This window comes from Paenarthrobacter sp. CC6, assembly GCF_040560085.1.
In the GTDB taxonomy this organism is placed as follows: Bacteria; Actinomycetota; Actinomycetes; order Actinomycetales; family Micrococcaceae; genus Arthrobacter; species Arthrobacter nicotinovorans.
On sequence record NZ_JARDAN010000006.1, the window covers coordinates 1 to 114993 of the forward strand.

Below are 114993 nucleotides of genomic sequence, written 5' to 3' on the forward strand. Positions count from 1 at the left end.
CCGGTGTGGAGGGCGTCGGCGAGTCTTTGACGACGGGCCGGGATTTCCTGGCCGGTTATTCCGGCCCCGGGCAGGATCTCGTTCGCGAGGGCGAGCCTGCGCCGTGCTTCGCCGATCCCGATCCGCAACCGGGCTCGGAGGAACTCCGCTGCGTTCCGGTACCCATCATCCAAAACACTGCCACCACCACCAGCACCACCACCATCAGCAGCAGCAGCCGGGACGGAGTCACCGCCACCTTCTGACTCACCGGCTGGCTCGGTCCAGCCCGTCCGCCATTTCTGGGCGCCGGACGCCGGGGACTGTCCGGGCTGCGGTGCCGGCGCCGCACGCTGCGCCTCCGTCCGGGTCCGCTCCACAGCCTGCGCAGCGACGACCTGCACGTACTCCAGATGACGAGACAGATCCTCTACCCGGCCCGCAAAATCAGCAGCCTCCCCAAAGCCAAACAACCGGGCATCGGCAGCGACCGAACCACACAGCTCGACCAACGCCTCGGAAGCCTCGTCAAGCAACTGTGCCTGTTCTGACGGACCACCTCCAGAGCCGGACGTGGGTCCGCAGCTGACAGGAAGCCGCTTACTGTTGTGATCGCTCGGGGACAAATCGCTGGAGCCTGATTGCTCGGATTGCGGATTCCCTGAACGGAAGGAAACGTCGGACGGTTCGCCCGGCCGACTGAGAACCTGCCCGTTTGTGTCCATGCAACGAGCCTGTCATGGCCCGACGCCGGCGATTAGCCCCCTCACGGGCTATGTGGAAAAGTCCGTGACTACGCCGGTCTTTGAAGCCGAAAATCCACCCATGCAGCTCCTGCTGACGGAGCCTCCAACGGCAACATCCTCATCATGCCGAGAGGGTTTCTGCCAGTACCCGTAACAGCAGTGACTGCTTACACTCAGCCAAAGCGTGTTAGATGGAAACATCCGCTAAAGACAGACACGTTGGAGAAACATGCCTACCGCTTCCGCATTTGCCTCACCCTCGGCCACGGGCGACCTGACCCTGACCACCATTGAACGCCGCGAAGTTGGCCCGAACGACGTCCATATTGATATCAAGTTTGCGGGTATCTGCCACTCGGACATCCACACCGTTCGCGGTGACTGGGGTCCCCAGCAGTACCCCTTGGTGCCGGGCCACGAAATCGCCGGCATCGTTACCGAGGTTGGCGCCGAGGTGACCAAACACAAGGTCGGCGACCGCGTCGGCGTCGGCTGCATGGTCAACTCCTGCAAGGAATGCAAGAACTGCGTGGCCGGCGAGGAACAGTATTGCCTGAAGGGCAACGTGGGCACCTATGGCGCGGTGGACCGCGACGGCACCATCACCCAGGGTGGCTACTCCAGCAACGTCGTGGTGGATGAAGACTTCGTGGTGACCATTCCGGAAGGGCTGGACCTCGATGTTGCTGCTCCGTTGCTTTGCGCCGGTATCACCACCTTTTCCCCGCTGCATCACTGGGGCGCGGGTCCGGGCAAGAAGGTAGCGATTGTCGGGCTGGGCGGTCTCGGACACATGGGCGTCAAGATTGCCCACGCCATGGGCGCCGAGGTGACGGTTCTGTCGCAGTCCCTGAAGAAGATGGAAGATGGCCTGCAGTTGGGCGCAGACCACTATTACGCGACCAGTGACCCCGCCACCTTCGAACAGCTTGCCGGTACGTTCGACCTGATCATCAACACGGTCAGCGCTTCAATCGACATCAGCGCCTACCTCCAGTTGTTGACGCTCGACGGGACGCTCGTCAACGTCGGCGCGCCCGCTGAACCGCTCCCGGTGAACGCCTTTGCCTTGATCGGCGGTCGCCGTCGTTTCGCCGGCTCCATGATCGGTGGCATCCGCGAAACGCAGGAGATGTTGAACTTCTGTGCCGAGCACGGCCTTGGTGCGGAGATCGAGGTCATTCCTGCCAGCAAGATCAATGACGCTTACGAACGAGTTCTCGCCTCGGACGTCCGCTACCGCTTCGTCATCGACGCCTCCACCATCGGCTAGACCGAACGTCTCGAAAGGCCGCGCCCTCCAAAAGGGCGCGGCCTTTCGGCTGCCGGGACGCTGCCAAAAAAAGCAGCGACAATGGTTTGGTGACTTTCAGACTGGACACCATTGGCAGGGGACTGGTCTTCGCCGACTCCATCCAGGACCTTGCAGCGGCCCTGTCGCAGCAGGGCGACGGCGGCACTGCGGTTGTGCAGGCGCCGCCAGGTACGGGAAAGACCACGCTGGTGCCGCCGCTGCTGGCGAACCTCATTGGTCAGTGGCATTCCGGGCAGCCACGCGTCGTCGTGACCCAACCCCGGAGGGTCGCAGCACGTTCCGCCGCACGGCGGCTCGCTTCCTTGGACGGAACCCGGTTGGGCAGCAAGGTGGGCTACACCGTCCGTGGCGAGTCCAGGACGGGTCCGGACACGATGGTGGAGTTCGTTACTCCCGGGATACTCATCCGGCGACTCCTCAACGACCCCGGTTTGGAGGGCGTCCAGGCGGTGGTCCTGGATGAGGTCCATGAGCGGGGCCTTGAGTCTGATCTTCTGGTGGGGATGCTCGCCGAGGTCCACGAACTCCGCGAGGACCTCACACTGGTCGCCATGTCGGCAACCCTTGATGCCCGGCGGTTCGCCGCGTTGTTGGGAACCGGGGGCGACGGCGGCGGGCCGGCTCCCGTTATCGACTGCCCTTCCGCAATGCACCCTTTGGACGTTCAGTGGCGTCCGTTCCGGGAACACCGTTTGGACGAACGGGGAGTGGCCCGTGCCTTCCTCGATCACGTTGCCCGCACCACGGCGGAGGCCCACGCAGCCGCCGTGGCCGGGAACCCCGACGTGGATGCCTTGGTGTTCCTCCCGGGCGTCCGTGAGGTGTCCGACGTCGCTTCCCGCCTACGGGCGGAGGTGTCGGGGAACGTTGAGGTTCTTGAGTTGCACGGCCAAGTAGGTCCTGACGCCCAAGACCGCGCAGTATCCGGGCGGGAGCCGGGAGGCGCAGCACGGATCATCGTGTCCACGTCTCTGGCTGAGTCGTCACTCACCGTTCCGGGAGTCCGGTTGGTCGTCGACTCAGGGCTGTCCCGCGAACCGCGCAGGGATGCCGGCCGCGGCATGTCCGGTCTCGTTACCGTCTCCTGCTCACGTGCATCGGCGGATCAGCGTGCGGGGCGCGCGGCGCGGCAGGGCTCGGGTACCGTGGTCCGCTGCTACGACCAACGGGACTTTGCTTCCGCCCCTGCCCATCAAACCCCGGAGATCCTGGCCTCTGACCTGACTGGAGCGGCGTTGATGCTCTCGTGCTGGGGGGCGCCCCGCGGCAAGGGGCTGGCGTTGCCGGATACCCCGCCCTCTGCGGCCATGGACGACGCTATGGAACTGCTCAGGGAACTGGGCGCCGTGACGGAAGACGGAACAGCCACCGCCCTGGGCAAAACTCTTTCGCGCGTACCCGCCGATCCGCGTCTGGCCCGGGCCCTGCTGGACGGATCAGCAGTTGTGGGCCGACGCGTCGCGGCCGAGACGGTGGCCATGGTGGCCGGCGATCAGCGTGCTCCCGGGGCGGACTTGACCAAGTTGCTGGGCTACCTGCGTTCCGGATCAGATCCCGCAGCGCGGCGTTTCGCCGAAGACGTGAAGCGGATGGAGAGCATCGCGCGGCAGGAGGCGGCCGCCGTCGTGCCCTTACCAAATGCCCGCCACATCACGGCGGCCGAGGCGCCCGGCTTCGTTGTGGCGCTGGCGTTCCCGGACCGTATGGCCAAACGCGTTACGGGGAGTGGCCCGGACAGCTATCTGCTGACCTCGGGTACGCGGGCGGGACTGCCGGCCGGGAGTCCGTTGTCAGGGCACGATTGGCTGGCGGTTGCTGAGGTCTCACGCGCGCAGGGCCGCGACGCTGCCGGGACAGGTGCGGTTATTCGCTCGGCCGCGCCGCTTTCGGCGGAACTGGCCGAGGCCGCGGCCCCCCACCTCTTGACCGGGAAGGAGTACGCCACCTTTGACCAAGGTCGCGTGACCGCCCGCCTGGAACGGAGGCTTGGGGCGATTGTGCTGTCCTCAACGCCGGTACGTCCCAGCGTCGCGTCCGGACGAAGGGCAGTAGCAGAGTCCCTGGGCAAGAACGGATTATCCATGCTGCATTGGTCCAGCAACGCCGATGCGTTCCGGCGGCGTTTGGCCCTGCTCCACCGTGAGCTCGGTGATCCTTGGCCAGATGTCACGGAATCAGGCCTGTTGGCCAGGTTGGAAGAATGGTTGGCTCCCGAGTTGGAGGCGATGGCCACTGGCACTGCTGCCAGTGCCGTGAATCTTGCCGATCCGCTGCGCCGCCTCCTTCCATGGCCGGATGCCGGCCGTTTGGACGTTCTTGTTCCCGAACGCCTTGCGGTGCCCAGCGGTTCTCTGGTGCGCCTTGACTATCCGGACGTGGATGACGACGGCGGTCGTCCCGTCGTGGCGGTCAAGTTGCAGGAGTGCTTCGGCTGGGACAGCACGCCCCGGCTGGTGGACGGCAGGGTGCCTGTGCTCTTTCACTTGCTGTCCCCGGCAGGGCGTCCCCTGGCCGTCACGGATGATCTCTCGTCTTTCTGGTCCGGCCCCTACGCGCAGGTCCGGGCAGAGATGCGGGGACGTTATCCCAAGCATCCCTGGCCCGAAGACCCGTGGACCGCACCGGCTACCGCCAGGACCAAGAACCGGATGTAGGGCGGCCTGCTAGGCCGAACGGTCCAGCATCAACTGGATTTCCCCGTCCACGAACGTTCCCAGGACGCGGCTTGCGGCCAGCTCGTCCGGCGCTGCGCTTAGCGGGTCCAGTTCAAGGACAGTGAAGTCCGCCCGCTTGCCCTTGGAAATGGACCCCGAAACATCCCATAGCCCTGCGGCTTTTGCTGCGTGTGAGGTGTAGCCCTCAAGCGCTTGAAGCGCCGTAAGTGCCTGGCCGGGAGCGATGGGGTCCTGCTCCGGGTGGCCCGAACGGCGCCGCAGGCGTGCGTCCGCCATGATGGGCAACGGCGGGAAAGGAGCGATGGGCCAATCGGAGCCAATCCCCAGGGCCACACCGGCTTCACGAAGATCCCGGCAGCGCCACGCCCTGTCGGCCCTTTCGGGACCGAGCCTGTTGGACCAGTTGTCGCTATGGTCGGCCAGGGAGTAGTGAGTGCAATGGGTCGGTTGCATGCTCGCCACCACCCCCGCATCCTTGAAGCGCGCCACGAGTTCGTCCGGAACGGTTTCGAGGTGCTCGATCCTGTGGACGGTCCGGCGGAGGACATCCGACGGCACAACATCGCGGAGGGACTCCATCGCCTCCAGCACGTGTTGCACTCCGGCGTCACCGATCGCGTGGGTCGCCGTCGGGATTCCGCGTTTCGCGAAGTAGCGGACGGCGGCTGAGTATTCTTCGGGCCGCGGCCAGAAGGGCGCCGTGGATTCGCCGTACAGATCGGGTTCGTAGAGCCAGGCCGTTCCGTTGTCCACCGTTCCATCTACGAACAGCTTGATGGCTTCAACGGACCAGCGTCGCCCACCCTTGCCCAAGGTACGGGCGAGTTCCTTCCAGTCGTCCTCTCCGGTGCCAGGCATGCACCACGGCGCAGAGCGCAGCCGGAGCGGCAGCTCACCGTCGGCCTCGAGTGCGTGGAAGAGCGCTGCGGATTCTGCACTGTGGTCCATGATGTGGCCGCCGGTGAGTCCCGACCTCGCAAAATCCCGGAGCAACGCGGCCAGTCTCGTCTTGCGCCGGGCAAAGGACTCCTGGGGGATGTGGCGCTGCACGAGCTCCATGGCGGCGGCTTCTAGCAAGAGGCCGGTAGGAACTCCTTCGGCGTCGCAGACCACTTCCGAGGCTTGCTCGAAGGCGTACCTGCCACGGACGCCGGCCACCTCCAGGGCGCGGCTGTTGGCCACGGCCGAGTGCCCGTCGAACAACCGGATCAGTGCCGGTTTGCCGCCGCTGACATCGTCCAGCATGCTGCGGTGCAAGGGCGCCGTGCCGAACGCGTTCGGATTCAGGCCCCAGCCACGCAACCACTCGTCGTCGTGTGCTGCCTGGGCGCGGAGGAGCGCCCGGACTTCATCAAGCGTCGACGCACCGGAAAGGTCCACACCGACGGTGAGGTCCAGGCCGAATACCGGATGGATGTGGCAGTCAACCAGGCCCGGCGTGAGTGTCGCGCTGCCGAAGTCCACCACGTTTGTGCCCGCCTGTCGCCAGTCGTGGGCGTCAGCGCGGCTTCCGACGGCGGTCACGGTGCCGTCGCTGACCGCGACCGCTTGGACGGGCCCAAGCTGTGGGTGCTCGTCCAGGGTGTGGATGGTATCGGCGAGGACGATGAGGTCAGGAATCATGGGTTTCAAAGCTTCCAATCCGGGCGAAGACGTCGGGGCGGGCAGTGCGCAGGCGGCGGGCGATCAGCAGGCCTGCGAGGAAAACGATGGGTGTGACAGACAGGAGAATGGCGTTGGTGACGGCATCGGCAAAGGTCAGCAGTTCGATGTTGACGGCGATGAGCGCCACGACCCCGAAGAGCAGGAAGGCCGATGCAATGCTCACTGGAATGAGCACTCGGTTGGTCACTGCGGCGGGGTTCCGGCGCAGGTAGATGAACGCGGCCACCGAAACAAGCCCCTGCAACGCCACGATCCCCACGATGCCTGGCGTGTTGACCCAAATGAGCAGGTGCTTGTAGGGGTCGGCATTGGCCACGGCACAGATCAGGATGACGACGGCGGCCAGCACCGTCTGGATCTGTCCCGCACGGTGCGGTGACTTGTATTTCGGGTGTGTCCTGCCCAGGAAGGCGGGAAGGATCCCGTCCTTGGCCAGCATGTAGACATAGCGGTTGATGGCGTTGTGGAAGGCCAGCTGGGAGGCATAAACGCTGGTCACGATCAGCACATACATGACGACCTCGGCCCAGGGGCCCACGTACTGGTTAATGGTGGCGAAGAACATCCCGTCGGCGAGTTCACCGGCAGCAGCCACGACGTTCCCGTTGCCGAATGCCTGGATGACCGTCCACACAATGAAGGCGTAGAACACGGACATGAATCCCACGGCGATGTAGGTCGCCCTGGGGACGGACTTGTCCGGATTACGTGCTTCACGCCGGTACAGGACCGTTGATTCGAAGCCCATGAACGCCGCGAAGCAGATAGCGAGAATGGCCAGGACTCCGGGAGTGAAGGCGTTTTCGGGGGAGAAGGAAGCGAAACTGATACCTTCGGCACCTCCGCGGGCCAGGATGCCAACACCCATGATGGCGAGGATCGCGGTCTCAGCGATGAGCAAGACGCCCAGCACCTTGGCGCCGACGTCAATTCCGCGGTAGCCGAGGAACCAAACAGCCGCTATCGCGGCCAGGGCTACCAGCGGCCAAGGGACTTCCAGGCCGAAAAGCGTTCGAAGCATGGCTTGGGTCTGGACCGCGAACAGCCCGTAGACCCCGATTTGCAGACAGTTGTAGGACACGATCGCGAGGATTGCCGAGGCAAGTCCCACCGTCTTGCCCATGGCCAATGTGATGTAGGTGTAGAAGCCGCCGGCGGCTTTGACGTGCTTGGTCATTGCCATGAAAGCGACGGCGAATACCAACAGCACCGCGCCGGCGACGACGTAGCCCATGGGGGCGCCGATGCCCCCGATTCCAATGGCTACGGGGGCCACGCCGGCCATGACGGTAAGTGGGGCCGCTGCGGAGATCACCAGGAAGGCGATGCCGCCGGTGCCGATGGCGTTCCGTTTGAGCCCGTTTCCAGCATCGGCTGCTGGCGGTCGGGTTTCCAGATCAGACATGGGGATCCTATGGGGTGAAGGGGAAAACTGGGGGAGGGAGACTTAAGCGAAAGCCTTTCGTTTATCGTAAGGTCTTGTGATCCGCAGCACAATACCCATCGGGCAACTTCTGGCTAGAGTCGTAACAACAACCTTGAATGGAGTACCCCGTATGGCACGCCCGCTGGTCCCGCTGATATCCATCGACGCACTCGTCACCGCCGCCCTGGAGTTGGTGGACGAGGCCGGGGACTTCAGCCTGCCCAAACTGGCCAAACGGATCGGCGTCAGCCAGTCCTCCATCTACAACCACGTCAGTGGACGCGAAGAGATCCTTGAACTCATGCGGGGCCGCATCATCTCCGAAAGCACTTACGAACTCGGCGCCCGGCAGGATTGGGAGGCCGCCCTTCGCGCGATTGTCCGTAGCTACCGGGATGCCTTTGCCCGGCACCCCAGGCTCGCTCCGCTGCTGGTACTGCAGACGGTGCAGGACCACCAGGTCCTTGGGCTCTACGAGGACCTGGCACTGGCCCTGGAAGCCGCCGGTTTCCGCGGCCGCGACGTGTTGTCCGCGATCTCCACCATCGACAGCTTCGCACTGGGTTTTGCCTTGGATCTGGCAGCCCCGGACGTTGTCTGGGCACCTCCACAGCAGGGCTTCCCGGCCCTCAGCGGCGCCTTGGCCAACGCGGGACCTGCGGATGAGCGGGGCGAAGCGGCCTTCGAATTCGGTTTGGAAATCCTCATCGCGGGCTTGCATTCCCGGCTGCGGACCGCGGTTCAGTGAACTTTCTGCAAACGTGGTGGGAGGCGGTGGTCCGTGGTTTCACCCAGACCCACGCCACTGCCGTACCCATGCCTGTCCTCGTTGGCATCCTCGCCTGTGCTGTGGTCCTCAGCATCCCGCGCGCGACGTGGCGAAGGTTCGGCCTGTACGTCACCTTCGTCCACGAACTGGGCCATGCCTACGCAGCCCTCATGACGGGAAGATTCGTCCATGGACTCCGGATCGGGCTCGATCACTCCGGCCGCCTGGTCAGCAGTGGCCGGAGCGCCTTCGGTGCGGCGTGGTCCGGTTTCTGGGGTTATCCTGCCCCGGCCGTCGTGGGACTGTGCCTGATTGCGGCGGTCAGTGCCGGGCGGTCCGGCGCTGCCATGTCGGTCGGGGCCTTGATCCTCTTGGTTTCCCTGGTCTTCCTGCGCAACCTCACGGGGATACTGGTGGCTCTGGCCAGCGCAGGGATTGCCCAGGTTTTGCTCCTTTTCGCCACTCCCGACGTAGTCAACTACGTCGTGATGGCCCTGGGCGTAGCCCTGACCGTGGGAGGGGTGCGTGACCTCTTGAAGCTGGCCGGCGTCCACACAAAACGCCGTGAACGCCTCGCCTCGTCAGACGCTTTCATTCTGGGCCGGACCACTGGCGTGCCTGGGTTTGTGTGGCTCTCCGGGTTCACGATCGTCATTGCCGGCTGCGTGGCGGCGTCAGCGTGGTTGCTGTGGGGGATGCTCACCGTTTAGCCCGGCATCAGGGACAGCGGGGGACGTGCGACGCCGCGGGCTTTGGTTCAGTGGCTGCAGGCACTTGCCCTGTGGTCGCCTCAGGGTGTCCAATCCTCTTAAAGATTCGGAGCTCTGGACGCGAACCATGAGCGTTCGGGCTCCGTGGCGGGAGAACCTCAGGAGATGCCATGTCTGCAAAGGGCACGCGCGATGCGGGAAAAGCTACAAGCCCCACCGCGAATGAAACCAGGCGCAGTGGGAACGGCGTGGTTTCTGCACACCGAGACCCCGCCAGGATACGCAACGTGGCACTGGTCGGGCATTCGGGCTCCGGCAAATCGATGCTGGTCGAAGCGCTGCTCGCGGCAACGGGAGCCATTACCAGGATGGGCTCCATCAGCGAAGGCACGACTGTCAGCGATGCTGATCCTTCAGCCATCCATCAACAACGCTCGGTAACCCTGTCCGTCGCACCGATCCTCATTGGCGACATCAAGGTCAATCTGATCGACACCCCCGGCTACACCGACTTCACAGGCGAGTTGCGGGCTGGTTTGCGGGCCGCCGACGCGGCCCTTTTTGTTGTGTCCGCCGTGGAGGGAATCGACGGCGCCACCGTCGCGCTGTGGAGCGAATGCGAAAAGATCCGGTTGCCCCGCGCAGTAGTGATCAGCAAACTGGACCATCCCCGCGCAGACTTCAGCGCCGCCGTCGAGCGCTGCCGGGAAGCCTTCGGAGAATCTGTCCTCCCGCTGTACGTTCCGGCAGTGGTTAACGCCGGCCTCATCGGTGTCCTTCACGGCGCCGCGGAGGAGTTGACCCCCACGGCCGATGTGGAATCAGTAAGGGATGCCCTGCTGGAAGGAATCATTGCCGAAAGCGAAGACGAAACCCTCATGGACAGGTACCTGGGCGGTGAAGAACTGCCGTTGCCCGACCTCATCAACGACCTTGAAACCGCCGTGTCACGCGGCAGTTTCTTTCCCGTGTTGCCCACCTCGGCCGAAACGGGCCTTGGGTTGCCGGAACTGATGGCCCTGCTCACCGACGCTATGCCATCGCCCCTTGAACGGACGCCACCTGCAGCCATGACGCTCGACGGTTCATCGCTGAAGACGTTGCACTGCGATCCCGCGGGCCGTCTCGCCGCCGAAGTCGTTCGGACCACCGTGGACCCTTTCCTCGGCCGGGTGTGCCTGGTTCGGGTCTTCTCGGGAACGCTGCGCGAGGATTCGTCCATTCACATCGGCGGCAGGGGACTGGCGGACAGGGGACATGAGGACCACGACGCGGATGAGCGCATCACACACCTGTACTCCCCGGTGGGATCCGGCCTCAAAGCCGTCCCGGAGTGCATCGCGGGTGACATCTGTGCCATCAGCAAACTGGCAAGTGCCGAAACAGGCGATACCGTCTCGGACCGCGAAGCCCCGCTCCTGATCGAGACCTGGAACATCCCCGAACCCTTGATGCCGATCGCCGTGGAGGGCGCATCACGAAGCGACGAAGACGCGTTGGCGAAGAGCATTGGAAAGGTAGCGGCCGCCGATCCAACACTCAGGCTTGAGCGCAACCCGGACACCCATCAGCTCATCTTGTGGTGCATGGGCGAAGCGCACGCCGAGGTGATCATGGACCGCTTGCGAAACCAAGGCGTGAAGCTGCAGACCGTGGATATCATTACTCCCCTGCGGGAGACGTTCGCCAGCAAGGCAACCGGACACGGCCGCCACGTCAAGCAATCAGGCGGCCATGGCCAGTTCGCCATCTGCGACATCGAGGTGGAACCGCTGGCACGCGGCGAGGGGTTTGCGTTCACGGACAAGATCGTTGGCGGGGTCATTCCGGGAACGTTTGTCACGTCCGTGGAAAAGGGGGTCCGGGCCCAAATGCTCAAGGGGGTGTCTGCAGGATTCCCGGTGGTGGACATCAAGGTAACGCTGGTGGGTGGCAAGACCCACAGCGTGGATTCCTCCGATGCCGCGTTCCAGGCAGCAGGCGCCTTGGCGCTGCGGGAGGCTGCCGCCGCCGCGAAAATCCAACTCCTTGAACCTGTCTCCTCCGTGGTGATCAGCGTGCCCGACGAATACGTCGGAGCTGTCATGAGCGACCTCTCCGGGCGACGAGGGCGGGTGAACGGCACCAATGCCACCGACAACGAGGGTACCGAGATCCTCGCGGAAGTGCCGGACCAGGAACTGCTGCGTTACGCCATCGAACTCCGCGCCCTCACGGCCGGCACAGGACATTTCCGGAGATCGTACCTTCGCCACGAGCCACTGCCCAAGTAGGTTCAGGCACCCGTTTTCAAGAACGCAGCTACCTCGGGTGCCAGCGAAGCACCTGTTTCAGCTGCGGTCCGCTTCAGGCCCTTGACCGCAAATGAATGGTCACCGCCGTCGCACCACTGGAGCCTCGCCGTCGGGCCGATCCTGGACACCACGCCTTCCAGGATTTCAGGAGTGGCGAAGGTGTCCCGGGTGCCCTGCAGGAACAGCATCGGCACGGTTATTCCGTAAAGGTGTTCATCCCGGAGCTTCTCTGGTTTCCCGGGGGCATGCAGCGGGTACCCAAGGTAGACGAGTCCCTGCGCGGGCATGCCTTCGGCCACCGCCATGGACGCCATGCGCCCGCCGAACGATTTGCCTGCGGCCCATAACGGTTTGCCGTCCGACAGCTCTGCCGCTGCCTCCATCACGGCCCGCCACGTTGCGATGGCAAGGGGCGGACGGTCCGGGAAGCGACGCCCGGCTTCGCGGTAGGGAAAGTTGAAACGGAGTGTAGCCACACCCTCCTGCGCCGTGGCCGAGGCGAAGCCCTGCAGGAAGGGATGTTCCATCCCGGCCCCGGCGCCATGGGCCACCACCAAGGTGGCAAAACTGTCCTCAGGCTGGACATGGAGGGCGGAAACACTGGTATCGGCGACGGCGACGGTCAGGGATGTCTCGACGGTGGGCATATGAACATCATTACCTACCGGAGCGGCAGGAGAAGAGCCCATCACGAAACACGCCCTCGGGCATCAGGCACAAGGTGCTGACGCGGCGCACCTTTACGGGGTAGCTTGTGCCCATGGCGAGTGAAGCAACCACTGTAACCGTGCCCGGTCCCAACGGCCCACGTGAGGTCAGGATTTCCAGTCCGGGCCGGGTCATGTGGCCGGACGCGGGGCTGACCAAGCTCGATCTCGCCAACTACCTGATCGATGTCGGGGAGCCATTTGTCGCCGCCAACGGCAACAGGCCTGTGAGCCTTCAACGGTACTCAGGAAACATCGATGGAGAGATGTTTTTCTCCAAGAACCCTCCCAAGGGCGCCCCTGAGTACGTTCGCGCCGTCACTGTTACCTACCCGAGCGCGCGGGCACACCCCCAACTGGTCATCGACGAACCTGCGGCAGCGGTGTGGGCAGCCCAGATGAACACCGTGGTATTCCACCCCTGGGCTTCCCGTGCCAACGATCCCGATAACCCGGACCAGCTACGGATCGATTTGGATCCCCAGCCCGGGACGGATTTCGACGACGCCATCCCGGCTGCGATTGAGCTTCGCTCTGTCCTGGAGGAGGGCGGGCTGACGGCGTTCATCAAGACATCGGGTAACCGTGGTCTGCATGTTTACGCCCCCATCCATCCCAAGCACGAGTTCCTCGAGGTCCGCCACGCCGTGATCGCTGCCGGACGCGAACTTGAGCGCCGCATGCCCGACAAGGTCACCACGGCGTGGTGGAAGGAAGAACGCGGAAAGCGGATCTTCGTGGATTTCAACCAAGCCAACCGGGACCGGACCATCGCTGGCGCCTACAGCCCGCGGGCTGTACCGACAGCGCAGGTGTCCTGCCCTTTGACCTGGGAGGAACTGGAGAATGCGGACCCCGGTAAGTACACCATCACCACCGTTCCCGACCGGTTGAAAAAGGTGGGGGATCCTTGGGCGGCCATGCACGATCATCCAGGTGACATTGACGTCCTGCTCACGTGGTGGGAACGCGACGTCGAGAACGGCCAGGGCGAGATGCCATTCCCGCCGGAGTTTCCCAAAATGCCCGGTGAACCCATGCGGGTACAGCCAAGCCGGGCGCGAAAGCCGGAACAGTAAGCCACCGCCGTCGGCCTTGACCGTTATTCGAAGCGGGAAGGATCGCCCGTACCGCGCCGTACCACCTCGGCCACCCCACTCGAAAAGTCGATCACCGTGGTTGGTTCCGAACCTGTGTCTCCGGCATCGATCACGCCGTCCACCTGGTTGTCCAAACGCTCCTTGATTTCCCAGCCCTGGGTCAACGGTTCTTCCTCATCCGGCAGCAGGAGCGTGCTGGACAGCAGAGGCTCTCCCAATTCGGCGAGAAGTGCCTGCACCACCTTGTGGTCCGGGATGCGGACGCCGACTGTTTTCTTCTTGGGGTGCAGAAGCCGCTTCGGAACCTCCCGGGTGGCCGGAAGGATGAACGTGTAGCTGCCGGGGGTTACAGCTTTGATGCTCCTGAAGATGTCGTTGTCCAGCATGACGAACTGGCCCATCTGGGCGAAGTCCTTGCAGACCAGAGTGAAGTGGTGTTTGCTATCCAGATGCCGGATGGTGCGTATCCGGTCCAGCGCTTCCCTGTTTCCGATCTGGGCGCCCAAGGCATAGCAGGAGTCGGTAGGGTAGGCGATCAAGCCGCCGTCCCGCAGCATATTGACCACTTGGCCGATGGCGCGTGGTTGAGGGTCTTCCGGGTGCACATCAAAGAATCTGGCCATGCAAAGAGCCTACGACAAAGCTACGACAACACGTCCTTGTTGGAGAATTTCGCATACGCCAAGGCGCCGCACACCACTATGTAGCCGGACTGCAGCAGCGCGTTCGCACCAAACGATGTCCAGGCGATGGGCTGCCTGAGCAGATCAGCGAAGTCCAGCCAGTGGTGGCTGAAAAGCCACGGATGCAGCCACTCCAGCTGTGGCAGGTTGTCGAGGACCTGCGACACGACGGACAGGACAATCGTGGCTGCCATGGCACCAACAGGCGCATCGGTGAAGGTCGAGATCAAAAGGCCGATCGCCCCCAACCCCATCAGGGACACCGTGATGTAGGCAGCGATCAGCAGCGACCGCAGTGCGGAATCGCCCACGCTGACGGTGTCGCCGGACAGCAGGGTGACCGGCCCTACGGGAAAGAGGACGACGCCGGCCAGGGTGCCTGACGCTGCCACAGTTGCCGTCGCGGCACAACAGAAGGCGACCGTTCCCGCGTACTTGACCAACAGCAGGCGAATGCGCCCCGCAGGTGCCAACAGCAGGTACCGCAAGGTTCCGAGGTTCGCTTCCCCTGCGATCGTGTCTCCTGCCACCACACCTATGGTGAGGGGAAGGAACAATGGCACGCACACCACCAGCGCCGTGACCGCCACGAAGAGCCCGTTCTGGGTGATCCTGTCCAGGAACAGCGGGCCGCGGCCAGGAGTTGCGGGCCTCGACGACAACCTCACCGCGACTGCAACCAGGATGGGCACGGCGGCCAACGCGACCAGCATGGCCCACGTGCGGAGCCTGCGGAAGAGTACCGACAGTTCAGAGGCAAGGAGTGCCCACCCTGCCCCGGACCGCCCGGTGGCAGATGGAATACCAGCAGCGGTTTCAGCCGGCAACGTCAAACCCCTCTCCAGTAAGGGACACGAACCGTTCTTCCAGGCTTGCGTGCCCAACAGTGAATCCGCGGACGCGCACGCCTCCTGCAACCAGTGCGGCCACAATCGTCTCCGGGGCCATGCCGTTGAGTCCGGTGCCCATGAGCGTGTCGTCGCCCCTGCCTGTCGCATCACTTGGGACCACACCAAGGCGGGACAGGACGCCTGCGGCCACACCGACGTCGGGCGTGTGGATCAGGACGTGCGACTCCCCGGAGGAGCGCAGCTCATCCAGTGGCCCTTGGGCCACCAGTTTTCCCGCGCTCATAATGCCTGCGTGCGTACACATCTGCTCGACCTCGGCCAACAGGTGGCTCGAGACAAAGACCGTCGTGCCACCTGCGGCAAGGGAACGAACCAGGGCGCGCACTTCGCGCGTCCCTTGGGGGTCAAGTCCGTTGGTCGGTTCATCGAGGACAAGCAGTTCACGGGGACGCAGCATCGCGTTGGCCAGGCCGAGGCGCTGTTTCATGCCTAGTGAGTAGGCGCGGACCTTCTTTCCGGCAGCATGGCCGAGCCCCACACAGTCCAGGGCCTCGTGGGCACGTTGCCGCCTGGTCGATGAGGGTGCGTGGCGGTCGGCCGAGTCCAGGCGCATCAGGTTTGCCTCGCCGGTGAGGAACGGATAGAAACCGGGGCCCTCAACCAAGGCGCCCACGTGCGGCAACACGGAGGTCAAGGATTGTGGCATCTCCTTGCCCAAAACGCTGATGTCGCCGCTGTTCGCCGTGGCGAGGCCAAGCAGCAACCTGATGGTGGTGGTCTTTCCCGAGCCGTTAGGCCCCAGGAAGCCGTAGACCGCCCCCTGGGGAACGGCCAGATCAATGCCGTCGACGGCGGCGCGGCGGCCGAAGCGCTTCACCAGTCCACGTGTTTCGATGGCAAGATTGTCGCCGGTGCCTGGATGGCTTGCCAGGACGGCAGGGCCGGTCAGCGGGCTGGTCGCTGGGTCGGTCACGGGGCAGGGACGTTTAACTGTTGGGCGACTGCCTGAAGCCGCTCCAACGGCACCATGCCCGCATAGACGCGGCCGTCGTCGAGAATCAGCACGCTGATCACCGATGTCGTCAGTGCGCGGCCGCCCGGAACAGCTTGGAGCGCTTGCGTGAGTTCCGGGCTGGCAGTGAGTCCGGCCGGAGCGGTTCCCGCCGGAAGGGAGATCACGGCGTCCCAGCCGGCGCCTGTAACCGTTGCACCATGATGTGGCTGGGGCGGTTGCGGCTGGGTCGTTGGGCCGGAGGGCTCAGGCAGTGGCATGGAAGGAACGGGTGCTGCGGGGATCGTCTTTTCGCTGACCGATGCGCCCTGCGGCGGTACGAATTCAAACAGCGAGGCGTCCGGGGCAGTCAGGTCCAGCTGCGTGTACTCCAGTGAATAGGCGGGCCCGGCCTGCCCTTTGGCCCTCAGTTCGATACCGAGGGGGAGGCCGGTTTCGGCATCCACATCAATCGCCACAGCGTCCACCAAGGTGCCCGCCGTGCGGGGTTTCAGGAGGAGTTTGTAGGCGCTGCGCCCGGCCACCGAGGACGAATTCCCGACGCTTACTTCAGTGCTGGCGTCAATGGCTGTCAGGAAGCGCGACGCTAAAGCCTCGGGAGTGTGGATGGTGGGGCGCGGTGATTCTGGTACCCGGGACTCGGTGGGTGCTCCCACCGACGGACGGGGGATGCTCACATGCGTAGCACTGTTGTCCGAGGAGTCATAGAACCACGCGTCCTCGCCATTCAGTACAAGATCGCGCTCGGCCATCCGGTCCAGGATCTGTACGCGTGCTTTGGAAGGACCATCAATGTAGACCCTCGCAGTGTGCGAGCCTGTCAGGAACTCCAAGGCGGAGGCGGTTCCGGGCGCAACCCCGGGGCCGGCCGTTGGAACTTCGGGAAGTCCCAGTTCGGCGGTTTGTTCCAGTGTGCCGGACAGCTCCCGGACCTGGGTGCGCGCGATCATGGCCAGGATCTCGTCTGCGGTTTTGGGTGGCAGGGAGCCGGTTGCGCCCGCTTGGACTGCACCAAACAGCACGGCCATGCCCATGGCAAGGCTTATCAGGAGCGCCGGCAGCCACCGCCGCCTGGCCCGGGTCATTGCTACCGGCCACCGCACATCAAAGGCATGAGTCCAGATTACTCCCGTTGGCCGTCTGGATCACTCGTGGTTCGCTACTGCTGGATCAGTTGCCGTGCAAGTTTGACTGCGCCGAAAACGGGGGCTTGGGGGAGTATCCGGACCAGCGACGGATCCTCCAAGGACACTTTGCGCGCTACAGCCGCAGCAAGTTGGTCCTGGTTGACCAGCAAAGCGCCGGCCATCACCAAGGGAAGATCCAATCCGAGTTCGCCCAGTACTTGCCTGGCCAAGGACGCCAGGGAGTGGGCTGCCTCGGCCTGGATCCGCAGCGCCGCAGGGTCGCCGTCCTGCGCCATCTCAAGGACGAGCGGGGCCAGTCCAGCCCAATGATCGGGTTCCGGCTTTGCATAGAAGAAGTCCATGAGCTGCAGGGCATCCACACTGGCCGTGGCGGCCATCAACGATTGGACCAGCGGGCCCGGTTCAAGTCCGGCGTAGTACTCCCGTAAGGCCTCGCGAACGGCGTCCCGGACTACCGAGTATCCACCACCCTCGTCGCCGAGAAGATAGCCGTATCCTCCACTGCGGGCTTCCCGTCCCTCACGGTTCCTGCCCCAGGCCACAGAGCCGGTTCCGGCCACCAGGACCACGCCTGCTTCGAGACCGGCCGCGGCGAGGATGATGCGTGTGTCATGGACCACCTCGATTTTGGCACCGGGAAAATGTTCCGAGAGGAGGGCCGACAGAACGGCCCGGCTCGCAGGGGTGTCGGCGCCGGCCGCTCCCGCACAGACTGCTGCGACACTACCGCCCACACGTGCCGCAATCCGCCGCAGCACTGCGTCCGCGCCCTGGTGCCCCACGGAAGACAGGTTTGCACGTGCTTCGGTGATCTCCAGGCGGGCATCATTGTCCGCCCCGGGGAAGCGGGTGTCGTCGGAGAGAACCGCGTGGGTTTTCGAACCGCCGATGTGGAGCCCGAGGACAACCGGGGCAGCGTTTGTGGCGCTGTTGCTCCCGGACTGCTGCATTTCCTCCAAGTGACATCCCTTCGTCTCTCGCCAAGTTTGGCACTCCGCCTAGATTGGCATAGACCAATCCCCTTGTCTACAGGTAGTTTGTCCGTATGTCCGCTGATACAGCTCCGGCAACACCCAAGTACTACATGGTCAAGACCGAAATCCTTGCCCGCATCACGGGGTTGAAGCCCGGTACCCTCATTCCCACCGAGAGGGCTCTTGCGCAGACGTATGCAACGTCCCGCACCACGGTGCGCCTGGCCATCAGTGAGCTTGTTGCCGAGGGGAAGCTGGGGAGGATCCAGGGGCATGGCACTTTTGTCGCACCCCCCAAGGTGACCCATGTGCGGCAGTTGACCTCATTTTCCGACGACGCCAGGATGCAGGGACTTAAACCTGGTTCGACGCTGGTGGCCCTGGATGTCACCAAGGCCAGCCCGGAGGTCGCTGCGCACCTCGGGCTCGCGGAGGGTGGCTTGGTAACCAGACTGGAACGCATCAGGCTGATCGATGGTGCACCACTGGCCCATGAGGTCGCATGGCTTCCGGGAAGGCTTCCACGGTTCAAGGCCAGCCTTGCCAAGGCGGGTTCGCTGTATGCCGCTCTCCGGGACACTTACGGGATAAGCATTGCCGAGGTCGAGGATACGGTGGAAACTGCGTTGGCCGGCCCGGGTGACGCCCGGATATTGGGGATTGAAATGGGGGCCCCTCTTCTGGTGGTCAACAGGCTGGCGCGCGACGGGAAAGGGGCGCCCGTTGAGTGGACTCACAGTACCTTCCGCGGTGACCGGTTCAGGTTTGTCTCGCGCGTGAAATCAGGGGAATAGCGTGGCCAACTCGACTTCCGGCGAGTCCGTCATCCGTCGGGTTGTCCGGCTTGTCGGCGCGTTCGACGACTCCCATCGGATCATGAGCGTCGCCACGCTGGCCCGCCGCTCGGGGCTGCCCGTAACCACCACCTACCGCTTGGTGGACGAGATGCTTGCCGAGGGCCTTCTTGAACGGGAAGCCAATGCCGAGGTCCGCATTGGCACGAGGTTGTGGGAGCTTGTGTCCAGAAGCTCCCGGATGGTTGGCCTGCGTGAGGCCGCGCTGCCCTTCATGGAAGACGTGCAGTCTGTGGTCCGGCATTCAACAACGCTGGGAATTTTGGAGTCCGATGAAGTCCTTTACATCGAGCGGATTGGTTTCAGGGATTCGATGGTGGACATCACCAAGGTGGCCGGACGTCTGCCCGTGCACGGCACATCCTCCGGGCTTGTCCTGCTGGCGTATTCCTCAGCCGCCTATCAGGACCTCTTCCTCTCCCGGACGCTTGAAAAGTTCACTGACGCCACGCTGACCGATCCAGCCGAACTGCGCCGCCACCTGGCAGCGATCCGCCAGCGGGGATTCGCGTCCATGCCCGGGATCATCGTGCCGGAGTCGAGTGGGATCGCCGTGCCTGTCTTCGACCGCACCAACGCCGTCGTGGCGGCCCTGAGTGTGGTGGTGCCCAGGAATGAAGAAAACGCGGCCGTCCGTGTGCCCGTTTTAGTGACGGCAGCAAGGGGTATTTCGCGTGCCCTCGGTTGGCGCGGCGAACTCAAGGGCGCTCTTCGCCAAAGCAACGGAAGCATCTGATTCCCGTTCATCGGTAACGCTGTGGCTCTACTCACAGGGCCGCTGGCAAAGTGGAGGACACAGCAGGGCACTGCGGACAGGACCACCGTCCGGAGCCATCCAAGAGGACTCAGACCCTCACGGCATTTCGCCCAAGTTCACGATCAGCCCCTTGAGGCTCTCTTCCGTGCTGCCCTGCGCCGCAGTGATGTTTGAGCGCCGCAATGCCGCGGCAGGAGGAGTTTGATCATGGATTCAGAAAGACGCGGAAATCCGGCCGATGCGGCCCGGCGCGTGGCCGGGAAAGTGGCCGTGGTTACCGGCGGCAGGGGCGACCTGGGGAGCGCGACTGCCCGGCTGTTGGCGGACCATGGAGCCTTGGTGGCGTCGTTGGACCGCGCCGGGGCACCGTCCGGAGGCGGCCGCCCGGGCATCACCGAATACGACGTCGATGTCACCGATGAGTCCAGCGTCGCATCAGCGATCGGGAGACTCAGCAAAGAACTCGGCGCCCCGGACATCCTGGTCAACGCAGCCGGAATCATCGGTGCCGCCGGAGCAAGCCACACCGCCTCCATGGATGACTTCAATGCCATCTTTGACGTCAACGTCAAGGGGGTTTGGCTCATGACCAAATACGTCGTTCCGGGGATGATCGAAAAGCAGTCCGGGAGCATCATCAACTTTTCGTCCATTCATGGACTAACAGGTGGAAGCAACGTGCCCCTCTACCACGCAACGAAGGGCGCCGTCCGGCTCCTCAGCAAGTCCGACGCCGCTACCTACGGAATTCACGGTGTCCGCGTGAACTCGATACACCCCGGTTCCATGAACACCAGGATGAGCCGCCGTTCAGCGGAACAGTCCGCGATCGGGGCAGAGGCCTACTACCGGCAATTGGTCGGCAACAGCCCCCTCCCCAGGCAGGGGGAACCGGACGAAATCGCCTACGGCGTTCTTTACCTTGCCTGCGATGAGTCCCGCTTCACCACGGGATCCGAGCTGGTGATCGACGGCGGCTACACCGCTGTCTGAGCCCAAGCATCCGCAACTGAACCACAATTCCCCTCTGAAAGGCATTCTTCGTGAAATTTCTCAACGGCACACAGGCCGGTACCTACGACGTCGTCGTCGTCGGCTCTGGCGCAGGGGCACTGACAGCAGCGGCCACCGCCGCACGGGCGGGCAAGTCCGTCGTCGTGCTCGAAAAGACCGAACTTCTCGGCGGAACCACTGCCGTCTCGGGCGGCATGCTCTGGGTGGCTGACAACCACCATGCCCGCCAAGCGGGCCTGGACGACTCCAAGGAAGCGGCCGCCCGGTACATCCGGGCCGTGGCGCGTGGACGCAGCCGCGAAGAGCTCCTGGACGCTGCCCTTGATTTTGGAGACACCATGCTCCGTTTTGCCGAGGAAGAATGCGGGCTGCGCTTCATCTTCCTGGATAACTTTCCGGACTACCGCCAGGACCTACCCGGTTCCGTTGAAGGCGGGCGCACTGTTGAACCTGAACTATTCAATATCCGGGAGGCACTCGGCGACCTCGCCCGCCACGTCCGCTCCGATGGCAGGGCACCGTTCACTATGCAGGAGTATGAGAACTGGGGCGCCTTCACCAAATTTCCGTGGGCTCAACTCAACCGGCGCCAGGACCAAGGGCTCGTGGCCAAGGGGCACGCCTTGATTGGCATGCTGCTCGCAAGCCTGGTCCGGGACGGCGCTGCGCTGGTGGTTGGCGCCCGTGGTCAACGATTGCTGCTCGACGGCGGCCGGGTCGCGGGCGTCGAACTCGAATCGGGAGAAACGTTCCTTGCCAACGATGGTGTCGTACTGGCTACCGGCGGATTCGAATGGGACAAGGCCCTGGCCGATTCGTTGCTGGCCTCGCGCCTGTACATTATGTGCTCACCGCCCTCCAACACAGGCGACGGGCTCAGGATGGCACAACGCATCGGGGCACAGACCCGCGGAACCCGCGAAGCCTGGTGGGCCCCCATGTCAATAACGGGAGACACCCGGGACGGGGCACCCGTGGGCACACTGCTGAGGTTCGAACGGCAAGGGCCCGGCTCGCTCATGGTCAACCGGCACGGACGCCGCTTCGCCAACGAGTCACAGAACTACAACGACCTTGCGCGCTGCCTTCAGTCCTGGGATTCGCCCAACAACCAGACCTTGAATACACCGGCACATGTGGTCTTCGACCACGCCTACTTGGAGCGCTACGGCGTCCTTGCACACCGGGCCGGCCAGCCCACGCCCGAATACCTCGTGGAAGCACCCACGCTGGAGGGACTGGCCGCAAAGATCGGTGTTCCTGCCGGGGAACTGAGGGCTACGGTCAGCCGCTTCAACGAATTCGCCGTCAAAGGCGAGGACCCGGACTTCGGCCGGGGTGAAAGCGCCTACGACAAGTACTGGGGCGACGACGACTGCCCTTGGCCCAACCCATCGCTCGGCCCGCTGGTGACCGGCCCGTTTTACGCGATGGAAGTGGTCAATGGTGCCTTTGGGAGCAATGGAGGCATAGCCACGGACGGACGGGCACGCGTCCTGGACGTCGACGGACAACCCATTCCGGGCCTTTTCGCTGCCGGTAACACCACCGAAAATGCCTACGCCGCTGGGTACCCGGGTGCCGGTGCCACCCTGGGTCCCATCATGACCATGGGGTACCTGGCGGGCCGGACCATTGCGGGCCAGCCGGCCGAATACGCGGGTGAAAGCGTCATGACAGGGGTGGAAGCATGATCCGCCATGCAGTGCTGTTCAAGTTCAAGCCGGATTTTCCCACAGCCGACAAAGCCGCGTGGATGGCGGGACTGGATGCCATGGACGGCAACATTCCCGGCCTCCTGAAACTGACCCACGGCGCTGACATCTTGCAGCAGGAACGCTCCTTCGACTACGCGATCGTTGCCGACTTCGCCGCGGCGGAAGACATCGAGGTCTACAACACCCACCCGCTGCACGAGCCCCTCAAGAAGTATTCGTTTCCCAACAGCGAACACATCATCGCCGTCGATTTCCACCTCTGAATCAACGCCTGGACGCCGTTCAAAGGAGAACAGCCATGCATACAACTGCCTCGCAGCCAACGACGCTGCGCAAAACCCCCGGAAAAGCCGCTTTGGCCTCGTTTCTGGGAAGCACCCTCGAGTACTACGACTTTTTCATCTACGGCTCAGCCGCTGCACTGGTCTTCGGCCCGCTGTTCTTCCCTTCCGATGATCCCGCAGTTGGCCTGATCGGGGCTTTCGCCACGTTTGGCGTGGCCTACGTGGCACGGCCGGTCGGCGGCCTGGTCATGGGACATTTCGGTGACAAGCTGGGCCGGAAGAGGATCCTGCTCATCACCCTGGCCGTGATGGGACTGTCGTCCCTTGGCATCGGGTTCCTGCCGGGTTACAGCCAGATCGGCGTCTGGGCTCCGGTTCTGCTGGTCATTGGCCGGCTGGCACAGGGTTTCTCCGCAGGGGCAGAATCGGCAGGCGCGTCCACCTTGACCCTGGAGCATTCACCGGAAGGGCGACGTGGCTTCTTTACCAGCTTCGTCATGACCGGCTATGCCTCCGGCATGGTGCTCGCGACGATTGTCTTTATTCCTGTGTCCGCTCTGCCCACTGAGGCGCTGATGAGTTGGGGTTGGCGCATCCCTTTCTGGTTGTCCATTGTGGTGCTGGGCATCGCCTACTGGGTGCGTACGCACCTGGATGAGACTCCGGTCTTTGAAGAAGCAAAGGACCGCAAGGCTGTGGCTCCTTTGCCGTTACGGGAAGTCCTGCGTTTCCAATCTGCGGATGTGGTGAGGTTGATCGGCATGTCCATCATGTCAGTGATGCAGACGATCTTCACGGTCTTCGGTTTGTCCTACGCCACCGGTGCAGCAGGGTTCGACAAGGCACCCATCCTCACTGTGAATGCGGTAGCCATTGGCCTGTCCATGTTCGTGATGCCCCTGACTGCGAAACTCTCCGACAGGTTGGGACGCAGGCCGCTGCTACTGACTGCGGCCATCGGCTGCTCGGTGACGATTTTCGCCTACTTCGCGGCTTTGTCCACGGGCAACCTCTTCCTGGTCTTCGCCGCAGCGTTCATCAACATGACGTTGCTTTACTCCTGCTTCAACGGGATCTGGCCTGCCTACTTTGCCGAACTGTTCGCGGCACCGGTCCGGTATTCGGGCATGGCCTTGGGGAACCAGTTGGGTTTGGTGGTGGCTGGTTTTGCTCCCCTCATCGCAGGACTGCTCCTGGGCAAGGGCCACGACGGCTGGCTTCCCGTAGCGGGTTTCGCGGTACTGTGCATGGCCATCGCCGGAGTTTCCGCCTTCTTCTCCCGGGAAACGGCCAGGACTCCCATAGGAGAGCTGGGGGAGCCCTACTGGCGGGGAACTGCTGTCAGGAAGCCGTGACCGTCACGGTGTCCTGGAGGGAACGCCGGACGAACTCCGAGCTGGGTTCCGCATAAGCTGCGAGGATCCGTTTGAACAACTCGGCACCTTCGGCCCCGGGCCAGTCGGCGGGCAGGAATGCCTGCGGCAACCCGGGGTCGAGGTAGGGAATGATGCGCCACCGGTCGATGCACCGGACGTAGGCAGCGAAGGCGGAGGCGCCGGGTTCGACTTCCGGTGCGGCATCAATGACCGCAGCTGCATGTTCGCGGATGAAGTCCCTATGGAGTTCAGCAACTGCTTCCAAGTCCCACCATTTGGACGCCGCTTCCCGAAGGCTGCCACCCACCATGGGTGTACCGGCCACGAAGACTGTGGTTACGTTGCGCAGCCCCAGGTCCGACAGTATTTCCTCCACTTCCACCCGGAGGGAATCCGGGCAGATCCACAGGCCGGCGGCCACTGTCCCGCACCCGATCCAGTGCAATCTGCGCCGCAGTTGATGACGTTTCTCACGTTCGGTCTCAGGGATCGAAAACGAAATCAGGCACCAGGGATCAGTGGGCGACATGCTCCGCGGGTTGTAGATCCGGCGGTCGCCGCGGGCAAGCATGGTGGTCGCACCTTCTGTCAGGGTGAAGCCTGGAACGCCCTCCCGGTTCTCCTGCACGAGCACGTCCTTCTTCCGCAAGCGGCCCAGTGCCGTCCGCGTGACTGTTCCCGATGTCCCCAGGGCGTCCATGAGCAACACAATGTCCTTGGTGGACATCCATCCGCCCGCGTCGCGCAAGTACAGGCCGATGACGGTGCGCAGCAATGAGGTTGTGCTCCCTGGACGGGAGTCCATGTCATCGAGGACGGCGCTCATTCCCGGCTCACCGCAATTCGGCGAGGGCGTCGCGGATAGCTGCCACTCCCAGCTCAACCTCGGCGTAGCTGGTGCTGAGCGGGGAGAGGCCGATGCGGAGGCCGTGCGGGGGGCGGAAGTCGGGGATGACTCCCTTTTCCCATAGCTTGGCTGTGACGTCGGCGAAGAGCGGGTGGTCCACGGTGATGTGAGAACCGCGTTCTGCCGGGTCCCGGGGGCTGACAATCTCTGCTCCGAGCGGGACCAGGAGTTCCTCGGACAACGCAATGGCGTACTCCGTGAGTTTGATGGACTTCTCCCGTATGGCGTCCATTCCCACAGTGGCGATAAGTTCGACCATGTCCTTGAGGGGTTGCATGGCCAGGACCGGGGGTGTGCCGGTTATGAAGCGGCGGATGCCCTGCGCCGGACGGTAGGCCTCGGTCATGCCAAAGGGGTTGTCGGCGCCCATCCAGCCCCAGATGGGCTGCTGCAGGCGGTCCTGCTGCGAGGAGTTGACGTAAGCGAAGGCAGGGGAGCCGGGTCCGCCGTTGAGGTACTTGTAGGTGCAGCCGACGGCAAGGTCCACGCCCCACGCATCCAGTTCCATGGGTACGGAGCCCACAGAGTGGCAGAGGTCCCAGAGCATGAGGGCACCGGCTTGGTGCACCGTGGCGGTGATTCCCTTAGCGTCCGCCAGGAACCCTGAGCGGTAGGCGACATGGCTGAGGACCACGACGGCGGTCCGCTCACCGAGGAGCCCGTCGAGGTCCGCGGCGCGGACGCCGCTGGCGGGGTTGGCCGCGATCCATTTGATCGTTGCCCCGCGTTCCTTGGCGATCCCTTCGATGATGAAGCGGTCAGTAGGAAAGTTGTCACGGTCGATGATGATCTCGTCGCGGCCTGGCTGAGCGTCGACAGCGGCGCGGATCATCTTGTAGAGCATTACGGAGGTGGAGTCACCCACCATGGTCTGGCCCTGGGCCGCTCCGAGGGTCACTTCACCGATGCGGTCGCCCACAGCGGTGGGCTCGTCCATCCATTGTTCGTCCCAGCCGCGGATGAGGCGGCTGCCCCAGGCGTCGTGGACGAAGGAGGCGAGGTTCGCCGCTGTTGCCTTCAGGGGGCGTCCGAGCGAGTTGCCGTCCAGGTACGAGGTGAGCTGATCGGCGTCGGGGGCGTAAAAGGCATCACGCTGGGCGGCGAGGGGATCAGCGGCGTCCAGTTCGGCCGACGTCTGCAGTGGGCTTTGGGTCTGCTGTGGGGTGGTCATGGCTTCTCCTGCGGAAGTTCTGGGCGGCACTGCCCGGGGTGGTGTGCTTAGTTGCCGATTTCGGTGCGGACGGCGTAGAGCTCGGGGAAGAACGTCAGGTCCAGGGCGCGTTTGAGGAAGTCCACGCCGGAGGATCCGCCGGTACCGACCTTGAAGCCGATGGTGCGTTGGACGGTCCGGAGGTGACGGAAGCGCCAGGCCTGGAAGTTGTCTTCGATGTCCACAAGGTCCTCGCAGGCTTCGTAGAGTCCCCACTGAGTGTCATCCGACTCATAGATCTTCTGGAAGATGGGAACCAGATCCTTGCGGAAGATCCACGGCTCGCTCGTGTCACGGTTCAAGATGTCCGCCGGGATGTCATAGCCAGCACGGGAAAGGACCCCGAGGAACGCGTCGTACAGCGTGGGCTCCTCCAGGAGGGTGCTCAGCAGGGCGTGGGCTTCGGGTTCGCTTTCAAAGACGCGCAGCATCCCGCGGTTCTTGTTGCCCAGCAGGAACTCGACTCCGCGATATTGGTAGGACTGGAAGCCTGAGGAGCTGCCCAGGAACCCGCGGAACTGGGCGTACTCGCGCGGCGTAAGGGTGCCCAGGACGGACCACTGCTCCGTCATCGTGCGCTGGATTGCCTTCACTCGGGCAATGCATTTGAGCGCTTTGCCGAGGTTGTCAGCGTCGAAAAGCCGCCTGGCCTCCAACAACTCGTGCAGCACCAGCTTCAACCAGAGTTCGCTGGTCTGGTGCTGGATGATGAACAGCAATTCGTCGTGGTGTTCCGGCTTGCTGAGCGGGTGTTGGGAGCTAAGCAAACGATCAAGGTCCAGATACCCGCCGTAGGACATGGCGTGCCGGAAATCGGTGCGGACGGTGTCCTCGATGTCGCGGACGCTCTGGGCGGAGTGGACTGGGGGCTTTTCCATGACTCGAGATTATCATTTTCATGACGCACGTCAAGAGATTGATTATTGACTCGCTGCATCCGAACAAACCCCGTTCCCGTAGGCTGGCTTCCATCTATTGGGGAGGGGACGATTGTGGATTCCATGGGGGACGCCGTGAGGCCCGTGTCCATCTACCTTGACGTCGACGGCGTGGTGAACCCCTTCAGTCCGATGGGAACCACGGACTGGGGCGGCGAATGGAGCATCGCCGACGCCGGCATCCTGGAGGTTGCCTTTGCGCCTGAAGCCGTGGCCGAGCTCAACGACCTCGCTGAACATCCCTCCGCCAGGTTCGTGTGGCTGACGACGTGGGAGCGCCTCGCGCCGGAGTTCCTGTGCCCCGCTATCGGCCTGAACGGCCAGGACTGGCCGGTACTTTCAAGCCAAGGCTGGGATGAGGGGCCGGAATGGTGGAAGCTGGTAGCCCTGCAGAAGGACCTGGCAGCGACCGGGAGTGAACGTATTATCTGGCTTGACGACCAGCTCAGCCAGGAGTCGGATGCCCGCTCGTGGGCCGAATACCAGCAGGATCGTGTGCTTTGCATCTCACCGGATCCCCGCAAAGGGTTGAGCCGGGGCGAACTCGCGGCCGTGCGCAGGTATCTGGGGTGAACCGGGGATCCCATACGTTTGGCTGCTCAGTGGATGGCACGTAGGATTCTTAAGGTTTCAAGCCCGCCAGAGTGAATCCCGCAAGCAGGGTCAGTTGAACAATTGCTGAACTATGCTGTGGATGGCAGGTATGGGGAAGTGAAACTGCTGAACGTCGACTCTGCAGATTGGGCAACAGGTGGATATCACCTTCATGGTCGCGCTGGTAATAGCGTTGGCCCTATTCTTTGACTTCACCAACGGGTTTCACGACACAGCCAATGCGATGGCCACGCCTATCGCTACGGGGGCGATCAAGCCCAAGACGGCCGTTGCCTTGGCCGCGGTCCTCAACCTTGTGGGCGCATTCCTATCCACTGAAGTGGCCAAGACCATTTCCGGTGGCCTGATCCGCGAAGGCTCCGACGGCATCCACATCACTCCTGACATTATCTTTGCCGGGCTGATGGGCGCCGTCCTCTGGAACATGATCACCTGGCTCAAGGGCCTGCCGTCGAGTTCCTCGCATGCGCTTTTCGGCGGCCTGATAGGCGCTGCGGTTGTGGGCATCGGATTCCACTCCATCAACTTCGAAACCGTTCTGCAGAAGGTCATCCTTCCTGCGCTCTTCGCGCCGCTGATCGCTGGCGTGGTGGCGTACATCTGTACCCGCCTGGCCTACGCGCTCACCTCGCGGCATGATCCCGAAACCGGCGACAAGCTCACGCAAAAGCGAGGCGGCTTCCGCACGGGCCAGATCTTCACGTCCAGCCTGGTGGCCCTCGCGCACGGTACCAACGACGCGCAGAAAACCATGGGCATCATCACGCTGGTCCTGATCGCCGGGGGCACCCAGACACCTGGCAGCGGACCGCAGTTCTGGGTCATCGCCGCCTGTGCCTTTGCCATTGCCATCGGAACCTACGCCGGTGGCTGGCGCATCATCCGCACCATGGGGTCCGGTTTGACCGAGGTCAAGCCCGCCCAGGGTTTCTCAGCTGAAACCAGCACAGCCTCCGCAATCCTTGCTTCCTCGCACCTGGGTTTCGCCCTGTCCACCACGCAGGTTGCTTCCGGCTCCGTCATCGGTTCCGGCCTGGGCCGCAAAGGCACCTCCGTCCGCTGGGGCACCGCAGGCAAGATCGCCTTGGGATGGCTGTTTACCCTCCCGGCATCGGCGATCGTTGGTGCCCTGACCGCCCTGCTTGTTGGGGTCGGCGTCGTGGGTGTCGTGATCGCCGCAGTAGCCGGAACGGCAGCCATCGTCTTCATGTTCGTTGTATCCCGGAAATCGCACGTTGGGCACCACAACGCCGTCGAGGTTGAAGAGGCCGGCCACGCCGTCCGGTTCCGCAAGAAGAAGAAGTCCCGAAAGAACACCCCGAGCAAGGACGTGCAGCGATGAAATGGTTGGAACTGCTGCAGGTAGCCGGCGTTACCCTCCTTGCCGCTGTGACGCTCGTGGTCCTGTACTCCCTCGGCGTGCGGCTTACTGCCATTGCCGGCGACGCCCAGCAGAAGTCCCCGGTCCTGATGCGGTCCCTGGCCTACATTTGCTTTGGCTTCTGCGGGGCGGCCGTCCTGTTCGGCATCTACCTGATTGTTCCGTACTTCGGAAAGTAGCAACTGCGGGTAGCAACTACTCTGGCAGCTTCGTCCATTCGGGAGAATAATCGGCAGTGTAGCCATGAATATGACTGCGTGGTCGTGATCCGGCAGATATGGGGCTGTCATGAAGTGCCAATCCCGAAGCCGCCCGGCAGGACTTGCCCTGGTCCCGGTCCTGCTGCTGGTCCTTTCAGCCTGCTTGCCGCCGTCCTCTGAAGGCCTTTCCCCGCAGCCGGGGTCCGGGGCGCAAACGGCCGCAACCTCCGGACAGGCCAGTCCAACGGCCGGCGATCCGACGGCGGCACAACCTGCCGGCCCTGCCGGTCCCGCAGCGCCGCAGGCAGACGCGCCAGTCGTGCGATGGATTCCCATAGGGCCAGTCGGGCCCAACGATCCCACCTCCGGTCAGCGATACCTCCTTCTGCAGCAATTCCAGTGCGACGCCCTGGACCGCAGCATCGAAGGGGCGGAGGACGCGGCCGTTTGGGTGGCCGGTGCCGCTGTCTGCCGCGCCGTGCTAAGCGGCAGCCGGGGGGACTGGGAAAGGGCGTCCAACGCGGTTTCGGCCGTGCCGCGGATTCCGCAGAGTCAGTGCCTGGAGTTCAGGGTTGCAGCCATGTCGGCCTCTTTGGTGGCCCAACGTCGCAGCAACCCTGATGCTGCCTTCCAGGTGGAACCCGGGCTGGGCGAGGCATGTCCGCGCCAGTTGCTGGGCTTGACGGTAGTGGACGAACAGCTCAGGCCGGTTCCGGGGACGCCCCGGGCCTCCGGCCCAAGTTCCGGCGGCACCATTGTCCGCCTCGACGGCTACTACGTCCGCATCGGCGAGGTCATGTTCGACGGCGTTCCGGCAGACGTCGAATTCGTGGGGGACAGGGAAGACTACGGGACGCTCTACTTGCGGATGCCGCCCGCCCAAGGGCGGAAGTCAGTCCGGATATCGGTCACGGACACCGTGGATATCGCCGGTTCAGTGACGTTCTTCTACGACGACGCCGGAGTTACCCCGAGCCCTAAGGCAACCGGAGGAGGTCCATCTACCGCCACCGGGACCCCCACGGTGTCCGTTGAAGCAACCCCCACGGCCTCACCGTGAGCGAAGAAACGGCGGCTCCAGACCGAAGCAACACCCGATGGCAACGGACCCTCGAGGTGCTCTCGGTCGTCGGTCCGCCGTTGACGGTTGTCACGGCGTTGCTGGTCTATTTCGGATGGGCACGCACCGATGCCCAGGCGAAAGCGATGGGCTTGGACGTCAGCCTGTTCGGCTACACGGTCCAGGACTTCATGCTGCGGAGTATCCAGTCGTTGTTCCAGCCCCTGGCGTGGTTGGTGGTCATCGCTTTGTTGTGGTTGATGTTGGACCGGGCAGTGGCGCGCGTCCTCGAATTTCCCGGGCAGCGGAGGCGGGTGCAGTTGACCGCCACGGTAGTTCTTTTCCTAGCTTTCGCCTATGCCGCCGTGATGTGGCTTGCGGTGACGGCGCGCCCTGAACAGACTGTCCTCTATGCGCCGTTCCTCATCGCGGCGGGGCTCGTTGTCGGCGCGTGGGGCCTGCGGGTCCGACGCCGGGCTACCGGGCTTTCAGCGCAGGCCCCGCGCTCCGGCAAGGGCGCCCTCGAAGGGTGGCTGGTATTTGTCCTGGTGACGCTCCTGCTGTTCTGGGGAACCTCCGACTACGCCCAGGCGCTGGGGCGGGGCGCCGCGGTCGACTACCAGGAGCGCTCCCACCTGCTGCCCACCGCCGTCGTTTACAGCAAGGAACGGTTGGCCGTTACTGTGCCTAACGTCAAGGAGGAGTCGGCCGGCTCGGAGGCGGCACCCCTGTACCGTTACACCGGCCTGCGCTTGCTGGTGGTCAGCGGCGGACGGATCTTCCTGCTGAACGACGGATGGTCGCTGGACCGCGGCAGGGTGGTGGTCCTGCCGGATAACGGGAGTGTCCGCGTGGAGTATGGGAACCCTGCTTCGGACTGACTAGTCTGGGGCCATGTCGACGTTCCAGTACTACGTAGCTTCCACCATCGACGGCTTCATCGCTTCGCCCGACGACGACCTCGGCTGGCTCCTGCAGTTCGACAGCGTCGACGAAGTCAACGAGGGCATTGGCTCGTTCATGGCCGGCGTTGGTTGCATCGCCATGGGCGGAGACACCTACAGGTGGCTCATTGAGCACGAACCCGGCACGTGGCCGTATCCGGACATTCCGTGCTGGGTCTTCACCCACCACGAGTACTCCGCACCCGCGGGATCGGATATCACCTTCGTCCGCGGCGAGGTCAGCGAATTCGCTCCCGACCTGGTCAAGGCCGCCGACGGCAAGAACGTCTGGTTGGTCGGTGGAGGTGACTTGGTGGCCCAATTTGCCAACGCCGGACTGCTCGACGAAATGATTGTCACCATCGTGCCTGTGATACTGGGCGCCGGAAAGCCGCTGTTGCCGTTGAAGGGCCCGACGGCGCCACTCGAGTTGGTCTCGTCGAGGACGCTTGGTGGGGCTGCGGTGGAATTGCGCTACCGGCTGCAGCAATCCGCACGGTAATGGCGGGTTTCCGGCCCGAGCGGAATCAGTGGCGGTTGTCCCGGATCATGTTGGTGATGCGGGCTGTTGAGAGCCTCCGGCCTTTCTCGTCAGTGATGACGATTTCATGCGTGGCCAAAGTGCCGCCGAGGTGGATCGCGGTGCACGTGCCGGTGACGGTACCCGTTGCCACTGAACGGTGATGGGTTGCGCCCACTTCAATGCCGACGGCGTGGCGTCCCCTTCCGGCGTGCAACGATGCCGCAAAGGAGCCAAGGGTCTCCGCCAGCACAACGTGGGCTCCACCATGGAGAATGCCTGCTACCTGGGTGTTTCCCTCCACAGGCATGGTGGCCACCATCCGTTCCGCACTCATCTCCGTGAAACGGATACCCATTTTCACCACCAGGGTTCCCACGCCGTGCGCGGAAAGCCAATCGTGGAATTCTTCGGGCACCCCGGCCTCATTGAGTTGGTCGACAAAGCTGTTCGGCGTGAAATTGTCCATCATGCCAACTAGGCTGGCACCTGTGAGTGAAACAACCAAACCGGACCAGGTTCCAACGGCCCAAGCTGCTGCCATTGCAACAGCACCCGCCCCTTCTGCCACTGCTTCCAGCGTCTCCGCGGGGGAGGGCCGGCCAAGGTTGCTGGTCCTGGATGGCCACTCCATGGCCTTTAGGGCTTTCTATGCCCTTCCTGCCGAGAATTTCTCCACGGCCAGGGGTCAGTACACCAACGCGGTGCACGGTTTTACGTCCATGCTGATCAACTTGATCAAGGACCAGAAGCCCACGCATGTGGCTGTCGCCTTCGACGTTTCCGACGACACGACGTTCCGCAAGGCGGAGTACAGCGAGTACAAGGGCGGCCGAAACGCCACTCCGGCTGAATTCGCCGGCCAGATAGGCCTCATTGCGCGGGTGATGGAGGCATGGGGCATCAAAACCATCGCCATGCCCGGATACGAGGCTGACGATGTCCTTGCGACGCTGGCCTCGCAGGCTGATGCCGCCGGTTTCGAGGTGCTGCTGGTTTCCGGTGACCGGGACGCCTTCCAGCTCATCAACGACAACGTTTTTGTGCTTTATCCGAAGCAGGGTGTCAGCAACATTCCCAAGATGGACGCGGCCGCCATCGAGGAGAAGTACTTCGTTAAGCCCGGTTTGTACTCCGACCTCGCCGCACTTGTCGGCGAATCCGCCGACAACCTGCCCGGCGTTCCAGGCGTTGGCCCCAAGACTGCGGCCAAGTGGATCAACCTCTATGGCGGCCTGGAAGGCATCCTGGAGAACCTTGACTCCATTGGAGGCAAGGTGGGCGGCGCGCTCAAGGAGAACCTGGAAAACGTCAAGCGCAACCGCAGGCTGAACCAGTTGCTCACGGACCTGGAGCTGCCCATCACATTGGAGGATCTCCACGAACCGCGTCCTGACCGGCAGGCCATCGAAGAGCTTTTTGAAGAGCTCGAATTCCGGACCCTCCGCACGCGCCTTTTCGACCTCTATGGTGACGACACAGCGGGGGCTGCTCCGGACACCATCGATGCCCCCGAGTTCGACTCACTCACGGATGCTTCCGGGCTGGAAGCCTTTTTCACCGCCGGATCCGGCATGCGTTCGGCCCTGGCCGTGCAGATGGTCCCCGGCCGGGTGGGTGAGGACGCCAGTGCCTTGGCCGTCGTTCGCGCCAACGGTGCAGCCTTCATTGAACTGACGGGCCTGGACGCCGCGGCCGAGGGAGTGTTGGCCCGCTGGCTGCGCGACCCCGAAGAAGCCAAGGTCCTGCACGAGTTCAAGTCGGCCCTCAAGGCCCTGCATAACCGCGGCCTTGGCCTGGAAGGGGTCGTGGATGACACGTCCATCTCCGGGTACCTCATCCAGCCCGACCGCCGCAGCTACGACCTCGCCGAACTCGCACAGGTCCATCTCAAGATCTCCCTGGCCACGGCCGCTTCCCAGTCCGGCCAGCTGGAACTCGACCTCTCCGGTGATACGGACCAGGCTGCCGCTGCCGCGCTCGTCCAGCATGCCGCCGTCGTGCACGCGCTCAGCAAACACTTCGAAAAGGAGCTTGCAGACCGCAAAGCCGACGCCCTGCTGACCACGCTGGAACTTCCAGTGGCGCGCGTCCTGGCCCAAATGGAACTGACGGGCATCTTCGTCTCCACGGACCGCATGGATGAACAGCTGGCGGACCTCACCAAGGTGATCCAGACCGCCCAGGAACAGGCGTTTGCGGCTATCGGACATGAGGTGAACCTCGGTTCGCCCAAGCAGCTGCAGACAGTCCTTTTCGAGGAACTGGGCCTGCCCAAGACCAAGAAGATCAAGTCCGGCTACACCACGGACGCTGCCTCCCTCAAGGCTCTGCTTGAAAAGACCGGCCACGAGTTCCTGGTCCAGCTCATGGCGCACCGTGAGTCGTCCAAGCTGGCCCAGATGGTGGAGACGCTGAAGAAGTCTGTCGCCGACGATGGGCGGATCCACACCACGTACGCGCAGAACATTGCCGCCACCGGCCGCATCTCGTCCAACAACCCTAATCTGCAGAACATCCCGGTCCGCAGCGAAGAGGGGCGCCGGGTCCGCGGTATTTTCGTGGTGAGCGAAGGTTACGAGTGCTTGCTGTCCGCTGACTATTCGCAGATCGAAATGCGGATCATGGCCCACCTTTCGGGCGATGAGGCACTGATCCAGGCGTACCGGGACGGCGAAGACCTGCACCGCTTTGTGGGCTCGCGGATCTTCAACGTCGCGCCGGGAGAAGTCACCAGCGCCATGCGCTCCAAGGTCAAGGCAATGTCGTACGGGCTGGCCTACGGCCTCACCTCCTTCGGCCTGTCCAAGCAATTGGAGATTTCCGTCGATGAGGCCCGGACGCTCATGAAGGACTACTTTGACCGCTTCGGTGGTGTCCGGGACTACCTGAGGGGCGTCGTGGACCAGGCCAGGACCGACGGCTACACCGCCACCATCGAAGGCCGCCGCCGCTACCTGCCGGATCTGACCAGCACCAACCGCCAGGCCAGGGAAGCAGCAGAGCGGATCGCCTTGAACTCGCCGATCCAGGGCTCCGCTGCCGACCTCATCAAGCGGGCCATGCTGGGGGTATCGGCCGAGCTCGCCAGCCAGGGCCTGAAGTCCCGCATGCTGCTGCAGGTCCACGACGAACTCGTCCTGGAAGTAGCGCCAGGGGAGCGCGAAGCCGTGGAGAAACTGGTCATCGAACAAATGGGCTCTGCCGCGGACCTGTCAGTTCCGCTCGATGTCCAGATCGGCGTCGGATCAAGCTGGTACGAGGCCGGACACTAGCTTTCGAGTAACCGCTTGAGGGCGCGCCGCCGTGGTGGTGGCGCGCCCTCAGGCGTCTGGCTAGGCTCAAAGGCGTGGCTGATCCCAATGAAAGAAACTCCGAAAAGTACTCTGTCCAACGATTCCCTGTTGTCGCCGACAAGACTGACGAAGGCTACAGCCGTTGCACCACCTGGGTGCAGGCCGTCTCGCACGGCTTCCACCAGGAGCGGCGGGACGACGAATACCTGGCCAAAACCCTGGCCGCCTACCGGACCGACAAGCGCGAGCTGACCGGTGTCTATGTCAACGCGGACGTTCCCGAGCATTCGCTCGGCGCGGATGTCCCGGTGGCCACCTATGCCACCATGCGCAAGTCCCTCAACATCGGCTACGGGCGCCAGCTGGAGTCCAACCTGATTACTGCCGTAACCGTCCGTGGAACCCACAGGCGCAACGGAATCCTCCGCGGCATGATCACTGCCGACCTGCAAGGCGCCAAGGACGACGGCCTCGCCATGGCGGCGCTCACGGCCTCCGAAGGTTCCATTTACGGACGATTCGGCTTTGGTGTGGCCACTTTTGAACGCAGCATCAAAGTCGACACCGGTCCGCGTTTCCGGCTCAAGGGACAGCCTGAAGGCGTGGTCGAAGTCGCCGATCCTTCAGTCCTCCTGGACGTTGCGCCCGAGGTCTTTGAGCGGGTCCAGCGGCTTTCTCCGGGTTCGGTCGACAGGCAGGAGTACTACCGCTTGGTGGCATCCGGTTCAATCGGCCATGACGGCAAGCCCGATGCCTCCGTGCGTTGCGCCTTGCATTACGACCCTTCCGGAACATTGGATGGCTACGTTTCCTACCGCTTCAAGGGCTGGGACCACAAGCCGTACACCATGGAAATCGTGGACCTCGTTGCCGCAACCAACGCCGGCTACCGCGACTTGTGGCGCTTCCTGGGCAGCATCGACCTCATCGACGAAGTCACATGGGCCGAGGCGCCCGTGGATGATCCGCTGGCATGGGCGCTCGAGGACCAGAGGTGCATTGAGGCTTCCGAAGTCCGTGACATGCTGTGGCTCAGGATCCTGGATACCCAGGCCGCTTTGGAGGCCCGGAACTACCCTGCAGCCGGCCGCCTGGTTATTGAGGTCACCGACTCCTTGGGCTTGGCGGGCGGCACCTGGCTTCTGGAATCCGACGGCGGTGCTGCCGCCGTCGTCAAGGATGCTTCGGGTGAGACGCCGGACCTCAGCATGGACGCCGCAGGCCTCGCCTCCATTTACCTGGGTGCGGTATCGCCGGTGACGCTGGCAGCCGCCGGCCGCATCCGCGAGAACACCCCGGGCGCCGCGTTCCTGGCCCAGCAGTTGTTCACAGTGGAACGTTCCGCTCACTGTCTGACACACTTCTAGGCAGTACCACTTCACTACAACCACATAGTTACAACGTCAGTAAGGACATCCATGGGGGATTCCAAGCGGCGGCCATTGGCTGGCCGGCGATCAGTGCTGCTTGGAATGGCAGGTTTGGCAACTGCTGTCCTGGCAGGATGTGCAGACAGCGGGACCGGGTCCTTGCCGGGCGTTCCTGAAAAGGATGCGGCAACGGAGCAATTGCGGCCAACCGGTCCCGCTACGCCGCCTCCGTCCGTCTCTGCCAAGTCGAGCGAACAGGCTGCAGCCGCCCTCGCGCAGCCGACCATGAAGCCCCCGGCGGTGCCGGACAAACTAAAAATCCTTGCTGAGTTTGCAGGCAGGCAGCCAAAGGAATGGGGACTGCATGTCACCGGAGTCGTCAACGACTCTCCGGCCAAGCAAGTGGCTTTGACGTTCGATGCGTGCGGCGGGCCGGGGGGTTCAGGGTGCGACCATGAACTGCTGCAGACCCTGCGCAAGCTCCACGTACCCGCCACACTCTTCGTCAACAGCCGCTGGATCCAGGCCAATCCCGGACTTTCCGCGGAGCTGGCAGCGGACCCGCTGTTCGAACTGGCCAACCACGGGACATCACACCTTCCGTTGTCGGTCAGCGGCAAGTCAGCCTATGGGATCACCGGAACGGCCACAGCGTCCGCGGCGTACGACGAACTCATGGGCAACCAGGCAATCATGCAGGACACGTTCGGGAAGTCCCCGCGGTTCTTCCGTCCGGGAACGGCCTTTTACGACGACGTCACGGCCGCCATGACGCGCAGGCTCGGCATGCTGCCGGTCAACTTTACTGTCAACGGCGACGGCGGCGCGACCTTTCCGGCGGCCACCGTCGCCACCGAGGTGGGCCGGGTCGGGCCCGGAGACATTGTCATTTCGCACTTCAACAAGCCGGCGGGAGCAACGGCGGAAGGCTATGGGCGCGCCTTGCCGCGGTTGCTGGACAAGGGTATTTCCTTCGCGCGGCTCGGGGATGTCTTGAAGCCATAACACCGCTTTTGACCCTGCTTTGCCAATACGACTAGAATAAACGGGCGTGTACTACGTGCATGCATCCATTTTGTACTAATCCACAAATCAGGATGACCCGGCGCTTTGCCGTGTTCTGCCGTCCGGACCCGGGCGGCAGCGGTTTGCCTGACCGACTAACTATCCACAACGGAGCCCCTACTACATGACCATCACCTCCACCGAGAAGCCCGGTACCCCCGTAGTCGCCATTAACGACATCGGTACCGCTGAGGACTTCCTCGCAGCTGTCGACGCCACCATCAAGTACTTCAACGACGGAGACCTCGTCGAAGGTACCGTCGTCAAGGTCGACCGCGACGAAGTTCTGCTCGACATCGGTTACAAGACCGAAGGTGTCATCCCTTCCCGCGAGCTTTCCATCAAGCACGATGTTGATCCCGGTGACGTTGTCGCCGTTGGCGATCAGGTCGAAGCTTTGGTTCTCACCAAGGAAGACAAAGAAGGCCGTCTGATCCTCTCCAAGAAGCGTGCTCAGTACGAGCGTGCCTGGGGCGACATCGAGAAGGTCAAGGAAGAAGACGGCGTCGTTACCGGTACCGTCATCGAGGTTGTCAAGGGTGGCCTCATCCTGGACATCGGCCTGCGCGGCTTCCTGCCCGCATCCCTCGTCGAGATGCGTCGCGTCCGCGACCTCGCTCCGTACATCGGTCAGCAGATCGAAGCCAAGATCATCGAGCTCGACAAGAACCGCAACAACGTTGTTCTGTCCCGCCGTGCATGGCTCGAGCAGACCCAGTCCGAGGTTCGCTCCACGTTCCTCAACAAGCTGGAAAAGGGCCAGGTTCGTCCGGGCGTTGTTTCCTCCATCGTCAACTTCGGTGCATTCGTGGACCTGGGCGGCGTAGACGGCCTCGTTCACGTTTCCGAGCTGTCCTGGAAGCACATCGACCACCCGTCCGAGGTTGTCGAGGTTGGCCAGGAAGTCACCGTCGAGGTCCTCGAAGTGGATCTGGACCGCGAGCGTGTCTCCCTGTCGCTCAAGGCTACGCAGGAAGATCCGTGGCAGACCTTCGCCCGCACCCACGCCCTCGGCCAGGTTGTTCCGGGTAAGGTCACCAAGCTGGTTCCGTTCGGTGCGTTCGTTCGCGTCGAAGACGGCATCGAAGGCCTCGTCCACATCTCCGAGCTGGCTGTCCGCCACGTGGAGCTCGCCGAGCAGGTTGTCTCCGTTGGCGACGAACTGTTCGTCAAGGTCATCGACATCGACCTCGAGCGTCGTCGCATCTCCCTCTCCCTCAAGCAGGCCAACGAGGGCGTGGACGCTGACAGCACCGAGTTCGATCCCGCTCTGTACGGCATGGCCGCTGAGTACGACGAAGAGGGCAACTACAAGTACCCTGAGGGCTTCGACCCCGAGTCGAACGAATGGCTCGAAGGCTACGAGACCCAGCGCGCCGCTTGGGAGCAGCAGTACGCTGACGCCCAGACCCGTTGGGAAGCCCACAAGAAGCAGGTTGCCCAGCACGCTGCCGACGACGCTGCTGCTGCAACGTCCGGTGAGAGCGATTCCGGCACCACCAGCTACTCCTCGGAGCCGGCTGCTGCTGAGTCCAACGCTGGCACCCTGGCGTCCGACGAAGCACTCGCCGCACTGCGCGAGAAGCTGACCGGCAACTAATTCCGCCGCCCTCACGGGATGTGCTGAATAGCCAAAGAAGGACCCCTGCCTCCGGGCAGGGGTCCTTCTGTTTTGCGGTCAATCTGTTGGCGCATTCTTAGGCCGGAACGTCAATCCATTCGGTACCCTCGGGACGGAGGAGTGAACTGCCTGCGGTCAGTGCCGCCACCCGGGCGTGGGCATCGCCAATCTCAGTGGCTGAGTCCTCCAACGCTATGCGCAGGACCGCATGCCGTGCTTCATACGCGGTTTCAGCCATGACATATCCGGCATTCCGGAGTTCGTTCTCCAAACGCCCGGCTTCGGCATGGGCGACCTCTACGGCGCAGAGCCGCAGACGCCGTCGCTGAACCAGGGGAGCCAGGTCCAGGGCCGTCGAGACCGATTCCGAATAGGCGCGGACCAGCCCGCCCGCCCCCAGCAGAATTCCGCCGAAATAGCGTACGACGACGGCAGCGACGTCGCTGAGGTCGGTCACCCCGGGCGCCGACTCACGTTTGATAAGGGCTTCGAGCATCGGTATGCCCGCGGTACCGGAGGGTTCGCCGTCGTCGTTCGATCGCTGGATCATCCGGTCCGGTCCGATGACGAACGCCGAGCAGTGGTGGCGGGCGTCGTGGAACTCGCGCCGCAGCCCGGCCACCAACGCGCGCGCGGAATCCTCATCCGGCACCCTGCGGAGCACGGTGATGAAACGCGACCGCCGGATTTCCAGTTCGTGGCGGAAGTCGGGCCCTGCCCGGAGCGTCGTGTACCGGGTCGCACGGCTTTCTTCCTCAATTTCCACCGCTTCAGTCTAGTGTTGAGGGGTGCTGAAAATCGGACTGACGGGCGGCATCGCCTCAGGCAAATCGTTGGTGGCATCCAGGCTCCGGGAGCTGGGGGCACTGCTCATAGACGCGGATGTTATCGCCCGGCAAGTAGTGGAACCCGGGACACCGGGGCTGGAACAGGTTGTTGAAGCCTTCGGTCCTGGCATCCTGGATCACGACGGCGGGCTCGACCGGCCGAAGCTGGGTTCCATCGTGTTCCGGGAACCGGCTCAGCGCGAAATCCTGAACGCCATCGTCCACCCGCTCGTCCGCAAGTCCGCGGCCGCCGTCATGAACAGCGCCGGTGCGGGTGACATCGTGGTGCAGGACATTCCTCTGCTCGTGGAAACCGGACAAGGCAGCACCTTCCACCTGGTGCTGGTAGTGGATGCGCCTGATGAGCTGCGTGTCCAACGGATGGTGGAGCTTCGAGGCATGACGCCGGAGGACGCGCATTCCCGCATGGCCGCGCAGGCCTCCAGGGCGGAGCGCCAAGCTGCAGCCGACGTCATCCTGGACAATTCCGGCAGTCGGGAGGATCTACTTGCCGCGGTTGATGCACTGTGGGAGCGGCGTCTGGTGCCTTTTGCGGAAAACATCAAGAGTGGTGTCCGCGCGCCCCGGACAGATGGCCCCGTCCTTGTTGCCCCGAATGGGGAATGGGCACGGCAGGCCGAACGGCTGGCAGCCCGCGTCGCCCTGGCCGCTCCGGATGCGATTCTGGCGGTTGACCATATCGGCTCAACCTCTGTGCCGGGCCTGGCCGCGAAGGATGTCATCGACCTTCAACTGACAGTGCGCGATCTCGAGACGGCCGACCGGATCTCGCCCTTGCTTGGCGCAGCCGGATTCCCAGCAGTGCAGCACGTTCGCGGGGACACTCCGAAGCCCTCCCACCCTTCTCCGGAATCCTGGCAAAAGCGCTTCCATGCCAACGCCGATCCCGGCAGGGCGGTGAACCTTCACGTTCGGAAGGCTGGATCGCCCGGCTGGTATTACGCCCTGTTGTTCCGGGACTGGCTGCGCGCCGACCCTGCAGCCCGCGCTGAGTATGAGGCTCACAAACGCGGCCTGGCCGGGGCCCATGCGGGGGACAAGGACAGTGCAGCCTATGCCGAAGCCAAAGAGCCTTGGTTCACTGACGTGGCGTGGCCGCAGATGGAGGAGTGGGCCAAACGCACCGGCTGGGCACCGCCGTCGTATTCATCTTCCGCTGAGCGCAAACGCGGACAGTAGCTGTCCGGGGTCGGGGGTAGATTTGATGTATGAGCCTTGCCCAGGAAATCAACCGTGTCGTCGCACCCTTTGAAGTTGTCAGTGACTATAAGCCCGCAGGCGACCAGCCAACCGCCATCGCAGAGTTGACCGAACGCATCAACAACGGTGAGAAGGACGTAGTCCTCCTTGGTGCCACGGGTACGGGTAAGAGCGCCACCACGGCATGGCTCATCGAGCAGGTCCAGCGGCCTACCTTGGTGATGGTGCAGAACAAGACCCTGGCGGCGCAGCTGGCCAACGAGTTCCGGGAGCTCCTGCCGAACAACGCGGTTGAGTACTTCGTTTCGTATTACGACTACTACCAGCCGGAAGCGTATGTGGCCCAGACGGACACCTTCATCGAGAAGGACTCGTCCATCAACGAGGAAGTCGAACGGCTGCGCCACTCTGCCACCAACGCATTGCTGACCCGCCGCGATGTCATCGTGGTGGCAACCGTTTCCTGCATCTACGGCTTGGGCACGCCCGAAGAGTACATCGCCGGGATGGTGACACTCCGGAAGGGAGCGGAAATGAACCGCGACCATCTCCTGCGGAAGTTTGTCTCCATGCAGTACGCCCGCAACGACATGGACTTTCACCGGGGAACCTTCCGGGTCCGTGGCGATACCGTGGAAATCATTCCCATGTACGAGGAACTCGCCATCAGGATTGAGTTCTTCGGCGATGAGATCGAGAACATCCAGACGCTCCATCCGCTGACTGGCGAGGTCATCCGGGAGGAGGAAGAGATGTACGTCTTCCCGGCCTCGCACTACGTGGCCGGTCCCGAACGGATGGCGCGGGCCATCAAGCGGATTGAAGACGAACTGGCGGACCGTCTGAAGGTCCTCGAGGCCCAGAACAAGCTGGTGGAAGCCCAGCGGCTCCGCATGCGGACCACCTATGACCTTGAAATGATGCAGCAGATGGGGTTCTGCAACGGCATCGAGAACTACTCGGTGCACATCGACGGCCGCGAGCCCGGCACGGCACCTCACTGCCTCCTGGACTACTTCCCGGATGACTTCCTGCTGGTGGTCGATGAATCGCACGTGACCATTCCGCAGATCGGCGCCATGTACGAAGGCGACATGTCCCGGAAGCGAAACCTCGTGGACTTCGGCTTCCGGTTGCCCTCTGCCATGGATAACCGGCCCCTGAAATGGGACGAATTCCTTGAGCGCATCGGCCAGACGGTCTACCTCTCGGCCACTCCCGGAAAGTACGAGCTCGGCAAGGCCGATGGCTATGTGCAGCAGATTATCCGACCCACGGGCCTCATCGACCCCGAGGTGGTGGTCAAACCCACCAAGGGCCAGATCGACGACCTGCTGGGGGAGATCCGAATCCGCACGGAGAAGAACGAGCGCGTTCTTGTGACCACCTTGACCAAGCGGATGGCCGAGGACCTCACCGATTACCTTGTGGGACACGGCATCAAGGTGGAGTACCTGCACTCGGACGTCGACACCTTGAGGCGTGTGGAGCTGCTCCGGGAACTGCGCATGGGTGTCTTCGATGTCCTGGTGGGCATCAACCTGCTCCGGGAAGGCCTTGACCTTCCGGAGGTCTCCTTGGTGAGTATCCTCGACGCCGATAAGGAAGGCTTCCTGCGTTCCTCCACGTCGCTGATCCAGACCATCGGCCGTGCCGCCCGTAACGTGTCGGGCCAGGTCCACATGTACGCCGACCGGATCACGGACTCCATGGCGCACGCGATTGATGAGACCAACCGGCGCCGCGCCATCCAGGTCAAGTACAACACTGAGCACGGCATCGACCCGCAGCCCTTGCGCAAAAAAATCGCTGACATCACCGACCAGTTGGCCAAGGAAGACGCAGACACCCAGGAGCTGCTCAACAACAACCGGCTGGCCAAGGGCGGCAAACGCGGTAAGACCTCCGCGAAGGGTGCCGCAACTGTCCGGCAGGACGGCCTTGCAGCAGCGCCGGCGGAGGATTTGGTGGGCCTCATCGAACAGCTCACGGAACAAATGCATGGTGCAGCCGCCGAACTCCAGTTCGAGGTCGCGGCAAGGATCCGTGACGAAGTCAAGGAGTTGAAGCGCGAATTACGGCAGATGCAGTCCGCCGGTCACGCCTAGGGTAAGGTTTAAGCCACGTAGGGGAGTATCCCAAGCGCTAGGTTCGTCAGCACGCAAGGCATGGTTGCCTCGCCGGGCCTAGCGGGTCGCCATGTCAGAGCATCAAACGCTCCAAGGCGGCCGGAGAGACTTACACCGTTTTCCCGTACCCTGCGAAAGGCCCTTTAATGGAGCTCCCTGTCTGGTTCGAGGTCGGCTCGTTTGTCGTCCTCGGAATTATCCTCGCTGTCGACCTGCTGTTGGTCGTCAAGCGCCCCCACGAACCCTCGATGAAGGAAGCCGGCCTGTGGGTCGCTTTCTACGTGGCCTTGGCCATGGTGTTCGCCGGAGCCATGTTCTACTTCACGGGCCCCGAGTACGGAAGCCAGTTCATTGCGGGCTGGGTGACTGAATACAGCCTCAGCATCGACAACCTGTTCGTGTTCATCATCATCATGGCCCGGTTCGCTGTGCCCCGTAAGTACCAGCAGGAAGTGCTGATGGTGGGCATCATCATCGCCTTGGTGCTCCGAGGTATCTTCATCGCCCTGGGCGCCGTGGTGATCGAACAGTTCAGCTGGGTGTTCTACATCTTCGGCGCTTTCCTTCTGTGGACCGCCTGGAAGCAAGCCAAGGACTCCGGTGAGGATGAGGAAGAAGGGGCCGAGAACCCCTTGATTGCCCGCCTTCGCAGGGTGCTTCCCATGTCCGAGAAGTTCGACGGCGGCAAGTTGCGGACCACTGTCAACGGCAAGAAGGTCTTCACCCCCATGCTGATCGTCTTCGTGACCATCGGCCTGACCGACCTCTTGTTCGCCGTGGACTCCATCCCCGCGATCTTCGGCCTGACCCAAAGTGCATTCATCGTTTTCACAGCCAACATTTTCGCGTTGATGGGCCTTCGTCAGCTCTACTTCCTGTTGGGCGGACTCATGACCCGCTTGGTCTATCTGAAGCACGCCTTGTCGGTAATCCTGGCGTTCATCGGCGTCAAGCTTGTCCTGCACGCCATGCATGTCAACGAACTTCCCTTCATCAACGGCGGCCACCACATCGAGTGGGCTCCGGAGATCCCTACGTACGTGTCGCTGGCGGTCATCGTCGGTACCATCGTCGTGGCCGTAGTGGCCAGCCTTCTCAGCCCCGCAGCACGCCAGGCCAAGATTGATGCCCGGCTTGAGGAAGACGCACGAAAGAGCTTGAGCGAAGCAGAGTAACTTCATCGAAAGTTGTAGTCTCATGGGGTGACTACCTCCCCAACTACGGCGCTGGACCCACAACGGGTTCAGCGCCGTAGTGTTTTCCTGCTCAGTGCGTCCCAGCTCCTCAGCGGAGTTGGCAATGGAGCGACGCTTTCCATTGGCTCCCTGCTGGCTGTTGATCTGTCCGGCTCCGAGGCATGGGCAGGTTCCATCACTACCGTGTTGACCCTGGCGGCCGCCATTGCCGCCCTTCCGCTGGCGCGGCTGGCCGAAGCACGTGGACGCCGGGTGGGTCTGGTCACCGGCTTGGTAGCTGCCATGATCGGGGCACTCCTGTTCATAGTCGCCGTGATGGCCAGGTCATTCCCCGTCCTGATACTGGGGGCAGCCTTCCTGGGCCTGGGCACTGCGGCAAACCTCCAGGCGCGGTTTGCTGCCGTAGACCTCGCCGAGCCCGAACATCGCGGCAGGTCCCTGTCCACAGTGGTCTGGGCCATCACCATCGGAGCGGTTGCCGGGCCGAACCTCATCCAGCCAGGTGCCTTGGTGGGACAGGCTCTGGGGTTGCCGCCCATTGCGGGCCCCTTTGTCTTTTCCGCGGCAGGGCTCTTGCTGGCGGCGCTGCTTCTGTTCCTGGGGCTCAGGCCGGATCCCTTGTTGCTTGCCCGGCGGCTGGCATCAAGCGCCCACGATTCGGGCGGTACCGGGAGCATCCCCGTCAGGGGCACTGTCAGGTCCGGCCTACGGGCCGTTCGTTCCTCCCCGCAGGCCCTTCTGGCACTGGCCGCTGTTATCGCCGCCCACGGGGTCATGGTGGCGGTCATGTCCATGACGCCTCTTCACCTCCAGCAGCTGGTGGACGGATCCCATGCCGGCCACCACGGGGGAACCACCGACAGTACGGATGCTCTGGTGATTATCGGGGTCACCATTTCGCTTCATATTGCCGGCATGTTCGCCTTGTCGCCGGTGTGGGGATGGCTGACGGACAAGGCCGGCCGGCCGCAGACCATTGCCATCGGGCACGGCCTGCTGCTGGTGGCCGTGTTCATCGCCGGCTTCGGGCAGCACGAACCCACGCTTGTCACTGCAGGATTGATCCTTCTGGGCCTGGGTTGGTCCGCAGCCACCATCGCTGGTTCGACGATGCTGGCTGAGAGCGTCAGCCAGGATGAGCGGGTCACCGTCCAAGGAGTCTCGGACACCTTGATGGGCGCTGCGGGGGCAATCGGGGGTGCCACCTCCGGCCTACTCCTCGCGTGGATTGGCTACCAGGGCCTCAACGTGGCGTCCAGCTTAGTGGCTGCAGCAGTCCTTGCCCTGACTCTGGCCATGGCTCTTCGGCGCCGCCCGGGCGTGAGCAGCCGCTGAAGCTCAGCCAAGCGGTCAGCGTGCGCCACGGACCATGCCCAAAAGCCGTTTGAAGATGCCTTCACCATCTTCCGCGATACCGTCGTGGTGGAAATCTGACGTTACCCATGCTTGGAGCCCGCGAACGGCCGCAGCGGTTTCAAGCGACAAATCGTGGTCCACGTAGATGTCATCCTTGTACACAGCCGCAGCCACGGGAACCGGGTTCGCGGCCAAGGCGGCGGTGTCGTACAGCGGCTTCCAGTCTTTGCGGGCGGCCAGGATTTCCGCTACGTCGCGCAGGGGTGCGAGGGAAGGGTCCTGTTCGAAATACCAGGGATAAACCATTTCCCCGGTGAGCAGCGGCTGTTCGGCGCCCGGCTCGAACTCCGGATAATCCTCCAGGACCCGCCACGCCGCCCAGTTGGTTGCCTCGCCCTGGCCATAGATTGATTCATGCAGCACAGCGTAAAGGGGGTTGGCAGCCCTGCTGACCAGGCTTCGTACTTGCTCGAGGAACACTTCTGAGAGTCGCTCCCCGTCCAAGGTGTCGATGAACGCATCCTCCAGCAGATAGTGGAGCGAATCCACGCGGGTGTTGCCTCCCAGGAACGATCCGACCATTTGGAACCGTTCCGGGGTCAACCGCTCACCGCTTGCCAGGAACTCGGGAGTCTTTTCCAAGTGCCGGACGATCCGCGTGACCCGTTCACGGTCTTCCGGGTACCAACCGAAGTATTCGGCGTTCCGTGCAGCAACGCGCTTGAAGGTCGCCTGGTAGACCCGGTCAGCGGGTCCTTCCAAGGGAGCCAGGCCTCCGGTGATCAGGACCTCGCGCAAACCCTCCGGCGCGAAGGACAGATAGGTCAAGGCACAGAACCCGCCGAAGGATTGGCCCATGACGGTCCAAGGGCCCGAGCCCAGGACGCCACGGATAAATTCTGCATCGGCAACAATCGAATCGGCCCGGAAGTGCGTCAGGTACTCAGCCTGGGCAGCAGCGTCGCCACGAAGCTCCAGCGTTTGCCGTTCAACGGGGGTGGAAAGACCGGTGCCGCGTTGGTCGAGCATCAGGATACGGAAATCCCGCGCGGCTGCCTTCATCCAGCCGGCCAGGGAGGTGACCCGGTTCCCGCGTCCACCCGGACCTCCCTGCAGGAACAGCAGCCACGGCAGCTTGGACGCTTCTTCCGCGGTATGCGCCGCAGAGGAGTACTCCCGGGCAAAAACGGTGATCGTTTCACTGGTGGCTTCGTTGGCACCGGGGGAATGCACCAGGGGGACGGTGAAGTAGTGTTCGACCGTGCGTACGCCACGGAATTCGTGGCGGTTCAGGACGGTGTGTTCCGGCATTGAGGAGTACGTTTCAGCCACGGGCAAACGATTCCTCTGACTGTCCGGCCTTCGTGCCGAAAGCTTCCAGGGCCTCTCCGGTGAGGCGGAAAGTGGACCATTCCTCCATGGGGAACGCGCCGAGTTTTTTATAGAAATTGATGGATGGTTCGTTCCAGTTCAGGACGCTCCATTCCACACGGGCGTAACCACGTTCGACGGCGGTCGCTGCCAAGTACTGAAGAAGCGCCTTCCCATGGCCCTCACCACGGGCGTCGGGTTCGACGTAAAGGTCCTCCAGGTAGATGCCGTGGACGCCTTCCCAGGTGGAGTAGTTCAAGAACCACAGCGCGAACCCCTGCACGGTGCCGGCAGCGTTTTCCGCGATCGTGGCAAAGACCCGCGGGTTCTCGCCAAACAGCACCTCCGTGAGCCTTTCCGGGGTGTTCCTGACGGCGTCCGGCTCCTTTTCATAGATCGCCAGATCGTGGATCATGCGCAGGATCGCGGGGACATCGTCAACAGTGGCTTGGCGGATAACACTCATGCATTCGAGCTTACTAAAGGAAGCCCGCCTTACTGGCTCCACGCCACCGGGGATGTTCCATACCGCACAGGCGGCCGGCGATACTGCAGTTGCACGCCGTCCACCAACAGCGGCGGCCCCACGAACCGCAGCTGGCCATACGCACTCGGGGTCTCCCGATACGCAGGTTGGGGCAGCCGGGCGGCCTTTACGTCAGCTTGACGGGCCGGCAACCTGAACAGTTCCTCGGCGGTGCGTGCCAGCGACAAAGCCGCCATTCCTCCTGCCCCTGTCCTCAACCTCTCTGCCAACAGGGCCAGTACGGCAGCCGCCACTCCGTAGCCTGTGGCGTGGTCCAGGGCCTGCACCGGCAGCGCACCTGGCTTCCACCCGTCGTCGTCCAGGTGCCCGTATTCTTCGGCGATGCCGCAGGCCGCCTGTACCAGGCTGTCGAAACCGCGCCGTTGTCTCCACGGCCCCGCGCTTCCCCAAGCCGACAGGGTCGCCACCACGAGGTCCGGCTTCCCGGCCAACAGGGTTTCAGCTCCCAGGCCAAATCTGTCCAGGCCGCCGTTGCGGTAACCCGTCACGACGACGTCCGCGGTGGAGATCAGGTCTTTGACGGTCTCCAGTCCGGCAGCGTTCCCCAGGTCGGCCACGGCAGATCGCTTATCGAAACCGCCATCCACGAAAGCCTCCTCCAATTCCGGGAGGCCCGGAGGATCGATCCGCAGGACATCGGCTCCGAGCGCTCCGAGGAGCCGGGTCGCCGTCGGGCCTGCAATGACGCGGGTCAGGTCCAGAACCCGCAGGCCGGTGAGTGGCCGTTCAGGGTCCTTGGATGGCTTCCATGCGGCTGAGGCAGAAGAAGCTGGTGAGGTGGTTGACGACATCTGCAGGGCGGTTGATGGGAGAAACCGGATCCACGGTTCATCAGAGAGCGCGCGGTGCATGGCGGAGGAGGCCCATTCGCCACGGCGTCGGACCGCCGTTGCCACGCCCCGGTTGGCGTTGATGGCATCCTCGGCGTCCAGGGAGGTCATGGTCAGGAGTGCGTCGTCCACGTCCTGGGCGCTGTTCGCGCCCATCGCTTCCATCAGCCGCGCTGCGTGGTGGGGGTAGTTCGCGTGAAGGCGGATCCAGCCGTCCGAGGTCCGCCGAAAACCCGACGCCGGTGCGAAGCCCTGGGGTTTGGCGCCCGCGATCCGCAGGTGCGTCAGCGAATCGAACGAAGCAGCCACCGGCCCAGATGACGCTGAGTACCTGCCCGCGCAGCCTGTCAGGGCTTCCAGGGCAGTGGCTGCTGCCAACACTGAACCCAATGCAAGGCCCTCGACATCCAGCGCACCTTCCCACCAGCTTCTCAAACCCGGCGGGATCATCGGGGTCAAGGGGGTTACCGAGCGCAAGGCCTCCAGGCTGCGCAGGCTGCTGGTCAGGTCGGGGACGGGTTCCATGGCTTCTTCGGGCTAGAGCCTGTTGACGTCGGTCACGCGGACTACGGCTGTGCCGCTCTCATCGGACGCCGCCAGATCCACTTCGGCCGAGATACCCCAGTCATGGTTTCCCGCGGGGTCGTCGAAAATCTGTCGGACCTTCCACAGGCCCGGCTCCTCCGTGATAATCAGCAAACCGGGTCCACGCGCGTCCGGGCCGGTCCCGATGTCATCGTGTTCGTCGAAGTAGTCGTCCAGAACTTCTTCCCACCGCCCGGCGTCCCAGCCGGCGTCGGCGTCGAGTTCTCCCAAGGCACTGGAATCCTCGTCTGCGAAAAGTTCGACCCTGCGGAACATCTCATTCCGGACCATCACCCGGAAGGCCCGGATGTTCGAGGTCAACAGTGGCGGCGGGGGAGGAGGTGCATCGTGCGGTGTCGGAGCCAGCCCGGAGGTCAGTTCCTCCCATTCGTCCAGCAGGCTCGAGTCAACCTGACGCACGAGTTCTCCGAGCCAGGCAATGAGGTCTTCAAGATCCTCGCGCAGCAAGTCCTGGGGAACGGTCTGCCGAAGTGCCCGGAAACCGTCCGCAAGGTATCGCAGGACGATGCCCTCCGAGCGTGCCAGGCCGTAGAACTGCACGAACTCGCCAAAGTTCATGGCGCGCTCGTACATGTCCCGGATGATCGATTTTGGTGCGAGTTCGAAGTCGCCAACCCACGGCGCAGCTTTTCGATAGACCTCGAACGCCTCACCAAGAATCCCGGCCAACGGCATGGGATAGGTCACTTCGTCCAGCATGGCCATGCGCTGCTCATATTCGATGCCGTCCGCCTTCATGGCGGCAACAGCTTCCCCGCGGGCCTTCTTCTGCTGTGCGGAAAGAATCTGGCGCGGCTTCTCCAAGGTCGACTCAATGACTGAAACGACGTCCAGTGCGTAGGAAGGCGACTCCGGATCAAGCAGTTCCAAGGCTGCTAGAGCGAAGGGGGACAGCGGCTGGTTGAGGGCGAAGTTGGCTTGGAGGTGAACCGTCAGCCGAACCGACCGTCCTTCAGCTTCCTGCTCGTCCTCGGGGATTCGTTCAACAACCCCGGCAGCCAACAGCTCCCGGTAGATCCCCAGTGCTTTCTTCATCAGCCGAAGTTGTGCAGGGCGGCTCTCGTGGTTCTCGCTGAGCAACCGCCGGGTGGCTTGGAAGGGGTCGCCCGGACGCTCCATCAGGTTGAGCAGCATCGCGTGCGTAACGGTGAAACTGGACGTCAGCGGCTCAGGAATGGACTCGACGAGCTTCTTGAACGTGGGTTCGCCCCAGGACACGAATCCTTCCGGGGGCTTCTTCTTGACGACTTGCCGGAGCTTCTTCTGGTCATCACCGAACTTGGCGGTGGCCTTGGCCATGGCCTTGGTGTTCTCCACCACGTGATCCGGCGCCTGCACCACAACGGTGCCTGCGGTGTCGTAACCGGCGCGGCCGGCACGACCGGCAATCTGGTGGAACTCCCTCGAGTTAAGAGACCTGGTGCGTACGCCGTCGTACTTGCTCAAGGCCGTCAAGAGCACCGTCCTGATCGGAACGTTGATGCCCACGCCCAGGGTGTCGGTGCCACAGATGACCTTAAGCAGCCCGGCCTGGGCAAGCTGTTCCACCAAACGGCGGTATTTGGGCAGCATGCCCGCGTGGTGCACTCCGATGCCGTGGCGCACCAGCCGGTTGAGTGTCTTTCCAAAGCCTGCCGCGAACCGGAAGCCTGCGATCAGTTCGGCGATGCGATCCTTCTCGGCCCTGCTGCACATGTTGATGCTCATGAGGTTCTGGGCACGTTCGATGGCTTCGGCCTGGCTGAAGTGCACCACGTACACGGGAACCTGCTTGGTGGAGAGCAGCTCTTCCAGGCTCTCGTGGACCGGGGTCAGCTGGTAGTAGTAGTGCAGCGGAATAGGCCTCTCCGCGGAACTTACCGTTGTCGTAGTCCGGCCGGTCAGTTCCGTGAGGCCTGTTTCGAAGCGGGAGACGTCGCCAAGGGTGGCAGACATGAGGAGGAACTGGGCCTGGGGGAGTTCCAGGAGCGGCACTTGCCACGCCCAGCCGCGCTGGGGATCGGAGTAGAAGTGGAATTCGTCCATGACCACCGAGCCGAGTTCGGCCGCTGACCCTTCGCGGAGGGCTATGTTGGCCAGGATTTCCGCTGTGCAGCAGATGATGGGTGCATCCTGGTTGACGCCGGAATCGCCGGTGATCATTCCCACGTTTTCCGCACCGAAGATGTCGCACAAGGCAAAGAACTTCTCCGATACCAGTGCCTTGATGGGCGCCGTGTAGTAGCTGCGCTGGCCACGGGCCATGGCTTCGAAGTGGGCGGCAATGGCCACCAGGGACTTACCGGAACCTGTGGGGGTAGCAAGAATGACGTTGGCGCCGGAGGCGAGTTCCATGATCGCTTCATCCTGGGCCGGGTACAACTGCAGGCCACGGCTTTCGGTCCACTCGACAAACCGCGTGTAAATGTCATCCGGGTCCAGGGGACCTGTGGCGGTGGAACCAGGAAGCTGCTCAAGAAGTTTCATTGGTTTCCAGCTTAGTGCCCGGACAGTTTAGGCTCAGCCCAGCAGTGTTGCCCGGCTCCAGGAGGCTTTTATGAAGTGGAATCCATCCAAGTACGCCGAGTTCGGCAATCATCGGGACCGTCCGTTTCATGACCTGGTGGCGAGAATCCAAGCCGCTAAGCCCGGCCACGTGGTGGACCTGGGCTGCGGCCCTGGCAACATGACTGCCACTTTGGCGGACCGCTGGCCCGCGGCACACGTTGTTGGGATTGACTCGTCGCAGGAAATGCTGGCCAAAGCCGCGTCATTGACGGGTCATTACAGTGGGCTGTCCTTCAACCAGGGCGACATTGCTGAGTGGATGCCGGACAACGATGTCGACGTCGTGGTGACGAACGCTGCCCTCCAGTGGGTCCCCGGGCACCAGGAGATGCTCGCCGCCTGGCTCGAAGCGCTAAGGCCAGGCGCTTGGTTTGCCCTGCAGGTCCCGGGCAACTTTTCGTCGCCCTCCCACGCATTGATGCGTGAACTCGCCGGTTCGCCGCGATGGCGGACGCGACTGGATGGGGTCCTGCGGCACGATGACGCGGTGGGCAGCCCCGCGGACTACTTGGGCATAATGCTCGACGCCGGATGCTCGGCTGACGCATGGGAGACCACCTACCAGCAGGTACTTACGGGGGAGGATCCGGTGCTGGAATGGGTACGGGGCACAGGACTGCGACCCGTCCTTTCCGCCCTGCCCGCGCCCGAAGCCGACGCCTTCGAAAAGGAATACGCAGCCATGCTGCGCCAGGCCTACCCGTCGACGGCCCACGGTACGGTGTTTCCGTTCCGCCGTATTTTTGCGGTGGCGAGGAAGCACGCGTGAGCCGACATACATTTATGACCGGCCAGAGGAACACGCACCCCCATGTCTTGTCCCATGGTGGTGGCGCTGGTCTAATTCTCGGCATGGACCAAGGATGCAATCCGGATCTGCCGCCGACGGTAGCGCACGTGCCTGCCAGGAGCTCATCATGACGCCCGCAGGGGATTTCCCCGGGAGCTGGCGACCCAACGCCGGCAGTGCTGTGGCGCTCTTTGAACAGTTGAGGCTCCGCATCATCGAACTCGCAGATTCAGGCGTTCTCGCCGTGGGGTCGAAACTGCCGCCCGTCCGGAACCTGGCAGGTGTACTGGACGTGGCACCCCATACAGTCGCCCGGGCATATAAGGAGCTCGAAGCAGCCGGCGTTGTCGCTACCCGTGGACGCAACGGGACAGTAGTGTGTGCCCGCGATGACCGTTGGGGGGCACTGGCCGAAGTTGCCGCCCAGTACGCAGCTGCTGCCAAGGCCCAAGGCGCTTCCTTCGCCGAGGCAGTGCAGCTTTTCGCTGCCGCTTACGACGCCGATTGATACCGATCGGTAGCATGTGAGGCACGACATGGAAATTCGAAGAAGTTTTCGATTAGCATTGGTGGGTGCCCAAAGCCTTAGCTGAAGATACAGCCATCGATTCCCTGAACAGCGCTTCCGTCGTTTCTGCTAACAAGCCAGCCAAGCCGGATCTGTCCCGCCTGGTGGTCAAGGGAGCCCGGGAACACAATCTGCGCAACGTGGATCTCGACCTCCCACGCGACGCCATGATCGTCTTCACCGGACTCTCTGGTTCCGGTAAGTCCTCCCTGGCTTTCGACACCATCTTCGCCGAAGGCCAGCGCCGGTACGTCGAATCATTGTCGGCGTATGCACGCCAGTTCCTTGGTCAGGTCGACAAGCCCGACGTTGACTTCATCGAAGGTCTCTCGCCTGCGGTGTCCATCGACCAGAAGTCCACCAGTAAGAACCCGCGTTCCACTGTGGGCACCATCACCGAAATCTACGACTACATGCGCTTGCTGTGGGCGCGCGTTGGCCGCCCGCACTGCCCGGTCTGCGGTGAGCCGATTACGCGGCAAACACCCCAGCAAATCGTCGACCAACTCCTGGAGTTGGAAACCGGCACCCGTTTCCAGGTCCTCGCTCCGGTCGTCCGCGGCCGGAAGGGTGAATTCGTTGACCTCTTCAAGGAGCTGACGGCCAAGGGTTACTCCCGTGCCCGGGTTGACGGTGAACTGGTCCAGTTGAACGATCCGCCCAAGTTGGGCAAGCAGTACAAACACACCATCGAAGTCGTTGTTGACCGCCTGGTGGTGAAGGAAGAGATCAGCCAACGGCTCACGGATTCCGTGGAGACTGCACTGGGCCTGGCCGAAGGCCGTGTCCTGGTTGAATTCGTGGACCTGGACGCTGAAGATCCCGCACGTATCCGTGCCTACTCCGAGAATCTGGCGTGCCCCAACGAGCACCCTCTGGCCATCGACGAGATCGAGCCGCGATCCTTCTCCTTCAACAACCCCTTCGGTGCCTGCTCTGCCTGCAGCGGCATCGGCACCAAGTTGGAAGTCGATGAGGAACTGATCGTTCCCAACCCGGAACTTTCGCTGGGCGAAGGCGCGATTGCTCCGTGGTCCCTGGGTACAGCGACCACGGAGTACTGGAACCGCCTCCTTGAAGGCCTCGCACACGAACTCGGCTTCTCCATGAAGACCCCGTGGGAGAAGCTCCCCAAGGATGTCCGGAACACGGTTCTTCACGGCAAGGACCACAAGGTCGTAGTCCAGTACAAGAACCGTTTCGGTCGTGAGCGCAAGTACAGCACGGGCTTCGAAGGAGCCATCCAGTACGTTCACCGGAAGCACGGTGAAACGGACTCTGACTGGGCCCGCGACCGGTACGAAGAGTACATGCGCCAAATTCCTTGCCCGGAGTGCAACGGAGCCCGCCTGAACCCGGCATCGCTGTCCGTACTGATCAACGGGAAGTCCATCGCCGAGGTGGCCGCCCTCCCGATGCGGGAATGCGCAGAGTTCCTCGGAAGCCTGACGCTGACCAACCGGGAAGCCCAGATCGCCAACCAGGTTCTCAAGGAGATCCAGGCCCGCCTGACGTTCCTTCTGGACGTTGGCCTGGAGTACCTCAATCTCGAGCGCCCTTCCGGCACGCTGTCCGGCGGCGAGGCCCAGCGCATCCGGCTGGCCACGCAAATTGGCTCGGGCCTGGTCGGCGTCCTGTACGTCCTGGATGAGCCCTCCATCGGCTTGCACCAGCGCGATAACCGACGCCTTATCGAGACCCTCACACGGCTTCGGGACCTGGGCAATACGCTCATTGTGGTCGAACACGACGAAGACACCATCCACGAGGCCGACTGGGTGGTGGACATCGGACCCGGCGCCGGCGAGCACGGTGGCCAGGTCGTCCACTCCGGTACCTACAAGGAACTCCTCGAAAACACGCAGTCCCTCACCGGTGACTATCTCGCCGGGCGCCGGAAGATCGATATTCCTGCCAAGCGCCGCAAGTACGACAAGAAGCGGGAGCTTAAGGTTGTCGGCGCCAGGGAGAACAACCTCAACAACGTTGACGCTACGTTCCCCCTCGGTCTGTTCACTGCGGTCACGGGTGTCAGTGGTTCGGGCAAGTCCACCTTGGTCAACGAGATCTTGTACAAGGTCCTCGCCAATAAGCTCAACGGAGCCAAGCAGGTAGCCGGACGCCACCGTTCCGTGGCCGGCCTGGAGCACCTGGACAAGGTAGTGCACGTCGACCAGAGCCCCATTGGCCGTACGCCGCGCTCCAACCCCGCCACCTACACGGGCGTGTTCGACAACATCCGCAAGCTGTTTGCGGAGACCACTGAGGCCAAGGTGCGCGGGTACCAGCCCGGTCGTTTCTCCTTCAACGTCAAGGGCGGCCGCTGCGAAGCCTGTTCCGGCGACGGCACGCTGAAGATCGAAATGAACTTCCTGCCTGACGTCTACGTTCCGTGCGAGGTCTGCCATGGGGCCCGGTACAACCGCGAGACGCTGGAGGTCCACTACAAGGGCAAGACCATCGCGGACGTCCTCAACATGCCCATTGAAGAAGGTGCGGAGTTCTTCGCCGCCTTCACTCCGATCGCACGGCATTTGAACACCCTTGTGGACGTTGGACTTGGCTACGTCCGGCTCGGCCAGCCTGCCACGACACTTTCCGGCGGCGAGGCCCAGCGCGTAAAGCTGGCTGCGGAGCTCCAGAAGCGTTCCAACGGCCGCAGCATCTATGTGCTGGACGAGCCCACCACGGGATTGCATTTCGAAGACATCAGGAAATTGCTGATGGTCCTCCAGGGCCTTGTGGACAAGGGCAACACCGTCATTACCATCGAGCACAACCTGGACGTCATCAAGTCGGCGGACTGGATCGTGGACCTTGGCCCCAATGGTGGTTCCGGCGGCGGACGAATCGTCGCGACCGGAACCCCGGAGCAAGTAGCGAAATCCACGGAGAGCCACACTGCCACCTTCCTGGCTGAGATTCTGGGTTAGAAGTATTCCGGTAGCGGCATGCGAGTTTCAGGCATGCCGCTACTCGTGAGAAACTAACCCGGTGACTCAAACAAAGGTGCCCGTAATATTCGACCTGGACGGCACCCTTGTCGATCCTGCCGGCGGTATCACCGGAGGCATTTCGCTCGCCCTCCAGGAAATGGGCCTTCCTGTTCCGGAACAGGCCGTACTGAATTCCATGGTGGGTCCCAAGCTCAGTGATTCCCTTCTGCATTTGGCTGGCGTTCCCGGCGAATTGGTGGATGAGACCATTCACCGTTATCGGCGTCACTACAAGGAAACCGGTATTGGTCAAAGCCGGCTTTATCCGGGAGTCTTCGACCTCCTGGAGTTCTTTGCCGAAAGCGGCCGCCCCGTAGCGGTAGCCACGCAAAAGCCACAGTCCATTGCGCGGCTCGTCCTCGACCACCACCGGATCGCGGACTTCTTTGTTTCAATCCGTGGTGCTGCTGATGACGAGTCCGCGAAGGCAAACACGGCACCGGGGAAGGTCGCGATCGTCGGGGCAGCCCTTGCCGATCTGCATTCCCAACCAGCGGTCATGGTGGGGGACAGGCATCAGGACGTCGCCGGGGCGATGGCCAACGGATTGGACTGCATCGGCGTCAGCTGGGGTTTCGCACCTGACGGCGAACTTGAAGAAGCGGGCGCCGTGGCTGTTGTCAGCACGGCCCTTGAACTGCGTACGCGAATTGAAGAACTTGATGCTGTCCGTGCGGCGGCCCTTAGCGAGGTACAAAACGATGGCAGTCTTTGATGCGATCCGGTGGACAACCCGCGGACTGATCTCGTCCACATGCCGGCCAACAGTCATCGGACTTGAAAATGTCCCCAAAAGCGGACCTTTCATCGTGGCACCAAACCACCTTTCCTTTCTGGACAGCGTGATCGTCCAGGCCTTGATGCCGCGGCCCGTTGCGTTCTTTGCCAAGGCCGAGTACTTCACCACCAAAGGCGTCAAGGGCGCCGTGATGAAGTCGTTCTTTGAAGCCGTGGGTTCAATTCCCGTGGAGCGCGGGGAGCAGGCGGCCAGTGTGCAGGCACTCAAGACCCTCCTGGACATCCTTGAAGCCGGGAAGGGCATCGGCATCTACCCCGAGGGTACCCGCTCCCGGGACGGGATCCTTTACCGCGGCCGAACAGGAGTAGGCTGGCTGGCCTTGACCACGGGCGCCCCGGTGATACCCGTTGGCCTCATCGGCACGGAAAAGCTGCAACCTGCGGACAAGAACGCCGTCCGACCGCAGCACTTCACCATGAAGGTCGGCGAACCGCTCTATTTCGAGAAGACGGGTCCTGACCATTCCCTCCCGGCCCGCCGGGAGGTCACTGACAAGATCATGGACGCGATTGCACTGCTCAGTGGGCAGGAACGTTCTGGCAGCTACAACCAGAGCAAGTCGGTGGACTAGGCTTCCCGCGCACTGCACTGGCGTTTAGCAGCCAGTCCGGTTCACTAGACTGGACGTGTGGCAGATCCATCAACTTACCGACCCCGGACCGGTGAAATCCCCACTACCCCGGGTGTCTACCGCTTCCGTGACCCCCATGGCCGGGTCATCTACGTGGGCAAAGCGAAGAACCTCCGTTCAAGGCTGAACTCTTACTTTGCCAACCCTGCGGGGCTGCTCCCCAAGACCCATGCGATGGTCCATGCAGCCAGCAGTGTTGAATGGACCGTGGTGGGCAGCGAGCTGGAATCCCTGCAACTTGAGTACACGTGGATCAAGGAATTCAAGCCTCGGTTCAATGTTGTTTTCCGCGACGACAAGACCTATCCCTACCTGGCCGTGACCATGGGGGAGAAATTCCCCCGGGTACAGGTCATGCGTGGCGAACGCAGGAAGGGCACCCGCTATTTTGGTCCCTATACGGCGGGGGCCATCAGGGAAACCATGGATACGCTCCTCAGGGTTTTCCCGGTCCGAAGCTGCAGCCCGGGAGTCTTCAAGCGGGCCGAAGCCAGCGGGCGCCCCTGCCTGCTGGGGTATATCGACAAATGCTCCGCGCCCTGCGTGGGCCGTGTGACTCCTGACGAGCATCGGGGGCTGGCCGAGGATTTTTGTTCCTTCATGGGCGGCGAGGCCAAGCGCTTCATCAGCCGTTTGGAAAAAGACATGGCAGCAGCCGTGGCGGAACTCGATTACGAGCGTGCTGCCGGGCTCCGTGATGACATCATTGCTTTGCGCAAGGTCTTCGAGCGCAACGCCGTGGTCCTTGCAGAGGATACTGATGCCGACGTCTTCGCATTGCACGATGACGAACTGGAAGCATCAGTCCAGGTGTTCCACGTCCGTGGAGGCCGGGTCCGCGGCCAGCGCGGCTGGGTGGTGGAGAAGGTGGAAGATGCCACCACCCCGGAACTGATTGAACATCTTCTCCAGCAGGTTTACGGCGAAGACAGCGAGGTTCAAGGCAGGATCCCCCGGGAAGTCCTGGTTCCGGAGAACCCCAGCAACCATGCCGAACTGACTGAATGGCTTGGCGGACTCCGTGGCGCCAAAGTGGACATCCGGGTTCCGCAGCGCGGGGACAAGGCCGCATTGATGTCCACGGTCCGTGAAAATGCCGAACAAGCCCTCAAACTCCACAAGACGCGGCGCGCGGGAGACATCACCGTCCGGTCCCTCGCGCTCCAGGAACTCCAGGAAGCCCTGGACATTCCGGTTCCCTTGCTGCGCATCGAGTGTTTCGATATTTCCCATGTCCAGGGCACCAACGTAGTGGCTTCCATGGTGGTGGTCGAAGACGGGCTTCCCAAGAAGGCCGACTACCGCAAGTTCTCCATCACGGGCGCGGCCGCTGCCGATGACACCGCGGCGATGCACGACGTCCTCACGCGGCGGTTCAAGCACTACCTGACGGACAAGGCCGCCCAGGTACCGGTCGTTTCGGGCGAGATCGTCAACCCCACCCGGTCCGTGTCCAGCGGCATGACGGACCCATCGACGTCGGATGCCACGATCCCGGCGCCCAAGGCCAAGTTTGCCTACCCGCCCAACCTCGTGGTGGTCGACGGCGGTCAGCCGCAGGTGAACGCAGCCGCGCGAGCCCTCGCCGAACTTGGCATCGACGACGTCTACGTCGTCGGACTCGCCAAGAGACTGGAAGAGGTCTGGCTTCCCGACAGCGACTTCCCGGTCATCCTGCCGCGGACTTCCCAAGGGCTGTACCTCCTTCAGCGTATCCGCGATGAAGCGCACAGGTTCGCCATCACCTTCCACCGGCAAAAACGCGGCAAGGCAATGACGGTGTCGGTCCTGGACGGAGTGCCTGGCCTCGGTGAGGCCAAGCGGAAGGCCCTCGTGTCGCACTTTGGGTCGCTTAAGAAAATCAAGGCAGCCTCGGTCGAGGAACTGACGTCCGCCAAGGGCATCGGTCCAGCCCTGGCCGCCGCAGTGGTCCAGCACTTGGGTTCCACTGCCGCGGATGGGGAGACCACTCCCGCAGTGAACATGACAACCGGCGAAATCATCGAATCTTAGCTAGGGTAAGAACTTGGCCGCTGCGGCAATTTCCGGCGCTGCGGTCAAAGGGTGCTCCGCCGTGTCCGGCGGGTGGCACAGGCAGCTATGACACTTCCGAAGAAACGGGGACAACTGATGGATGAGGCAATGGCTGGGTCCGGCACGGAGCAGGACGGCCTGACGCCAGTCAAGCCACCGGAGGCGGAGCTCCTGGTCGTCACCGGCATGTCGGGAGCGGGGCGCAGCACTGCGTCCGATGCCCTTGAGGACCACGGCTGGTATGTGGTGGACAACCTGCCTCCCCAGATGCTGGGCACCTTGGCTGAGATTGTCTCGCATGCTCCCAAGTCCATTCCCAAACTGGCAGTCGTGGTGGATGTCCGAAGCAAGGATCTCTTCACGGACATCCAAACGGCCTTGGGTGCGTTGAGCGCCAGCGGGATTACTTTCCGCGTGCTGTTCCTCGATGCCAATGATGATGTCCTCGTCCGCCGCTTCGAGCAGGGCCGGCGTCCGCACCCGCTGCAAGGCGGAGGCCGGATCCTCGACGGGATCGGCATCGAGCGGGAGGTCCTGCGCGAACTGCGCGAACACGCCGATGTAGTGCTGGACACCTCGGAGTTCAACGTCCACGGCCTGGCTACCGCCATCACCGAGCTCTTCAGCGACACGGGACCTGTGACTCTGCGGCTCAATGTCATGAGCTTCGGCTTCAAATACGGACTGCCTGTCGACGCAAACTTCGTGGCCGACGCCCGCTTTATCCCCAATCCCCACTGGGTTCCGCAGCTCCGTCCCCACACCGGCCTGGACGAGGACGTGAGTGACTACGTGCTCGGCGCAGAGGGCGTGCAGGAATTCGTGGATCGTTATGTCCGGGCCCTGGAGCCTGTTCTGGACGGCTACCGCCAGGAGAACAAGCACTATGCAACCCTTGCCGTTGGCTGCACAGGAGGAAAGCATCGTTCGGTGGCTGTCGCCGTCGAGCTTTCCAAGCGCCTGGCCCAGTTTCCCCGCGTGACCGTAACCACCACCCACCGCGACCTGGGACGTGAGTAGTGGGTGTCCTGACGGGCCCGCTGCCCCTCATACCGCCCAAGGGGGTCCCCGGCAGCCAGCAGAAGAAGAGCCCGTCCGTGGTGGCTCTCGGCGGTGGGCACGGCCTGGCAGCGTCACTTTCGGCCCTCCGGCTGCTTACCTCGGAGCTGACTGCCATTGTCACGGTGGCAGACGACGGCGGATCGTCCGGGCGTTTGCGTGAGGAGTACGGCGTCCTCCCGCCCGGCGATCTGCGGATGGCGCTGAGCGCCCTCTGTGACGACACCGACTGGGGCCGCACCTGGCGTGATGTCATGCAGCATCGTTTCGACGCCGGAGGCAAGGCCAAGGGCGGCTCGTTGGACAACCACGCCATGGGCAACCTCCTCATCGTCACGCTGTGGGAGCTTCTGGGGGATACGGTTGCCGGCCTCAAATGGGCCGGTGCCCTTCTGGGCGCCCGCGGCCAGGTGCTTCCGATGTCCAGCATTCCGTTGACCATCGAGGGCAAGGCACGCACGGAACTTCCCGACGGGAGCCACGAACTGCAGACTGTGCGCGGGCAAGCGAAGTGCGCTGTCGCGGGCAAACTGGAAGAGGTCAAGCTGTTCCCCGAGGATGCCCCGGCATGCACGGAAGCCCTGACGGCAATAGAGCTCGCAGACTGGGTGATCCTTGGACCTGGCTCCTGGTACACCTCCGTGCTGCCCCACTTGCTGCTTCCCGAGCTGCGCCAAGCGCTCGGTGACACCGCCGCCAAGCGTTGCTTGACCATGAATCTGGACGTGGAGACCAAAGAGACCTCCGGCATGACCGCCGCAGACCACCTGGACGTCCTTCGGCGCTACGCCCCGGAGTTCAGTGTGGACGTCGTGCTTGCCGACCCGGCTGCCATCCAGGACCTCAAGGCCTTTGAAAAGGCCGCCGGGATGATCGGAGCCGAAGTGGTGTTGGGTAGAGTAGGGGCGTCGAGGCGCCGCCCAGTCCATGACCCATTGCTGCTGGCAGCGGCTTACCACGATATTTTCGGGAACAGTTAGGAATACGCGATGGCACTTACTGCGTCGGTCAAGGACGAACTGTCCCGGCTGGACATCAAGAAATCTTCGGTCCGCAAGGCAGAGGTCTCTGCAATGTTGCGCTTCGCGGGTGGCTTGCACATCATCTCCGGCCGGATCGTCATTGAGGCAGAGGTCGACCTCGCCTCGACCGCCAGGCGCCTGCGCGCCGCGATCGCCGAGGTCTACGGACATCAGAGCGAAATCATCGTGGTATCCGGGGGAGGCCTGCGCCGCGGGAGCCGCTATGTGGTCCGCGTCGTACGCGACGGAGAGGCTTTGGCACGTCAGACAGGCCTCCTGGATGGCCGTGGACGGCCGGTGCGCGGACTGCCGTCGGTAGTGGTCAACGGTTCTGCCGCAGACGCTGAAGCCGTGTGGCGCGGAGCTTTCCTTGCCCATGGTTCCCTCACCGAGCCAGGGCGGTCCTCGTCCCTGGAGGTGACATGCCCGGGTCCTGAATCCGCGCTTGCGCTGGTGGGCGCTGCCCGCCGTCTGGGCATCCAGGCCAAGGCACGCGAAGTCCGTGGCGTGGACAGGGTGGTCATCCGCGACGGAGACACCATCGCTGCCCTGCTGACCAGGATGGGTGCCCATGATGCCCTGATGGTCTGGGAGGAACGCCGGATGCGGAAGGAAGTCAGGGCTACCGCCAACAGGCTGGCGAACTTTGATGACGCCAACCTGCGCCGCTCGGCCCAGGCTGCAGTGGCGGCCGGTGCCAGGGTGGACCGGGCCCTTGAGATTCTGGGCGACGACGTCCCGGACCACCTTAAGTACGCGGGGGAGTTACGCGTGGCCCACAAGCAGGCCAGCCTGGATGAACTGGGCCGGCTTGCGGACCCGCCCATGACCAAGGACGCCATTGCCGGGCGCATCCGCCGTCTTCTCGCCATGGCCGACAAGCGTGCTTTGGACCTCGGAATTCCCGGGACTGAGGCAAATGTGACTCCCGAAATGATGGACGAGTAGTAAGCACCCATAGAATCGGGAAAGTGTGGAGGAAATACTGCGAGGCAACTGCTGGTTGACCCCGGTGGAGGCAAGAGCAGTTATCTTCCCCAAGGATTTCCGGCTGGTCCGCCGGTCGGATGAACATAACGAGAGTTACCAAACCGGACGTTAGTCCATTACATTGGAGGATTTCGTGACAGAGTACGTTCTGCCCGAGCTCGGCTACGACTACGCAGCACTTGAGCCGCACATTTCGGCAAAGATCATGGAGCTGCACCACAGCAAGCACCACGCTGCCTACGTTGCAGGCGCCAACAACGCCCTTGCCCAGCTGGCCGAGGCCCGCGACAAGGGTGACTTCGCCAACATCAACCGTCTCTCCAAGGACCTCGCGTTCCACACCGGCGGCCACATCAACCACTCCGTGTTCTGGAACAACATCTCCCCGGACGGCGGCGACAAGCCCGAGGGTGAACTGGCCGCAGCCATCGATGACGCCTTCGGCTCCTTCGACGCTTTCCGCGCCCAGTTCACTGCAGCCGCTCTGGGCCTGCAGGGCTCCGGCTGGGCCTTCCTGGCCTACGAGCCCATCGGTGGGAACCTCCTCATCGAGCAGCTCTACGACCAGCAGGGCAACGTAGCCGTTGGCACCACCCCGCTGCTGATGTTGGACATGTGGGAGCACGCGTTCTACCTGGACTACGTCAACGTCAAGGCTGACTACGTCAAGGCCTTCTGGAACATCGTCAACTGGGCCGATGTCGCCAAGCGCTTCGAAGCAGCACGCACCAACGCCACGGGCCTCATCGTCCTGTAGCTGGTGAGCTCCGGTTCACGCCGATGTAACAAAAGTCACTTTTGGCGTGAATTGAAGCGAAATGCTGAAAAGCCTGCCTCCGCAGTTGCGGGGGCAGGCTCAATTAAACGTAAGATGGATCACGGAAGGCGGTTAGCCTTCAGCAACGTGGCTGGTCGCCCTCCGATCTGATAATCACCTCTGCCCAACGACGTGCGGGGTCTGTTAGTTGGAAATATTTGATCCGACTCACTAGGCGTGCTTGCAAGAGCACCAAGGAGATTGACACATAGTGACCACCCGTATTGGTATCAACGGCTTCGGCCGCATCGGCCGTAACTACTTCCGCGCAGCACTGGCCCAGGGCGCAGACCTTGAGATCGTCGCAGTCAACGACCTCACCAGCCCTGAAACCCTCGCCCACCTCCTGAAGTATGACTCCGTCGGTGGACGCCTCGCCCAGACCGTGGAAGTTGTCGATGGAAACCTGGTAGTCGACGGCAAGTCCATCAAGGTGCTTGCCGAGCGCGATCCCGCGAACCTCCCTTGGGGCGATCTCGGCGTCGACATCGTGATCGAATCCACCGGCTTCTTCACCAAGGCCGCAGCAGCGCAGAAGCACATTGATGCCGGGGCCAAGAAGGTCCTCATCTCCGCACCTGCCAGCGACGAAGACATCACCATTGTCATGGGCGTCAACGACGAGCTTTACGACCCCGCGGCGCACAACATCATCTCCAACGCCTCCTGCACCACCAACTGCCTCGGCCCGCTGGCCAAGGTCGTAAACGACGCGTTCGGCATCGAGCGTGGCCTCATGACTACGGTCCACGCCTACACGGCTGACCAGAACCTGCAGGACGGCCCGCACGGCGATCTTCGCCGCGCACGCGCCGCAGCCATCAACATGGTTCCCACCTCAACAGGTGCAGCCAAGGCAATTGGCCTGGTCCTGCCGGAGCTCAAGGGCAAGCTCGACGGCTACGCCATCCGCGTACCGGTCCCCACCGGCTCGGCCACGGACCTCACGGTCACCGTTTCCCGCGAAGTCACGGTTGAGGAAGTCAACGCAGCCGTCAAGGCAGCAGCCGAGTCCGAGCAGTGGGCCGGCATCCTGTCCTACACGGATGCGCCGATCGTTTCGTCGGACATCGTCGGGGACCCGGCGTCGTCCATCTTCGACTCCGGCCTGACCAAGGTCATCGGCAACCAGGTCAAGGTTGTTTCCTGGTATGACAACGAGTGGGGTTACTCCAACCGCCTCGTAGACCTCACGGAGCTCGTTGCATCCAAGCTGGGCTAGGGTAGACACATGACATCTCACACCCTCAACGAACTCATCGCTGAAGGTGTCCGCGGGCGGTACATTCTGGTCAGAAGTGACCTGAATGTGCCGCTCGACGGCTCTACAGTGACCGACGACGGCCGCATCAAGGCCTCCCTCCCGGTCCTCAAGAAGCTCTCGGACGCCGGTGCCCGTGTGCTCGTGACAGCCCACCTCGGACGCCCCAAGGGCGCGCCTGAAGCCAAGTTCTCATTGAAGCCCGCAGTGGAGCGCCTTGCCGAACTCGCTGACTTCAAGGTCCAGCTTGCAGCGGATACAGTCGGTGACTCCGCCAAGGAGCATGCCGCTGCGCTGCAGGACGGCGACGTTCTGGTCCTGGAGAACGTCCGCTTTGACGCCCGCGAAACCAGCAAAGACGACGCCGAACGCGGCGCCTTCGCTGATGAGCTGGTTGCCCTGACGGGCAGCAATGGAGCGTACGTGGACGATGCATTCGGTGCAGTCCACCGCAAGCACGCCAGTGTCTACGACGTCGCCACACGGCTTCCGTCGTACCTCGGTGATCTTGTCCACACCGAGGTGGAAGTTCTGCGGAAACTGACCACTGACACCCAGCGCCCGTATGTCGTGGTTCTTGGCGGGTCCAAGGTCTCCGACAAACTGGCCGTCATCGACAACCTGCTGGGCAAGGCCGACACCATCCTTGTGGGTGGCGGCATGCTGTTCACCTTCCTTGCAGCAGCAGGGCATAAGGTTGCCGGCAGCCTCCTTGAAGAAGACCAGATTCCGGTTGTCCAGGATTACCTCAAGCGTGCTGCCGATGCAGGCACCTCCTTCGTCATTCCAACTGACGTTGTTGTGGCCAGCCGTTTCGCAGCGGATGCTGAGCATGAGGTCGTCAAAGCAGATGCCATCGAGGAGAGCACCTTTGGCGCTTCCGGCATCGGCCTGGATATCGGACCTGAATCAGCGTCGGCTTTCGCTGCCCAGATTGAGGGCGCCAAGACTGTCTTCTGGAACGGCCCCATGGGCGTTTTCGAATTCGAAGCGTTCGCCAATGGCACCCGGGCCATCGCCCAGGCGCTGACGGACACCGTGGCCTTCACCGTGGTGGGTGGCGGCGATTCTGCTGCCGCAGTCCGTACCCTCGGGTTCGAGGATTCGCAGTTCGGCCACATCTCCACAGGTGGCGGCGCCAGCCTTGAATACCTTGAAGGCAAGGAACTTCCCGGCCTGAGCGTCCTGGACCGCTAAAGCAACAAACCGGCCGGCAGGACGCCACTGCGTCCTGCCGGCCGTTCCACATCCCAACGCATTCTTTTGGAGTACATGTGACTACCTCCGCCAACGGCAACTTCGTCCGTAAGCCCTTCATCGCCGGTAACTGGAAGATGAACATGGACCACGTGCAAGGCATCACCTTGCTGCAGAAGCTCGCGTGGACCCTCTCCGACGCCAAGCACGACTACAACCGCGTTGAGGTCGCCGTGTTCCCCCCCTTCACCGATCTGCGCGGAGTCCAAACCCTCGTCCAGGGCGACGAGCTCGACATCGTCTATGGCGGCCAGGATCTTTCGCAGTTCGACTCGGGAGCCTACACGGGCGACATTTCCGGCCAGTTCCTTAGCAAGCTGGGATGTTCCTATGTTTTGGTGGGTCACAGCGAGCGACGGACCATCCACAACGAATCGGACGAGGTCCTCAACGCCAAGGTCAAGGCAGCCTTCCGCCACGAGGTCACTCCCGTCCTCTGCGTGGGCGAAGGCCTCGAAATCCGCCAAGCAGGCACCCACGTTGAGCACACTCTCGCGCAGCTGCGTGCGGGGGTTGATGGACTGACTGACGAACAAGCCGCGGATCTCGTCGTGGCTTATGAGCCCGTCTGGGCCATCGGTACCGGTGAGGTAGCGGGCCCGGAGGACGCGCAGGAAATGTGCGCAGCCATCCGCGCAGAACTCGCAGTGCTTTTTAATGACGCTGTCGCGGCCAAGACCCGCTTGCTCTACGGAGGCTCCGTCAAGGCCAACAACGCCGCCGCCATTATGGCTGGAAGCGACGTTGATGGACTGCTTGTGGGTGGCGCCAGCCTGGACCCCGCAGAATTTGCTAACATTGTCAGGTTCGAGAGCCACCTCGTCACGGACTAGTCCGGCTCCCGTTTTCCGCTTCTTCGAAAGGCCGTCGTGGACGTTCTTCAAGTCATTTTGCAGATTCTGCTGGCTATCACCAGCCTTCTGCTGACGCTGCTTATCCTCCTGCACAAGGGACGTGGCGGCGGTTTGTCCGACATGTTCGGTGGCGGAATGAGTTCGGGGTTGAGCTCCTCCGGTGTTGCCGAGCGCAACCTGAACCGCTTCACCATCATTCTTGGCGTCACTTGGGGCGTTGTCATCATCGGGTTGGGGCTCATTATGCGCTTCACCTCGGGCGGCGACTCCTAGCAGCCACCGGGTGGGGAGGTTCCTTGACGGGAGCCTCCCCATTTTTGTGTCCGGATCGGCACACAACTACCAGTGCCGCCGTCGGGCCCCTCGCATTAGACTGGCCCTGTTGGCTGTAAAGCTTCCAGGGCCGTGACGGCCGACCACCGAGTCGCTAGGGGTTCGAAAATGGTTCATGGCACGCCAGGTTATCGGGGCACCCGCGTGGGTGTGGCCCAGGGGTCTGAACCCAGAAATCACAGCGACCACGGCCAAGGCGAGCAACTGCCGCGTATTCGGGTTCCCTACTGGTGTGCCAAGGGACACGAAACGCGGCTTGTTTTTCTTAAGCTTCCCGACGAGCAGATCCCGAAGACCTGGGACTGCCCCAAGTGCGGAATGCCCGCGTCACGTGATCCTGAGAGTCCAGCCAATCCACGACCGGAAGACGAACTCTTCAAATCCCATCTGGACTACGTTAAAGAAAGACGCTCCAGCCAGGACGCTGAAATTGTCCTGGCCGGAGCGTTGGAAAGACTACGCGCCCGCGGGATCCTTTCGGACCAACTGCTGGGGGACACGTGAGGCTGCGTTCTCGTCAATGAGCCATAGAGTCCTGGTGCGTCCTGCCGGCCCCGCTGCGGGAACCTGGACCGGATTGGCACCGGCCAAAGCCAAGCCCACGGCGCCGGCCTTGTCCTCACCCGCCACCACCATCCAGATTTCCTGAGCGGTATTGATCGCCGGCAATGTCAAAGAAATACGCGACGGCGGGGGCTTGGGCGAGTTTTCGACGCCAACAACGGCGCGGCTCTTCTCGCGGATGCCCGCCTGCTCGGGGAAGAGCGAGGCAATGTGCGCATCCGGTCCTACACCGAGCAGCAGGACATCGAAACGCGGCAGGTTTCCAGGCTGTTCAGGCCTGTCGTCCGACATGTCCGCGGCGTGCTCCGCCTCCGCAGCCGCCTTGAGCTCGGCTTCGTAGGCCGCTGCAGCTTCATCGGCCGTGGCGAATTGATCTGTTGAGCCGGGCTCATGCACCCTGGCCGGGTCCACCTGCAGGTGGGACAAGAGCGCCTGATGGGCCTGGCGGGTGTTCCTGTCGTCGCTGTCAGCGGCAACGAACCGTTCATCCCCCCACCAGAAGTTGACCCTCGACCAGTCCACGGCCGGAGCCGCGGCGGAGTCGGCAACGGCCTTGAGGGTACCTATGCCCACCGTGCCACCGGTGAGCACCACTGTGGCCTCGCCGTGCTTGTCCTGGACATCCACTAGTTTGGTGATGAGTCGCGCCGCGATGGCGGCCATCAACACCTTTGAATCCGGGTGGATGCTTACTCTTGGCTCAGCGTGCACTGGTTTGGACTCTCCTCTGGCTGGTAAGTGGCAGTCCCATCGTAATCACTTCTCCGAAGACTTCGTCCGGATCCAGCCGCCGGAGTTCCTCAGCGAGGCAATCCTTGAGGCTTCGCCGGGGAAGCGTGATACGCTGCGCCGGCTGTCCCGGCTGCGTCAGCTCCGCGACGGACAAGCCCGGACGGAACAGCTGCACGTCACCACTGGCGCGGGTGAGACGAACGCGGCGAATGCCGGTGCCCGCGGGGTCCGCCACAATCGTGACAGGCGCCTGCAGGGCCAAGCTCAGCCATGCCGCCAAGAGCAACGTGCTGGGGGAGTCCGAGGCACCCTCCACAGCGACGGCGGAGACAGGGTCACCATCCACTTGGTCGAAGACTGCAGCGAGCTGCATGCGCCAATTGGTCAGGCGCGTCCAAGCGAGGTCGGTATCGCCGGCCTTGTACGTAGCACGGATGTTCTCCAGCGCGCGGCGGGGATCGGGCTCGTTGGCGGAGTCGGTGATGCGGCGGTGCGCAATCCGGCCTATCGAGGTTTCACAGGCGCTTTCCGGGGCTCCGTGCGGCCACCAGGCCACGATCGGAGCGTCCGGCAGGAGGAGAGCCGAAACCAGGGATTCACTCTCGTGGGCCATGTGCCCGTGGCCGCGCAGGACGATGACTTCCGACGCGCCGGCGTCTCCACCGACGCGGATCTGGGCGTCCAGACGATCGGGGCCTTCAGACCCGGCGTCGGCCAGGACAATGATGCGGCAGGGGTGTTCCCGGCTGGCTTCATTGGCTGCCTCGATGGCTTCTTCTTCCTGCCCGGACTTGGTCACGACAACCAGCGTCAGGACCCGGCCCAAGGCAATCACGCCGCCTTGTTCGCGCAGGGACATGATCTTCTTGGAGATCTTGGAGGTGGTGGTATCGGGAAGATCTACGATCATGGCCTTCTCCAGGTTCGTCCGTCACGGGCCAGCAGGGCATCGGCCGATGCCGGTCCCCAGCTGCCGGGTGCGTAGGGTTGCGGTTGCTCATCAAGCCCGGCCCAGTAGTCCTCGAACGGGTCAAGGATCTTCCAGGATAGTTCCACTTCCTGGTGGCGCGGGAAGAGCGGCGGCTCGCCGAGCAGCACGTCCAGGATCAGGCGCTCGTACGCTTCGGGGCTGGACTCTGTGAACGAGTGCCCGTAGCCGAAGTCCATGGTGACATCGCGGACTTCCATCTGCGTGCCGGGAACCTTGGACCCGAAGCGGATCGTGGCGCCCTCGTCGGGTTGGACACGGATCACCACGGCGTTCTGGCCGAAGTCGTCCTCGCCGTGGTCACGGAAGAGCAGGTTGGGTGCCCTCTTGAAGACCACTGCGATTTCGGTGACTCGGCGGCCCAGGCGCTTTCCGGCGCGCAGGTAGAACGGAACCCCGTTCCACCGGCGGGTATTGATATCCACGCGGATCGCGGCGTACGTCTCGGTTTTCGAATCTGCCGGGATCCCGTCCTCGTCCAGGTAACCGAGGACTTTCTCGCCGCCTTGCCAACCGCCGGTGAACTGGCCGCGGGCGGAGTGCGTTGAGAGGTCCTCTGGCAATTTAACAGCTGCGAGGACTTTTTCCTTCTCTGCACGCAGGTCATCTGCGTTGAATGAGATCGGCTCTTCCATGGCAGTCAACGCCAGAAGCTGCAACAGGTGGTTCTGGATGACGTCACGGGCTGCACCGACACCGTCGTAATAGCCTGCGCGACCACCGGTGCCGATGTCTTCGGCCATGGTGATCTGGACGTGGTCCACGTAGTTGGCATTCCAGAGGGGTTCGAACAGCTGGTTCGCGAAGCGAAGAGCCAGGATGTTCTGGACCGTCTCCTTGCCCAGGTAGTGGTCAATCCTGAACACCGCATCAGGCGGGAACACGGACTCCACGATGTCGTTGAGCTGGCGGGCTGATTCGAGGTCGTGGCCGAACGGCTTCTCGATCACCACACGGCGCCATTGGCCAGGCTGGGCCTGCGCCAAGCCGTGCTTGGAAAGCTGACGACATACCTGCTCGAACGCCTTCGGCGGGATGGACAGGTAGAAGCCGTGGTTGCCACGGGTGCCGCGGGTTTCGTCCAATTCGTCCAGGACATCGCCCAGACGCTCGAAAGCGTCGTCGTCGTCGAACTCGCCCTGAACAAAACGGATACCGGAAGCGAGCTGCTCCCAGACACCTTCGTCGAACTTGGTACGGGCGTGGGCCTTGACGTTTTCCTTGACCTCAGCCGCGAAATCGGCGTTGTCCCAGTCCCGGCGCCCGAATCCCACCAGTGCAAAGCTCGGCGGTAACAGGCCCCGATTGGCGAGGTCGTAGACCGCCGGCATGAGTTTCTTGCGGGCGAGGTCGCCGGTCACTCCGAAGAAGACCAACGACGACGGCCCGGCGATGCGGTTCAGGCGGCGGTCCCGCGGATCCCGCAAAGGGTTCCGCAGGCCGCCGTTCTTCCTGCCGTTTTCAGTTTCTGGCATGTTTTTCTATGTGCCTTAGCTTTCGAGTGAGCTGGCCTGGCCGGCCAACGCAGCGACGACTTCCTGAAGCTGAGCTACGCCGGCAGCGCGCTCGGTGAGGTGCAGGCGAAGCACAGGGCGGCCATGGCCTTCCAGGACCTGGGCGTCACCGGACGCCTGGGCAGCGATGAGCTGGCCGAAGGTGAACGGACGCTCTGGGATCTCGAGGTCAGTGGACGAGGCCGCGGTGATCTGCAGGAATACACCGATGGCCGGTCCGCCCTTGTGGAACTGGCCGGTCGAGTGCAGGAACCGCGGTCCCCAGCCGAAGGTCACCGGACGGCCCGATACAGCTGCGAGTTCATCCCGGATACCCTCAAGCGGAGCATGGGTGATGCGGTCAAGGTAGGCCTGGACGCTAAGGTAGCCATCCGAGCCAAGCTGGCCGAGCAGGGCCTGCACGGCATCAGTTACCGAATCCGCAGAGCCGAGCCATTCGCCTCCGCGTACTTCCACTGCACCGTCGGTAAACGCTGCAGGCGTGGGTTCCGGGCGGGCATCCAGCAAGCCGCGTGCAGCCACCTTGGCAGCCTCGACGTCGGGCTGGTCGAACGGGTTGATGCCAAGCAGACGGCCCGCCACGGACGTGGCAAACTCCCACACAAACATCTGGGAGGCAAGCCCGCCGGCAATCGCCACCTCGTTTTCGCGAAGTTCGATGTCGGCATCGGCGCTTACCAGACGGACCACCAGGACATCCTCGGCGCCGCCAAGGGCTTCGGGGGAGTCCGGACCGGCAACCACGGGCAGGACACCCGTGCCCAGCTTGCCCGTGGACTCTGCGATGAGCTGTTCAGCCCAGTCAGCAAAGCCAACAATGCCGGAGCCGTCCTCGGCGATGACGATCTTGTTGCGCAAGGGAGAGGTACCACCAAGGGCACTGCCGAGGGCAAGACCGATGTTGTCGGTCGAATCCTCGTTCAGGATCTCGGCTGCTTCTTCTGCTTCATCCAGGAACGCCTGGATATCCACGCCAGCCAGGCCACAAGGGACAAGGCCGAAAGCGGTCAGGGCCGAGAAGCGGCCGCCTACGTTGGGATCCGCGTTGAAAACGGCACGGTAGCCGGCCTCACGGGATGCTTTGTCCAACGGCGAACCGGGGTCGGTGACGATAATGATGCGGCTCTTGGCGTCGATGCCGGCGTCGTTGAACGCCTTCTCGAAGACCCGGCGCTGCGAGTCGGTCTCCACGGTGGAACCGGATTTGGAAGAGACAACGATGGCAGTTTCAGCCAAACGGTCCGCCAGCGCAGCACTGACCTGTTCAGGGTCGGTGCTGTCCAGCACAGTCAGCTCGACGCCAGCGGTACCGGCAATGACCTCGGGAGCCAAAGAGGACCCACCCATGCCACACAGGACAATGCGCGAGACGCCTTCGGCCCGAAGGGCATCACGAAGCTCCAGGATGTCGCCAACCAGGGACTGGGAAACCGTGGCCGCTTCTACCCAACCGAGACGGATGGCCGCCTCGGACTCCGCGTCGGGACCCCACAGTGTGTGGTCCTTGGCAAAGATGCGGGTGGCGATCCTGTCTTCGACCAGGCCGTCAATGTGCTTGGCGATGGCTTGCTGCGCAGCACCGCTGGCGTCGTAACTGAGTGTGCTCATGGTCGCTTAGGAGGCCTTCCGTGCGGTGACGAGTGCGCCTTCGACGTCGGCGAGGAGTTCCTTCCAGGAGCCCACGAACTTCTCGAGGCCTTCGGTCTCAAGAAGGGTCACGACGTCGTTGTAGGAGACGCCCAGCGCTTCGAGGGCGTTGAGGGTCTCGTTCGCTTCGTCGTACGTCCCGGTGATGGTGTCGCCGGTGACCACGCCGTGGTCGAACGTGGCATCGAGGGTCTTTTCGGGCATGGTGTTTACCACGCCCGCAGCAACGAGCTCCGTGACGTAGAGGGTGTCCGGGTAAGCGGGGTCCTTCACGCCGGTGGAAGCCCACAGAGGACGCTGGGGGAGTGCGCCGGCCTCAGCCAGCACTGCCCAGCGCTCGGTGGAGAAGAGCTCTTCGTAGACCTGGTAGGCCAGACGTGCATTGGCAACGCCGGCCTTGCCCTTGAGTGCTTTGGCTTCTTCGGTTCCGATGGCATCCAGGCGCTTGTCGATCTCGCTGTCCACGCGGGAGACGAAGAACGAGGCAACGGAGTGGATCTTGGAGAGGTCGTGGCCGTTGTCCTTGGCCTGCTCCAGGCCGGACTGGAAAGCGTTGATGACGGCGCGGTAGCGCTCCAAGGAGAAGATCAGAGTGACATTGACGCTGATGCCCTCGGCCAGGGTAGCCGTGATGGCCTCGAGGCCTTCCAAGGTAGCCGGGATCTTGATGTGGACGTTGTCCTTGTTGACCTTCGCGTAGAGGTGCTTGGCCTCGGCGATGGTGCCCTCGGTGTCCCAGGCAAGGCGGGGGTCCACCTCGATGGAAACGCGGCCGTCGACACCGTTGGTGGCCGCGGCAATCGGGGCGAAGAGATCGCAGGCATCGGCGACATCGGTCGTGGTGATTTCGAAGATGGTCTCTTCGACGCTGGCCCCGGCTTCCGCCTTGGCCGCGATGGTTGCGTCATAGTCCGTGCCGGAGGTGATTGCGGCGTGGAAGATGGACGGGTTGGTGGTGACACCAACAACGTTCTTTTCGTCGATGAGCTTCTGCAGGGTGCCCGTTTCCAGGCGGGTGCGGGAGAGGTCGTCGAGCCAGATCGAAACGCCGGCGTCGGAAAGCTGCTGCGTGGGAGTTGTAGACATGTGGTTTCTCCTGTTGTGAGGTATCAGGCTGTTACGCGTTGGCGTCTGCGAGGGAGTCCTTGGCTGCGGCGGCGACGGCTTCGGCGGTGATGCCGAATTCGTTGAAGAGCCGCTTGTAGTCAGCCGAGGCGCCGAAGTGCTCCAGGGAGATCGAACGGCCGGCGTCGCCGACGAATTCGCGCCATCCAAGGGCAAGGCCGGCTTCGACGGAAACACGGGCCTTGACGGCCGCCGGCAGCACGGATTCGCGGTAGGCCTCGTCCTGCTTGTTGAACCATTCAACGCAGGGCATGGACACGACGCGAGCTGCGATGCCTTCTGCTTGGAGGGCTTCGCGGGCCTGGACTGCGAGCTGGACTTCCGAGCCGGTGCCGATCAGGATGACCTGTGCGTCAACGGTCTCGCCGTCCTTGGAGGCTTCGGCCAGGACGTAACCGCCCTTGGCAACGCCTGCGGTGGAAGCGAAGGTGTCACCGGCGGCTTCACCTTCGCCGCGGGCGTAGGTGGGGATGTTCTGGCGGGTCAGCACAATGCCGGCGGGGTTTTCGTGGTTCTCCAGCATGGCCTTCCATGCAGCGGAGACCTCGTTGGCATCGCCCGGGCGGACAACGTCCAGGCCCGGGATGGCACGCAAGGAAGCGAGCTGCTCCACCGGCTGGTGGGTAGGTCCGTCTTCGCCCAAACCGATGGAGTCGTGCGTCCACACATACAGGGACGGAACGCCCATCAGTGCGCCGAGACGGATAGCCGGGCGCTGGTAGTCGCTGAAGATCAGGAACGTGCCGGAGAACGCGCGGGTGCGTCCGTGCAGGGAAATGCCGTTGACGATCGAGGCGGCAGCGTGCTCACGGATACCGAAGTGCAGGACACGTCCGTACGGGTTGCCCTTCCAGGCATCCGTGGAGCGCGAGGTCGGGATGAACGACGGCGAGCCTTCGATGGTGGTGTTGTTCGACTCGGCGAGGTCGGCCGAACCGCCCCAAAGCTCAGGAAGGACCGGACCGATGGCGTTGAGGACCTTGCCCGATGCCGCACGGGTGGAAACGTCCTTGCCGGCTTCGAAGACAGGAAGCGCAGCGTCAAGCTCGGCCGGCAACTTCTTCGCTTCGACGCGCTCGAGCAGGGCAGCGGCATCCGGGTTGGCAGACTGCCATGCCTCGAACGATGACTGCCATGCGGCCCGGGACTCGGCACCGCGGTCAAGGACCTTGCGGGCGTGGGCCAGGACTTCTTCGTCAACGTCGAAGGACTTGGCCGGATCGAAGCCGAGCACGCTCTTCAGTGCAGCGACTTCTTCGGCACCCAGGGCAGAGCCGTGGATCTTGCCCGTGTTCTGCTTCTTCGGGGCCGGGTAGCCAATGATGGTGCGCAGCGAGATGATGGACGGCTTGTTCGTCTCGGCCTTGGCAGCCAGAAGTGCCGAGTACAGTTCCTGCACGTCTTCGACGTATTCGCCGGTCTTGGTCCAGTCAACGCGCTGGGTGTGCCAGCCGTAGGCCTCGTAGCGCTTGAGGACGTCTTCCGTGAAGGCGATGTCGGTGTCGTCTTCGATGGAGATGTGGTTCTCGTCGTAGATCACAACGAGGTTGCCCAGTTCCTGGTGTCCGGCAAGCGAGGATGCCTCGGAAGTGACACCTTCCTGCAGGTCGCCGTCGGAAGCGATGACCCAGATGGTGTGGTCGAACGGCGACTCGCCGGCGGGAGCATCGGCGTCGAACAATCCACGCTGGCGACGCTGCGAGTAGGCGAAGCCAACGGCCGAAGCCAGGCCCTGGCCCAGCGGGCCGGTGGTGATTTCCACGCCGGCGGTGTGCTTGTACTCCGGGTGGCCCGGGGTCAGCGAACCCCAGGTACGCAGTGCTTCAAGGTCCTTCAGCTCCAAGCCGTAGCCGGAAAGGAACAACTGGATGTAAAGGGTCAGCGACGTGTGACCGGGGGACAGCACGAAGCGGTCGCGGCCCAGCCAGTCCGGGTTCTTCGGATCGTGGCGCATCAGCTTCTGGAACAGCAGGTATGCTGCCGGAGCCAAGCTCATCGCCGTGCCGGGGTGGCCGTTTCCGACCTTCTCCACGGCATCAGCAGCCAACACGCGAACGGTGTCAACAGCCTTCTTGTCCAGATCGGTCCATGACAGTTCTTGCTCTTCCAAATGTGGCACGAAAACCGAGCCCCTCTCTGTGCTGACGGCAGGCGTATGGACACGGCACGCAGGAAGCACAGGATGGCGCCCGCTGCAATGTGTCTACCAGCCGTTCACCATTGAAACGTTGATCTCTCATCCAGACCCACGGATATCCGAGAATACGGTTTCCCGGATGATCAACGTGTGCTGTTCTGCTCAACAGCTTAGCCCCAAACGTGTCATGGAACTCAGGGAATCCCACTAACTGGACAGAAATTCCCTTATATGAATCACGATTGCCCCCGGGAGCAGTGAAGATTCGGAAACATTGGCGTATTTTGCGGACATCGGGCCTCTTCCGGCCACGGTATGATATTTGGAGGCCACCAGCGGTTCATGCGCCCGTGTTTGCTTTCGAAAGCCGGGACGACATCCGCTGCGAGAACCCCAGAGCATAGAACAGAGTGACTGCCGCCGTGAGCACAACTGATACGCCCGTCAACGCTTCCCCGGCCCGGGGAAGCATCGGAACTTCCCGTAAATTAAAGGCGTATCTGGCTCTGACCAAACCCCGTGTCATCGAGCTGCTCCTGGTCAGCACCCTGCCCACCATGATCTTTGCGCAGCGCGGCTTCCCCTCCATCGGCCTGATCCTGGCAACCCTCGTCGGCGGCGCCTTCGCAGCCGGCAGCGCCGGTGTGTTCAACTGCTACATCGACCGCGACATCGACAAACTGATGCACCGAACCGAAAAGCGCCCGCTGGTGACAGGCGAAGTCTCCCCCCGGGAAGCCCTCGTTTTCGCTTGGATCCTTGGTGCTGCGTCCATCGCCATCCTGTGGTTCGGCGCAAACCCGCTTTCCGCCTGGCTTGGACTTGGCGCCATCGTGTTCTACGTGGTCATCTACACGATGATCCTCAAGCGCCGCACAGCCCAGAACATTGTTTGGGGCGGCGCGGCGGGCTGCTTCCCGGTCCTCATTGCCTGGGCCGCGGTCACCAACACTGTCGAATGGCCCGCAATCGTCCTCTTCATGGTCATCTTCCTGTGGACGCCTCCGCACTACTGGCCCCTGTCCATGCGTTACGGCGAGGATTACCGCAACGCCAAGGTACCCATGCTCGGTGCGATCGCCGGTGCCAAGGTCGTTTCGGTGCAGGTAGTCCTCTACGCCTGGGCCATGGTTGCCTGTTCGCTGCTGATGATTCCGGTCGGAGGCGCGGGCTGGGTCTACACGATCGTTGCTGTGGCGGCCGGTGCATGGTTCCTCTACGAAAGCCACGCCCTCTACAAGCGTGCGCAGGGCGGCGATGTCTCCAACAAGGGCGCCATGAAGGTCTTCCACGGCTCCATCAGCTACCTGACACTCCTCTTCATCGCCTTGGCTGTGGATCCGTTCATCGGTTCCCCGATCATCGGCGGCTGATTCCACCCCTCCGTCCCGCAGCAATATCCGACGACGTCGGCACTCACCTGAGTGCCGACGTCGTTCCGTTTCCCCCATCGCTCGCTCACATCCCTACCGCTTGGACCCATCGCTCGCTCACATCCCGACCGCTTGGACCCATCGCTGAGCACCTAGATGGAGTGCCCACACCACCTATTTTGGCGATCTGACCACTCAAAGTTGATGAAATCACCACCTAGATGAGCCAATTTCCGTCTAGGTGGTGATTTTGGAGACCTACCGTTCGTGGAGGAACAAAGTTGTTCCGATTCAAATCGAGCATTGGGGAAACCATGAAAGCCGTACTTCGCACGATGGGTGTTTTGGCAGTAGCGTCAGCCTCGGTCCTGACAGGAGTGAGCGCAGCCCAAGCCGCCCCAGCTTGCTCAACGGCCAGGGTGTGCCTTTATGACAACTATTGGTTCACAGGAACCCCGCGCCCCTTCGGCTGGGTAACTTCCTACATCGGCAACGCCGCAAATGACCAAGCCAGTTCCTTGGTAGTTGGGCCGCCGTCAGACTGGGCCTCGCCCTACGTGTACTTCTATCGGGATGCCAACTATGACGGCCACGCCATAATCTTCCGGGGCGGCAACGCAATGAATGATCTGCGTGGCAGTGCCATGATTCCCGGCGTGAATTGGGATGACGAAATCTCAAGTGTTTGGGGCTGAGTTCTTGAGGACCCGGGCCGGTGGTCTCGCCGCGGTTTTTGCTGTCATCGTCACGATAGTGGCTCTGTTGGGAGCAGCTTGTTCAGCACCTCCAGCTTCACCGCCAGACCGCGGTTCCGATGGCAGCCTTCCGATCGTCGACCGTTCTGACGGAGCGGGGGCAAGGGCTTCTCTCAACGAGATCACCGGCGAAGTCCTCCTCCCCATGAGCAGCTATTGGTACTCGGATCGAGAGAACCTCATCGTCAACACCGCGGTCGCATTCCTTATCTACGATTGCGTCGAAGATGCGGGCTTCGGCGGGGCTCCGCGGGGTGGAGCCGGTAAGGCACTGCAGGACCGCAGTTACGGTCAGTGGTCCCGGGCCCTTGCCGCGAGGAACGGGTTCAGCCCGGAAATCCGCAAAATCCCGGGCGTGCTGGACGCGCAGCCCGAGCGATCTCCCGTCACTGCACGACAACAGGAAGCCGAAACCAAATGCTACAACTCTGTTGGACGGGCGGGGTTTCCGGAGCTCCTCGAAGGATTGGCCGTCGATCAGTCGGTTCAGAACAGGATAGTTCAGACTTCCTTGGCCTTAACTGATCGAGACCCGGATTACCTGTCATATCGGCGGGCATGGGAGGACTGCGTGGCGGCCAAGGGTTTGAAGCTCGCCGGCTCGGATTCGTGGTCTTTCCAAGGCGCAGCGTCCAAAGAAGAGGAAGTTCGGATGGCATTGCTTGATGTCGAATGCAAGGACTCCAGCGGCGGGGCACAGCTTCCGTATGACATCCTCGCGCAGTACGAGGCCGCGCAAATGAAGGACCATCAGGCCGAGCTCAATGAAGTCGCTAGCCAGAAAGCTGCATCCGTCGAACGGGCCAAGCAGGTGCTGAGGGACCACGGCGTGGCCGATGCCAAGCTCTGAAACCATGCAGAACCCTGAAACCCAGCTCAACTCTGCAATGCGGCGCATTCCGCGATGGTGGCTCCTCCCGTGCGTCTTGGTGCTGGTAGTGGGCGGGCTGGGGGCCGCCTACTGGGCAGGTATCAGCGCGGCGGAGAGTGCCGAGTCACCTCAGGCCTCCCAGCAAACGGTTCCTGTATCCGCCACTGTGGAGAGGCGCGCCGTCATAAAGCAGGTCGTCTTGTCCGGCAAGGTCGTCCCTGGGACACAGTCAGCCATCAAGGCTGCCGCCTCCAGCGGAATTGCCCGCCTGGTGGTGACGTCTGCTGCCAAGTCACCTGGCGACGAGCTCCTGCCTGGGCAACTTGTGGCCGTCGTCTCCGGCCGCCCACTCCTTGTCATGCCGTCCGCCGTCCCGCTCTACCGGGACATTTCACCGGGTCAGTCCGGGCCTGACGTCAAAGGTCTCCAGGAGGCGCTCACCAATTTTGGATTTCCTGTGCCCGCCAGCGGTGTATTCGACCACGGAACCCAGCTGGCACTCTCCAATTGGTACCTGGCTGCTGGCTCAAAGGCGCCCACGGAGGTGTCGGCCGATAATCACGGCGACGATACCAACACCTCGGCTGTCATCTTCCGCTGGCAGGAATTCGTCCAGATCCCTGGCGATGTTGGAAAGATCGCAACTATTGCACAACCGGGAACTGTCCTCGGAGAGGACGGCATCGTCGCCAACGTAACCTTCGCCCCTGACACCATCGTCGCGCGTGCCGACGTGCTGCAGGCGGAGTCATTCCCCGTGGGTGCAGCTGTGACAGTCCGTGCCGGATCGGCAACCCTTGACACAAAGGTTGCCGGAGTAAGTGCTTTCATCGCAGGAGGAAAAGACAGCAGCGACATTCCGGGAAAGGACATAACGCTGCCGCTGACGGCCGGCAGTGCAGGGTTTTCGTCCGGGCAGACACTAACGGTCACTGCCATCACCGCGGCCCCTGAAACCTTGGCGGTCCCTCTGATCGCAATCCGTCAGGAGCGAGGCAGTGCCTTCGTCGAGGTTGAGGCCGGCCCAGATGTCCGACGCGTGGATGTCTCTGTGACGGGCCAAGCCGACGGGTGGGCTGCCCTGGCAGATGTCCCGTCCATTGCGGAAGGGGATCATGTCCGACTCCCATGATCGAACAACTGTGCCTGAACCAGCAAAGTGCGACCCGAACGGTCGGCCGGCGCTCCTAAGCCTGCGTGGGGTCACCCGCTCCTTTTCGGGAACGGAAGCGCTGCGAAGCATCGACCTGGATATCCATGCGGGGGAATTTGTAGCGATCGTGGGACTTTCAGGTTCCGGCAAGTCGACGCTCCTCAACATCCTGGGCCTTTTGGATACGGCGACCAGCGGCACCTACCTCCTTAGCGGCGCGAACACGGCAGGATTCAACGAGGGCCAACGCGCTGAAAGCAGGGCCCGTACATTTGGCTTTGTCTTTCAGGACTCCCATGTGGTGGGACGCGACTCAACAGCACGCAACGCCACGCTGGGTCTTCGCGCCCGGGGGATAAAGGCGGCGCTTCAGAAATCGCTGGTCTGGCCGCAATTACATCGTTTTGGCCTCGACCATCGCGTGGGCACACCGGCGGCGATGCTCTCTGGCGGTGAACGGCAACGGCTCGCAATCGCCCGCGCTGTCGTCGGTGATCCAGACGTTATCCTCGCTGACGAGCCCACTGGAAGCCTCGACACAGCCAACGGCGCGATTGTGCTGCAGCACTTACGCGAGCTTCACGAGGGCGGGACCACCGTCATCATGGTCACTCATGATCCGGGCATTGCCGCCTCCGCAGACAGAGTCATCACGATGCGGGATGGCCAAGTGATCAGCGATACGGGAGCGGCGATCCGTCAAGCGACGGCGATGGACGCACAGGTTTCCCCATCCGCGTCCGCCCTCAAGCGTCAGCGCATAAGTGAGTTCACCGACCTCGTTGCCGAGGCACTCTCCGCCCTTACCGGACGACCCGGGAAGGCACTGCTCTTGATTCTGGCTTTTCTCATCGGCAGCGGTGGCTTGGTCGCAGCCATCGGTCTTAGCGAAAGCGCCGCCGTTAAGGTCGCGGACCGCATTGACGACGCCGCCAGCGATGAAGTCCGAGTAAACCGCGACGGCGGATACCCATCCTGGGATGCGGTCCGATCCGACCTCGGACGAGCAAAGCAGCTTAAGGGAGTCCGGGGAGGCGGAATTGTCGCCGAGCTATCGGCTTCGGTTGTCCTCCCGTCAACCTTCCGCCCAGGCACTTTTCCTGATCAACCCGTATTTGGTGGGGCAGTCAGAGTGGCGGACTCCGGCTATCTGGCGATACAAGGCGCAACGGTTTCGTTCGGTGACCCGGCCCTGCTCGATCAATCATTTGGTGGTCCAGTGGCGTTTATCGGTCGAGGAGCAGCGCAGGATCTGGGCATCGGCACCCCTGGGCCCGGCGCCGTCGTCTGGCTCTTTGGGCAACCTGTTCCGGTGGTCGGCCTCATTACGGACCCGGGACGGGACCCCATTCTGACCGAAGCTGTGGTGGTGGGACTCGGATCCTATTCCGTCACAGACAGAATGGCGGCCAGCCTGGTTTTGCGCACGGACCCCGGAATGCCTGCCGCAATTGCGGAGGCAATTCCCAAGGCGCTAAATCCCACCGAAACGGGCGCCGTCAAGATTGAGACGGTGGCTGACCTACGCGAACTCAAGCAAGGAATCAATTCGGATCTCGGCCGACTGGTAGCGATAGTCTCTGTCGTCCTGTTGGCCATCGCGTGCCTCAGCGCAGGCACGACGATGTATCTCGGAGTGACAGCGAGGTTCAATGAGATCGCCTTGAGGCGGGCCCTCGGTATGCGGCGCTGGCCGCTGGGCTGCATGTTTCTCCTGGAAGGGGCCATCGTCGGGGCGATCGGCGGCGCAGCAGGGGCCGCCATTGGAATGGCCGCTGTCCTTAGCTATGCGGCGAGTGAGGGCTGGGTGCCGGCCATTCCAGGGTTTGCCGCATTCTGGGGAATCGGCGCAGGCACCCTGAGCGGCACCATCGCTGCCGCGTACCCTGCCCTCGTTGCATCCAGGGCCGACCCAGCCCAGTTGATTCGCCTCTAGCTACTGGCAGGTAACCAGCTACCAGAAGCGCGTTACCCGAGGGCCTGTTCCCAACCCGACAAGTACGCCTAGCCGACCGGACTGTGTTTGGCGACGTCCGCTGCATTCGTGGCAGCGCTCATCAGCAGCGCAGCGCCCAGCATGTGCGCGCCCACCAGAAGCGCCGGAATGCCGTTGTAGTACTGGGTGAAGCCAATGACTGCCTGCAGCAACGTCACGCCCAGCAAGAGGAAGGCAGCAGTGCGGAACGGACCACTGATCCTGCGCCGGACCACCAGGAACACGGCGAGGAGGGTGCCGGCCGTGATGAGGTAGGCGGGAATGGCGTGGATGTGTGAGAAGAGATCCCAATCGAGGTCATTCCTCGGAGCATCGGCGTCCCCGGCGTGCGGGCCGGCTCCTGTGACCACGACGCCGAGCATGACAGCGATGGCGGAGAACACGGCAACCGCCATCATCAGGGGACGAGTTACTGAAGGTAGTGCCGGCAGGGTCCTGTTCATGAATCGGCCCGTTCGCCCGTAGGCCCTGTTGACCAGCAAAGTTGCGAAGACAACGAGTGCCATCGAGACAAGGAAATGCAGGCCCACAACCCAGGGGTTGAGGTTGGAGAGCACGGTGATCCCGCCAATAATGGCCTGCGCCGGGATGCTGGCAAGAAGGCCAAGTGCCAGCAGGAAGAGGTCCCGGCGCTGCTTGCGGAGGTTCCACAGGTACACCAGCATGAGCGCGGCGACGGCGGCCAGGGCGAAGGTGAGCAGGCGGTTGCCGAACTCAATGAAACCGTGGATACCCATTTCGGGGGTATTGACCAAGGAGTCGTTGGTGCAGCGGGGCCACGTAGGGCAGCCCAAACCGGATGCCGTAAGCCGTACGGCGCCCCCTGTCACCACCAGGATGGTCTGCCCGATGAGCGACAGCAACGCCAAGCGACGTACGGCCGAGTTGACCTCGGTGGGCAGTTTGGATGTCCATTGCTGGACGGTTTTCGGGAGGCGGGATGCCGTGCTCACAGTTTTCTCACTTCTTAGTTCTGCTCGGATCAGTTTTGCTCGGATTTGCTTAGTTCCATTTGAACCAGCGGATGGCCGCGCCGCCTGCCAGCACGGTCCACAGCAGCAGGATCACAACGGCAGACAAGGGAATGGTGCCCTGAAGGAAGGCATCCCTCAGTCCTTGCCCAAGTGCCCCGGAAGGCAGGAAATGCACAATGCCCTGCAGAACCGCCGGCAGGCGATCGGCCGGTACGACGATTCCGCCCAGCGCACCCAGCAGGATCCAGAGCAAATTGGTAATGGCGAGCGTAGCCTCGGGCCGCACAGTGCCGGCCACCAGCAAACCGAGAGCCGTGAAAGCTGCTGCGCCAAGGACGAGCAGGCCCAGCCCGGGAAGCCAGGCTTCCGGGCGTGGCTGCCATCCAAGGAAACCTGCCACGGCGCCAACCACCAGGACCTGGAGGGCAAGGACCACCAGCACGGCAAGGATCTTCCCTGCAATGAGGCCGCCCCTGCCAAGCGGGGTGGTGGAGAGGAAGCGGAGCACCCCGTAGCGGCGATCAAATCCTGTGGCAATGCCTTGTCCGGTAAACGCGGTGGACATGGCGCAAAGAGCCAGGATGCCCGGCGTAGCGGTATCTACCCGCGAGGGACCGAGACCGTCCAGCAGCGGGGTCACCACCAGGCCCACCAAGGCCATCAACGGAAGGACGATGGCGAGGATGAGCTGCTCACCGTTGCGCAGCATGGTGATGGTTTCGTATCGTCCCTGCTGCATGATGCGGCGGGGCAGGGACGCCGGACCTGCGTTGGGAGCGAGTAGGCCGGTCATCGGAGGTCCCTTCCGGAGATGTCGAGGAAGACGTCCTCGAGGCTTCGTGATTCCAGGCGCAGCGATGCAGGCATGATGTTCCGTTCTGCCCACCAGGCAGTCAGCCCGGCGAGGTCAGCGGGAGTTATGGCGCCGGCAATGGCGTAACTTCCGGAGCGGGACTCGGTGATGCGGAGCCCGGCTCCCACTACGCCTGCGAAGTCGAGACCTGCAGGAGCATCGAAGTACAGAGTCCGGTCTGACGCTCCGGATTCGGTGGAATGGTCATGCCTGAGGAGTTCAGCCACTGTCCCTTCCGCCACGTTGTGTCCGCCGTCGATGATGTAGACGTAGTCCGCCAGCCGCTCGGCGTCGTCCATCAGATGCGTGGTGAGAACGATTCCCATGCCCGCGTCCCGCAGTTCGGCAATAAGTTCGAACACCATTTGCCGCGACTGCGGATCGAGCCCGGCACTGGGCTCATCAAGGAACAGGATCTCCGGGTTTCCAACGAGGGCTGCCGCCAAAGCCAGCCGTTGCTTTTGACCCCCGGAAAGGCGCCGCACCCCGGTCCTGCTGAACTGGTTGATGCCCAGCCGCTCCACCAGGGCATCGACGTTCATGGGGTTCTTGTACATGCCGGCCACGTGGCGCAACAGCGGGATTGGACGGGCCGACGGCGGCAGGCCACCGTCCTGGAGCATCACGCCTACCCGGGCGCGCAGTTCAGCACCTGCAGTATCCGGATCCGCCCCCAGAAGGGTGATGGAGCCACCGGTTCGCTTCTGCAGGCCCTGGGCACACTCCAGCGTGGTGGTCTTGCCGGCCCCGTTCGCACCAAGAAGTGCGGTTACCTGGCCACGCTCTGCCACCAGGGACAGTCCACTGACCACCCGTAACATTTTGCCGTCGAGGGAGGCCAAAGGGCCTACATCCTTGATGAGTCCGTCTATGGTGAGGACAGGAGATTCGGGTGAGCGCACCAAAGTATTCTACGTGAAGTAGTACGGTCACACTTGGCGCGGAGCCAAGGTCAGTCTTGCCTTACTGGATGCGTGAAACAAATTACGACATGATTGTGTTGTGTATTCCATGAGCAGTCCAGTATCCATGCCCCAAAAGCGGCATGCTGCAGCGGGAGAGGCCCTTGTTGCCTCACCCTCGCTGCCGGACGCGGATGACCGCACCCGTGACCGCGTCCTCAGCGCCGTGCTCGAGAATGGTCCTGTCAGCGCAGCCGAGCTGGGAGATCTCCTCGGATTTACCCCCGCCGCCGTTCGCAGGCACCTTGACCATCTTGAACGCAGTGGCGTCATTGAGGTCAAGCGTGTTGCCAAGGCCGGTTCAGGTGCCGGTCGGCCCGCGCGTCGCTATGTCCTGAGTTCACAGGGGCAGTCCAAGCTGGGCGATGACTACCTGAACATCGCAAGCTCGGCCCTGCGTCGCCTCCAGGAACTTGCGGGCGAGGACGCTGTCCGGGAGTATGCGGAAGAGCGTTTCGCGGACATGGAAAGGCGCTATGCACCGGAAGTCCAGGCCGCAGGGGACGACATCACCGCCAGGGCCATGGCACTATCCAAGGCATTGAGCCGCGACGGCTTTGTTGCCTCCGCCCATTCCATCGAAGCCAAGGCGCCGTTGCCCGCAGCGTTGTCCAGCGTTCAGCTGTGCCAAGGGCATTGCCCCATTCAACGCCTCGCCGCGGAGTTCCCGGTGTTCTGCGATGCCGAGACCAAGGTCTTCTCCCGTTTGGTGGGAGTCGACGTCCGGCGCCTCTCGACGCTCGCGCAGGGCGGACATGTTTGCACCACCCACATACCTACCGGGCGATTGGCTGCCACGGTGCCCCCAGGCGCCGAAGTGCAACCCAAGAGCCCCTATCAGGAATCTAACAACCAGCAAGAAAGGCCGTGATGACGGACCAAATAGCAGAGAAAGCGGTAGCCGACGGCACTGTGATCTCGGAGATTCTGGAGAAGAATCCCGAACTGCACGGTATCGGAAACTACGAGTACGGCTGGGCCGACAAGAACGACGTAGGCGCCAATGCCCGTCGTGGCCTCAACGAGGAGGTCGTCCGCGACATCTCCTCGAAGAAGAACGAGCCCGAATGGATGCTCGATCTGCGCCTCAAAGGCCTGAAGTACTTCGACCGCAAACCCATGCCTACCTGGGGTGCGGACCTCTCGGGCATCGATTTCGATAACATCAAGTACTTCGTGCGCTCCACCGAAAAGCAGGCTGCAACCTGGGAAGACCTTCCCGAGGACATCCGGAACACCTACGAGAAACTGGGTATTCCGGAAGCTGAGCGCAGCCGCCTCGTCTCGGGCGTGGCCGCCCAGTACGAGTCCGAGGTTGTCTACCACCAGATCCGTGAGGACCTGGAAGCCCAGGGCGTCATCTTCCTGGACACCGACACCGCGCTGCGTGAGCACCCTGAGATCTTCCAGGAGTACTTCGGCACCATCATCCCCGTGGGCGACAACAAGTTCGCATCGCTGAACACGGCTGTTTGGTCCGGCGGATCATTCGTGTATGTGCCCAAGGGTGTGCACGTCGACATCCCGCTCCAGGCCTACTTCCGTATCAACACGGAGAACATGGGCCAGTTCGAGCGCACCTTGATCATCGCCGATGAGGACTCCTACGTTCACTACATCGAAGGTTGCACGGCTCCGATCTACACCTCGGACTCGCTGCACTCCGCGGTCGTGGAGATCATCGTGAAGAAGGGCGCACGCGTCCGCTACACGACCATCCAGAACTGGTCCAACAACGTGTACAACCTGGTCACCAAGCGTGCCATCTGCGAAGAGGGCGCCACCATGGAGTGGGTCGATGGCAACATCGGCTCCAAGGTGACCATGAAGTACCCGGCCGTCTACCTCGTTGGCGAGCACGCCAAGGGTGAGACGCTGTCCATCGCTTTCGCAGGCGAGGGCCAGCACCAGGACACCGGCTCAAAGATGGTCCACATCGCGCCGAACACCAAGAGTTCCATCATTTCCAAATCAGTCGCCCGTGGTGGTGGCCGCGCTGCCTACCGCGGCTTGGTCCAGGTCCGCGAGGGTGCCAAGCACTCTGCCAACACGGTCCGCTGTGACGCGCTGCTGGTGGACACCATTTCGCGGTCGGACACGTACCCGTACATCGACATCCGTGAGGATGACGTCGTACTCGGCCACGAGGCCACCGTTTCCCGTGTCAGCGAAGAACAGCTCTTCTACCTGATGTCCCGCGGAATGCCGGAGGACGAGGCCATGGCCATGATCGTGCGCGGCTTTATCGAGCCGATCGCCCGCGAGCTGCCCATGGAATATGCCCTTGAGCTGAACCGCTTGATTGAACTTCAGATGGAAGGATCCGTCGGTTAATAATGACTGATATCACTACTGAAAAGGCCCGCATCGGCGCGCCTTCAGCACAGCCCTTTATCGACGGCTTCACGGAGGAAGGCGAGAACCTCTCGCCCATCAACGCTGACGGTTCGACGGCGGCAAAGCCGTCGGCGGGTCCGCTCGCGGGCGCTTCGTCCAAGAGCCACTCCCACGGTGGCGGGGTAGGCGTCCCGGACAGCTCCCGCGCCGGCCGTCTCACCTCGTACAACCTTGACGATTTCAAGGCACTGACCGGACTCGAAGAGGACTGGCGGTTTACTCCGCTTCGTCGTCTCCGTGGGCTGCACTCCGAAGCCCTTATCGGCGCGGCGCCGGCTGTCACGGTTTCCGCACCCGCCGGAGTCACTGTCGAAACTGTCGGCCGTGATGACCGCCGCATCGGCTTGGCCGGCATTCCGGAAGACCGTGTTTCTGCCAACGCCTGGTCCGGCTTCAAGGAAGCCACTGTGATCACGGTTCCCTCGGAGACCACGCTCGAGTCGGAAATCACGGTTACCTTGACCGGCGCCGGTACCGATGCCGCTGCCCAGCACATCGTTGTGGTGGCGGAGAAGTTCTCCAAGGGTGTCCTGGTCCTCGGCCACGAAGGTTCTGCCGTTGTGTCGGAGAACGTGGAAATCGTTCTTGAGGATGGCGCAGAGCTGACCGTAGTGTCCCTGCAGGAATGGAACGATGACTCCGTTCATGCTTCGTCCCAGCAGGCGAAGATCGGCCGCGATGCCAAGTTCAAGCACATCGTGGTCAGCCTCGGTGGAGACCTCGTCCGTGTCACCCCGACTGCACGCTTTGCTGCTCCGGGTGGCGAGGTTGAACTCTTCGGCCTGTACTTCGCAGACGCCGGCCAGCACCTTGAGCACCGCACGTTCGTTGACCACGGTCAGGCGAACTGCGTGTCCAACGTGCTGTACAAGGGTGCTTTGCAAGGCAAGGGTGCACACACCGTATGGGTGGGCGATGTCCTGATCCAGAAGAATGCCGAAGGAACCGACAGCTACGAGAAGAACCAGAACCTGGTTCTGACCGATGGCTGCCGCGCCGACTCCGTGCCGAACCTGGAGATCGAGACGGGTCTCATTGCCGGTGCAGGCCACGCCAGCGCTACCGGACGTTTCGACGACGAGCACCTCTTCTACCTCATGGCCCGCGGTATTCCGGAAGAAGTTGCCCGCAGGCTCGTAGTCCGCGGCTTCCTCAACGAGATCATCCAGAAGATCAACGTACCGGCCATCGAAGATCGCCTGACGGACGCTGTTGAGCGCGAGCTCGCCGCGACCGAGAACTAACGACGAACCCAACAAAGACAGGCAGTCCGGACAAGCATGAGTGAACAAACCAAGGGCGAACTGGTATGCAACGCCAATGACATCCAGGTCAAGCAGGCCCTGCGGGTTCTCATTGACGACTATCCCGTAGCGATCGTCAGGGATTCCATGGGCGAAATCCACGCCATTGGCGATACCTGCTCGCATGCGGATATCTCGTTGTCCGAAGGCGAAGTTGAAGGTTGCGCAATCGAATGCTGGGGACACGGTTCCCAGTTCGATCTCCGCAGCGGACAACCCCTCCAGCTGCCCGCCTACGATCCCGTGCCCGTGTTCGCCGTCACCCTCGACGGCGATGACGTCTACGTGGACGTGACCAACGTTGTGAACGGCGCTTCAGTAGAGAACTACTGAGCGCCCAGTACCGCCAGACTTACGAACGAAAAGAAAGAAGAGCATGTCTACTCTTGAGATCAACGACCTGCACGTCAGCATTGAGACGGAGCAGGGCACCAAGGAGATCCTGAAGGGCGTCAGCCTGACCATCAGGACCGGCGAAACCCACGCCATCATGGGCCCCAACGGCTCGGGCAAGTCCACCCTCGCCTCCACGATCGCCGGCCACCCGCGCTACACGGTCACCAGCGGCACCATCACGCTGGACGGCGAGAACGTGCTGGACATGAGCGTCGACGAGCGCGCCCGCGCCGGCCTCTTCCTGGCCATGCAGTACCCGGTGGAGGTCCCCGGTGTGACCATGACCAACTTCCTGCGCACCGCCAAGACCGCGATCGACGGCGAAGCACCGGCACTTCGTACCTGGACCAAGGACGTCAAGGCTGCCATGCAGCAGCTGCGCATCGACGCCGACTTCGCCCAGCGCAACGTCAACGAAGGCTTCTCCGGTGGTGAGAAGAAGCGCGTGGAGATCCTGCAGCTGGAACTCTTCAAGCCGAAGTTCGCCATCCTGGACGAGACCGACTCCGGCCTCGACGTCGATGCTTTGAAGGTTGTCTCCGAAGGTGTGAACCGTGCGCACGACGCCGGTAACATGGGCACCCTGCTCATCACCCACTACACCCGCATCCTGCGCTACATCAAGCCGGAATTCGTCCACGTATTCGTGGACGGCAAGGTTGTCGAGGAGGGCGGCCCCGAGCTGGCCGACCGCCTTGAAGAAGAGGGCTACGACCGCTACGCGCCAGGCGCCGGCGTTGCCGTTGCTCCTGCCGTGCAGGCCTAGTTAGGATCGTCCCATGACCGAAATCAAAGCGGCGCGTACCAGCCTCGAGGACGTCGAGGAAGCGCTCAAGGACGTCATTGACCCCGAACTCGGAGTCAACGTGGTGGACCTTGGCCTCCTCTATGGCCTGAAGTACTCCGACGAGGACGGCGCCCTCCTGATCGACATGACGCTGACCACGGCGGCCTGCCCGCTGACGGATGTGCTTGAAGAACAGGTTGGCAAGTCCCTCGACGGAGTTGTTGACGATTGGCGCCTGAACTGGGTCTGGATGCCGCCATGGGGTCCGGAGCGGATCACCGACGACGGCAAGGACCAGATGCGGGCCCTCGGCTTCAACATCTGATCCGGGATTTCCGCCTGCTAATGCGGGCATAAAGAAGGGTTCCGGGCTATATGCCCGGAACCCTTCTGCTCTTTAAGCGTGAAAGCTATGGGGTTGCCACTCCGAAGGTGTCGCACTTGTTGATGTCACCTGTGCTGTAGCCCTGATAGAACCACTTCTGCCGTTGTTGGCTGGATCCGTGCGTCCACGATTCGGGAGAGACCCGTCCGGTGGCGGCCTCCTGGATCCGGTCATCTCCGACGGCGGAAGCAGCCGACAGCGCGTCCTGCAGGTCCTGCTCGGTGAGGGGATCAAGGAACGGCTTGCCGCTGGCATCAGTCTGCGTGGTGGCGTGGCGAACCCACAGCCCTGCATAGCAATCGGCCTGAAGTTCCACCCGAACGCCTCCCGACTGGGGTCCTTGCGGATCCTGCTGTGCCCGGTCGAGGTTGCCCAGGATGTTCTGGACATGGTGACCGAATTCATGGGCCACCACATATTCCTGGGCGAGCGGGCCGCCCGAAGAGCCAAACCGTGTCACCAGTTCATCGAAGAACCCGGGGTCGAAATAGGCCTTCACGTCGGCGGGGCAGTAAAACGGCCCGACGGCCGTGGTGGCCGGACCGCATCCGGTGTTGGTGGCCTGGTCAAAGATGACCGTTCCTGGCCGCGAGTATTTCACATTGTATTGGGCCAGGTAGTCGGGCCAGAAAGCGTTGAGGCTGTTAACTGTTCCGGTGATGCGGCAGTCGAGGCGCTTGTCCGCGTCAGCCCCGGTCTGGCACTCCTGCACGCCCCCTGCTCCGGTTCCGCTTTCGACGGCGGGAGGCGGACTCCCTCCACCGCTCAGGTCTCCGAGGATGTTGGGGTTGATACCGAAGAGGGCGAGCAGCAGCACCACGATGCCACCACCGATGCCACCACCGATTTGGGTCCCTCTGCCCATACCACCGCCACGTCGGTCCTCGACTTGGGACGGGTCAAGCTGCGCGCCATCGTTGAAACTCATACTGTCAGAATAGACGTCACTTTTGATGCCAGGGTGCGGACACTGCCGTAAAATTGGCTGGATGCCTTTCCTGGACAAACTTCACATCTGGGCTGATGAGCGCCCGCACGACACCGCCGTCGTCGTGGGCAGCAGCCGGATCACGTGGGCCGGACTTCGCGACGGCGCAGCAGGACTGCTGGCCGCCTCCGGCTCCACGACGGTGCTGGCCGAACCAAACTCCGTTGACTTCGTTGAGCGGTACGCTGCCGCCGTCGCGGGGGAGCGACGCTGCGCAGTCCTTGACCCCCTCTGGCCTGCTCCAATGATTGAAGACGTAGCCTCGCGCCTTGTTGAATCCCGCAACTGCGGCGCAGCCGAAACTGCCGGAACAGCCGGAACCGCAATGGGGAGCGGTCTGCAGGACGGAGATCCTTCAAGCACGTTCCTGGTTGGCCTGACCTCGGGTACTACCTCTGTTCCCAAAGCCTTCACCCGTTCCCGCCGCTCGTGGCAGGTCTCGTTCGAGGCTTCCATCGAATTCTTCGGACTCTCGCAGGATGACCACACGCTGGCGCCGGGCCCGCTTTCCGCGAGCCTGAACCTTTATGCCCTCTCCGAGTGCCTTTACGCCGGGGCCGCGTTCCACACCCTCGAATCATTCGATGTCGGAGACGCCCACGCGTCCATCAGCCATGACGGCATCACCCGCTTGGTCCTTGCCCCCACCATGCTGCGGTTGCTGAGCGAACGGGGCTTGGCGGGCGACGTGGACGCCTCCGCTATCCGCAGTATCATCTGCGCCGGTTCGAAGCTGGACGCGCGGACCCTGGAAGCGGCCAGGCGCTGGGCACCGCATGCTGCCATTTATGAGTACTACGGCGCTTCGGAGTTGAGTTTCGTCTCGGGTACCCGGCTGGCCGCCGGTGAACCGCTGGATGTGGGGGGCACGGGCATCGGAACCCCCTTCCCGGGCGTGGAGCTCAGCATTCTCGACGACGCCGGCAACGTCTTGCCCGAAGGCACCCACGGCAACATCAGCGTGCGCAGCGGAATGGTCAGCAATGGCTACTTGTGGGGCGACGACGGGCACGCCCTGCGCTGCGTCAACGGCTGGTACACGGTAGGGGACCAGGGCTACCTCCGAGGAGGAGTCCTCCACATTCTTGGCCGGGGTTCGGACATGATCGTCACTTCAGGGAAGAACGTGTACCCGCACGAGGTGGAACTGGCCATGGCCTGTGTGCCGGGCATCGAGGTGGCGGTCGCCGCCGGCGCACCTGACGACATCCGCGGTCAAAAGGTGATTGCCGGCGTCGTTCCTGCCTATGGCGCCGTCACGGCGACTCAGCTCCGCACCGGGCTCGACGGCCTGCTGGCGCGGGATAAGTGGCCGCTGCAGTTCTACCTGCTCTCCGAACTGCCAATGACGGATCGTGGCAAAGTCAGCCGTAAGGTGCTGCTGGATTGGATCAAGAACCATGATTCCAGGGCACAGCCCCTTGGTTAGCACGGCGACGCAAACGGATCCCGCCCGGCAACCTGTCATCATTGCGGCCCTTCGATCGCCGGTTTGCCGCGCCAACGGGCAGCTCAAGCATCTCCGCGCGCCGGATCTCCTGGCACCGGTCCTGGCTTCGCTGCTGGAGTCCACGGCGGTGGAACCCTCGGACGTGGACGACGTCATCATCGGCAACGCAGTGGGCGGGGGTGGAAACCTCGCCCGGTACGCCGCGCTCCAGGCCGGCTTGCCTGTCACCGTCCCGGGGCTAACGGTTGACCGTCAGTGCGGCTCTGGACTGGACGCCATAGCGCTGGCATCCCGGCTGGTTGCCGCCGGTGGTGATCCGCTGTTCCTGGCCGGCGGCGTCGAAAGCATCAGTACGGCCCCGGCCAGGGCCAACAAGGATCACGACGGCGGACTGGAGTTCTACTCCCGGGCCACCTTCGTGCCGCCACAGTTCGGAGACCCGGACATGGGAGTCGCTGCGGAAAATGTTGCCAGGACTTTCGGCGTGACCAGGGAGAGGCAGGACGAGTATGCCCTACGCAGCCACCGCCGCGCAGTGGAGGCTGCCGCTGCGGGCCGATATTTCGACGAAATCGTCCCGCTGAGCGGCACTGATGGGCCCGTGATGTCCGATGACGGTCCCAGGCCTTCGCTGCGACCCGCTTTGATGGCCCGTTTCCCGGCCGCCTTCGTGACCGGTGGAACAGTCACGGCAGCGAACTCGTGCTTCGACGCGGACGCCGCGTCCGCCGTCGTGGTGACCTCCATGGCGCGGGCACGCGCGATGGGTGCGGTGGACGGACTCGAGGTGCTTGGCAACGACACGGCAGGCGTTGATCCGGATCTGCTGGGTATTGGTGCCGCCCATGCTGCCGAACGATTGCTCGCCAGTCGTGGTGTGGCAGCAAACACGCTGGACCTCATCGAGTTCAACGAGGCGTTCGCATCGCAAACCATCGCATGCCTGGAACACTTGGGCCTGGATCCTGCCCGGGCGAACCGTGAAGGCGGTGCCCTGGCGTTGGGTCACGGGTACGGTGCATCGGGGGCCGTTCTGGTGACGCGGCTCTTGGCGCAGGCCAGGACACGGTACCGCGAGACAGGATCCGGGGCCCTCGGGCTGGCGATGATCAGCATCGCCGGCGGTATGGGCACGGCCAGCCTTTTGCGTTACTCGCGGCTCTGACTCAAGGGGGCTTCGTCGGCTTCGCCCAGCCCCCTGGCAGCTAGGGCGTCGCCGGTCAGCCGTGCATAGGCCACGGTCGAGATGAACACGGGCAGGACCAAGGCCCTGGGGTTCCGTTCAAGGCCCCGGGCGCGCGCGGAATCCCGGACATCGGCGAAGGCGCCGGCGATAAACGGAATGCTGCGGAGCATCACGGCAATGGTCAGTGCGAAACGTTCGGGATCGGCGCCGAACCGGCGGAACGGTTTGGAGATGGAGACCACGCCATCCAGCAAATCCTGCACGGGGGTGGTGGCGGTCAGCACTGAAGCGGCCACGACGCATACCAGTACATTCAGCACGATGCGCGCCGCTGTTGGTCCGCCCAACTGCCACCACTGGAAAAAACCGATGGCCAGCAGGATGGGCGTGACCGTCCAGAGGGATCCCAGGAGTCGTTTGATCCCGGCGCCGCTGAGCAGGAAGAGCCCGCACATGACGATGAAGACGGCCAGGGATACTGCCCAGTCGACAATCAGGAACGACGCCGTTCCGCAGGCCGCCACCACAAGGAATTTCAGCCACAGGGGAGTGCGGTGTATCAGGGAACTGCCAGGGACGTGCTGTGCGAGCAGGTGGCCGTGGCCCCTCACCTCGGTAACCCTTCCACGGGCATTTCAACTGCTGTACCTTCGTACAGCGCACGGTAATGGGCCACGGCTTCGGCCGCGCCGCCGTCGAACACTATGCGACCGTCCTCCACCACCAGGACCCGGTCCATGTCGAGGACCAGGTCGAGGTCATGCGTGGACATGATGACCTGTTGGTCCAGCCCCGCAATGGTCCGGCGCAGCAGTTCGCGGTTGCGCAGATCCAGCAGGGTGGACGGTTCATCAAGGACCAGAACCCCGGGGTTGACGGCCAGCACCGCGGCCAGCGCGAGCAGTTGGCGTTCTCCGCCGGAGAGTTCATAGATGCTCTGGTCGGCTACGCGGAGGAGCCCGAAGCGGTCGAGGACGGCTTCAGCCCTGGCAGTACGTTCCTTGGGGTTCCTGACGGAACGCCGCAGGGACAGCTCAACATCTTCCCGCCCTGTCGGCATCACCAGTTGGGACAAAGGATCTGTGAAAACGAAACCTACGTTCGCCCGCACCCGGCGGACATCTGCATCCGTGCTGCGGCCATGCACCACGACTGTTCCATCAGTGGGAGCCACCAGACCGTTGAAGAGCCTGAGAAAGGTGGACTTGCCGGAGCCATTGGCGCCGATCACACCGATACGACGCTCCGTGAGCTCCAGGGAAAACCGGTGCAGCAGTGTCTTGGGTGCGTCGCCGGTGTCGACAGCCACGCGCACCGAGACCCCATTGAAACTGATGCTGTTCAACTTCCCTGCTTAACCCGACGTACCAGGACATCCGGGAATGCCTTGTGAATTGCCAGTGCGATGATCACGGCCAGGACGTTCTTGAGGGTGTCCCCGGGAAGGAACGGCAGGTCAGCGAGCAGTGCCTTGCTGAAGTCGAGTTTGGCGTTGACCATCATGCCGAGGATGCCCAGGCCATGGACAACAACGAGACTGCTGGCCATGGTGGCAGCGAACAGCCAAAGTCCCCGGTATTTGACGGTCCTGCGGATCACTACGGCGGCAAGGTAGCCTGTGGCCGCCGCCGCCAGCGGGAAAGCGATGATGTACCCGGCCGAAGGGCTCGCGAGGATACCCAGGCCGCTGCGGCCTCCGCTGAAGATGGGCAAACCTGCCAGGCCCAACAAGACATAGAGTCCGACGGCGGCGAAGCCGCGACCGGCGCCAAGTACCAGTCCGCTGAGCATCACGGTCAGGGTCACCAAAGTGATGGGCACACCAAGGGCGCCCACCGGAATGCCGGGGACGATCGACGACGCGGCCACGAGGGCTGCAAAGACGGCGATGAGACCGATATCGGTTGCGTTCCAGCGTTTGCGTGAGGTGGTGGGCCGCTGCACAGTGACAGCATCGGTCTTGCTCATGACGGGTCCTAACGGATGAGATGGGTGCGATGAAAGTATTTGTTTCCCCTGGCTTCGACAATACGGATGCGGGGCGACGTGGATTTTGGAGCCTCCCTACAAGGGTGCTCGGGGAATCTTTGGTCGTTGGCACAGTTTCCGCTGTTGGAAGAGGATGTCAGTCCGTGCCCTGGGTGCCGGTAGACTTGAACAGGCTGTTCTCACGGTCGCACCCCGCCGCACTCATCGGGCCCACCGGCCCCCGCAGGCGTTCCCCATTGAAAGGCATCACCCGAATTGATTACCGTCCAGGAACTCGAACTCCGCGCCGGCGCACGCCTGCTCATGGACCAGGTCAACTTCAGGGTGGACAAAGGGGACAAGATCGGGCTGGTCGGCCGCAACGGTGCCGGCAAGACGACCCTGACGCGCGTCCTGGCAGGGGAGGGTCTTCCCGCAGGCGGCAAAGTGACGCGCAGTGGCGAGATCGGCTACCTGCCCCAGGATCCCCGGACGCCTGACATGGAACAGCTCGCCCGCGATCGTATCCTCTCGGCCCGCGGCCTGGATGTGGTGGTCGGAAAGCTGAAGAAGGCACAGCAGGAGATGGCCAGCGAAGATGCGTCCATCCAACGGAAGGCCATGAACCGGTACGACCGCTTGGAGTCGGAGTTCCTGGCCGGTGGCGGGTACGCCGCGGAGGCAGAGGCTGCCGCCATTTCCTCGAACCTGGCCCTTCCGGAGCGCATCCTCAACCAGCCGCTCAAGACACTGTCCGGTGGCCAGCGCCGCCGTGTGGAACTGGCCCGCATCCTGTATTCCTCGGCCGAAACGCTGCTGCTCGACGAACCGACCAACCACCTCGACGCCGACTCCATCACCTGGCTGCGGGACTTCCTGAAAGACCACCAAGGCGGTTTGATCGTGATCAGCCACGATGTGGAGCTGCTCGAGGCCACGGTCAACAAGGTCTACCATCTGGACGCCAACCGCGCCCAGATCGATTACTACAACATGGGCTGGAAGCGTTACCTCCAGCAGCGCGAGACCGATGAGCGCGCCCGTAAGCGCGAGCGTGCCAACGCAGAGAAGAAGGCCCAGGTCCTGATCGACCAGGCAAACAAGATGCGCGCCAAGGCCACCAAAGCCGTTGCCGCTCAGAACATGGCCAAACGTGCGGAACGCCTTCTCGGCGGGCTTGAAGCGGTTCGTGAAAACGATCGCGTGGCCGCCCTGCGCTTCCCGGATCCTTCACCGTGCGGCAAGACCCCGCTCACCGCGGAGGGCCTGAGCAAGTCCTACGGTTCCCTGGAAATCTTCACGGATGTGGATCTGGCCATCGACCGCGGCTCCAAAGTGGTCATCCTCGGCCTCAACGGTGCCGGCAAGACCACCCTCCTGCGTATGCTGGCCGGCGTCGACAAGCCTGATACCGGCGACATCATCCCGGGCCATGGACTCAAGGTGGGTTATTACGCCCAGGAGCACGAAACGCTGGACCACGAACGTACGGTGCTGGAAAACATGAGGTCCTCGGCTCCGGACATGAAGGACGCTGAGGTCCGCGGGATCCTGGGTTCGTTCCTGTTCTCCGGAGACGACGTCGACAAGCCCGCGGGAGTGCTTTCCGGTGGCGAGAAGACACGCCTGGCGCTTGCCACGATTGTGGCTTCGAGCGCCAATGTGCTGCTCCTTGATGAGCCCACGAACAACCTTGACCCTGCCAGCCGTGCCGAAATCCTGGGTGCGCTGAAGAACTACAGCGGCGCCGTCGTCATGGTCAGCCACGATGAAGGCGCAGTGTCAGCCTTGAACCCGGAGCGGGTAGTGCTGCTCCCGGACGGTGTCGAGGACCACTGGAACGAGGACTACCTGGACCTCATCACCCTGGCCTAAGGGCCGGCGGTGCCCCCGCATGCATCGCGCTAACGAACCAGGAGTTCTTCGGCGTTCGTGATCCTGCGGAGTTCTTCATAACTGATGGAGAACATGGAGTTGTGGTCGCCGGCGCCGGCCCAGAGGACGGGGTGCTGTTCCAGCGAGGCATCCAGGATGGTCCGGATCCTGCCGGGGTGGCCCAGCGGGGCCACTCCACCCACTTCCTGACCCGTGTGCTCCAGCACGAATGCAGGCTTGGCGCGCCGGATCCTGCCGGTCCCAAGCTGATCTGCCACGAGTGCGGTGTCAACCTTGGCAGCGCCGCTGGCAAGGATCAGCAGCGGTTCGCCATCGACATCGAATATCAGGCTGTTGGTAATAGCTGCCACCTCGCAGCCAAGGACCGCCGCTGCGGCTGCGGCCGTAGGCACCTCGTCATCGAATACTTGGACTGTGTCCTTGGCGCCGGCGGCTATCAGGGCCGACCGCACGTTGTCCACGGGATCAGTAGCCGGTTCAGTAGCCTTGTGCATCCAGGATTGCGTCTTCCTCTTCTTCGGCTGTGGGCCGCTTGTTCTTGCGCGGGGCAGGGGCACGGCGCTTCGGGCTTCCGCCGGCGGCCATGATCTGCTCGTCCTCTTCGTCTTCGGCGTCGATGGCAGCGTTGCGGGCCTGTTGGCGTGCGGCGTAGCCGAACCCAATGAACATCAGGACTCCAAAGGCGAACCATTGAAGGGAGTAGGAGAGGTGGGTTCCTTCTTCGGTGGCCGGTTTGGGGAACGGTGTCGGCATGGGCTGCACGGCAGGGTTCTCGCTGGCCAGCTGTCCGTAGGCTCCGGTGGCGATGGGATAAGAAAGTTCAGTGGCAAAGCTTGCCAGGTCAATGGAGGCAAGCTGCCCGTCCACCGCCCCGCGGTCCAGCTTCGGTTCGGCGGGCTTCAGGCGCGCAACAACGGTGACCTCGCCTGTGGGAGGCGCCGGAACGACGTCGGGACGGCCCGGTGTGTTGTTGCCGATCGGCAGCCAGCCGCGGTCGATCACCACCGCCTCGCCGGTGGTGAGGCGGAAAGGAACCACGACGTCGTAGCCTGGCTGGCCGTTCAACGGGCGGTTGCGGACAACGCGCTGCCCGTCGATGTCGTAGCTGCCGCGGAGTTGGACCTGCGTCCATTCCCGTTCGGGATCCAGCGCGTTGAACTGGTCCTTGATCTCGGAATAGGGGATGGGCGTCGCGGAATAGTTGCTGACAACGCGATTGATTTCGGCGAGCGTCTCAGCCCTGCGGTCCATCTGCCAGCGCCCCAAAAACACACAGGCAGTCGCGAAAATCACGGCCAAAACGAAGTACCCCAGCCACTTGCTGGAGAAGAGGAAACGGTACATTCAGCGGGCCTCGTTCACTGCCGGATCATCGGTAAACGGCACCGTCTCTTTCCAGAGGCCCCGGGTCTGCAAGTAGTCTTCAAGCCATTCACGGTGCTCATCGCACGCAAGCCACACCTTTCGACGCTCCGGCGTGTGGATGCGAGGATTGTTCCACAGAAGCTGCCACCCGGCATCCTGGCGGCATCCCTTCCGGGAGCATGTGACCGCTGCTGTGGCGCGACCGGAGTCCTGGCTGCCCAAGCCTGCGCTGCCAAGATTAAAGATATTCATGAAGCCGTCCGTCCGTCGCCGGGGTTGCCGGCTTCTCCTGCGTGGTCATTCGTTCCGGGGTCTGCTTCTCCGTCGACCGGTGGATCGTCCACCAGTTCACCCTGAAGCACCGTGGGCGCGTCGCCATCCTGGTCATCGTCAGGCAGGTCCGACCGCTCGAGTTCCGGAACTGCCACATAGTCCAGCAGTGAATCGCTGTGGTCCTCGGCTTTGTCGTTGCCGTTGGCGATGACCACAGCGATCCAGGGAAGAAAGACCGCGCCTGCAATGGCAATAATCTTGAACCAGCCGTCAACGACGAAAATCAGGACGATGCAGACCATGCGGATCCCCATGGCGACGGCGTACTTGATCATTCGTTCGCGCATGTCCTCGGAGTGCGCGGCAGCGGCATCGGTGATGCTGTGGACTTCGGGGTCGCTGGAGACCGCGTCCGGTTCCCCGGGCACTTGCTGCAGGGGGCTGTTCTCTCGTGTCACAGCTGAATCATCACGCTCCAAAGGCCTCTTCCAATTCTCTCACCAAGGCCATAGCCCGCCCAAACCGCGCAGCGTGCCGGTTACCCGCGGGTTGCTGCAGGCGGCGGATAAGATCGAGACAGGAAAATCCCTCTTCACGCGGCATTCGATGACCGCAGAACCTGGAGCAAAAGCATGTCTGAAGCAGTATCCACCGGTCGCAGCGTCCTGATCACTGGCGGTAACCGCGGCATCGGCCTGGCCATCGCGGAATCATTCCTTGCCAACGGCGACAAGGTGGCTGTTACCTACCGCAGTGAAACAGAACTCCCTGAGGGAATCCTGGGCGTAAAGGCCGATGTCACTGATGAAGCTTCGATCGATGCGGCGTTCAAGGTTGTCGAAGAGGCGCACGGGCCGGTTGAGGTTCTGGTGGCGAACGCAGGCATCACCAAGGACACGCTCCTGCTGCGGATGAGCGAAGACGACTTCACCTCGGTTCTCGACACCAACTTGACGGGAGCATTCCGGGTCATCAAGCGCGCCAGCAAGGGCATGATCAGGCTCCGCAAGGGCCGTGTGGTGCTTATCTCATCCGTATCCGGCCTCTACGGAGCTCCGGGGCAGATCAACTACTCCGCTTCCAAAGCCGGAATGGTGGGTATCGCACGGTCCCTGACGCGCGAACTGGGAAGCCGGGGCATCACCGCCAACGTAGTGGCACCCGGGTTCATCAACACGGATATGACAGCAGAACTGCCGGAGGACACACAGAAGTCCTACCTCGCCAACGTCCCGGCCGGGCGTTTCGCTGAGGCATCCGAAGTGGCCAACGTTGTCCGCTGGGTGGCCAGTGATGAGGCCGCCTACATCTCGGGCGCCGTGATCCCCGTTGATGGCGGCTTGGGAATGGGCCACTGACCCACTACCGCAAACGGTAGTTTTTGTCCGGGGCCGACAACGGATTTCATCGTTGCCGCTGGCATGATGGAATCCGAGCCCACGGAATTTGGATGAACTGAACAAAAGGAGCACGAATGGGAACGCTGGATAACAAGACCGCCATCGTCACGGGGTCTTCCCGCGGAATCGGCGCTGAAGTTGCCAAGATCCTCGCTGGCGAGGGTGCCGCCGTCGTCGTTAATTACCGCCAGAAGGCACCCCGCGCCAACAAGGTAGTGGCCGAAATCCAGGCGGCCGGCGGTCGTGCAGCTGCGGTTGGCGCAGACCTCACCACCGACGAAGGCGTGCATGCCCTGGCCAGCACAGCCATGGAGCAGTTCGGCTCCCTCGACGTGCTCGTGCTCAATGCCTCAGGAGGCATGGAAAGCGGCATGGAGGAGGGCTACGCGCTCAAACTGAACCGCGACGCCCAGATCAACATGCTCAACGCTGCCGTGCCCCTCATGCCGGAAGGTTCGCGGGTGGTCTTCGTGACCAGTCACCAGGCTCACTTCGTGGAGACCGTTCCCACCATGCCTGAGTACGAGCCCGTGGCCAAGAGCAAGCGCGCTGGTGAAGACGCCCTCCGTGCGTTGCTGCCCAGCCTCGCAGACAAGGGCATCTCTCTTGTAGTGGTTTCCGGCGACATGATCGAGGGGACCGTAACGGCAACCCTTCTTGACCGGTCCAACCCGGGAGCCATCGAGGCCCGCCGCGCAGAAGCGGGCAAGTTGTACTCCGTGGAAGAGTTCGCCGCTGAGGTCGCCAAGATGGTGACAGCCGATGTCGAATCCGGACACACCGAGTATGTCGGCGGCGCGGACTACTTCAGCAAAAACGCCGAGTAACTGCGGCTTCTTTCGTTGCGGCCCGGGACTTGTCCCGGGCCGCTTCCTTTTAAGCACCAGATGATGACATCTTGATAAATTCTGACAAATCTCGCGTCACGAATTGCCAGTGATGGTTTTGTTATTCTTTTTTGCCTTTTGTTAGGTCTTCTGATTGACTCAGCACTGCATCCGGACCCTTTATAACTTCAGTGCTTTTCTGGATGCTTTGCGCATTACGGCCTTTCGACAGCCGTTCACGCATTAGTGCGGATTAGGAGCTTCTGTGGACCTGCTATTGCATGCGGATGGTATTCATGCCTCACATGACCAGCGCCGCATCCTCAAGGGTGTCGATTTCTCATTGCATCGAGGCGAGATACTTGGACTGATCGGAACCAACGGGGCAGGGAAGACCACCCTGATGGATGTCCTGTCGGGATCGCTCAGGCACGAGTTCGGATCCATGACGTTGGCGGGAGAAAAATACGGTCCCGATTCGCGCGAAGAAGCGCAGGCCTGTGGCGTGGGGATTGTTCCGCAGAACTTCCGCCTCGATCCCGATATGACAGTGGCCGAGGCCGTGTACCGGGGCACCTTCCAATCCGGAAAGGCCCATACGGAACTTCGGGGACCCGCCCTGAAACTCATCAAGGACGCCGGCTTGGACCTGGATCCTGACGCGACGGTGGGCACCCTGGTCCGGGCCGAACAAACGCTCGTTGAAGTCTTGCGGATGGTGGCTGAGGAAGCACAACTGGTCATTATGGATGAAGTGGCTGCTTCCCTTCCGGATCACGACGTCGCCGCCCTGCACCAGGTCCTCCGAATGCTGATCAACCAAGGGCGGGCGATCATCTACATCACCCACCGCCTCGATGAAGTCCACTCAATCGCGCACCGCATTGCCGTGTTGCGTGATGGCAGGGTCCACAGAGTCGTTGAGGCCAGCCGGACCGACGCCGATGAACTGGCTTTCCTGTTGCTGCAGCACAAGCCGGCGGGCGGCCAGCGGCCTGCGGAGCCGGCCGGCGATGACGAGGTGCTGCGGGTCATGAACCTCAATGTTGAGGACTCAGTCCGGGACGTGACCTTCAGCGTCGGCAAAGGCGAAATTTTCGGACTGCTCGGAACCCATCAATCGGGTGTCTACCACTTGCTCGAATCATTGGTGGGTAGGAGGCCCCGCACCTCGGGAGAGCTTTTCCTGCATGGACAGTCCATTGACATCCAGGGTCCTGAGGACGCCCTGCGGCACAGGATCGGTTACCTCTCGGACGACGCCGGACACGTGGAAACAACAACCAGCATTGCCACCGGCCTGCGTGAGGATTCTGTCGAAGCAGGATTGCAGGACGAGATTGCCGGGCTCCGTGGAGTGATAGACCTTGTGCGCCGCATGCGCATCAGCACGACGAACATCCACGGTTCTGTTACAAACCTGTCAGGCGGGGACCGCCAGAAGGTCTCCCTCGCCAAATGGATGACGAGCGGCTGTGACGTGTTGATCCTGAGTCATCCGAGCCGCGGCATCGACATTGGGGCGAAGGACGTTGTGTACCAGATGCTCAACGAACTGAGGGAGACAGGTGTCGCGATCATTCTGCTGTCCTCGGATCTCACGGAACTAGTCAACTGGTGCCACCGGATAGGAGTAGTCCGCGATGGTGAGCTTGTCACCATCGAGGCAAACGCCAACACCAATGAGGACGTTTTGGTCTACCACATGCTGGGCAAAGCCGTCGCCTCGGCAAACAGTGGTGCCCGGAGGGTGAAGAGCCAGCGCCTGGAGACAGTGTCCGAAGACGGCCACTAACAGGGGACAGCCACTGATAAGGGACGGCCGCGGTCAAGCGGCCGTCCCCATGCTGACGACCTTGATCAGATGGTGATTCCCTTGGCTACGTTGTTGAGTTTGTGACGGGCCAGGGCGAGGTTTGCGTAGGTACGATCGAGCACCAAGTACACAAACAATCCCTTGGAGTCACGTGAATTCAGGACGTTGATGAGGTGGTACTGCCCACCCAGGGTGATGAGAATGTCTTCGATATCTCCGTCCAGGCTGAGGTCAGCCATGGTGCGCAGCTTTGCGCTCACCACATTCGAGTTTCCGGCCGCCGCTACCCCGAGATCGAATCCGGGGTTTCCTCCCTGCGCGAGTGCCATGCCACTGGAATAGTCGACGACGGCCGCGCCAGTAGCGCCTTCAATGGACAGCAGTTGCTTTATGGCTTCATCAAGCGTGCTCATGTTGCATTCTTCCTGTTTGGTAATGACTTCAGTGGAATACGGGAGATGGACATTTGCTCTCGATTCCTCCAACAGGGTAGGCACATTCGCCGATTAAAAAGCAGCTCGATTCCAAGATTTCGTGAATAATCCGCGCTCGACCCATCGCGGGTAACAATCAAATTACGTATTCGATTTCTTGCGTCACGAAATCGAGTCACGTGTTTCTTGTGACATTCGCATGCCGGGGTCCGACACCCCGAAAAGGAACGGTTTCGTCCGTCGTCCCTGGCCCGCGGGAGGGCTGTGCGCGTCTTCCGTGGTGCCTCCGAACCACGACTGCCGCCAGCGGCACCAGGACAAGCACGGCGAAGGACCCGATAAGGGCGGCTATCGCCGCACCAAGAATGAGTATGGCCATGAGGCCGATCTGGACAATCGTCGCGTCAAGGCCGGCCATGCCAACGGACGCTCCCACGTGTGTTTGCTGAATAACCATCTTTCGCTCCTGGGGATCTGGTTGCTGTGAGTCACCAATAGGTGGGACAGCAGCGTCGATCGTGTCGCGAAAAAACCGGGAAGTCCGGAGAGCCCGGTCAGACGTTGGCGATGTGCCGCACAGCGTCGAGGTAGGGCATATTGATCGCGGCGTCCGCCACTGCACGGACCGCGGGCTTGGCGTTGAATGCCACACCGATCCCGGCCGCGCCCAGCATGTCGAGGTCGTTCGCGCCGTCACCGACAGCGATCGTGTGCGCCAACTCGATTCCCTCGGCCGCAGCCCACTGCCTCAAGTACTTCTCCTTGGCAGCCCGATCGATGACGGCCCCCAGGACTTTGCCGGTCAACGCGCCGTCGACGATTTCAAGCTCATTGGCAATCCAGTAATCAAGGCCCAGATCTTCTGCGATGGGCCCAAGGATCTGGTTGAAGCCACCGGAAACAACAGCCACCACGTGGCCGGCCGCCTTGAACGCGGCCACGAGTTCTGCCGCCCCCAAGCTGAGGCGTACCTCGTCGCGGACGGAATTCACGACGTCGGCCGGCAGGCCCGCCAACACGGCCACACGGGCATGGAGGCTCTGCGCAAAATCCAATTCACCCCGCATGGCAGCTTCGGTGACGGCAGCGACCTCTTCGCGCTTGCCCGCATATGCTGCGAGCAGCTCTATGACTTCCTGCTGGATGAGCGTTGAATCCACATCCATGATGAGCAGCTTGCGCCCTGCCTGCCGAAGGCTTGCAGGTACCAGGGCGGTATCGGCGCCCTCGACGGCAGCTTCGGCCACCCGGCGTCGAAGATTGGACAGCTCGGCGGGCGAATCAAGCCGCACGTTCAATTCAGACGTAAAGACGCCGAACCTGTCATCGCCGCTGTGTGATTCCGCTGACACTTCTGCGCCTGCGTCGGCCAGTACCTTGTGCACGCCCTCAAGCGAATCGGGGGATAGTTTCACGCCATAGCTGACCGCAGCCAAGTTCGAAGTCATGGCTTCAATCCTACTGAGGGCGCTCCGTCCACCCGAAACTGTTTCGACTCATATACGAGCAGAAACATCAGTTATCAGTCATGTGCAGTTTTGTCCTAGTGTCTACTGCTATGAGTGATGTTCTGGAATTGGCCTCCGTCAGCGTTGTCCGCGGCAAGAAGACCCTGCTGGACAAGGTGGACTGGCAGGTCAACGAAGGCGAACGTTGGGTCATCCTTGGCCCGAACGGCGCGGGCAAGACGACTCTTCTCCAGATTGCGGCCGCGCGACTCCATCCCAGCAGCGGCAAGGCCGGGATCCTCGACGAAACCCTGGGTCGTGTCGATGTCTTCGAACTCCGGCCCCGGATCGGACTCTCCTCCGCAGCGCTGGCTACCCAGATCCCCGAGCATGAGAACGTCCTGAACGTAGTGGTCACTGCAGCGTACGGCGTCACCGGCCGCTGGCGGGAAGGCTATGAGCGCGACGACGAACGTCGCGCCTTTGGCCTCCTGAACGACTGGGGGATGGGCCCCCTTCTCAACCGCACCTTCGCAACGTTGTCTGAAGGTGAGCGGAAGAGGGTACAGATCGCCCGCGCCCTGATGACCGACCCCGAACTGCTCTTGCTGGATGAGCCTGCCGCCGGCCTTGATCTTGGCGGGCGCGAAGAGCTGGTTCACAAACTCGGCGAACTCGCCAGCGACCCGGCCGCGCCGGCCATGGTCCTGGTGACCCACCACCTTGAAGAAGTGCCGCCGGGATTCACCCACGCCATGCTGCTCCGGGAAGGGGGCGTGGTGGCTGCCGGTCCCATCAAGGACGTCCTCACTGACGAGCACCTCGGCAACACTTTTGGCCTGGCGCTGGACGTTTCCGAAAACGCCGGGCGCTACACAGCCACCGCACGGCGCTAGGGCGGTCCGGGACAAACGTGGAGATTCTTAGCAGCATCCTGGTCTTTTTTGCGGGCTTGTGGGCCGGCACCATCAACGCAGTAGTCGGCTCGGGCACCTTGGTGACCTTCCCCGTGCTGATCGCCCTGGGTGTGGCGCCCGTCGTCGCTTCCATGAGCAACGCCATGGGTCTCGTAGCCGGTACGGCCGCCGGCGCCTGGGGTTACCGCCGCGAACTGGCCGGCCGCGGCAGGCAGCTGCTCAAGCTGATGCCGGCATCGCTGTTGGGTGGCATCACCGGTGCATGGCTGCTCCTCCACCTGCCGGAAAAGGTGTTTGGCTACGTGGCACCTGTCCTGCTGGTCGCAGCCTTGCTCATGGTGCTGTTCCAGCCCAAACTCCAGGCATGGATCCGCAACAGGGAACAGAACCCCGAGCATGCCATCAAGGACAAGAGCCACGGCATCCTCCTGGTGGTCATGATCTACCTCGCCGGGGTTTACGGCGGTTACTTTGTGGCCGCGCAAGGAATCCTCCTGGTGGGGATCCTCGGAGTTTTCCTCTCCGGCACCATGCAAAATGCCAACGCCATGAAGAACATCCTCACCCTGACGGTGAACATGGTTGCCGCTGTTTCCTATCTCATCTTCGCCTTCGACAGAATCAACTGGTGGGTCGTCCTGCTCATTGCCGTCAGCTCCACGATCGGCGGGCTGCTTGGATCGAAGGTTGGCCGGAAGTTGTCGCCCAAGGTGCTGCGCGGCGTCATCTTCACCCTCGGTATTGTGGCGCTTGGCTTCATGATCGCCAACCTCCTGAAGTGATCCCGGGGTGACATTCCACTACCTTGAGTCCGCTGACGATCCACGCGTCAGTGACTACACAACACTTACCGATGTGCACCTCCGGAAGCTCCGGGAGCCTCGCGAGGGCATGTATATCGCCGAGTCATCCAGGGTCCTGCGCAGGGCGTTGGCCGCCGGCCACCAGCCGCGTTCCTTCTTCCTGGCCGAGAAGTGGCTGGAGGACCTCACCGACGTCTTCCAGGCCTATCCGGACGTGCCAGTATTCATTGGGAAAGCGGCACTCCTGGAGGAAATCACGGGCTTCCACCTCCACCGGGGAGCCATGGCCGCCATGCACCGCCCGGCTCCCGTCCCGCTGGAGGAGCTCCTGGCATCCGCCAGGCGCGTCGCCGTGCTCGAAGACATCGTGGACCACACCAATGTGGGGGCTATTTTCCGGTCGGCGGCTGCACTGGGGGTGGACGCCGTCCTGGTCTCGCCACGGTGCGGCGACCCGTTGTACCGCCGCAGCGTGCGCGTCAGCATGGGCACGGTCTTCCAGGTCCCCTGGGCACGTTTGGAGAGCTGGCCACAGGACCTGGGCCGCCTCAAGGAACAGGGCTTCACCGTGGCAGCCATGGAACTGACAGACGACGCCCTGGACCTTGACGACCTCGCCGCCAGGGAGCTCCCGAAACTGGCGCTGGTGCTGGGAACCGAAGGTGCCGGCATGAGCGCAGAGACCCTTGCCGCCGTCGACCTCGCCGTCAAGATCCCCATGCGCGCCGGCGTCGATTCCCTCAACGTGGCGGCTGCCTCCGCCGTGGCATTCTGGGAACTCCGTCCGCGGGGCTGACGCCGGTTCGTATGGCGTGTTCGTTTCGGCTATGATTGCTTGTTGGCCCGGAAGCTGGAATGTTGCATTGCAGTCCACGGACCACCTCCATTCATACCTGGCAGCTGGCAAAATCCAGTTGCGTGAACAAAAGGTCCCATTATGAAGTCTGATATCCACCCGAAGTACGAAGCTGTTGTATTCAACGACCTGGCTTCCGGTACGCAGTTCCTGACCAAGTCCACCGTGTCTTCCTCGAAGACCATCGAGTGGGAAGACGGAAACACCTACCCGGTTATCGACGTCGAAATCTCCTCGGAGTCCCACCCGTTCTACACGGGCAAGCAGCGCATCATGGACTCCGCTGGCCGCGTCGAGCGCTTCAACGCCCGCTTCAAGGGCTTCGGCGGCAAGAAGTAACCACTTCACCCCAAGGCTTTCAAAAGCCCGCATTACCGGATTCTCCGGCAATGCGGGCTTTTGCGTTTTCCGGCAAGATGGAAACCATGACTTCCCAGCCGACACCTGAAACCGATAACGACGACGCCGGGACCCGCCTTCACGGCGAATATAAAGTTCCCGGCGGCAAACTGGTGGTGGTGGACCTGGATGTGGTGGACGGCCTGTTTGCCAACGTTTCGCTGAGCGGCGACTTCTTCCTCGAACCCGATGAAGCCCTGCAGGACATCAATGGGGCACTGACAGGACTTCCCGGGAACTCAACAGCAGCAGATATTGCCGCGGCGGTCAGCGCCGGATTGCCCTCCGGCGCAACGCTGTTCGGTTTCTCCGCAGAGGCTGTGGCGATTACAGTCCGACGCGCATTGTCCAAAGCCACCAGCTGGGACGACCACCAGTGGGACGTCATCCCGCCGTCAGTTCTCCCGACCCATGTGAACGTCGCACTGGACGAAGTACTGACCGAAGAAGTCGGCGCCGGGTTGCGTAATCCCACGCTAAGGTTCTGGGACTGGGAGGAGCCATCAGTAGTCATCGGCAGCTTCCAGTCGGTCAAGAACGAAGTTGATCCTGAGGGCGTTGCCCGCCACGGCATCACCGTGGTCCGCCGGATCAGCGGCGGCGGAGCCATGTTCATGGAGGCCGGCAACTGCATCACGTATTCCCTGTACCTGCCACAGACCCTGGTGGACGGCATCAGCTTCGCCGACTCATACGCGTTCCTGGATGCCTGGGTCATGGCAGCACTCGAGAAGCTGGGAATCACCGCTTTTTATGTGCCCCTCAATGACATCGCAACGGACCAGGGCAAGATCGGCGGAGCCGCCCAGAAGCGGCTTGCCAACGGCGGCATGCTCCATCACGTCACCATGAGCTACGACATCGACGCCGACAAAATGGTCGAAGTGCTGCGGATCGGCAAGGAGAAGCTTTCGGACAAGGGCACCCGCAGCGCCAAGAAACGCGTGGACCCCTTGCGTCGCCAGACCGGCATGGCGCGGGCCGCAATCCTGCAGGCCATGCAGGACGTCTTTACCGAGCGATACGGTGCCTCAGAGTCCGTGCTCACTGAAGCAGAGCTCGCAGAAGCCAGGAAACGCGTGGACTCCAAGTTCGGTACCAGTGAATGGTTGAACCGGGTTCCCTGATCATCATGACCGGAGTTGGATTGACCGGAGTTGGATTGACCAGAGTTGGATACTGCCGGGTTCTGGATACTGTCGGGTTCACTGCGCACGCCCATGCACCGGCCGGGCGTTCACCGGGGGCTCGCCAACTTCGTCGATGGTATGGCCGCTGCAGGCAGTTGTGGTGACGCTGGCCCCTTCGATGCGGGAAACGGTAAACCATCTCATCGCGTCGCGCAGCCGGCACCACCCCACCAGGTACCACCGGCCGTTCGTGGAGGCGAAAAGCACGGGTTCCACGTCGCGGATGGTCGTAGTCCCGTCTGCCGAGGTGTAACTGATACGGACCACTCGCTGCGCGGCCATTGCTTCCTCCAGCGCTGACCTGGTTTTGCGCGACGGGGAGCGAACCTCATTGACCCAGATGCGACCGGCCAGTTCGTCTGCTTTAGCCTTGGTTCCGGGATCGAGGACGTCCAGGATTTTGTGGATACCCGCTGCGGCCAGGTCTGCGTACGGCGCGTCGGGCGCTGCGGACACAGCCGCCATGAGGGCCACGGCCTGTGCCGGGGACAGGGTGACGGGCGGCAGGGAGGACCCTGCAGCCAGTCCGTAACCACCGCCGGGACCTGGGCGGGACCAGATGGGCGCCCCACTGTTCTCCAGGGCATCAAGGTCTCTCTTGACGGTTCGTACGGATACCGCGAACTCCCTGGCCAGCATTTCGGCGGAGACCCCCCGGGCACCGCTGCGGCGCAACATCTCAGAGAGGGCATGGAGCCGTTCGACTCTTCTCACTCTTCGAATCTTCCCAAATTCATGACACAAATAGTGACATACCCTTGTCCACGGCGCCTGCGAGGGTGGTGTCATGACAACTTCCACTAACCGCCCAACCATCATTCTCCTCGCCGGCCACTGGTTGGGCGCTTGGGCCTGGGACGAGGTCCTGGAACACTTGGGGTCCCATGACTCACGCGCGACGGCATTGACCTTGCCCGGCCTCGATCCCGACGACCCCAACCGTGCCGCGAGGACCCTCGACGATCAGGCAGCAGCGATCCTGGACGCCATGGCGCGACTCGGGGTATCCGAAGACCAGCCGGCGGTCCTCGTCGCCCACAGTGGTGCAAACGCACCTGCCAGCCTCGTCCTGGACCGACGCCCTAAGCTCATCCACCGAATGGTCTGGGTAGACTCGGGCCCTCTGGCGCCGGGAAGTATCTTCGCCCCGGACTTTCCGTACGGCTTGGCGGAGCTTCCGTTGCCGTCCATCGATGTCCTCGCAAGCCAAGCGAGCCTGGAAGGCCTGAACACCGGGGACCTTGAGCGCTTCCAGGCCAGGGCTGTCCCGGAACCCGGCCCCGTGCTTCGTCAGCCCGTCGAGCTCACGAACGATGCCCGCCGCAAGGTCCCCACCACACTGGTGTGCTGCTCGATACCCGGCACGACCGTGTTGGAGCTCGCCCTCTCAGGCCATGGCATGTTTGCCGAAGTCGCGCACATCGAGAACCTCGACGTTCTTGACCTCCCCACGGGGCACTGGCCCATGTGGAGCCGTCCCCGCGACCTCGCCAGGGCCATTCAGTCAGAAGCTACCCGGAACAACTGAAGAGCATTCCTGGACCGCCGGCGCGGAGAGCCTGCGCAGCCTGCAGGAGCAGGAACGGGCTTGGGTCCGGTCCTGAATGACAGCTAAACGTGCGCCGACTGTGCTGTGTTTGCCGACTGCGCTGTGAGGGACCGCAGGAGGTGGCTCCGCTGCTCAATGATGATGCGCCGTAACGCGCGCGGGGCATCAGAGTGGTGGTGGAGCCATTCATCCGTCCTGAGCACGACCGGATGGCCGGAGGGCTCCATTCCCTCCGCGAGGTCCTGGGCCGCCGGGAAGAGGCCCCTGACGATCCTGCCGGCAATTTCAATGCTCCGCTCGGCCCATACACGCTCAAGGCATTCGAAATAGGGCTCGACATAGGACGCCAGCATGTCACTGGGCGCAGTGGCGAAGCCGGCAATTGTGGCGCTGAGGATCTCGTTGGAGAGGCCCGTGGTGTTGACGGCCAGGTCCCAGGCTGCCGCCTTCACGGCAACATCCGGGCGGGCAGCGGACGCCAACGCGTGCCCTTCCTTGCCTGACGCCGTCTTATCCGCTTCGAGTTGCCTGTCCAGCTCGGCCTGGGATGCCTCGCCGTGCGCGGCCAGGGCCTGCCAGAAGCTCCATCGCAGCTCTGCGTCGACAGTCAAGCCCTCCACTACGGTGGTGCCGTCAAGGATGCTGCGCAGCAAGGGGAGCTGGCTGTCACCGTGGCGTGAGACCTCTGCCAACGTTCTGGCCCACGCCAGCTGCGCGTCGGAGCCGGGAGCCGAAGCCCGCAGTTGATGAGCCGCGACAGCCAGGAAATCCGTGCGAACGCTGTCCCTGGACCGTGGGGGTACGAAGCGTTCAATGGCGCCGGAGGCGTTTCCGAGCACATTTTGGAGGACTCCGATGCCGGATTCTGCCGGAGCGAACTGCTCCACCGCGCTCACGTACCGTGCAGCAGGCGTCACGCCGTCCCGGGCAGAATCCCACAGTGCCGTCCAGCACAACGCCCGGGCCATGGGGTCCTGGATTTTATCCAGCGAGGTACGCACCGTGCGCTCGGAGACAGGATCAAGCCGTACCTTGGCGTAGCTCAGGTCGTCATCATTGACCAGCAACAAAGCCGGACGCTTCTTGCCTGCAAGCCCGGAGACGAGGGTGCTGGGACCTGCGACATCCACTTCCAGGCTTTCCAGCCTCAGCAAAGCGCCGGTCTGGTCGGCGTCGTACAGTCCAAGGCGCATACGGTGGGGCCGGAGTTCCTGGTGGCCGGTCAACGGATCGATGGCTTCCTGCTCCAGCATCACCGCGCCCATCACACCATCGTCCTCCACGATGTCGGCCGTGATGGTCGAGATACCGGAGGTCTGCAGCCACTGCCTGGCCCAATTGCCAAGGTCCCGTCCCGAGGCTTCGCTGAGGGCCTTCAGCAGATCCTGCAGGGACGTATTACCGAAGGCATGCTCCCGGAAGTACTGCCGGGATCCGGCAATGAAGGCATCGAAGCCCACGTAAGCCACCAGTTGCTTCAGCACTGAGGCACCCTTGGCATAGGTGATTCCGTCAAAGTTCTGTTTTGCGGCCTCAAGATCCGGAATATCCGCCACAATCGGGTGCGTCGTGGGCAGTTGGTCCTGGACGTAGGCCCACGCTTTGCGTTTGCTGGCGAAGTTTATCCAGGCTGTGTCCCAGTCGGTGGCCCGGTCCACACCCAGGGTTCCCATGAAATCGGCGAACGATTCCTTCAGCCACAGATCGTCCCACCAGGTCATGGTCACGAGATCGCCGAACCACATGTGCGCCATCTCGTGCATGAGGGTGTTTGCCCTGGCCTGGTACTGGGCATCGGTGGCACGTGAGGCATAGACGTACTTTTCGGTGAAGGTCACCAACCCGGGGTTTTCCATGGCGCCCAGGTTGTACTCGGGCACGAAGGCTTGATCATATTTGCCCCAGGGGTACGGATAGTCGAAAAGCTTGTTGAAGAAGGCCAGGCCGCTCTTGGTGAGCCGGAACAGTTCCTCGGCATCGAAGGACGGCGCCAAGGATGCGCGGCAGTAAAGTGCCAGCGGAACATCCAGGCGGGTGCCGTCGTCGAGCGTTGCATCCCAGTGGTCGGTGGCTTTGAAGTAGGGGCCCGCCAGCACAGTGGTGATGTAGGTGGACATCCGTTCAGTGGTGGCAAAGTCCCACTGGGAAACGTCCTCAGAGCCCGGCACCGGCACCCGGGCGGCCTCCGAGCCGTTGGACGCGACTTCCCAGCCCGACGGCGCAATGACGTGGAACGTGAATTCCGCTTTGAGGTCGGGCTGCTCGAAGTTGGCGAAAACACGCCGGCAGTCCGCCGGTTCGTACTGGGTGTAGAGGTAGCACTGCCCGTCGGCGGGGTCCACGAAACGGTGCATTCCCTCACCGGAACGGCTGTAAAGGGCTGTCCCTGTAACCGTCACGGTGTTCTCCGTTGCGAGGCCCTCCAAGATGATTCTGTCCTGGTCCACCACTGTTCCTACATCCAGGGCGCGTCCGTTCAACACCACGGACTGCACGCCCCCACTGATGAAATCGAGGAAGGTGTCGGAGCCGGCCCGGGCCGAAAAAGTGATGGTGCTGGAGCTTGGATATCCGCTGACTGCGGGATCCGCCGCGTCCCGGACATCAAGGGTGACGTCGTAACTGTGGGTGGTAATCAGGGCTGAACGGGTAGCGGCTTCATCGCGCGACAGATTGTGATTCGACACACAGCTATCTAATCATGATCCAGGCAGCCCCCAGGCCCAGTGAAGCGATGATCAGCCAGGACCCCAGTGCCACCACGGCAGCACGTCCCCCGGTATGGATCAGCGTCCTGACACGCACGGCAGAGCCCAGACCGAAAAGCGCCGACGCCAGCAAAATGTCCTGTGCCACCGCCGCCGCTTCCAGGAGTACCGGAGGCGTCCATCCGAGCGAGCGGACCGCGACCATGGCGATGAAGCCGACCACGAAAAGCGGCACGATGGGCGGGAAACGGCCGTCCGCATTGTCCGCATCCGCTGAACCGTTGGCGCGTTGACGGACATGCTGGACCCGCTGATGCAATCCTGCCGCAGCCACAATGGGGGCCAGGAGGATCACCCGCGTCAGCTTAACGACGACGGCGATCGCCAGGGCCGCTGTTCCTGCCGTTTGCGCTGTGGCCACCACCTGGCCGACATCGTGCACGGAAGCGCCCGTCCATGCCCCGAACTGCTCCGGACTCAGCATCAACGGATGCATCAGCAGGGGCAGGACGCCAATGGCCAAGGTCCCGCAAAGGGTGACCAGTGCGACGGGCAGCACCGTGTCCTGGTGTTTGATGCGCCGCACTGCGGCCATGGCGCCGATGGCGGAGGCCCCGCAAATGGAGAAGCCCGTAGCAATCAGCAAGGAAGCCTCACCGGGCAGGCGCAGCAATCTCGCCAGGCCGTAGGTTCCGGCGAAACTGGCCAGGACCACCCCGGCTATCAGGAGCAGGGACAACCAGCCGAGTCCCAACACGTCACCCACACTGACTTTGAGGCCGAGCAACACAATGCCCGCACGCATCAGGTGCTTTCCGGCGAAGTCCAGGCCGGGCCGGGCGCGCCCCGCAACGACCACCGCCGTGCCCGGTATATTTGCTGAGAGCAAACCCAAAGCAACAGCAAGCGTCATGACTGGTATGACTGAAACCGCAGGCAGCAATGCGTGCATGGCGAAGGCAAGGCCGGTCGCGGCAACGCTCAGGACCAACCCTGGCCCCAGCCGTGACAGCTGGGACGCGAGTCTGTTGAAGGGCATGCCTCAACCCTGCCGGATGGGGGCACGGAAGGCGAAACCGCGAGCACCCGGAAACCGCGACACAATCAGTGCGTAATGCGCTCGACTCAAAAAGGTGATTGTCTGAATCCCATGTCTGACCTATTCCAGGATTACTCCGAGGCCGCTGCACGCAGTGGAGCCTACGACGAGATGTTTGCCCCCGGCCACGTTGCCAGAAAATCCTACGGTCAGGTCTCCGGTGCGCTCCGCGAGCTTTCCCTCGCAGATGTCACCGCCCGTGCCGACTCCATGGCACGGACCTTCCTGGACCGTGGCGTCACTTTCGACTACGCGGGGGAGGAGCGTCCCTTCCCCCTGGACA

General features: G+C 62.8%; 107 protein-coding genes (1 of these 107 only partly in view). 67 read left to right on the forward strand and 40 right to left on the reverse strand.

The genetic code is table 11. The features are described from left to right. From PV760_RS04825 to hrpB, 4 genes are all read left to right on the forward strand, one after another. On the forward strand, positions 1 to 245 hold a 245-nt coding region (locus PV760_RS04825), incomplete at its 5' end, for a hypothetical protein (protein ID WP_354627277.1). Between the two features lie 147 nt (positions 246 to 392). Next, on the forward strand, positions 393 to 530 hold the full coding sequence (locus PV760_RS04830) for a hypothetical protein (RefSeq protein WP_354627278.1): 138 nt from the start codon (positions 393 to 395) through the stop codon (positions 528 to 530). Between the two features lie 424 nt (positions 531 to 954). Further along, positions 955 to 1998: an NAD(P)-dependent alcohol dehydrogenase gene (locus PV760_RS04835; RefSeq protein WP_018777505.1), complete on the forward strand. Its 1044-nt coding sequence runs from the start codon at positions 955 to 957 to the stop codon at positions 1996 to 1998. 89 nt (positions 1999 to 2087) lie between these two features. Next, positions 2088 to 4694 (forward strand): ATP-dependent helicase HrpB, encoded by a 2607-nt coding sequence (hrpB, locus tag PV760_RS04840; RefSeq protein ID WP_354627279.1) that lies wholly within the window; start codon positions 2088 to 2090, stop codon positions 4692 to 4694. Between the two features lie 9 nt (positions 4695 to 4703). Here hrpB and PV760_RS04845 read toward each other — a convergent pair whose 3' ends face one another. Together PV760_RS04845 and PV760_RS04850 are read right to left on the reverse strand one after the other, a co-directional pair. Beyond that, positions 4704 to 6338 (reverse strand): amidohydrolase, encoded by a 1635-nt coding sequence (locus tag PV760_RS04845; protein ID WP_354627280.1) that lies wholly within the window; start codon positions 6336 to 6338, stop codon positions 4704 to 4706. Next, positions 6328 to 7785 carry an APC family permease gene (locus tag PV760_RS04850; RefSeq protein ID WP_055975610.1) on the reverse strand — a complete coding sequence of 486 codons (1458 nt, stop codon included), beginning with the start codon at positions 7783 to 7785 and terminating at the stop codon, positions 6328 to 6330. The genes PV760_RS04845 and PV760_RS04850 overlap by 11 nt, the downstream gene beginning before the upstream one ends. A gap of 151 nt (positions 7786 to 7936) precedes the next feature. On the opposite strand from PV760_RS04850, the gene PV760_RS04855 reads away from it, so the two are divergent. The 3 genes from PV760_RS04855 to PV760_RS04865 all read left to right on the forward strand — a co-directional run bounded on the left by PV760_RS04855 (position 7937) and on the right by PV760_RS04865 (position 11558). After that, positions 7937 to 8554 (forward strand): TetR/AcrR family transcriptional regulator C-terminal domain-containing protein, encoded by a 618-nt coding sequence (locus PV760_RS04855; protein ID WP_354627281.1) that lies wholly within the window; start codon positions 7937 to 7939, stop codon positions 8552 to 8554. Then, complete coding sequence (locus PV760_RS04860; protein ID WP_354627282.1) at positions 8551 to 9285, forward strand: M50 family metallopeptidase; 735 nt, start codon at positions 8551 to 8553, stop codon at positions 9283 to 9285. The genes PV760_RS04855 and PV760_RS04860 overlap by 4 nt, the downstream gene beginning before the upstream one ends. Positions 9286 to 9455: 170 nt before the next feature. Then, the gene (locus PV760_RS04865; RefSeq protein WP_354627283.1) at positions 9456 to 11558 is read left to right on the forward strand and encodes an elongation factor G-like protein EF-G2; all 2103 of its coding nucleotides are present in this window, start codon (positions 9456 to 9458) and stop codon (positions 11556 to 11558) included. Between the two features lie 2 nt (positions 11559 to 11560). Here the strand turns inward: PV760_RS04865 and PV760_RS04870 are convergent, their stop codons facing one another. Then, the gene (locus tag PV760_RS04870) at positions 11561 to 12226 is read right to left on the reverse strand and encodes an alpha/beta hydrolase family protein (protein ID WP_354627284.1); all 666 of its coding nucleotides are present in this window, start codon (positions 12224 to 12226) and stop codon (positions 11561 to 11563) included. Positions 12227 to 12339: 113 nt separating this feature from the next. Here PV760_RS04870 and ligD point away from each other — a divergent pair, with 113 nt between their 5' ends. Then, the gene (gene ligD / locus PV760_RS04875) at positions 12340 to 13365 is read left to right on the forward strand and encodes a non-homologous end-joining DNA ligase (RefSeq protein WP_354627285.1); all 1026 of its coding nucleotides are present in this window, start codon (positions 12340 to 12342) and stop codon (positions 13363 to 13365) included. Positions 13366 to 13388: 23 nt separating this feature from the next. Here the strand turns inward: ligD and PV760_RS04880 are convergent, their stop codons facing one another. The 5 genes from PV760_RS04880 to PV760_RS04900 form a co-directional block, all read right to left on the reverse strand. Further along, the gene (locus PV760_RS04880; RefSeq protein WP_354627286.1) at positions 13389 to 14009 is read right to left on the reverse strand and encodes an L-threonylcarbamoyladenylate synthase; all 621 of its coding nucleotides are present in this window, start codon (positions 14007 to 14009) and stop codon (positions 13389 to 13391) included. Between the two features lie 20 nt (positions 14010 to 14029). Beyond that, positions 14030 to 14902, reverse strand: a complete 873-nt coding sequence (locus tag PV760_RS04885) for an ABC transporter permease (RefSeq protein ID WP_354627287.1) — start codon at positions 14900 to 14902, stop codon at positions 14030 to 14032. After that, positions 14886 to 15869: an ABC transporter ATP-binding protein gene (locus tag PV760_RS04890; protein WP_502921429.1), complete on the reverse strand. Its 984-nt coding sequence runs from the start codon at positions 15867 to 15869 to the stop codon at positions 14886 to 14888. The genes PV760_RS04885 and PV760_RS04890 overlap by 17 nt, the downstream gene beginning before the upstream one ends. Before the next feature lie 20 nt (positions 15870 to 15889). Then, entirely contained in the window at positions 15890 to 17017 is a 1128-nt protein-coding gene (locus PV760_RS04895; protein ID WP_354627288.1) for a LolA family protein, read from the reverse strand. A gap of 74 nt (positions 17018 to 17091) precedes the next feature. Further along, complete coding sequence (locus PV760_RS04900; RefSeq protein WP_306877553.1) at positions 17092 to 18030, reverse strand: N-acetylglucosamine kinase; 939 nt, start codon at positions 18028 to 18030, stop codon at positions 17092 to 17094. A gap of 95 nt (positions 18031 to 18125) precedes the next feature. Between PV760_RS04900 and PV760_RS04905 the strand changes: the two genes are divergently transcribed. The 6 genes from PV760_RS04905 (at position 18126) to PV760_RS04930 (ending at position 24036) form a co-directional block, all read left to right on the forward strand. After that, positions 18126 to 18848: a GntR family transcriptional regulator gene (locus tag PV760_RS04905; protein WP_354627289.1), complete on the forward strand. Its 723-nt coding sequence runs from the start codon at positions 18126 to 18128 to the stop codon at positions 18846 to 18848. Between the two features lies 1 nt (position 18849). Beyond that, a complete protein-coding gene (locus tag PV760_RS04910) occupies positions 18850 to 19644 on the forward strand; it encodes an IclR family transcriptional regulator (protein WP_354627290.1) in 795 nt (264 codons plus the stop codon). 228 nt (positions 19645 to 19872) lie between these two features. Then, on the forward strand, positions 19873 to 20658 hold the full coding sequence (locus PV760_RS04915) for an SDR family NAD(P)-dependent oxidoreductase (protein ID WP_354627291.1): 786 nt from the start codon (positions 19873 to 19875) through the stop codon (positions 20656 to 20658). Positions 20659 to 20708: 50 nt separating this feature from the next. Beyond that, on the forward strand, positions 20709 to 22373 hold the full coding sequence (chcC1, locus tag PV760_RS04920) for a 4-oxocyclohexanecarboxylate 2-dehydrogenase (RefSeq protein WP_039241169.1): 1665 nt from the start codon (positions 20709 to 20711) through the stop codon (positions 22371 to 22373). After that, entirely contained in the window at positions 22370 to 22660 is a 291-nt protein-coding gene (locus PV760_RS04925) for a Dabb family protein (RefSeq protein ID WP_018777523.1), read from the forward strand. Before chcC1 ends, PV760_RS04925 begins: the two co-directional genes overlap by 4 nt. A 35-nt stretch (positions 22661 to 22695) precedes the next feature. Then, positions 22696 to 24036 carry an MFS transporter gene (locus PV760_RS04930; protein ID WP_354627292.1) on the forward strand — a complete coding sequence of 447 codons (1341 nt, stop codon included), beginning with the start codon at positions 22696 to 22698 and terminating at the stop codon, positions 24034 to 24036. Here PV760_RS04930 and PV760_RS04935 read toward each other — a convergent pair. Genes PV760_RS04935 through kynA form a run of 3 tightly spaced genes read right to left on the reverse strand, consistent with a single transcriptional unit; the run spans position 24023 to position 27052 of the window. Next, the gene (locus PV760_RS04935; RefSeq protein WP_354627293.1) at positions 24023 to 24883 is read right to left on the reverse strand and encodes a PaaX family transcriptional regulator; all 861 of its coding nucleotides are present in this window, start codon (positions 24881 to 24883) and stop codon (positions 24023 to 24025) included. The two genes, PV760_RS04930 and PV760_RS04935, sit on opposite strands and share 14 nt — an antisense overlap. Positions 24884 to 24890: 7 nt before the next feature. Beyond that, on the reverse strand, positions 24891 to 26135 hold the full coding sequence (locus tag PV760_RS04940) for a kynureninase (RefSeq protein ID WP_354627294.1): 1245 nt from the start codon (positions 26133 to 26135) through the stop codon (positions 24891 to 24893). A 47-nt stretch (positions 26136 to 26182) separates the two neighbouring features. Beyond that, the gene (gene kynA, locus PV760_RS04945) at positions 26183 to 27052 is read right to left on the reverse strand and encodes a tryptophan 2,3-dioxygenase (protein ID WP_018777527.1); all 870 of its coding nucleotides are present in this window, start codon (positions 27050 to 27052) and stop codon (positions 26183 to 26185) included. A gap of 114 nt (positions 27053 to 27166) precedes the next feature. On the opposite strand from kynA, the gene PV760_RS04950 reads away from it, so the two are divergent. The 6 genes from PV760_RS04950 (at position 27167) to PV760_RS04975 (ending at position 31814) form a co-directional block, all read left to right on the forward strand. Then, positions 27167 to 27685: an HAD domain-containing protein gene (locus PV760_RS04950; protein ID WP_039241178.1), complete on the forward strand. Its 519-nt coding sequence runs from the start codon at positions 27167 to 27169 to the stop codon at positions 27683 to 27685. Between the two features lie 178 nt (positions 27686 to 27863). Then, positions 27864 to 29069 carry an inorganic phosphate transporter gene (locus PV760_RS04955; RefSeq protein WP_018777529.1) on the forward strand — a complete coding sequence of 402 codons (1206 nt, stop codon included), beginning with the start codon at positions 27864 to 27866 and terminating at the stop codon, positions 29067 to 29069. After that, entirely contained in the window at positions 29066 to 29287 is a 222-nt protein-coding gene (locus PV760_RS04960) for a hypothetical protein (RefSeq protein ID WP_055975652.1), read from the forward strand. The genes PV760_RS04955 and PV760_RS04960 overlap by 4 nt, the downstream gene beginning before the upstream one ends. Positions 29288 to 29396: 109 nt before the next feature. Then, positions 29397 to 30368 carry a hypothetical protein gene (locus PV760_RS04965; RefSeq protein WP_354627295.1) on the forward strand — a complete coding sequence of 324 codons (972 nt, stop codon included), beginning with the start codon at positions 29397 to 29399 and terminating at the stop codon, positions 30366 to 30368. After that, positions 30365 to 31249, forward strand: coding sequence for a hypothetical protein (locus PV760_RS04970; RefSeq protein ID WP_227453643.1), 885 nt, complete (start codon positions 30365 to 30367; stop codon positions 31247 to 31249). The genes PV760_RS04965 and PV760_RS04970 overlap by 4 nt, the downstream gene beginning before the upstream one ends. 13 nt (positions 31250 to 31262) lie before the next feature. Then, positions 31263 to 31814, forward strand: a complete 552-nt coding sequence (locus PV760_RS04975; protein WP_064722103.1) for a dihydrofolate reductase family protein — start codon at positions 31263 to 31265, stop codon at positions 31812 to 31814. A gap of 25 nt (positions 31815 to 31839) precedes the next feature. Here the strand turns inward: PV760_RS04975 and PV760_RS04980 are convergent, their stop codons facing one another. Further along, positions 31840 to 32304, reverse strand: a complete 465-nt coding sequence (locus PV760_RS04980; RefSeq protein ID WP_026267138.1) for a hotdog fold thioesterase — start codon at positions 32302 to 32304, stop codon at positions 31840 to 31842. 160 nt (positions 32305 to 32464) lie between these two features. On the opposite strand from PV760_RS04980, the gene polA reads away from it, so the two are divergent. The 4 genes from polA to rpsA all read left to right on the forward strand — a co-directional run bounded on the left by polA (position 32465) and on the right by rpsA (position 39163). Then, the gene (gene polA, locus PV760_RS04985; RefSeq protein WP_354627394.1) at positions 32465 to 35107 is read left to right on the forward strand and encodes a DNA polymerase I; all 2643 of its coding nucleotides are present in this window, start codon (positions 32465 to 32467) and stop codon (positions 35105 to 35107) included. A 74-nt stretch (positions 35108 to 35181) separates the two neighbouring features. Beyond that, positions 35182 to 36495 carry a GNAT family N-acetyltransferase gene (locus PV760_RS04990; protein WP_354627296.1) on the forward strand — a complete coding sequence of 438 codons (1314 nt, stop codon included), beginning with the start codon at positions 35182 to 35184 and terminating at the stop codon, positions 36493 to 36495. 51 nt (positions 36496 to 36546) lie between these two features. Continuing rightward, positions 36547 to 37503 (forward strand): polysaccharide deacetylase family protein, encoded by a 957-nt coding sequence (locus PV760_RS04995; protein ID WP_354627298.1) that lies wholly within the window; start codon positions 36547 to 36549, stop codon positions 37501 to 37503. A gap of 184 nt (positions 37504 to 37687) precedes the next feature. Further along, the gene (gene rpsA / locus PV760_RS05000) at positions 37688 to 39163 is read left to right on the forward strand and encodes a 30S ribosomal protein S1 (RefSeq protein ID WP_011774756.1); all 1476 of its coding nucleotides are present in this window, start codon (positions 37688 to 37690) and stop codon (positions 39161 to 39163) included. 97 nt (positions 39164 to 39260) lie between these two features. Here the strand turns inward: rpsA and PV760_RS05005 are convergent, their stop codons facing one another. Beyond that, entirely contained in the window at positions 39261 to 39950 is a 690-nt protein-coding gene (locus PV760_RS05005) for an IMPACT family protein (RefSeq protein ID WP_018777537.1), read from the reverse strand. Between the two features lie 22 nt (positions 39951 to 39972). Here PV760_RS05005 and coaE point away from each other — a divergent pair, with 22 nt between their 5' ends. From coaE to PV760_RS05025, 4 genes are all read left to right on the forward strand, one after another. After that, positions 39973 to 41211, forward strand: coding sequence for a dephospho-CoA kinase (gene coaE / locus PV760_RS05010; RefSeq protein WP_055975674.1), 1239 nt, complete (start codon positions 39973 to 39975; stop codon positions 41209 to 41211). Positions 41212 to 41240: 29 nt separating this feature from the next. Then, positions 41241 to 43340 carry an excinuclease ABC subunit UvrB gene (uvrB, locus tag PV760_RS05015; RefSeq protein ID WP_018777539.1) on the forward strand — a complete coding sequence of 700 codons (2100 nt, stop codon included), beginning with the start codon at positions 41241 to 41243 and terminating at the stop codon, positions 43338 to 43340. A gap of 167 nt (positions 43341 to 43507) precedes the next feature. Beyond that, positions 43508 to 44536 carry a TerC family protein gene (locus PV760_RS05020; RefSeq protein ID WP_018777540.1) on the forward strand — a complete coding sequence of 343 codons (1029 nt, stop codon included), beginning with the start codon at positions 43508 to 43510 and terminating at the stop codon, positions 44534 to 44536. A gap of 27 nt (positions 44537 to 44563) precedes the next feature. After that, positions 44564 to 45892: an MFS transporter gene (locus PV760_RS05025; protein WP_189075597.1), complete on the forward strand. Its 1329-nt coding sequence runs from the start codon at positions 44564 to 44566 to the stop codon at positions 45890 to 45892. 15 nt (positions 45893 to 45907) lie between these two features. Here the strand turns inward: PV760_RS05025 and PV760_RS05030 are convergent, their stop codons facing one another. Genes PV760_RS05030 through PV760_RS05045 form a run of 4 tightly spaced genes read right to left on the reverse strand, consistent with a single transcriptional unit; the run spans position 45908 to position 51733 of the window. Further along, on the reverse strand, positions 45908 to 47224 hold the full coding sequence (locus PV760_RS05030) for an alpha/beta fold hydrolase (RefSeq protein ID WP_193591119.1): 1317 nt from the start codon (positions 47222 to 47224) through the stop codon (positions 45908 to 45910). Between the two features lie 13 nt (positions 47225 to 47237). After that, the gene (locus PV760_RS05035; protein ID WP_354627299.1) at positions 47238 to 47750 is read right to left on the reverse strand and encodes a GNAT family N-acetyltransferase; all 513 of its coding nucleotides are present in this window, start codon (positions 47748 to 47750) and stop codon (positions 47238 to 47240) included. Between the two features lie 29 nt (positions 47751 to 47779). Then, entirely contained in the window at positions 47780 to 49186 is a 1407-nt protein-coding gene (locus PV760_RS05040; protein WP_354627300.1) for a CoA transferase, read from the reverse strand. A gap of 12 nt (positions 49187 to 49198) precedes the next feature. Next, positions 49199 to 51733: a DEAD/DEAH box helicase gene (locus PV760_RS05045; protein ID WP_018777545.1), complete on the reverse strand. Its 2535-nt coding sequence runs from the start codon at positions 51731 to 51733 to the stop codon at positions 49199 to 49201. 70 nt (positions 51734 to 51803) lie between these two features. Between PV760_RS05045 and PV760_RS05050 the strand changes: the two genes are divergently transcribed. The 15 genes from PV760_RS05050 (at position 51804) to PV760_RS05120 (ending at position 67729) form a co-directional block, all read left to right on the forward strand. After that, positions 51804 to 52583 (forward strand): trans-aconitate 2-methyltransferase, encoded by a 780-nt coding sequence (locus PV760_RS05050; protein WP_354627301.1) that lies wholly within the window; start codon positions 51804 to 51806, stop codon positions 52581 to 52583. A 148-nt stretch (positions 52584 to 52731) separates the two neighbouring features. Further along, positions 52732 to 53112 (forward strand): GntR family transcriptional regulator, encoded by a 381-nt coding sequence (locus tag PV760_RS05055; RefSeq protein ID WP_018777547.1) that lies wholly within the window; start codon positions 52732 to 52734, stop codon positions 53110 to 53112. A 65-nt stretch (positions 53113 to 53177) separates the two neighbouring features. Beyond that, a complete protein-coding gene (gene uvrA / locus PV760_RS05060) occupies positions 53178 to 56105 on the forward strand; it encodes an excinuclease ABC subunit UvrA (protein WP_354627302.1) in 2928 nt (975 codons plus the stop codon). 61 nt (positions 56106 to 56166) lie between these two features. Next, positions 56167 to 56883 carry an HAD hydrolase-like protein gene (locus PV760_RS05065; protein ID WP_018777549.1) on the forward strand — a complete coding sequence of 239 codons (717 nt, stop codon included), beginning with the start codon at positions 56167 to 56169 and terminating at the stop codon, positions 56881 to 56883. Next, a complete protein-coding gene (locus tag PV760_RS05070; RefSeq protein ID WP_018777550.1) occupies positions 56870 to 57538 on the forward strand; it encodes a lysophospholipid acyltransferase family protein in 669 nt (222 codons plus the stop codon). The genes PV760_RS05065 and PV760_RS05070 overlap by 14 nt, the downstream gene beginning before the upstream one ends. Positions 57539 to 57595: 57 nt before the next feature. Then, positions 57596 to 59611 carry an excinuclease ABC subunit UvrC gene (gene uvrC, locus PV760_RS05075; RefSeq protein ID WP_064722113.1) on the forward strand — a complete coding sequence of 672 codons (2016 nt, stop codon included), beginning with the start codon at positions 57596 to 57598 and terminating at the stop codon, positions 59609 to 59611. A gap of 117 nt (positions 59612 to 59728) precedes the next feature. Further along, positions 59729 to 60652 (forward strand): RNase adapter RapZ, encoded by a 924-nt coding sequence (rapZ, locus tag PV760_RS05080; protein ID WP_018777552.1) that lies wholly within the window; start codon positions 59729 to 59731, stop codon positions 60650 to 60652. Then, entirely contained in the window at positions 60652 to 61671 is a 1020-nt protein-coding gene (locus PV760_RS05085; protein WP_064722114.1) for a gluconeogenesis factor YvcK family protein, read from the forward strand. Before rapZ ends, PV760_RS05085 begins: the two co-directional genes overlap by 1 nt. 9 nt (positions 61672 to 61680) lie before the next feature. Beyond that, positions 61681 to 62661: a DNA-binding protein WhiA gene (whiA, locus tag PV760_RS05090; protein WP_018777554.1), complete on the forward strand. Its 981-nt coding sequence runs from the start codon at positions 61681 to 61683 to the stop codon at positions 62659 to 62661. Between the two features lie 175 nt (positions 62662 to 62836). After that, positions 62837 to 63460, forward strand: a complete 624-nt coding sequence (locus PV760_RS05095) for a superoxide dismutase (protein ID WP_018777555.1) — start codon at positions 62837 to 62839, stop codon at positions 63458 to 63460. A 271-nt stretch (positions 63461 to 63731) separates the two neighbouring features. Continuing rightward, positions 63732 to 64742 carry a type I glyceraldehyde-3-phosphate dehydrogenase gene (gap, locus tag PV760_RS05100; RefSeq protein ID WP_018777556.1) on the forward strand — a complete coding sequence of 337 codons (1011 nt, stop codon included), beginning with the start codon at positions 63732 to 63734 and terminating at the stop codon, positions 64740 to 64742. 9 nt (positions 64743 to 64751) lie between these two features. Further along, positions 64752 to 65978: a phosphoglycerate kinase gene (locus PV760_RS05105; RefSeq protein WP_018777557.1), complete on the forward strand. Its 1227-nt coding sequence runs from the start codon at positions 64752 to 64754 to the stop codon at positions 65976 to 65978. A gap of 77 nt (positions 65979 to 66055) precedes the next feature. Next, a complete protein-coding gene (gene tpiA, locus PV760_RS05110; RefSeq protein ID WP_064722115.1) occupies positions 66056 to 66871 on the forward strand; it encodes a triose-phosphate isomerase in 816 nt (271 codons plus the stop codon). A gap of 36 nt (positions 66872 to 66907) precedes the next feature. Continuing rightward, positions 66908 to 67165 (forward strand): preprotein translocase subunit SecG, encoded by a 258-nt coding sequence (gene secG / locus PV760_RS05115; RefSeq protein ID WP_018777559.1) that lies wholly within the window; start codon positions 66908 to 66910, stop codon positions 67163 to 67165. A 168-nt stretch (positions 67166 to 67333) separates the two neighbouring features. Next, on the forward strand, positions 67334 to 67729 hold the full coding sequence (locus PV760_RS05120) for an RNA polymerase-binding protein RbpA (RefSeq protein ID WP_079581468.1): 396 nt from the start codon (positions 67334 to 67336) through the stop codon (positions 67727 to 67729). Here PV760_RS05120 and pgl read toward each other — a convergent pair. The 6 genes from pgl to tkt are packed head-to-tail and all read right to left on the reverse strand — an operon-like array spanning position 67682 to position 75914. After that, a complete protein-coding gene (gene pgl, locus PV760_RS05125) occupies positions 67682 to 68500 on the reverse strand; it encodes a 6-phosphogluconolactonase (RefSeq protein ID WP_082499805.1) in 819 nt (272 codons plus the stop codon). The genes PV760_RS05120 and pgl overlap by 48 nt on opposite strands. Continuing rightward, entirely contained in the window at positions 68490 to 69431 is a 942-nt protein-coding gene (locus PV760_RS05130) for a glucose-6-phosphate dehydrogenase assembly protein OpcA (protein ID WP_039241217.1), read from the reverse strand. Before PV760_RS05130 ends, pgl begins: the two co-directional genes overlap by 11 nt. Further along, a complete protein-coding gene (gene zwf / locus PV760_RS05135) occupies positions 69428 to 70984 on the reverse strand; it encodes a glucose-6-phosphate dehydrogenase (protein ID WP_039241219.1) in 1557 nt (518 codons plus the stop codon). Before zwf ends, PV760_RS05130 begins: the two co-directional genes overlap by 4 nt. A gap of 15 nt (positions 70985 to 70999) precedes the next feature. Further along, complete coding sequence (locus tag PV760_RS05140; RefSeq protein ID WP_079581466.1) at positions 71000 to 72631, reverse strand: glucose-6-phosphate isomerase; 1632 nt, start codon at positions 72629 to 72631, stop codon at positions 71000 to 71002. A gap of 6 nt (positions 72632 to 72637) precedes the next feature. Next, a complete protein-coding gene (gene tal, locus PV760_RS05145) occupies positions 72638 to 73756 on the reverse strand; it encodes a transaldolase (RefSeq protein ID WP_079581465.1) in 1119 nt (372 codons plus the stop codon). Between the two features lie 31 nt (positions 73757 to 73787). Further along, complete coding sequence (gene tkt, locus PV760_RS05150) at positions 73788 to 75914, reverse strand: transketolase (RefSeq protein ID WP_179128362.1); 2127 nt, start codon at positions 75912 to 75914, stop codon at positions 73788 to 73790. Between the two features lie 428 nt (positions 75915 to 76342). On the opposite strand from tkt, the gene PV760_RS05155 reads away from it, so the two are divergent. The 5 genes from PV760_RS05155 (at position 76343) to PV760_RS05175 (ending at position 82020) form a co-directional block, all read left to right on the forward strand. Then, entirely contained in the window at positions 76343 to 77305 is a 963-nt protein-coding gene (locus PV760_RS05155) for a heme o synthase (protein WP_018777566.1), read from the forward strand. 314 nt (positions 77306 to 77619) lie between these two features. Next, on the forward strand, positions 77620 to 78000 hold the full coding sequence (locus PV760_RS05160) for a peptidase inhibitor family I36 protein (protein ID WP_144027618.1): 381 nt from the start codon (positions 77620 to 77622) through the stop codon (positions 77998 to 78000). Between the two features lie 4 nt (positions 78001 to 78004). Further along, complete coding sequence (locus tag PV760_RS05165) at positions 78005 to 78910, forward strand: hypothetical protein (RefSeq protein WP_144027617.1); 906 nt, start codon at positions 78005 to 78007, stop codon at positions 78908 to 78910. Next, positions 78897 to 80063, forward strand: coding sequence for a hypothetical protein (locus tag PV760_RS05170; protein WP_354627303.1), 1167 nt, complete (start codon positions 78897 to 78899; stop codon positions 80061 to 80063). Before PV760_RS05165 ends, PV760_RS05170 begins: the two co-directional genes overlap by 14 nt. A 10-nt stretch (positions 80064 to 80073) precedes the next feature. After that, a complete protein-coding gene (locus PV760_RS05175) occupies positions 80074 to 82020 on the forward strand; it encodes an ABC transporter ATP-binding protein/permease (RefSeq protein WP_354627304.1) in 1947 nt (648 codons plus the stop codon). Between the two features lie 68 nt (positions 82021 to 82088). Here the strand turns inward: PV760_RS05175 and PV760_RS05180 are convergent, their stop codons facing one another. From PV760_RS05180 to PV760_RS05190, 3 genes are read right to left on the reverse strand one after another with little or no spacing between them, the layout of a single operon-like run. Next, positions 82089 to 83033 (reverse strand): COX15/CtaA family protein, encoded by a 945-nt coding sequence (locus PV760_RS05180; RefSeq protein ID WP_018777571.1) that lies wholly within the window; start codon positions 83031 to 83033, stop codon positions 82089 to 82091. Between the two features lie 49 nt (positions 83034 to 83082). After that, positions 83083 to 83847: an ABC transporter permease gene (locus PV760_RS05185; RefSeq protein WP_018777572.1), complete on the reverse strand. Its 765-nt coding sequence runs from the start codon at positions 83845 to 83847 to the stop codon at positions 83083 to 83085. Continuing rightward, positions 83844 to 84809: an ABC transporter ATP-binding protein gene (locus tag PV760_RS05190; RefSeq protein WP_039241235.1), complete on the reverse strand. Its 966-nt coding sequence runs from the start codon at positions 84807 to 84809 to the stop codon at positions 83844 to 83846. Before PV760_RS05190 ends, PV760_RS05185 begins: the two co-directional genes overlap by 4 nt. Positions 84810 to 84918: 109 nt before the next feature. Here PV760_RS05190 and PV760_RS05195 point away from each other — a divergent pair, with 109 nt between their 5' ends. Genes PV760_RS05195 through PV760_RS05220 form a run of 6 tightly spaced genes read left to right on the forward strand, consistent with a single transcriptional unit; the run spans position 84919 to position 90078 of the window. After that, the gene (locus PV760_RS05195) at positions 84919 to 85740 is read left to right on the forward strand and encodes a helix-turn-helix transcriptional regulator (protein ID WP_026267140.1); all 822 of its coding nucleotides are present in this window, start codon (positions 84919 to 84921) and stop codon (positions 85738 to 85740) included. Then, a complete protein-coding gene (sufB, locus tag PV760_RS05200) occupies positions 85740 to 87203 on the forward strand; it encodes a Fe-S cluster assembly protein SufB (protein ID WP_018777575.1) in 1464 nt (487 codons plus the stop codon). The genes PV760_RS05195 and sufB overlap by 1 nt, the downstream gene beginning before the upstream one ends. 2 nt (positions 87204 to 87205) lie before the next feature. After that, positions 87206 to 88510 carry a Fe-S cluster assembly protein SufD gene (gene sufD / locus PV760_RS05205; protein WP_018777576.1) on the forward strand — a complete coding sequence of 435 codons (1305 nt, stop codon included), beginning with the start codon at positions 87206 to 87208 and terminating at the stop codon, positions 88508 to 88510. Positions 88511 to 88546: 36 nt separating this feature from the next. Beyond that, the gene (locus PV760_RS05210; protein ID WP_018777577.1) at positions 88547 to 88903 is read left to right on the forward strand and encodes a non-heme iron oxygenase ferredoxin subunit; all 357 of its coding nucleotides are present in this window, start codon (positions 88547 to 88549) and stop codon (positions 88901 to 88903) included. A gap of 43 nt (positions 88904 to 88946) precedes the next feature. Continuing rightward, entirely contained in the window at positions 88947 to 89732 is a 786-nt protein-coding gene (gene sufC, locus PV760_RS05215; RefSeq protein ID WP_018777578.1) for a Fe-S cluster assembly ATPase SufC, read from the forward strand. A 13-nt stretch (positions 89733 to 89745) separates the two neighbouring features. After that, positions 89746 to 90078, forward strand: a complete 333-nt coding sequence (locus PV760_RS05220; RefSeq protein WP_055975711.1) for a metal-sulfur cluster assembly factor — start codon at positions 89746 to 89748, stop codon at positions 90076 to 90078. Between the two features lie 85 nt (positions 90079 to 90163). Here PV760_RS05220 and ypfJ read toward each other — a convergent pair whose 3' ends face one another. Beyond that, a complete protein-coding gene (gene ypfJ / locus PV760_RS05225) occupies positions 90164 to 91066 on the reverse strand; it encodes a KPN_02809 family neutral zinc metallopeptidase (protein WP_354627305.1) in 903 nt (300 codons plus the stop codon). Between the two features lie 61 nt (positions 91067 to 91127). Between ypfJ and PV760_RS05230 the strand changes: the two genes are divergently transcribed. Both PV760_RS05230 and PV760_RS05235 read left to right on the forward strand, forming a co-directional pair. Continuing rightward, positions 91128 to 92555, forward strand: coding sequence for a class I adenylate-forming enzyme family protein (locus PV760_RS05230; protein ID WP_354627306.1), 1428 nt, complete (start codon positions 91128 to 91130; stop codon positions 92553 to 92555). Continuing rightward, positions 92527 to 93741, forward strand: coding sequence for a thiolase family protein (locus tag PV760_RS05235; protein ID WP_354627307.1), 1215 nt, complete (start codon positions 92527 to 92529; stop codon positions 93739 to 93741). Before PV760_RS05230 ends, PV760_RS05235 begins: the two co-directional genes overlap by 29 nt. On the opposite strand, the gene PV760_RS05240 is transcribed toward PV760_RS05235, so the two are convergent. From PV760_RS05240 to PV760_RS05250, 3 genes are read right to left on the reverse strand one after another with little or no spacing between them, the layout of a single operon-like run. Then, a complete protein-coding gene (locus tag PV760_RS05240; protein ID WP_354627308.1) occupies positions 93726 to 94373 on the reverse strand; it encodes an energy-coupling factor transporter transmembrane component T family protein in 648 nt (215 codons plus the stop codon). The two genes, PV760_RS05235 and PV760_RS05240, sit on opposite strands and share 16 nt — an antisense overlap. Then, positions 94370 to 95107, reverse strand: coding sequence for an energy-coupling factor ABC transporter ATP-binding protein (locus PV760_RS05245; RefSeq protein WP_354627309.1), 738 nt, complete (start codon positions 95105 to 95107; stop codon positions 94370 to 94372). The genes PV760_RS05240 and PV760_RS05245 overlap by 4 nt, the downstream gene beginning before the upstream one ends. Then, positions 95104 to 95730 carry a biotin transporter BioY gene (locus PV760_RS05250; RefSeq protein ID WP_055975724.1) on the reverse strand — a complete coding sequence of 209 codons (627 nt, stop codon included), beginning with the start codon at positions 95728 to 95730 and terminating at the stop codon, positions 95104 to 95106. The genes PV760_RS05245 and PV760_RS05250 overlap by 4 nt, the downstream gene beginning before the upstream one ends. Before the next feature lie 276 nt (positions 95731 to 96006). Here PV760_RS05250 and PV760_RS05255 point away from each other — a divergent pair, with 276 nt between their 5' ends. Then, positions 96007 to 97605, forward strand: coding sequence for an ABC-F family ATP-binding cassette domain-containing protein (locus tag PV760_RS05255; protein WP_018777586.1), 1599 nt, complete (start codon positions 96007 to 96009; stop codon positions 97603 to 97605). A 29-nt stretch (positions 97606 to 97634) separates the two neighbouring features. Here the strand turns inward: PV760_RS05255 and PV760_RS05260 are convergent, their stop codons facing one another. Genes PV760_RS05260 through PV760_RS05275 form a run of 4 tightly spaced genes read right to left on the reverse strand, consistent with a single transcriptional unit; the run spans position 97635 to position 99743 of the window. After that, entirely contained in the window at positions 97635 to 98120 is a 486-nt protein-coding gene (locus tag PV760_RS05260; RefSeq protein WP_055975727.1) for a YbaK/EbsC family protein, read from the reverse strand. After that, entirely contained in the window at positions 98104 to 98970 is an 867-nt protein-coding gene (locus PV760_RS05265; protein WP_275779386.1) for an SURF1 family cytochrome oxidase biogenesis protein, read from the reverse strand. Before PV760_RS05265 ends, PV760_RS05260 begins: the two co-directional genes overlap by 17 nt. After that, positions 98971 to 99243 carry a hypothetical protein gene (locus tag PV760_RS05270; RefSeq protein WP_110504624.1) on the reverse strand — a complete coding sequence of 91 codons (273 nt, stop codon included), beginning with the start codon at positions 99241 to 99243 and terminating at the stop codon, positions 98971 to 98973. Continuing rightward, positions 99240 to 99743, reverse strand: a complete 504-nt coding sequence (locus tag PV760_RS05275; protein ID WP_110504625.1) for a DUF3099 domain-containing protein — start codon at positions 99741 to 99743, stop codon at positions 99240 to 99242. The genes PV760_RS05270 and PV760_RS05275 overlap by 4 nt, the downstream gene beginning before the upstream one ends. A 153-nt stretch (positions 99744 to 99896) precedes the next feature. On the opposite strand from PV760_RS05275, the gene PV760_RS05280 reads away from it, so the two are divergent. From PV760_RS05280 to PV760_RS05290, 3 genes are all read left to right on the forward strand, one after another. Further along, complete coding sequence (locus tag PV760_RS05280; protein ID WP_039241251.1) at positions 99897 to 100622, forward strand: beta-ketoacyl-ACP reductase; 726 nt, start codon at positions 99897 to 99899, stop codon at positions 100620 to 100622. Positions 100623 to 100738: 116 nt separating this feature from the next. After that, the gene (locus tag PV760_RS05285; protein ID WP_018777592.1) at positions 100739 to 101491 is read left to right on the forward strand and encodes an SDR family oxidoreductase; all 753 of its coding nucleotides are present in this window, start codon (positions 100739 to 100741) and stop codon (positions 101489 to 101491) included. A 265-nt stretch (positions 101492 to 101756) separates the two neighbouring features. After that, complete coding sequence (locus tag PV760_RS05290; protein ID WP_354627310.1) at positions 101757 to 103286, forward strand: ATP-binding cassette domain-containing protein; 1530 nt, start codon at positions 101757 to 101759, stop codon at positions 103284 to 103286. A gap of 65 nt (positions 103287 to 103351) precedes the next feature. On the opposite strand, the gene PV760_RS05295 is transcribed toward PV760_RS05290, so the two are convergent. The 3 genes from PV760_RS05295 to serB form a co-directional block, all read right to left on the reverse strand. Then, complete coding sequence (locus PV760_RS05295) at positions 103352 to 103720, reverse strand: hypothetical protein (RefSeq protein WP_018777594.1); 369 nt, start codon at positions 103718 to 103720, stop codon at positions 103352 to 103354. A 196-nt stretch (positions 103721 to 103916) separates the two neighbouring features. Continuing rightward, positions 103917 to 104198, reverse strand: a complete 282-nt coding sequence (locus PV760_RS05300) for a hypothetical protein (protein WP_055975743.1) — start codon at positions 104196 to 104198, stop codon at positions 103917 to 103919. A gap of 97 nt (positions 104199 to 104295) precedes the next feature. Next, complete coding sequence (gene serB / locus PV760_RS05305) at positions 104296 to 105189, reverse strand: phosphoserine phosphatase SerB (RefSeq protein ID WP_079581453.1); 894 nt, start codon at positions 105187 to 105189, stop codon at positions 104296 to 104298. A 110-nt stretch (positions 105190 to 105299) separates the two neighbouring features. Here serB and PV760_RS05310 point away from each other — a divergent pair, with 110 nt between their 5' ends. The 5 genes from PV760_RS05310 to lplAB all read left to right on the forward strand — a co-directional run bounded on the left by PV760_RS05310 (position 105300) and on the right by lplAB (position 109291). Further along, the gene (locus PV760_RS05310; protein ID WP_039241258.1) at positions 105300 to 106085 is read left to right on the forward strand and encodes an ABC transporter ATP-binding protein; all 786 of its coding nucleotides are present in this window, start codon (positions 105300 to 105302) and stop codon (positions 106083 to 106085) included. A 17-nt stretch (positions 106086 to 106102) separates the two neighbouring features. Beyond that, entirely contained in the window at positions 106103 to 106888 is a 786-nt protein-coding gene (locus tag PV760_RS05315) for a sulfite exporter TauE/SafE family protein (protein ID WP_354627311.1), read from the forward strand. A 7-nt stretch (positions 106889 to 106895) separates the two neighbouring features. Continuing rightward, complete coding sequence (locus tag PV760_RS05320) at positions 106896 to 107705, forward strand: TrmH family RNA methyltransferase (RefSeq protein WP_039241262.1); 810 nt, start codon at positions 106896 to 106898, stop codon at positions 107703 to 107705. Between the two features lie 141 nt (positions 107706 to 107846). Next, complete coding sequence (locus tag PV760_RS05325; RefSeq protein WP_017200906.1) at positions 107847 to 108104, forward strand: type B 50S ribosomal protein L31; 258 nt, start codon at positions 107847 to 107849, stop codon at positions 108102 to 108104. A gap of 86 nt (positions 108105 to 108190) precedes the next feature. Further along, positions 108191 to 109291 (forward strand): lipoate-protein ligase LplAB, encoded by a 1101-nt coding sequence (gene lplAB / locus PV760_RS05330; protein WP_179128360.1) that lies wholly within the window; start codon positions 108191 to 108193, stop codon positions 109289 to 109291. 78 nt (positions 109292 to 109369) lie between these two features. On the opposite strand, the gene PV760_RS05335 is transcribed toward lplAB, so the two are convergent. Next, a complete protein-coding gene (locus tag PV760_RS05335) occupies positions 109370 to 110068 on the reverse strand; it encodes a helix-turn-helix transcriptional regulator (protein ID WP_079581450.1) in 699 nt (232 codons plus the stop codon). A 73-nt stretch (positions 110069 to 110141) separates the two neighbouring features. Here PV760_RS05335 and PV760_RS05340 point away from each other — a divergent pair, with 73 nt between their 5' ends. After that, positions 110142 to 110882 carry an alpha/beta fold hydrolase gene (locus tag PV760_RS05340; protein WP_354627312.1) on the forward strand — a complete coding sequence of 247 codons (741 nt, stop codon included), beginning with the start codon at positions 110142 to 110144 and terminating at the stop codon, positions 110880 to 110882. An 83-nt stretch (positions 110883 to 110965) separates the two neighbouring features. Here PV760_RS05340 and pepN read toward each other — a convergent pair whose 3' ends face one another. Both pepN and PV760_RS05350 read right to left on the reverse strand, forming a co-directional pair. Beyond that, positions 110966 to 113590: an aminopeptidase N gene (gene pepN / locus PV760_RS05345; protein WP_354627313.1), complete on the reverse strand. Its 2625-nt coding sequence runs from the start codon at positions 113588 to 113590 to the stop codon at positions 110966 to 110968. Between the two features lie 4 nt (positions 113591 to 113594). Then, positions 113595 to 114650 carry a YeiH family protein gene (locus tag PV760_RS05350; RefSeq protein WP_354627314.1) on the reverse strand — a complete coding sequence of 352 codons (1056 nt, stop codon included), beginning with the start codon at positions 114648 to 114650 and terminating at the stop codon, positions 113595 to 113597. 111 nt (positions 114651 to 114761) lie between these two features. Here PV760_RS05350 and PV760_RS05355 point away from each other — a divergent pair, with 111 nt between their 5' ends. Continuing rightward, on the forward strand, positions 114762 to 114993 hold the 5' end (the start) of the coding sequence (locus tag PV760_RS05355) for a circularly permuted type 2 ATP-grasp protein (protein ID WP_039241274.1). Its footprint extends 1325 nt past the window's final position; the window shows 232 of its 1557 coding nt (coding positions 1–232); it begins with the start codon at positions 114762 to 114764; its stop codon lies beyond the right edge, outside the window.

What these genes read in the sequence shown, in the direction of transcription:
- PV760_RS04830 (WP_354627278.1), top strand. Translation starts at nt 393, where the DNA reads ATGACGAGACAGATCCTCTACCCGGCCCGCAAAATCAGCAGCCTCCCC.
- PV760_RS04835 (WP_018777505.1), top strand. Translation starts at nt 955, where the DNA reads ATGCCTACCGCTTCCGCATTTGCCTCACCCTCGGCCACGGGCGACCTG.
- PV760_RS04845 (WP_354627280.1), bottom strand. Translation starts at nt 6,338, where the DNA reads ATGATTCCTGACCTCATCGTCCTCGCCGATACCATCCACACCCTGGAC.
- PV760_RS04850 (WP_055975610.1), bottom strand. Translation starts at nt 7,785, where the DNA reads ATGTCTGATCTGGAAACCCGACCGCCAGCAGCCGATGCTGGAAACGGG.
- PV760_RS04855 (WP_354627281.1), top strand. Translation starts at nt 7,937, where the DNA reads ATGGCACGCCCGCTGGTCCCGCTGATATCCATCGACGCACTCGTCACC.
- PV760_RS04865 (WP_354627283.1), top strand. Translation starts at nt 9,456, where the DNA reads ATGTCTGCAAAGGGCACGCGCGATGCGGGAAAAGCTACAAGCCCCACC.
- PV760_RS04870 (WP_354627284.1), bottom strand. Translation starts at nt 12,226, where the DNA reads ATGCCCACCGTCGAGACATCCCTGACCGTCGCCGTCGCCGATACCAGT.
- ligD (WP_354627285.1), top strand. Translation starts at nt 12,340, where the DNA reads ATGGCGAGTGAAGCAACCACTGTAACCGTGCCCGGTCCCAACGGCCCA.
- PV760_RS04880 (WP_354627286.1), bottom strand. Translation starts at nt 14,009, where the DNA reads ATGGCCAGATTCTTTGATGTGCACCCGGAAGACCCTCAACCACGCGCC.
- PV760_RS04895 (WP_354627288.1), bottom strand. Translation starts at nt 17,017, where the DNA reads ATGACCCGGGCCAGGCGGCGGTGGCTGCCGGCGCTCCTGATAAGCCTT.
- PV760_RS04900 (WP_306877553.1), bottom strand. Translation starts at nt 18,030, where the DNA reads ATGCAGCAGTCCGGGAGCAACAGCGCCACAAACGCTGCCCCGGTTGTC.
- PV760_RS04905 (WP_354627289.1), top strand. Translation starts at nt 18,126, where the DNA reads ATGTCCGCTGATACAGCTCCGGCAACACCCAAGTACTACATGGTCAAG.
- PV760_RS04915 (WP_354627291.1), top strand. Translation starts at nt 19,873, where the DNA reads ATGGATTCAGAAAGACGCGGAAATCCGGCCGATGCGGCCCGGCGCGTG.
- PV760_RS04925 (WP_018777523.1), top strand. Translation starts at nt 22,370, where the DNA reads ATGATCCGCCATGCAGTGCTGTTCAAGTTCAAGCCGGATTTTCCCACA.
- PV760_RS04930 (WP_354627292.1), top strand. Translation starts at nt 22,696, where the DNA reads ATGCATACAACTGCCTCGCAGCCAACGACGCTGCGCAAAACCCCCGGA.
- PV760_RS04935 (WP_354627293.1), bottom strand. Translation starts at nt 24,883, where the DNA reads ATGAGCGCCGTCCTCGATGACATGGACTCCCGTCCAGGGAGCACAACC.
- PV760_RS04940 (WP_354627294.1), bottom strand. Translation starts at nt 26,135, where the DNA reads ATGACCACCCCACAGCAGACCCAAAGCCCACTGCAGACGTCGGCCGAA.
- kynA (WP_018777527.1), bottom strand. Translation starts at nt 27,052, where the DNA reads ATGGAAAAGCCCCCAGTCCACTCCGCCCAGAGCGTCCGCGACATCGAG.
- PV760_RS04960 (WP_055975652.1), top strand. Translation starts at nt 29,066, where the DNA reads ATGAAATGGTTGGAACTGCTGCAGGTAGCCGGCGTTACCCTCCTTGCC.
- PV760_RS04965 (WP_354627295.1), top strand. Translation starts at nt 29,397, where the DNA reads ATGAAGTGCCAATCCCGAAGCCGCCCGGCAGGACTTGCCCTGGTCCCG.
- PV760_RS04975 (WP_064722103.1), top strand. Translation starts at nt 31,263, where the DNA reads ATGTCGACGTTCCAGTACTACGTAGCTTCCACCATCGACGGCTTCATC.
- PV760_RS04980 (WP_026267138.1), bottom strand. Translation starts at nt 32,304, where the DNA reads ATGATGGACAATTTCACGCCGAACAGCTTTGTCGACCAACTCAATGAG.
- polA (WP_354627394.1), top strand. Translation starts at nt 32,465, where the DNA reads ATGGCCTTTAGGGCTTTCTATGCCCTTCCTGCCGAGAATTTCTCCACG.
- PV760_RS04995 (WP_354627298.1), top strand. Translation starts at nt 36,547, where the DNA reads ATGGGGGATTCCAAGCGGCGGCCATTGGCTGGCCGGCGATCAGTGCTG.
- rpsA (WP_011774756.1), top strand. Translation starts at nt 37,688, where the DNA reads ATGACCATCACCTCCACCGAGAAGCCCGGTACCCCCGTAGTCGCCATT.
- uvrB (WP_018777539.1), top strand. Translation starts at nt 41,241, where the DNA reads ATGAGCCTTGCCCAGGAAATCAACCGTGTCGTCGCACCCTTTGAAGTT.
- PV760_RS05020 (WP_018777540.1), top strand. Translation starts at nt 43,508, where the DNA reads ATGGAGCTCCCTGTCTGGTTCGAGGTCGGCTCGTTTGTCGTCCTCGGA.
- PV760_RS05030 (WP_193591119.1), bottom strand. Translation starts at nt 47,224, where the DNA reads ATGCCGGAACACACCGTCCTGAACCGCCACGAATTCCGTGGCGTACGC.
- PV760_RS05035 (WP_354627299.1), bottom strand. Translation starts at nt 47,750, where the DNA reads ATGAGTGTTATCCGCCAAGCCACTGTTGACGATGTCCCCGCGATCCTG.
- PV760_RS05040 (WP_354627300.1), bottom strand. Translation starts at nt 49,186, where the DNA reads ATGGAACCCGTCCCCGACCTGACCAGCAGCCTGCGCAGCCTGGAGGCC.
- PV760_RS05045 (WP_018777545.1), bottom strand. Translation starts at nt 51,733, where the DNA reads ATGAAACTTCTTGAGCAGCTTCCTGGTTCCACCGCCACAGGTCCCCTG.
- PV760_RS05050 (WP_354627301.1), top strand. Translation starts at nt 51,804, where the DNA reads ATGAAGTGGAATCCATCCAAGTACGCCGAGTTCGGCAATCATCGGGAC.
- PV760_RS05055 (WP_018777547.1), top strand. Translation starts at nt 52,732, where the DNA reads ATGACGCCCGCAGGGGATTTCCCCGGGAGCTGGCGACCCAACGCCGGC.
- PV760_RS05070 (WP_018777550.1), top strand. Translation starts at nt 56,870, where the DNA reads ATGGCAGTCTTTGATGCGATCCGGTGGACAACCCGCGGACTGATCTCG.
- rapZ (WP_018777552.1), top strand. Translation starts at nt 59,729, where the DNA reads ATGGATGAGGCAATGGCTGGGTCCGGCACGGAGCAGGACGGCCTGACG.
- whiA (WP_018777554.1), top strand. Translation starts at nt 61,681, where the DNA reads ATGGCACTTACTGCGTCGGTCAAGGACGAACTGTCCCGGCTGGACATC.
- PV760_RS05105 (WP_018777557.1), top strand. Translation starts at nt 64,752, where the DNA reads ATGACATCTCACACCCTCAACGAACTCATCGCTGAAGGTGTCCGCGGG.
- PV760_RS05120 (WP_079581468.1), top strand. Translation starts at nt 67,334, where the DNA reads ATGGTTCATGGCACGCCAGGTTATCGGGGCACCCGCGTGGGTGTGGCC.
- PV760_RS05130 (WP_039241217.1), bottom strand. Translation starts at nt 69,431, where the DNA reads ATGATCGTAGATCTTCCCGATACCACCACCTCCAAGATCTCCAAGAAG.
- zwf (WP_039241219.1), bottom strand. Translation starts at nt 70,984, where the DNA reads ATGCCAGAAACTGAAAACGGCAGGAAGAACGGCGGCCTGCGGAACCCT.
- PV760_RS05140 (WP_079581466.1), bottom strand. Translation starts at nt 72,631, where the DNA reads ATGAGCACACTCAGTTACGACGCCAGCGGTGCTGCGCAGCAAGCCATC.
- tal (WP_079581465.1), bottom strand. Translation starts at nt 73,756, where the DNA reads ATGTCTACAACTCCCACGCAGCAGCTTTCCGACGCCGGCGTTTCGATC.
- PV760_RS05160 (WP_144027618.1), top strand. Translation starts at nt 77,620, where the DNA reads ATGAAAGCCGTACTTCGCACGATGGGTGTTTTGGCAGTAGCGTCAGCC.
- PV760_RS05170 (WP_354627303.1), top strand. Translation starts at nt 78,897, where the DNA reads ATGCCAAGCTCTGAAACCATGCAGAACCCTGAAACCCAGCTCAACTCT.
- PV760_RS05185 (WP_018777572.1), bottom strand. Translation starts at nt 83,847, where the DNA reads ATGACCGGCCTACTCGCTCCCAACGCAGGTCCGGCGTCCCTGCCCCGC.
- PV760_RS05195 (WP_026267140.1), top strand. Translation starts at nt 84,919, where the DNA reads ATGAGCAGTCCAGTATCCATGCCCCAAAAGCGGCATGCTGCAGCGGGA.
- sufB (WP_018777575.1), top strand. Translation starts at nt 85,740, where the DNA reads ATGACGGACCAAATAGCAGAGAAAGCGGTAGCCGACGGCACTGTGATC.
- sufD (WP_018777576.1), top strand. Translation starts at nt 87,206, where the DNA reads ATGACTGATATCACTACTGAAAAGGCCCGCATCGGCGCGCCTTCAGCA.
- PV760_RS05210 (WP_018777577.1), top strand. Translation starts at nt 88,547, where the DNA reads ATGAGTGAACAAACCAAGGGCGAACTGGTATGCAACGCCAATGACATC.
- sufC (WP_018777578.1), top strand. Translation starts at nt 88,947, where the DNA reads ATGTCTACTCTTGAGATCAACGACCTGCACGTCAGCATTGAGACGGAG.
- PV760_RS05220 (WP_055975711.1), top strand. Translation starts at nt 89,746, where the DNA reads ATGACCGAAATCAAAGCGGCGCGTACCAGCCTCGAGGACGTCGAGGAA.
- ypfJ (WP_354627305.1), bottom strand. Translation starts at nt 91,066, where the DNA reads ATGAGTTTCAACGATGGCGCGCAGCTTGACCCGTCCCAAGTCGAGGAC.
- PV760_RS05230 (WP_354627306.1), top strand. Translation starts at nt 91,128, where the DNA reads ATGCCTTTCCTGGACAAACTTCACATCTGGGCTGATGAGCGCCCGCAC.
- PV760_RS05235 (WP_354627307.1), top strand. Translation starts at nt 92,527, where the DNA reads ATGATTCCAGGGCACAGCCCCTTGGTTAGCACGGCGACGCAAACGGAT.
- PV760_RS05250 (WP_055975724.1), bottom strand. Translation starts at nt 95,730, where the DNA reads ATGAGCAAGACCGATGCTGTCACTGTGCAGCGGCCCACCACCTCACGC.
- PV760_RS05260 (WP_055975727.1), bottom strand. Translation starts at nt 98,120, where the DNA reads ATGCACAAGGCTACTGAACCGGCTACTGATCCCGTGGACAACGTGCGG.
- PV760_RS05265 (WP_275779386.1), bottom strand. Translation starts at nt 98,970, where the DNA reads ATGTACCGTTTCCTCTTCTCCAGCAAGTGGCTGGGGTACTTCGTTTTG.
- PV760_RS05270 (WP_110504624.1), bottom strand. Translation starts at nt 99,243, where the DNA reads ATGAATATCTTTAATCTTGGCAGCGCAGGCTTGGGCAGCCAGGACTCC.
- PV760_RS05280 (WP_039241251.1), top strand. Translation starts at nt 99,897, where the DNA reads ATGTCTGAAGCAGTATCCACCGGTCGCAGCGTCCTGATCACTGGCGGT.
- PV760_RS05285 (WP_018777592.1), top strand. Translation starts at nt 100,739, where the DNA reads ATGGGAACGCTGGATAACAAGACCGCCATCGTCACGGGGTCTTCCCGC.
- PV760_RS05295 (WP_018777594.1), bottom strand. Translation starts at nt 103,720, where the DNA reads ATGAGCACGCTTGATGAAGCCATAAAGCAACTGCTGTCCATTGAAGGC.
- PV760_RS05300 (WP_055975743.1), bottom strand. Translation starts at nt 104,198, where the DNA reads ATGGTTATTCAGCAAACACACGTGGGAGCGTCCGTTGGCATGGCCGGC.
- serB (WP_079581453.1), bottom strand. Translation starts at nt 105,189, where the DNA reads ATGACTTCGAACTTGGCTGCGGTCAGCTATGGCGTGAAACTATCCCCC.
- PV760_RS05310 (WP_039241258.1), top strand. Translation starts at nt 105,300, where the DNA reads ATGAGTGATGTTCTGGAATTGGCCTCCGTCAGCGTTGTCCGCGGCAAG.
- PV760_RS05325 (WP_017200906.1), top strand. Translation starts at nt 107,847, where the DNA reads ATGAAGTCTGATATCCACCCGAAGTACGAAGCTGTTGTATTCAACGAC.
- lplAB (WP_179128360.1), top strand. Translation starts at nt 108,191, where the DNA reads ATGACTTCCCAGCCGACACCTGAAACCGATAACGACGACGCCGGGACC.
- PV760_RS05340 (WP_354627312.1), top strand. Translation starts at nt 110,142, where the DNA reads ATGACAACTTCCACTAACCGCCCAACCATCATTCTCCTCGCCGGCCAC.
- PV760_RS05350 (WP_354627314.1), bottom strand. Translation starts at nt 114,650, where the DNA reads ATGCCCTTCAACAGACTCGCGTCCCAGCTGTCACGGCTGGGGCCAGGG.